The 115,343-nt window shown below is 69.0% G+C and carries 88 protein-coding genes and 11 pseudogenes (2 of these 99 only partly in view); 37 read left to right on the forward strand and 62 right to left on the reverse strand.

The genetic code is table 11. The features are described from left to right. The 7 genes and pseudogenes from LNW71_RS02970 to LNW71_RS02990 form a co-directional block, all read right to left on the reverse strand. Positions 1 to 125 carry the 5' portion of a DUF427 domain-containing protein gene (locus tag LNW71_RS02970; RefSeq protein WP_250966782.1) on the reverse strand. Its footprint begins 376 nt before the window's first position, so the window shows 125 of its 501 coding nt (coding positions 1–125); it begins with the start codon at positions 123 to 125; its stop codon lies off the left edge, out of view. A gap of 383 nt (positions 126 to 508) precedes the next feature. Then, on the reverse strand, positions 509 to 991 hold the full coding sequence (locus LNW71_RS02975) for a lamin tail domain-containing protein (protein WP_250966783.1): 483 nt from the start codon (positions 989 to 991) through the stop codon (positions 509 to 511). A 241-nt stretch (positions 992 to 1,232) separates the two neighbouring features. Continuing rightward, positions 1,233 to 1,676, reverse strand: coding sequence for a hypothetical protein (locus LNW71_RS36785; RefSeq protein ID WP_374119505.1), 444 nt, complete (start codon positions 1,674 to 1,676; stop codon positions 1,233 to 1,235). A gap of 81 nt (positions 1,677 to 1,757) precedes the next feature. Further along, positions 1,758 to 2,072: an integration host factor, actinobacterial type gene (gene mihF / locus LNW71_RS02980; protein ID WP_250966784.1), complete on the reverse strand. Its 315-nt coding sequence runs from the start codon at positions 2,070 to 2,072 to the stop codon at positions 1,758 to 1,760. Positions 2,073 to 2,271: 199 nt separating this feature from the next. Beyond that, a complete protein-coding gene (locus LNW71_RS36790; RefSeq protein ID WP_374119329.1) occupies positions 2,272 to 2,982 on the reverse strand; it encodes a transposase in 711 nt (236 codons plus the stop codon). Between the two features lie 99 nt (positions 2,983 to 3,081). Continuing rightward, positions 3,082 to 3,203 (reverse strand): annotated as a pseudogene (locus LNW71_RS36795) (3-oxoadipate enol-lactone hydrolase); the annotation flags it as partial. Positions 3,204 to 3,398: 195 nt separating this feature from the next. Continuing rightward, positions 3,399 to 5,156, reverse strand: a complete 1,758-nt coding sequence (locus LNW71_RS02990; protein WP_250966785.1) for a sodium:proton antiporter — start codon at positions 5,154 to 5,156, stop codon at positions 3,399 to 3,401. Positions 5,157 to 5,591: 435 nt separating this feature from the next. Between LNW71_RS02990 and LNW71_RS02995 the strand changes: the two genes are divergently transcribed. From LNW71_RS02995 to LNW71_RS03010, 4 genes are all read left to right on the forward strand, one after another. Further along, positions 5,592 to 6,431: an SDR family oxidoreductase gene (locus LNW71_RS02995; RefSeq protein WP_308294556.1), complete on the forward strand. Its 840-nt coding sequence runs from the start codon at positions 5,592 to 5,594 to the stop codon at positions 6,429 to 6,431. Between the two features lie 5 nt (positions 6,432 to 6,436). Beyond that, on the forward strand, positions 6,437 to 7,777 hold the full coding sequence (locus LNW71_RS03000) for an NAD(P)/FAD-dependent oxidoreductase (protein WP_250966786.1): 1,341 nt from the start codon (positions 6,437 to 6,439) through the stop codon (positions 7,775 to 7,777). Positions 7,778 to 7,860: 83 nt separating this feature from the next. Further along, entirely contained in the window at positions 7,861 to 9,348 is a 1,488-nt protein-coding gene (locus LNW71_RS03005; protein WP_250966787.1) for a cytochrome ubiquinol oxidase subunit I, read from the forward strand. Beyond that, positions 9,345 to 10,388 (forward strand): cytochrome d ubiquinol oxidase subunit II, encoded by a 1,044-nt coding sequence (locus tag LNW71_RS03010; RefSeq protein WP_250966788.1) that lies wholly within the window; start codon positions 9,345 to 9,347, stop codon positions 10,386 to 10,388. The genes LNW71_RS03005 and LNW71_RS03010 overlap by 4 nt, the downstream gene beginning before the upstream one ends. A gap of 32 nt (positions 10,389 to 10,420) precedes the next feature. Here LNW71_RS03010 and LNW71_RS03015 read toward each other — a convergent pair whose 3' ends face one another. The 3 genes from LNW71_RS03015 to LNW71_RS03025 form a co-directional block, all read right to left on the reverse strand. Next, complete coding sequence (locus LNW71_RS03015; protein ID WP_250966789.1) at positions 10,421 to 12,001, reverse strand: GMC family oxidoreductase; 1,581 nt, start codon at positions 11,999 to 12,001, stop codon at positions 10,421 to 10,423. A 301-nt stretch (positions 12,002 to 12,302) separates the two neighbouring features. Beyond that, positions 12,303 to 13,247, reverse strand: a complete 945-nt coding sequence (locus tag LNW71_RS03020) for a cyclase family protein (RefSeq protein WP_250966790.1) — start codon at positions 13,245 to 13,247, stop codon at positions 12,303 to 12,305. 3 nt (positions 13,248 to 13,250) lie between these two features. After that, a complete protein-coding gene (locus tag LNW71_RS03025) occupies positions 13,251 to 14,087 on the reverse strand; it encodes a trehalase-like domain-containing protein (RefSeq protein ID WP_250966791.1) in 837 nt (278 codons plus the stop codon). Between the two features lie 589 nt (positions 14,088 to 14,676). Between LNW71_RS03025 and LNW71_RS03030 the strand changes: the two genes are divergently transcribed. From LNW71_RS03030 to LNW71_RS03055, 6 genes are all read left to right on the forward strand, one after another. Next, complete coding sequence (locus LNW71_RS03030) at positions 14,677 to 16,050, forward strand: chloride channel protein (protein WP_374119330.1); 1,374 nt, start codon at positions 14,677 to 14,679, stop codon at positions 16,048 to 16,050. 413 nt (positions 16,051 to 16,463) lie between these two features. Next, positions 16,464 to 17,795, forward strand: a complete 1,332-nt coding sequence (locus LNW71_RS03035) for a nucleobase:cation symporter-2 family protein (protein ID WP_250966792.1) — start codon at positions 16,464 to 16,466, stop codon at positions 17,793 to 17,795. Next, positions 17,792 to 19,117: an amidohydrolase family protein gene (locus tag LNW71_RS03040; protein WP_250966793.1), complete on the forward strand. Its 1,326-nt coding sequence runs from the start codon at positions 17,792 to 17,794 to the stop codon at positions 19,115 to 19,117. Before LNW71_RS03035 ends, LNW71_RS03040 begins: the two co-directional genes overlap by 4 nt. Positions 19,118 to 19,331: 214 nt before the next feature. Continuing rightward, the gene (locus LNW71_RS03045; RefSeq protein ID WP_250966794.1) at positions 19,332 to 20,318 is read left to right on the forward strand and encodes an isopenicillin N synthase family oxygenase; all 987 of its coding nucleotides are present in this window, start codon (positions 19,332 to 19,334) and stop codon (positions 20,316 to 20,318) included. A 19-nt stretch (positions 20,319 to 20,337) separates the two neighbouring features. Beyond that, positions 20,338 to 21,657, forward strand: a complete 1,320-nt coding sequence (locus LNW71_RS03050) for a nucleobase:cation symporter-2 family protein (RefSeq protein ID WP_250966795.1) — start codon at positions 20,338 to 20,340, stop codon at positions 21,655 to 21,657. 281 nt (positions 21,658 to 21,938) lie between these two features. Further along, the gene (locus LNW71_RS03055; protein WP_250966796.1) at positions 21,939 to 23,159 is read left to right on the forward strand and encodes a metallophosphoesterase; all 1,221 of its coding nucleotides are present in this window, start codon (positions 21,939 to 21,941) and stop codon (positions 23,157 to 23,159) included. A gap of 136 nt (positions 23,160 to 23,295) precedes the next feature. On the opposite strand, the gene LNW71_RS03060 is transcribed toward LNW71_RS03055, so the two are convergent. The 6 genes from LNW71_RS03060 to LNW71_RS03085 all read right to left on the reverse strand — a co-directional run bounded on the left by LNW71_RS03060 (position 23,296) and on the right by LNW71_RS03085 (position 34,494). Further along, positions 23,296 to 24,333 carry a radical SAM protein gene (locus LNW71_RS03060; protein ID WP_250966797.1) on the reverse strand — a complete coding sequence of 346 codons (1,038 nt, stop codon included), beginning with the start codon at positions 24,331 to 24,333 and terminating at the stop codon, positions 23,296 to 23,298. Between the two features lie 58 nt (positions 24,334 to 24,391). Then, a complete protein-coding gene (locus LNW71_RS03065; RefSeq protein WP_250966798.1) occupies positions 24,392 to 26,164 on the reverse strand; it encodes an ABC transporter ATP-binding protein in 1,773 nt (590 codons plus the stop codon). Next, on the reverse strand, positions 26,157 to 27,878 hold the full coding sequence (locus LNW71_RS03070; protein WP_250966799.1) for an ABC transporter ATP-binding protein: 1,722 nt from the start codon (positions 27,876 to 27,878) through the stop codon (positions 26,157 to 26,159). The genes LNW71_RS03065 and LNW71_RS03070 overlap by 8 nt, the downstream gene beginning before the upstream one ends. 107 nt (positions 27,879 to 27,985) lie before the next feature. Next, entirely contained in the window at positions 27,986 to 28,699 is a 714-nt protein-coding gene (locus LNW71_RS03075) for an alpha/beta fold hydrolase (protein ID WP_250966800.1), read from the reverse strand. 1,201 nt (positions 28,700 to 29,900) lie between these two features. Further along, the gene (gene lanL, locus LNW71_RS03080; protein WP_250966801.1) at positions 29,901 to 32,681 is read right to left on the reverse strand and encodes a class IV lanthionine synthetase LanL; all 2,781 of its coding nucleotides are present in this window, start codon (positions 32,679 to 32,681) and stop codon (positions 29,901 to 29,903) included. 1,108 nt (positions 32,682 to 33,789) lie between these two features. Next, complete coding sequence (locus LNW71_RS03085; RefSeq protein WP_250966802.1) at positions 33,790 to 34,494, reverse strand: TetR/AcrR family transcriptional regulator; 705 nt, start codon at positions 34,492 to 34,494, stop codon at positions 33,790 to 33,792. Positions 34,495 to 34,625: 131 nt separating this feature from the next. Between LNW71_RS03085 and LNW71_RS03090 the strand changes: the two genes are divergently transcribed. Then, entirely contained in the window at positions 34,626 to 35,849 is a 1,224-nt protein-coding gene (locus LNW71_RS03090; RefSeq protein ID WP_250966803.1) for a saccharopine dehydrogenase C-terminal domain-containing protein, read from the forward strand. Positions 35,850 to 36,086: 237 nt separating this feature from the next. On the opposite strand, the gene LNW71_RS03095 is transcribed toward LNW71_RS03090, so the two are convergent. Further along, complete coding sequence (locus LNW71_RS03095; protein ID WP_250966804.1) at positions 36,087 to 36,752, reverse strand: hypothetical protein; 666 nt, start codon at positions 36,750 to 36,752, stop codon at positions 36,087 to 36,089. A gap of 482 nt (positions 36,753 to 37,234) precedes the next feature. Here LNW71_RS03095 and LNW71_RS03100 point away from each other — a divergent pair, with 482 nt between their 5' ends. Then, the gene (locus LNW71_RS03100) at positions 37,235 to 38,359 is read left to right on the forward strand and encodes a DUF3103 family protein (RefSeq protein ID WP_285802343.1); all 1,125 of its coding nucleotides are present in this window, start codon (positions 37,235 to 37,237) and stop codon (positions 38,357 to 38,359) included. Here LNW71_RS03100 and LNW71_RS36035 read toward each other — a convergent pair. Continuing rightward, positions 38,356 to 38,484 carry a hypothetical protein gene (locus tag LNW71_RS36035; RefSeq protein ID WP_285802032.1) on the reverse strand — a complete coding sequence of 43 codons (129 nt, stop codon included), beginning with the start codon at positions 38,482 to 38,484 and terminating at the stop codon, positions 38,356 to 38,358. The genes LNW71_RS03100 and LNW71_RS36035 overlap by 4 nt on opposite strands. 478 nt (positions 38,485 to 38,962) lie before the next feature. On the opposite strand from LNW71_RS36035, the gene LNW71_RS03105 reads away from it, so the two are divergent. Further along, positions 38,963 to 39,610, forward strand: coding sequence for a hypothetical protein (locus tag LNW71_RS03105; protein ID WP_250966806.1), 648 nt, complete (start codon positions 38,963 to 38,965; stop codon positions 39,608 to 39,610). Positions 39,611 to 40,048: 438 nt separating this feature from the next. Here the strand turns inward: LNW71_RS03105 and LNW71_RS03110 are convergent, their stop codons facing one another. From LNW71_RS03110 to LNW71_RS36040, 6 genes and pseudogenes are all read right to left on the reverse strand, one after another. Beyond that, positions 40,049 to 41,143, reverse strand: coding sequence for a CU044_5270 family protein (locus tag LNW71_RS03110; RefSeq protein ID WP_308294449.1), 1,095 nt, complete (start codon positions 41,141 to 41,143; stop codon positions 40,049 to 40,051). Then, entirely contained in the window at positions 41,121 to 41,744 is a 624-nt protein-coding gene (locus tag LNW71_RS03115; RefSeq protein ID WP_250966807.1) for an RNA polymerase sigma factor, read from the reverse strand. Before LNW71_RS03115 ends, LNW71_RS03110 begins: the two co-directional genes overlap by 23 nt. A gap of 652 nt (positions 41,745 to 42,396) precedes the next feature. Further along, entirely contained in the window at positions 42,397 to 44,244 is a 1,848-nt protein-coding gene (locus LNW71_RS03120; RefSeq protein ID WP_250966808.1) for a GMC family oxidoreductase, read from the reverse strand. Between the two features lie 31 nt (positions 44,245 to 44,275). Beyond that, the gene (locus LNW71_RS03125) at positions 44,276 to 45,637 is read right to left on the reverse strand and encodes a hypothetical protein (protein WP_250966809.1); all 1,362 of its coding nucleotides are present in this window, start codon (positions 45,635 to 45,637) and stop codon (positions 44,276 to 44,278) included. Next, entirely contained in the window at positions 45,634 to 45,948 is a 315-nt protein-coding gene (locus LNW71_RS03130; protein ID WP_250966810.1) for an FCD domain-containing protein, read from the reverse strand. The genes LNW71_RS03125 and LNW71_RS03130 overlap by 4 nt, the downstream gene beginning before the upstream one ends. Before the next feature lie 215 nt (positions 45,949 to 46,163). Next, positions 46,164 to 46,319: pseudogene (locus tag LNW71_RS36040) on the reverse strand (GntR family transcriptional regulator); the annotation flags it as partial. Positions 46,320 to 47,108: 789 nt separating this feature from the next. Between LNW71_RS36040 and LNW71_RS03140 the strand changes: the two are divergent. Next, entirely contained in the window at positions 47,109 to 47,555 is a 447-nt protein-coding gene (locus tag LNW71_RS03140) for a hypothetical protein (protein ID WP_250966811.1), read from the forward strand. 695 nt (positions 47,556 to 48,250) lie between these two features. Here LNW71_RS03140 and sph read toward each other — a convergent pair. Next, complete coding sequence (sph, locus tag LNW71_RS03145; protein ID WP_308294450.1) at positions 48,251 to 49,273, reverse strand: sphingomyelin phosphodiesterase; 1,023 nt, start codon at positions 49,271 to 49,273, stop codon at positions 48,251 to 48,253. 76 nt (positions 49,274 to 49,349) lie between these two features. After that, positions 49,350 to 49,439, reverse strand: a pseudogene (locus LNW71_RS03150) (ATP-dependent endonuclease); the annotation flags it as partial. Between the two features lie 350 nt (positions 49,440 to 49,789). On the opposite strand from LNW71_RS03150, the gene LNW71_RS03155 reads away from it, so the two are divergent. The 5 genes and pseudogenes from LNW71_RS03155 (at position 49,790) to LNW71_RS03170 (ending at position 54,905) form a co-directional block, all read left to right on the forward strand. Next, the gene (locus LNW71_RS03155) at positions 49,790 to 50,218 is read left to right on the forward strand and encodes a serine hydrolase domain-containing protein (RefSeq protein ID WP_250966813.1); all 429 of its coding nucleotides are present in this window, start codon (positions 49,790 to 49,792) and stop codon (positions 50,216 to 50,218) included. Between the two features lie 85 nt (positions 50,219 to 50,303). Next, positions 50,304 to 50,525: pseudogene (locus LNW71_RS36800) on the forward strand (serine hydrolase); the annotation flags it as partial. Further along, the gene (locus LNW71_RS03160) at positions 50,506 to 50,928 is read left to right on the forward strand and encodes a serine hydrolase (RefSeq protein WP_250966814.1); all 423 of its coding nucleotides are present in this window, start codon (positions 50,506 to 50,508) and stop codon (positions 50,926 to 50,928) included. The pseudogene LNW71_RS36800 and the gene LNW71_RS03160, both read left to right, overlap by 20 nt. 504 nt (positions 50,929 to 51,432) lie before the next feature. Continuing rightward, positions 51,433 to 52,830, forward strand: a complete 1,398-nt coding sequence (locus tag LNW71_RS03165; RefSeq protein WP_250966815.1) for an MFS transporter — start codon at positions 51,433 to 51,435, stop codon at positions 52,828 to 52,830. Between the two features lie 1,619 nt (positions 52,831 to 54,449). Next, positions 54,450 to 54,905: an ATP-binding protein gene (locus tag LNW71_RS03170; RefSeq protein WP_250966816.1), complete on the forward strand. Its 456-nt coding sequence runs from the start codon at positions 54,450 to 54,452 to the stop codon at positions 54,903 to 54,905. A 764-nt stretch (positions 54,906 to 55,669) separates the two neighbouring features. Here LNW71_RS03170 and LNW71_RS36365 read toward each other — a convergent pair. From LNW71_RS36365 to LNW71_RS36810, 4 genes and pseudogenes are all read right to left on the reverse strand, one after another. Beyond that, positions 55,670 to 55,972 (reverse strand): alpha/beta hydrolase, encoded by a 303-nt coding sequence (locus tag LNW71_RS36365; RefSeq protein ID WP_308294452.1) that lies wholly within the window; start codon positions 55,970 to 55,972, stop codon positions 55,670 to 55,672. Further along, the gene (locus LNW71_RS36370) at positions 55,860 to 56,171 is read right to left on the reverse strand and encodes a hypothetical protein (protein WP_308294579.1); all 312 of its coding nucleotides are present in this window, start codon (positions 56,169 to 56,171) and stop codon (positions 55,860 to 55,862) included. The genes LNW71_RS36365 and LNW71_RS36370 overlap by 113 nt, the downstream gene beginning before the upstream one ends. Before the next feature lie 411 nt (positions 56,172 to 56,582). Further along, positions 56,583 to 56,994: pseudogene (locus LNW71_RS36805) on the reverse strand (transposase family protein); the annotation flags it as partial. Positions 56,995 to 57,052: 58 nt separating this feature from the next. Next, the gene (locus LNW71_RS36810; protein ID WP_285802034.1) at positions 57,053 to 57,427 is read right to left on the reverse strand and encodes a MerR family transcriptional regulator; all 375 of its coding nucleotides are present in this window, start codon (positions 57,425 to 57,427) and stop codon (positions 57,053 to 57,055) included. A 174-nt stretch (positions 57,428 to 57,601) separates the two neighbouring features. Between LNW71_RS36810 and LNW71_RS03185 the strand changes: the two are divergent. From LNW71_RS03185 to LNW71_RS03200, 4 genes and pseudogenes are all read left to right on the forward strand, one after another. Then, positions 57,602 to 57,748: pseudogene (locus LNW71_RS03185) on the forward strand (IS5/IS1182 family transposase); the annotation flags it as partial. Between the two features lie 11 nt (positions 57,749 to 57,759). Further along, a pseudogene (locus tag LNW71_RS36815) lies at positions 57,760 to 57,870 on the forward strand (IS5/IS1182 family transposase); the annotation flags it as partial. A 25-nt stretch (positions 57,871 to 57,895) separates the two neighbouring features. Beyond that, a complete protein-coding gene (locus LNW71_RS03195) occupies positions 57,896 to 58,258 on the forward strand; it encodes a hypothetical protein (protein ID WP_250966817.1) in 363 nt (120 codons plus the stop codon). Positions 58,259 to 58,780: 522 nt separating this feature from the next. Beyond that, complete coding sequence (locus tag LNW71_RS03200) at positions 58,781 to 61,591, forward strand: AAA family ATPase (RefSeq protein ID WP_250966818.1); 2,811 nt, start codon at positions 58,781 to 58,783, stop codon at positions 61,589 to 61,591. Between the two features lie 466 nt (positions 61,592 to 62,057). Here the strand turns inward: LNW71_RS03200 and LNW71_RS03205 are convergent, their stop codons facing one another. Next, a complete protein-coding gene (locus tag LNW71_RS03205) occupies positions 62,058 to 62,906 on the reverse strand; it encodes a poly-gamma-glutamate hydrolase family protein (protein ID WP_250966819.1) in 849 nt (282 codons plus the stop codon). Between the two features lie 200 nt (positions 62,907 to 63,106). Further along, positions 63,107 to 65,938: an AAA family ATPase gene (locus tag LNW71_RS03210; protein WP_250966820.1), complete on the reverse strand. Its 2,832-nt coding sequence runs from the start codon at positions 65,936 to 65,938 to the stop codon at positions 63,107 to 63,109. Between the two features lie 596 nt (positions 65,939 to 66,534). Between LNW71_RS03210 and LNW71_RS03215 the strand changes: the two genes are divergently transcribed. From LNW71_RS03215 to LNW71_RS36380, 3 genes are all read left to right on the forward strand, one after another. Further along, the gene (locus LNW71_RS03215) at positions 66,535 to 66,963 is read left to right on the forward strand and encodes a deaminase (RefSeq protein ID WP_250966821.1); all 429 of its coding nucleotides are present in this window, start codon (positions 66,535 to 66,537) and stop codon (positions 66,961 to 66,963) included. 612 nt (positions 66,964 to 67,575) lie between these two features. Next, positions 67,576 to 68,751 (forward strand): hypothetical protein, encoded by a 1,176-nt coding sequence (locus LNW71_RS03220; RefSeq protein WP_250966822.1) that lies wholly within the window; start codon positions 67,576 to 67,578, stop codon positions 68,749 to 68,751. Then, positions 68,727 to 69,938, forward strand: a complete 1,212-nt coding sequence (locus tag LNW71_RS36380; RefSeq protein ID WP_250966823.1) for a LuxR C-terminal-related transcriptional regulator — start codon at positions 68,727 to 68,729, stop codon at positions 69,936 to 69,938. The genes LNW71_RS03220 and LNW71_RS36380 overlap by 25 nt, the downstream gene beginning before the upstream one ends. A 1,602-nt stretch (positions 69,939 to 71,540) precedes the next feature. On the opposite strand, the pseudogene LNW71_RS03230 reads toward LNW71_RS36380, so the two are convergent. The 9 genes and pseudogenes from LNW71_RS03230 to LNW71_RS03270 all read right to left on the reverse strand — a co-directional run. Next, positions 71,541 to 71,711: pseudogene (locus LNW71_RS03230) on the reverse strand (Asp/Glu/hydantoin racemase); the annotation flags it as partial. A gap of 259 nt (positions 71,712 to 71,970) precedes the next feature. Further along, a complete protein-coding gene (gene lysA, locus LNW71_RS03235; RefSeq protein WP_250966824.1) occupies positions 71,971 to 73,350 on the reverse strand; it encodes a diaminopimelate decarboxylase in 1,380 nt (459 codons plus the stop codon). Positions 73,351 to 73,359: 9 nt separating this feature from the next. Further along, on the reverse strand, positions 73,360 to 73,797 hold the full coding sequence (locus tag LNW71_RS03240) for an SAV_915 family protein (RefSeq protein WP_250966825.1): 438 nt from the start codon (positions 73,795 to 73,797) through the stop codon (positions 73,360 to 73,362). A 174-nt stretch (positions 73,798 to 73,971) separates the two neighbouring features. Then, positions 73,972 to 75,915, reverse strand: coding sequence for an amino acid transporter (locus LNW71_RS03245; protein ID WP_250966826.1), 1,944 nt, complete (start codon positions 75,913 to 75,915; stop codon positions 73,972 to 73,974). Positions 75,916 to 76,065: 150 nt separating this feature from the next. Continuing rightward, positions 76,066 to 76,662 (reverse strand): hypothetical protein, encoded by a 597-nt coding sequence (locus LNW71_RS03250; protein ID WP_250966827.1) that lies wholly within the window; start codon positions 76,660 to 76,662, stop codon positions 76,066 to 76,068. Positions 76,663 to 76,676: 14 nt separating this feature from the next. Beyond that, positions 76,677 to 77,839 (reverse strand): annotated as a pseudogene (locus LNW71_RS03255) (ROK family glucokinase). A gap of 125 nt (positions 77,840 to 77,964) precedes the next feature. Then, positions 77,965 to 78,828: an ATP-binding cassette domain-containing protein gene (locus LNW71_RS03260; RefSeq protein ID WP_250966828.1), complete on the reverse strand. Its 864-nt coding sequence runs from the start codon at positions 78,826 to 78,828 to the stop codon at positions 77,965 to 77,967. Further along, positions 78,825 to 79,874, reverse strand: a complete 1,050-nt coding sequence (locus LNW71_RS03265) for an ABC transporter permease (protein WP_250966829.1) — start codon at positions 79,872 to 79,874, stop codon at positions 78,825 to 78,827. The genes LNW71_RS03260 and LNW71_RS03265 overlap by 4 nt, the downstream gene beginning before the upstream one ends. Beyond that, the gene (locus LNW71_RS03270) at positions 79,871 to 80,854 is read right to left on the reverse strand and encodes a substrate-binding domain-containing protein (RefSeq protein WP_250966830.1); all 984 of its coding nucleotides are present in this window, start codon (positions 80,852 to 80,854) and stop codon (positions 79,871 to 79,873) included. Before LNW71_RS03270 ends, LNW71_RS03265 begins: the two co-directional genes overlap by 4 nt. Positions 80,855 to 81,217: 363 nt before the next feature. Between LNW71_RS03270 and LNW71_RS03275 the strand changes: the two genes are divergently transcribed. Further along, positions 81,218 to 82,222, forward strand: coding sequence for a Gfo/Idh/MocA family oxidoreductase (locus LNW71_RS03275; RefSeq protein ID WP_250966831.1), 1,005 nt, complete (start codon positions 81,218 to 81,220; stop codon positions 82,220 to 82,222). 30 nt (positions 82,223 to 82,252) lie between these two features. On the opposite strand, the gene LNW71_RS03280 is transcribed toward LNW71_RS03275, so the two are convergent. From LNW71_RS03280 to LNW71_RS03300, 5 genes are all read right to left on the reverse strand, one after another. Then, positions 82,253 to 83,449 (reverse strand): cytochrome P450, encoded by a 1,197-nt coding sequence (locus tag LNW71_RS03280; protein WP_250966832.1) that lies wholly within the window; start codon positions 83,447 to 83,449, stop codon positions 82,253 to 82,255. An 11-nt stretch (positions 83,450 to 83,460) separates the two neighbouring features. Then, positions 83,461 to 83,880, reverse strand: coding sequence for a PaaI family thioesterase (locus LNW71_RS03285; RefSeq protein ID WP_250966833.1), 420 nt, complete (start codon positions 83,878 to 83,880; stop codon positions 83,461 to 83,463). 17 nt (positions 83,881 to 83,897) lie between these two features. After that, a complete protein-coding gene (locus LNW71_RS03290) occupies positions 83,898 to 85,076 on the reverse strand; it encodes a cytochrome P450 (RefSeq protein ID WP_250966834.1) in 1,179 nt (392 codons plus the stop codon). A gap of 90 nt (positions 85,077 to 85,166) precedes the next feature. Next, positions 85,167 to 85,886 (reverse strand): response regulator transcription factor, encoded by a 720-nt coding sequence (locus LNW71_RS03295; protein WP_250966835.1) that lies wholly within the window; start codon positions 85,884 to 85,886, stop codon positions 85,167 to 85,169. Next, entirely contained in the window at positions 85,883 to 87,100 is a 1,218-nt protein-coding gene (locus LNW71_RS03300) for a histidine kinase (RefSeq protein WP_250966836.1), read from the reverse strand. Before LNW71_RS03300 ends, LNW71_RS03295 begins: the two co-directional genes overlap by 4 nt. Before the next feature lie 146 nt (positions 87,101 to 87,246). On the opposite strand from LNW71_RS03300, the gene LNW71_RS03305 reads away from it, so the two are divergent. Continuing rightward, on the forward strand, positions 87,247 to 87,450 hold the full coding sequence (locus LNW71_RS03305) for a hypothetical protein (protein ID WP_250966837.1): 204 nt from the start codon (positions 87,247 to 87,249) through the stop codon (positions 87,448 to 87,450). Here LNW71_RS03305 and LNW71_RS03310 read toward each other — a convergent pair. Then, on the reverse strand, positions 87,440 to 88,363 hold the full coding sequence (locus tag LNW71_RS03310) for a DMT family transporter (RefSeq protein WP_250966838.1): 924 nt from the start codon (positions 88,361 to 88,363) through the stop codon (positions 87,440 to 87,442). The genes LNW71_RS03305 and LNW71_RS03310 overlap by 11 nt on opposite strands. 148 nt (positions 88,364 to 88,511) lie before the next feature. Here LNW71_RS03310 and LNW71_RS03315 point away from each other — a divergent pair, with 148 nt between their 5' ends. The 4 genes from LNW71_RS03315 to LNW71_RS03330 all read left to right on the forward strand — a co-directional run bounded on the left by LNW71_RS03315 (position 88,512) and on the right by LNW71_RS03330 (position 91,743). After that, positions 88,512 to 89,156: a TetR/AcrR family transcriptional regulator gene (locus LNW71_RS03315; protein ID WP_250966839.1), complete on the forward strand. Its 645-nt coding sequence runs from the start codon at positions 88,512 to 88,514 to the stop codon at positions 89,154 to 89,156. 142 nt (positions 89,157 to 89,298) lie between these two features. Then, on the forward strand, positions 89,299 to 89,916 hold the full coding sequence (locus LNW71_RS03320; RefSeq protein ID WP_250966840.1) for a TIGR03086 family metal-binding protein: 618 nt from the start codon (positions 89,299 to 89,301) through the stop codon (positions 89,914 to 89,916). Positions 89,917 to 90,056: 140 nt separating this feature from the next. Beyond that, a complete protein-coding gene (locus tag LNW71_RS03325; protein ID WP_250966841.1) occupies positions 90,057 to 90,809 on the forward strand; it encodes a 3-oxoacyl-ACP reductase family protein in 753 nt (250 codons plus the stop codon). Between the two features lie 103 nt (positions 90,810 to 90,912). Next, positions 90,913 to 91,743 carry an aldo/keto reductase gene (locus tag LNW71_RS03330; protein WP_250966842.1) on the forward strand — a complete coding sequence of 277 codons (831 nt, stop codon included), beginning with the start codon at positions 90,913 to 90,915 and terminating at the stop codon, positions 91,741 to 91,743. 37 nt (positions 91,744 to 91,780) lie between these two features. On the opposite strand, the gene LNW71_RS03335 is transcribed toward LNW71_RS03330, so the two are convergent. The 3 genes from LNW71_RS03335 to allB all read right to left on the reverse strand — a co-directional run bounded on the left by LNW71_RS03335 (position 91,781) and on the right by allB (position 94,680). Beyond that, positions 91,781 to 92,110: a putative quinol monooxygenase gene (locus tag LNW71_RS03335; RefSeq protein WP_250966843.1), complete on the reverse strand. Its 330-nt coding sequence runs from the start codon at positions 92,108 to 92,110 to the stop codon at positions 91,781 to 91,783. Positions 92,111 to 92,203: 93 nt separating this feature from the next. After that, positions 92,204 to 93,319 carry an allantoicase gene (gene alc, locus LNW71_RS03340; RefSeq protein ID WP_250966844.1) on the reverse strand — a complete coding sequence of 372 codons (1,116 nt, stop codon included), beginning with the start codon at positions 93,317 to 93,319 and terminating at the stop codon, positions 92,204 to 92,206. A gap of 2 nt (positions 93,320 to 93,321) precedes the next feature. Next, positions 93,322 to 94,680, reverse strand: coding sequence for an allantoinase AllB (gene allB, locus LNW71_RS03345; RefSeq protein ID WP_250971886.1), 1,359 nt, complete (start codon positions 94,678 to 94,680; stop codon positions 93,322 to 93,324). A 310-nt stretch (positions 94,681 to 94,990) separates the two neighbouring features. On the opposite strand from allB, the gene LNW71_RS03350 reads away from it, so the two are divergent. After that, positions 94,991 to 95,791: an IclR family transcriptional regulator gene (locus tag LNW71_RS03350; RefSeq protein ID WP_250966845.1), complete on the forward strand. Its 801-nt coding sequence runs from the start codon at positions 94,991 to 94,993 to the stop codon at positions 95,789 to 95,791. 82 nt (positions 95,792 to 95,873) lie between these two features. Here the strand turns inward: LNW71_RS03350 and LNW71_RS03355 are convergent, their stop codons facing one another. The 6 genes from LNW71_RS03355 to LNW71_RS03380 form a co-directional block, all read right to left on the reverse strand. Beyond that, on the reverse strand, positions 95,874 to 97,556 hold the full coding sequence (locus LNW71_RS03355; RefSeq protein WP_250966846.1) for an ABC transporter family substrate-binding protein: 1,683 nt from the start codon (positions 97,554 to 97,556) through the stop codon (positions 95,874 to 95,876). 59 nt (positions 97,557 to 97,615) lie between these two features. Next, complete coding sequence (locus LNW71_RS03360; protein ID WP_250966847.1) at positions 97,616 to 99,703, reverse strand: ABC transporter ATP-binding protein; 2,088 nt, start codon at positions 99,701 to 99,703, stop codon at positions 97,616 to 97,618. Continuing rightward, on the reverse strand, positions 99,700 to 100,602 hold the full coding sequence (locus LNW71_RS03365) for an ABC transporter permease (RefSeq protein WP_250971887.1): 903 nt from the start codon (positions 100,600 to 100,602) through the stop codon (positions 99,700 to 99,702). The genes LNW71_RS03360 and LNW71_RS03365 overlap by 4 nt, the downstream gene beginning before the upstream one ends. 52 nt (positions 100,603 to 100,654) lie before the next feature. Beyond that, positions 100,655 to 101,638 (reverse strand): ABC transporter permease, encoded by a 984-nt coding sequence (locus LNW71_RS03370; protein ID WP_250966848.1) that lies wholly within the window; start codon positions 101,636 to 101,638, stop codon positions 100,655 to 100,657. A 455-nt stretch (positions 101,639 to 102,093) separates the two neighbouring features. Continuing rightward, positions 102,094 to 102,774: an ABC transporter ATP-binding protein gene (locus tag LNW71_RS03375; RefSeq protein WP_250966849.1), complete on the reverse strand. Its 681-nt coding sequence runs from the start codon at positions 102,772 to 102,774 to the stop codon at positions 102,094 to 102,096. Then, the gene (locus tag LNW71_RS03380; RefSeq protein WP_250966850.1) at positions 102,771 to 103,856 is read right to left on the reverse strand and encodes an ABC transporter permease; all 1,086 of its coding nucleotides are present in this window, start codon (positions 103,854 to 103,856) and stop codon (positions 102,771 to 102,773) included. Before LNW71_RS03380 ends, LNW71_RS03375 begins: the two co-directional genes overlap by 4 nt. A gap of 110 nt (positions 103,857 to 103,966) precedes the next feature. On the opposite strand from LNW71_RS03380, the gene LNW71_RS03385 reads away from it, so the two are divergent. Beyond that, positions 103,967 to 105,196: a sensor histidine kinase gene (locus tag LNW71_RS03385; protein ID WP_250966851.1), complete on the forward strand. Its 1,230-nt coding sequence runs from the start codon at positions 103,967 to 103,969 to the stop codon at positions 105,194 to 105,196. Next, positions 105,193 to 105,825, forward strand: a complete 633-nt coding sequence (locus tag LNW71_RS03390) for a response regulator transcription factor (protein ID WP_250966852.1) — start codon at positions 105,193 to 105,195, stop codon at positions 105,823 to 105,825. Before LNW71_RS03385 ends, LNW71_RS03390 begins: the two co-directional genes overlap by 4 nt. A 63-nt stretch (positions 105,826 to 105,888) precedes the next feature. Here the strand turns inward: LNW71_RS03390 and LNW71_RS03395 are convergent, their stop codons facing one another. Continuing rightward, positions 105,889 to 106,191 (reverse strand): DUF5955 family protein, encoded by a 303-nt coding sequence (locus tag LNW71_RS03395; protein ID WP_250966853.1) that lies wholly within the window; start codon positions 106,189 to 106,191, stop codon positions 105,889 to 105,891. Positions 106,192 to 106,408: 217 nt separating this feature from the next. Between LNW71_RS03395 and LNW71_RS03400 the strand changes: the two genes are divergently transcribed. Both LNW71_RS03400 and aceB read left to right on the forward strand, forming a co-directional pair. Then, positions 106,409 to 107,032: a nucleotidyltransferase family protein gene (locus LNW71_RS03400; RefSeq protein ID WP_250966854.1), complete on the forward strand. Its 624-nt coding sequence runs from the start codon at positions 106,409 to 106,411 to the stop codon at positions 107,030 to 107,032. Between the two features lie 234 nt (positions 107,033 to 107,266). Next, complete coding sequence (aceB, locus tag LNW71_RS03405) at positions 107,267 to 108,886, forward strand: malate synthase A (protein ID WP_250966855.1); 1,620 nt, start codon at positions 107,267 to 107,269, stop codon at positions 108,884 to 108,886. Between the two features lie 140 nt (positions 108,887 to 109,026). Here aceB and LNW71_RS03410 read toward each other — a convergent pair whose 3' ends face one another. From LNW71_RS03410 to LNW71_RS03430, 5 genes and pseudogenes are all read right to left on the reverse strand, one after another. Continuing rightward, a complete protein-coding gene (locus LNW71_RS03410) occupies positions 109,027 to 109,926 on the reverse strand; it encodes a sucrase ferredoxin (RefSeq protein ID WP_250966856.1) in 900 nt (299 codons plus the stop codon). A gap of 18 nt (positions 109,927 to 109,944) precedes the next feature. Further along, positions 109,945 to 111,153, reverse strand: a complete 1,209-nt coding sequence (locus tag LNW71_RS03415) for a JmjC domain-containing protein (protein ID WP_250966857.1) — start codon at positions 111,151 to 111,153, stop codon at positions 109,945 to 109,947. A gap of 457 nt (positions 111,154 to 111,610) precedes the next feature. Continuing rightward, positions 111,611 to 113,139: pseudogene (locus LNW71_RS03420) on the reverse strand (YfcC family protein). Beyond that, complete coding sequence (locus tag LNW71_RS03425) at positions 113,136 to 114,488, reverse strand: M20/M25/M40 family metallo-hydrolase (RefSeq protein WP_250966858.1); 1,353 nt, start codon at positions 114,486 to 114,488, stop codon at positions 113,136 to 113,138. The pseudogene LNW71_RS03420 and the gene LNW71_RS03425 overlap by 4 nt, the downstream one beginning before the upstream one ends. A gap of 88 nt (positions 114,489 to 114,576) precedes the next feature. Further along, positions 114,577 to 115,343 (reverse strand): annotated as a pseudogene (locus tag LNW71_RS03430) (fibronectin type III domain-containing protein); it runs 209 nt beyond the window's last position.

A 115,343-nucleotide genomic window follows, 5' to 3' on the forward strand; every position in this document is an offset into this window, starting at 1 on the left:
ATCACCGTCCCCGCGAACTCGACCACCACGTGCCGGTCGTCCAGCAGTGCGACAGGAGGCCGCGGATAGTCCCACACCGATTCGGGCGTGCGCTCGGTGCGGCTGTCCGGTTCTCCGTTCGTCATGGTCAGCTCCTGTCGTCCGCGGTCAAGGTCGGTCAGCACCCGGACCGATTCGCGGCCCGGAGACAGAGTCTCGGGGCCGCCCGTCGTCCGCCAGCTGGACCGTCCGCGGCGGGCTCGAACGGGACGGGTAGTCCGCGGACGCCTCGCGGAAAGGGCGGCCGCGTCCCGCGACTTCGGTCTTCGCGGTTCGTTCCTACCCGTTTCGAGCGAGGGCGTCCCGGTAACCCCCGGGCTGTCACCCGCACCGCCCCTCCCAACGGAGCGAGGCTGCCTGCTGGTGCGGAGGGGTCGGGCAGGTCGGCTACCCGACCCCACCGCGAGGGGACGGCTGGATCCTGACCGCCAGGGGGGGCGGCCGGCCCTTGGCTGTCCCCGGTCAGTGATCAGCGACGGTGGTGGTGTCCGCGGTACTGACCCCAGGACTCGGTGTCGACGGTACGGCCCCGATTGTCGCGGAGGGTGGCGGTGTCGGAGTAGTCGTCCCAGACGTAGTCGCGTCGGTCCTGGTAAAGGTCGGTGCGGGTATCACGGCCGATGCCGGTGTGGACGCGGACGGTGGCACGCCCGGCGAGGCGGACATCGTCGAAACGGTAGCGGTTGCCGTCCGCGTCGCGCAGGGTCCAGCCGTCCAGGTTGACCGCGCGCCGGCTCTGGTTGGTGAGCTCGACCCACTCACCGTTCAGCGACCGGTTGGAGCCGTTGTCGCGGCCGGGGCTGTTGGCCTGGACATCGCTGATCACCACGCGGGGCTGGGGGCGGTGACGGTCGTGGTCCTGCGCGGAAGCCGGCAGAGCGACGGCCGAGACGAGAGCGCCGGCCGTCAGGACGGTCGCGGCGATACGGCGGGAGGCAGAAGAAGCGGACAAGTGATGTCTCCTCGAAAAAAAGTGCCCGCGCCGGTCGGTAGAGGCGGCTTGGGCGGTGCGGTTCCCCGACCCGTCCCGGGCCGAGAACCGGAACTCTGCTCCCACGGGACCGCGCCCGAGGGGCCCGACCGGACCAGTTACCAAGCACGGACATTTCCGCAACTCTCACCTGTAAGTTGCATACATCACAAACAGGCATGGTCCTGACATTCGCTGACCACTGCACCCACCCGTTCAACGATCAACAGCAAGCCCTTCCACCGGCCGGCGCACAACCCGGGCCCCACACCGGCGCACCACCCACACGGCGGATCCGATCGCCGTAACAGCCAATAACCCCAGCCGCTCGCACACCTGAACTGGAAGCACACACCCGTATGCCGGATGAAGGCAGAGAACGCCCACGTCGCGAGCCCCACCGGGCCTGCACCGAGGAACCTCTATCGGCCGTCCGGCCAGGAGATGGGCCATGCCGCGAAGCGTCGTATCCGGCATCGGAGACAACCAGAATGTCGCGGTCAGCCTGCTTCCAACGGCATGTCTCGAAGTGGTCCGTGGCCACCCGGCGGACCTGGGCGGCAGTGACCTCGGCGACATCGCCGTCCGGCCCCAGCCGCAGCGCGTTCAGGATCTGACACCGGGATGTCCGGCCCGACTCCTGCGCGGCGACGCGCGAGTGGGCCAGCCGGGCAACAACTGGTCTGAGGACCGACGCTGCGGCGTAGACATGACAGACAAAGTGGTCCGCGCTGAGCGGCTCGTCCGGTCAGTCCCTGGGCCCGAAGAGTGCCAGAAGCCGTGCGCGCTGGTGGGTGCCGAGGCCCTGGACGCGGCGGCTCTCGGAGACGCCTAGGTCGGCGAGGAGTTGGCTGGCGCGGACCGTGCCGATGCCGGGGAGCGATTCGAGGATGCGGCGCATCCGGAGCTTGCCGACCACGTCGTCATCCCGGGCGAGCAAGTCAGCAAGCTGCAGAGTTCCCGCCTTGAGCTGGGCCATCAGGTCGCCGCGCTCCTTGCGGACGGCCACCGCCTTCTGAAGTGCCTCGGTTCTCTGAGACGGGGTCAGTGCGGGCAGAGCCATTGGTGTCACTCTCCTGCTTCTCGTGACGAGCAAAACACTCATCACCCTCCCGCTTCCCGCTCTTCCTCGATCCATTCGGCGTTAGCCCGCCGTGCGGCGGCCAGTTCGGGGATCGTCTCGAAGCTCACCCTTCGAGCACAAACACAGGCCAGGCCCCCTGCAGCCCCACTAGAAATTACGCTGCGTTCGACGGACATGATCACGCGTCCCGTGCTCGGCGGCACAGCCCACCGGCGGCGAGCGGAGGTGAGCCGCCGCGAGCGAGGCGGCGCCCCCGTATCGTCGTGTGCTCTCCGCGCGAGCGTAGGTGAGCCGCTCCCGACTGGGCGGGGTCAACAGCCCTCCCAGCACCCACGCCGATATCGACCTCCGCCTCGGCACATACGAGGCGATGCAGTGCCGCGTTCGCCTGTCGGTTTCCGCCCCGGTTCAACCGGCGATGCTGCCTGCTGCCCGATGAGTACTCCACCGGACTCGCCCCGCACAGAGCGGCGAACGACGCCTCACCCCGTAGACGATCATCGTTGTCGCCTATAGCCGTCAGCAGGACAGCGGCACTGTGTGGTCCGATTCCAACCGCGCTGATGAGCCTGGGGTAATGACAGCTGATCAGAGTCGACAGGCGCTTCTCCAGCAGCCCCGCGTGAAGCCTGAGAGTCTCGTTACGCTCCGCCAGCAAGCGCAATGAAAAACGCGTCGCCCGCTCTACAGGATCGTCACCCCCGTCCCTCTGTGGCCCCCCGAAACCAGTCGATGCAACTAGCCAGCAGCGTTGCCATCGTCCGCCCCAGCGGCAGGGACATGGGCGCCTCGACCCCGTCAGGCCACATCGTTCACCCCGCAGAGAAGCGTGCCGCGACACGCCGTACCCCCGTCCGCACCTGCCGACGGGGGTACGCATCTCACACATCGCTCTCACCAACACCGCGGACGCTCCTGGATCAAAGCGGCTGGACCTGCACTTATGTGCCCTACACGGACCAGCCTGGACCGCACGAGACACGGACTACCACCTGTGCCAGGTGGTACCGAGGGAGGGGCCGATCACCAGTACAGGTGCGTCTTCTGGCCCGTCAAAGCGGTTTGCAGGGTTTCGACCTTCTTCTCACTCACCCGCTCACGCTCCCACATCTCACATTCTCTTCGTGAGCGCGGGCGGAGCCACTCGCCAGACCTCCCCACCTGTCGGCAGCCGCCCGTGGATCCACCACATCCGGCCTGTGATCGGCACTCGGTTGTCCAACAGGGCAGTGAGACAGTTCACGCGCGTACAGGCGGCAGTCGGATCGTGCGTGCGAACGCGCCGGAAGCGGGTGTTCCAGGACGTCATGCGGGGCCCAGCAGGACGGCGGTGTCGTCAGGCATCGGGGTGATCGCCCTTGTCTCGGTGACCGGGTCCAGTTGTCCGTTGGAGCGGATGACGAAGAGGACGTCGTGGTCCGGCGGGATCGGTACGGAGCCGGGCTGCAGCAGGAAGCGGGCGCCCCGTCCGTATCGCTCCGCGAGGAGATGGCGGACGAGTGGCCGGCCGAAGAGGATGTCCCCTCCGGTGTACGGGGCGACCACGCCGTGGCTCTGCAGCGGCGGCCCCACCCGGTAGACGGGTCCCTGCACGTTGTCCTTGATCACGACCGAGGCGAGTGCGTTGAAGTCGTCGTCGTCGGTGAGGAGAAGCACCGCCGAGACGCCCTCCAGGCGTGCGCGGGGGTTGGTTGCGGTCGCGAGCATCTCCCCGTGAGCGAGTTCGATGCCGGCTGAGGCGATCCGATCACGCTCCTCATCGAGCCCGGCCCACATCAGCACGTCCAGTCCCGCCGACTCCAGAGCCTCGCCCAGGCCGATCACCCACGGTTCTCCCCCGACCAGGAGCGGTCGCGTCCGCGATGTGCGGACGACGCCCAACTTCCGGGCCACGGGCGCGGCGGTCAGGGCGTACAGCAGGACCGTTCCGACGATCACCAGGAAGGTGATCGGGAGAATCTTGGCGGCACCGGGCAGCCCCTTCTGCACCAGCGTGGCGGCGAAGGCCGACGCGGTCGAGGCGGCGACGATGCCGCGCGGGGCCATCCATCCGAGGAAGCGCCACTCCCCACCGGTCAGAGTGGTTCCCCGGGAAGCGCAGAACGCCACAACTGGCCGCACCACGAAGACGAGGATCACGATCAGCACCAGCGACGGGATGAGGACGGGAACCACGGACGCGGGGGTGACGGCGGAGGAGATGGAGATGAAGAGCAGGCCGATGATCAGCTGGACGAGCGTTCCGAAGAACGGCCTGCGGGCAGGCATGTCCAGGCCGGGGAGGTTGGTGACGGCGAGTCCGGTGACGATAGCCGCGATGAGGCCCGTGTCGTCACGGGCGATGTCACAGCCGGCGGAGACGAGGATCACCGTCGCCAGCTGCGCCAGGGTGCCGAGCATCTCTCCGAGCCGCAGCTTGCGCAGCGTGAGCCAGAGGAGCGCGGTGCCCACGGCGCCGCCCGCGATGCCCACGCCCATGCTGATGAGGAACTGCCCGATCTGGTAGCCGCGGCCGATGTCGATCTGGTGCGACGTCGCCACGGCGTGGAAGACGACGGCCCCGAGGATGCCGCCGATCGGGTCGGTCAGGGTGCCTTCCCAGATCAGGATGCGCCGGACGTTCTCCGTCGGCCGGACGTACTCGAGTAGCGGACCCACGACGGTGGGGCCCGACACGACAAGGATGATCCCGATCATCGCGGCCACCCTGAGAGGGATGCCGAACAGCGCCGGTCCCATGCCCCCGACGGCGAAGAACGTGACCACGATGCCGATGACCAGCAGCCGTCCCACGATCTTGCGGGTCTCGCCGGTGAGGTTGCGCAGGTTCAGTCCCAGGCCGGCGTCGTAGAGGATCACCGCGACGGACAGCGAGACCAGCGAGGGGAAGTCCGGGCCCACGAGGCGTCCGGGATGGATGACATCGGTCAGGGCGCCTGCGGTGAAGCCGACCGGCAGCAGCAGGATCAGTGCGGGCACGTGCAGTCTGTTCGCCAGGATCTGCGAGCCCGTGGCGAGGGCGACGGTAAGGGCGATCCCCAGGAGGATGTCTTCGCCGGTCATGGCAGTCGTCCTCTTTCCCTATGTCTGCGGCCGGTGGGATTCAATCGTGTCCACGAACCCCGTGCCGCCTTCCGTAGCCGGACGCGGGTGTTCTCCACCTGATCGGCCCTGCGGCGGTCCGGACGTCAAGGGGACCGCAGGGCGGCGGCAAGGGCATCGACGACGGGGTCGTGGGGCGGGCCGCCACATCCACCTTCGGGGTTCGCCGTGTGGGCCGCGCGGGTGACGGGGGTTTCGAAGTGGGGCTGCACGGGCGCGCCGGTCCGCTGCCCGCGGAGCATGGTGCTTTCGTCGTGGTGCATGTGACGGACTGGACGCCGTCCCGGGCGGCCGGTCGGCAACAGCCCTTGTCCGGTGGGTCGCTCACGTTCCGTCGGGGGACGCGTCGGGTCCGCGAGGGGGCGAGCTGTCTGCAAACCTCAAGGAGGGATCGTGGTGGCGGGAAACGCCGAGGAGAGTCGCACGACGCCGAGCACGCAACTGCTCCGGGGGCAGAAGGCTCTCGTGACCGGTTCCAACTCCGGCATCGGCATGGCGACAGCCCTCGCCCTGGGCCGGGCCGGAGCGGACGTCGTGGTCAACTACGTGGTCGGCGCCGACGAGGCCGAGAAGGTCGTGGAGCAGATCCGGGGCTTCGGGGTCCGCTCCTACGCCCATGAGGCCGACGTGTCCGACGAGGACCAGGTGGTCGGCATGGTCGACCGGATGGTGCGGGAGTTCGGCACCATCGACATCATGGTGCCCAACGCCGGTCTCCAACGCGACGCGCCCCTGACGGAGATGTCCCTCGCCCAGTGGCAGAAGGTCATCGACGTCAACCTCACCGGGCAGTTCCTGTGTGCCCGGGAGGCCGCCAAGGAGTTCATGCGCCGCGGCGTCGTCGCGGACGTGTCCCGGTCGGCGGGGAAGATCGTCTGCATGAGCTCGGTCCACCAGATCGTCCCGTGGGCGGGCCATGTCAACTACGCCTCCTCCAAAGGCGGCGTCGGCATGATGATGCAGACTCTCGCCCAGGAGCTCGCGCCGCACCGTATCCGGGTGAACGCGGTCGCTCCCGGAGCGATCCGCACGCCCATCAACAAGTCCGCCTGGGACACGCCGGAGGCCGAGGCCGAGCTTCTCAAGCTGATCCCGTACCGACGCGTCGGAGATCCGGACGACATCGCGAACGCCGTCGTCGCGATGGCCTCCGACCTGCTCGACTACGTCGTCGGCACCACGCTCTACGTCGACGGCGGGATGACGCTCTTCCCCGGCTTCGCCACTGGCGGTTGAGGCCGGTGGAGGACCATGTCACGCCCCGACGGGTGGTGATCATCGGCGGGGGGTTCGCGGGGCTGTTCGCCGCCCGTGCCCTGCGACGTGCACCGGTAGCGGTCACGGTGGTCGACCGCCGGGCCCATCACCTGTTCCAGCCGCTGCTCTACCAGTGCGCGGCCGGGATCCTGTCCGAGGGACAGATCGCGCAACCGCTGCGCGCGGTCCTGCGCCGCCATCACAACGTGCGCTGTCTGCTCGCCGACGCCACCGATGTGGACGTCACGTCCCGGCTCGTCCATGCCGGACGGCCCGGGGGCGGCACCGTCGTGCTGCCCTACGACGACCTGATCGTCGCGGTCGGCATGCGCCAGTCCTACTTCGGGCATGACGAGTTCGCCGCCCACGCCCCGGGAATGAAGACGCTCGACGACGCGCTGGAGATCCGCCGCCGGCTCTACCGGGCATTCGAGATGGCAGAGACCGCCGCGGACGAGGAGGAACGGCGGCAGTGGCTGACCTTCGCGCTGGTCGGCGGCGGCCCGACCGGTGTGGAACTCGCCGGACAGATCCGGGAGATCGCCGGCCACACGCTCGACCGTGAGTTCCGGACCATCGATCCCGCCGAGGCCCGGGTTCTGCTCTTCGAAGGGTCGGGCGCGGTGCTGGGCACCTTCGGCCCCGCCCTGGCCGGCCGTGCCGCCCAAGCCCTGAGCGATCTCGGTGTGGAGCTCCACCTGGGCACGAGGGTCACCGACATCGACGCCGACGGCCTGACCGTCCGGGACGGGGAGGGCACGTCCACCCGTTTCGCGGCGCGCACCGTCCTGTGGACGGCGGGAGTCGAGGCACCCCCCGTCGCCCGCGCGCTGGCGCGGGCCGCCGGTGCCACCCAGGACCGGGCCGGCCGGCTGGCGGTCGAACCCGACCTGACCCTTGCCGGCCATCCGGAGATCCGCGTGGTGGGCGACGTGATGGGGCTGAACCACCTGCCGGGGCTGGCCGAGGTCGCCATGCAGACCGGTGCGTACGCGGGCAGGGCCGTGCGCCACGCCGTGGAGGGCCGGAAGAAGCCACTCAAACCCTTCCGGTACCTCGACCTGGGCAGCGCCGCCTACATCTGCCGCGGCCGGGCCGTGGTCAAGGCAGGTTCGCTGCACCTGTCGGGTGTGCCGGGCTGGCTGACGTGGCTCTTCATCCATGTCGCCTTTCTGACGGGATTCCGCAGCAGGTTCGGCGCGGTGCTCAGTTGGGCCGTCGTCTTCGCCTCCGGCGCGCGGCGCGAGCGCGCCTTCACTTTGCCTGACACCGCCATGCCGGCCGACCCGGCAGCGGGATCCGGAGCGGCCACACCTCTGCCCTGAGCCGGCCGTCGGCCCTGCTCACCCCAGCCACTCTCCTGTACCTCCAGTCCCCGCCACGGGCGGGGCAGAACAACGAGGCACCCATGCTCAGCACCGCAATTCATCTGGCGAGCAGTACCCCGCCGCAGCTTCTGCCGGCCCGCGAACTGATGGCCTTCACCCTGGCCTCCCACATCCTGCTGGTGCCGTTCGGAGTCGCCCTGCCTCTCATCACCGTGCTGATGCACTACCGGGGGCTGCGCCGCAACGACGCCGTGGCGCTGAAGCTCGCCCGTCGCTGGTCGGCGGTGATGGCGGTGCAGTTCGCCATCGGCATCATCACGGGCACCGTGCTGTCCTTGGAGTTCGGCCTGCTGTGGCCCGGGTTGATGGGGCGCTGGGGCGACGTGTTCGGGCTCGGTTTCGGCGTGGAGGCGTGGGCGTTCTTCCTGGAGGCCGTCCTGATCGCGATCTACCTGTACGGCTGGCGCCGGCTCAGGCCCTGGACGCACTTCTGGCTGGCCGTGCCGCTACCGCTGACCGCGCTGATGGGCTCGTTCGGCATCATCGCGGCGAACTCCTGGATGAACACCCCGCAGGGCTTCACCCTCGACGCCCAGGGCAAGCCGGTGGACGTCGATGTCCGGCAGGCGGTCTTCACCCCGATGTTCGGCCCGGAGTACTGGCACTTCGTGGTCGCGATGTTCATGACCGCCGGATTCGTGGTCGCGGGCGTGTACGCGGTCGGCTGGCTGCGCGGGCGCCGCGACCGCTACCACAAGCTCGGTTTCACGCTGCCGTTCACCGTTGCCACGATCCTCACCCCCGTACAGTTCTTCCTCGGTGACTCGGCCGCGCGGGCGGTCTTCCACAAGCAGCCGGTCAAGTTCGCCGCCATGGAGATCGTCTGGAAGACCGACACACATGTGCCGGAATACGTGTTCGGGCGACTGAACAGCGACGGCACCGTCGCCGGCGGAATCAAGATCCCCCAACTGGACTCGATCCTCGCCGGATTCAAGCCCAGTACGCAGGTGCCCGGCCTCACCTCGGTCCCGGCGGCCGACCGCCCCACGCCGACGCAGGCCACCATCGTGCACTTCGCCTTCGACATCATGGCCACCATCGGCAGTGTGCTGATCCTGCTCGCCCTGTGGTACGCGTGGATCTGGTGGCGGCACCGTGACCTGCCGCTCAACCGCTGGTTCTTCCGCTGCGCGGCGGTCGCCGGTGCGGCGTGCCTGATCACGGTGGAATGCGGATGGATCACCACCGAGGTCGGCCGCCAGCCGTGGATCGTCTACAACAGGATGCGGGTGTCGGAGGCCGTCACCCACACCCAGGCCGCAGGGATCTGGAGCATGCTCGGCATCGTCGTGGTCGTGTACGTGGCCGTGTTCGGGTCCTTCCTGGCGGTCGTGCTGAAAATGCGGACCCGCTGGCGTGTCGCCGACGAGGCAGCGGCCGGCGCGCGAGCCGCCGTGGATCCCGAAGTCGACACTCCGTACGGGCCCAGAGGCGGGTCCGATCCCGCACCCGTCGGCACCGCAACCGGCAGCGGGTCCGACCGTCCGGCAGGTGGTGCGTCATGATGGCCGACCTGATCGCCTGGGTGATGGTGCTCGCGATCGCCGCGTACGCCTCCGGCGGCGGTACCGACTACGGCGCGGGTTTCTGGGATCTGCTGGCGGGCGGTGCCCGGCGCGGCCGTCGGCCGCGCTGGCTGATCGACCACGCCATGGCGCCGGTCTGGGAGGTAAACAACGTCTGGCTGATCTTCGTTCTGATCATCATGTGGACCGGGTTCCCGACGATGTTCCAGGCCGTCTTCACCGCCCTGTGGCTGCCGCTGGCTCTCGCGGCCGTCGGCATGGTCCTGCGCGGGGCGGGGTTCGCGCTGCGCAAGCCGACCCGGCGGCTGGCCCAACGACGCATCTACGGCGGGGTGTTCGCGATCGCCTCGCTGGTCACGCCCTACTTCCTCGGGGCGGTGCTCGGCGGCGTCGCCTCGGGCCGCGTGAAGGTGGGCACGGCCGCCGACGCACGCGTGTGGACCGGTGCGACCTCGGTCATGGCAGGTCTGCTGGCCATCGCGGCCACCGCCTTCCTCGGCGCGGTGTTCCTCGGCGCGGACGCCCGGCGGTTCGACGCGGACGATCTCGTCGACTACTTCCGCCTGCGGGCGCTGCTCGCTTTCGGCGCTGTCGTGGTCCTCGCTGTCATCGCCCTTCCCGTCACCCACGACGACGCCCGCTACGTCTGGGAAGGCCTCACCCGGGGACTGGGCCTGCTGATGATGGTGCTGGCCGCGCTCTGCGCGGTGACGACGGTGCTGCTGGTGCTGTTCCGGTCCCACCGCTGGTCCCGTCACACCTCGGTGGCGAGCGTCGCGCTGGCGGTGGTGGCATGGGGTTTCGCGCAGCGGCCCTACCTGCTGCCGACCTCGCTGACGGTGTCGCAGGGAGCGGGCGCGGCGCACAGCCTGCGCTGGCTGGCGCTGGTCTCGCTCATCGCGGTCGTACTGGTGGGTCCCGCGCTGGTGCTGCTCTACCGGCTGGACACGAAGGGTGAGCTGGAACCGCTCACCGACGCCGACACACGGGCTGCGGGCCTGCCCGGGGACAACGTGTGACGTAGCCCGGCCGGGCCCGGTGGACCCGTCCGTCAGCGCAGTCGCTCGATCAGGTGGTCACCGACCCGCAGGGCGTTGGCGATGGCCGTCAGCGACGGGTTCACGGCGCCGATGCTCGGGAAGAACGACGTGTCCACGACGTAGAGGTTGTCGAGGTCGTGGGCCTTGCAGTTGACGTCCAGCGCCGAAGCGGCCGGGTCCGCGCCGAACCGGATGGTGCCGGCCTGGTGGGCAGTGGCCCCGATGGGCATCCCCTTGTGCAGGTAGATGCTGTGCGGCAGCAGATGGTGCTCGTGCATCCCCAGGTGCCCGAGCATTCCCTGCAGTTTGTGCTGGAGCCGCTTCAGGCCGGCGATGTTGTTCTTCTCGTCGAGAGCCAGATGGATGCCGCCGTCCTCGTCGAGGGTGACACGGCTCTCGGGCAGCGGCAGGTCCTCGCCGCACAGCCAGAAGTCCACGGCGTGATGCGCGAGCATCTCGAACGGCATGTCGGGTGTCACCTTGCCGGCCCAGCGCGGCGCCTCGCCATGGATCTGGTCGGCGTCGGACTTGCCGAGCATCTGGATCCCGCCGAGCGGGTAGTCCCAGTCGTCCGCGCCCAGGTACCAGTCGTGCAGGGCCAGGGTCTTCTGGAACTTGGTCGGGTTCGGCTCCTTCGACACCGCCATCAGCGCCGTGTTGTTGTGCCGCATGTAGTGCCGGCCCACCACGTCCGACCTGTTGGCCAGGCCGCCCGGATGCCGGTCGTTCGCCGAACGCAGCAGGAGCGCGGCTGAGTTGACCGCCCCGCAGGCGACCACCACGATGTCGGCACTGAACCGTTCGGTCGTCCCGTCCGCGAGTTCGGTCACCACGCCGGTGACGGTGCGGCCCGTCGCATCGGTCTCCAGGCGCCGCACGTCGGCTTTCGTCAGCATCGTGACGTTGTCGTGCGCGAGAGCGGGGTCGACGCAGATCACCTGGGCGTCGGATTTGGCGCCCAGCAGGCAGGGGAACCCGTCGACCCGCTCGCAGCGGATACAGGCGCTGGCGTGCGTGGCCCGGCCGTGCTCGTCCTGCGTGAGGTTCACCCCGATCGGGAGGTGGAAGGGGTGCAGTCCCCGCTTCTCCAGGTCGTCGTTGAGCTGCTGGATGCGGGGCTCGTGTTCCACCGGCGGGTGGGGGTACTGGCCACTGGCCGCGCCTTCGGTGGGGTCCTCGCCGTGCCGTCCGTGCACCAGGTAGAGCTGCTCGGCCTGGGTGTAGTACGGCTCCAGGTCCTCGTAGCGGATCGGCCAGGCCGGGGAGATCCCGCCGTGGTGGCGGAGTTCCCCGAAGTCCTCCGGGCGCAACCGGAACAGCGCGGCGCCGTAGAACTTGGTGTTGCCTCCGACGTAGTAGTTGGCCTCCGGGGTGAACGGCTCGCCGTGCTTGTCGTACCAGAGCTCCGGGGCCAGGTACTTGCCCTGGACGAACACCGCGGTGGACTCCCAGTTGTCCCGCTCCCGGGGCAGGTAGTCGCCGCGTTCCAGGATCAGGACGCGCTTGCCGCTGGGGGCCAGTCGGTGGGCGAGGGTGCCGCCGCCCGCTCCGGTGCCGATGACGATGACGTCGTAGTGCTGGTCGTCGGCCATAGCAGGGCCCCGTTCCTGGAGTCGTCGGCCGCCACGGTCCGGACGTGCGGGAGACCCGCGCTGGGGCTGCCCGGACGGTTGGCTGCCAGAAGGTGATATTGGTACTGAATCGGAAGCTATCGTGATAATTCGAGGGCGTCGCGCGGACGGCGGGGGGCAGGCCCGTCTTCACCTGATCGCCCGCCGGGCGGCCGTTGCCCCGTCGAGCCGCCGGACGGATCCACGGGCCGGGGATATACAGGGGCCGGCAGCGGCAGCCGAGACCCCGCGCGGTGCCCGCGTGGTGGTGACATCCGGCCCCTCACAGGACGGCGATGGGGTTGACCGGTGAGCCGGTGGCCGCAGGCAGCCGCAGCGGGGCGATCGCGCACAGGAACGACCAGCGGTCCTGCGCCGCACAGAGCGGGGCCAGGTCCTCGAACTGCAGGTAGTCCAGCAGATGAAGGCCCATGGCGTGGATGCCCAGCACGTGCACCGGAAAGCCCACGCCCTCGGTGGAGCTGGGAGCGGTGTCGTTGTTGCCGTCGCTGCCCAGTACGCAGACCCGGCGTTCCGCGAGGAACTCCAGAGCGGTGGGGTGGAGTCCGGCTCTCGCATCCGACGTCTTCCACGCCCCCAGCTCGGCTCGGCGCCGCCGGTGGCCCACCCGCACGAACAGCAGGTCGCCCTCGGTCACCCGAACGTGCTGGGCCTCCTCCGCCGCAACCAGGTCGCCGGCGGTGACGTGGTCCCCGGGCTCGAGCCAGGGCACGCCGCGCAGCCGGGGAATGTCCAGCAGCACACCACGTCCGACGATCCCGTCGCGGAGCGAGTCCACCGACAGTGCCGTCGCTCCGGCCGGCGTGACGCTGCTCGCCGCCACGCCGCCGTGCAGGGTGCCGTCGTAGATCACGTGACACAGGGCGTCGAGGTGGCTGTCGGTGTCCCCGTGCACGTTCATGGCGAAGCTGTCCCTGGCGAAGTGGAGGCCGCTCGCCGTGCCCTGCTCCCCCCAACTGCGCATCTCATGCCTGGCGGGCTCGGGACTGTCAGGGCCCGGCGACGTCTCCACCGGCGCGGCGAGCGTGACCGTGCGCCCGGTCCTCACCTCGCCCGCGGCTGCCCTCACCCGGCCGGGGGTGAGGGCAGCCAGTGCGCCGCGCTCACCGGCGGCCCAGGAGGTGACCGAGGCCAAGCTCCGGTACAGCGCGTCGAACTGCGCTGCCGTCAATCGTGCCGTGGCCGCCGGGCGACCGTGGGTGACCATGTGTCAGCGTCCGTGTTCTGCGTCGAGCGCCTCATCGAGGGTGCCGGCGGCCATGATGAGCGCCAGATGGGTGAACGCCTTTGGGAAGTTGCCCAGTTGTTCACCCGTCGGCCCGATCTCCTCCGCGAACAGACCGACGTGGTTGGCGTGGGTCTGCATCTTCTCGAAGGTGTACCGCGCCTGTTCCAGCCGTCCCGCGCGGGCCAGCGCATCGACGTAGAGGAAGGTGCACAGGCTGAAGGTGCCCTCGGAGCCTCGCAGACCGTCCGGCGACGCGGCCGGGTCGGTGAACACCGCGCCCGCGCTCTGTCCCGCCTCCAGACGGACGGTGCCGAACACGTCCCGGCCGTTCCCTTCGAGGGGGAAAGTCGCCTGCAGGTACGCGTCCGTACTCGGCGCCCGGAACCGGGCACCGCTGCCGTCCACGTCCAGGCGGTGCTCGGCCCTGCCGTAGTCGAAGCGCGGCCGGCACTCGAGCGTGAACTCGACGGTTCCCCGCACGGCGCGGACAAGGCGGACGAGCGTGTGGCGGTCGGTAGCCGTACGGGTCCGGTCCGGAGGCATGAAGTCGAGCACCTCGCCCACGCCGTCAGGCGACAGGAACCTGGTCATCAGGATGGCCGTGTCGGGGTAGTAGAGCTGCTTGCACGTCATGTCGGGGTTCTCGGGGGCGATGCGGAAGTGTCCACCGCCGTCGTGATCGAGCAGCGCGGCGAAGATGCTCGGCGAATCGAACCGCGGTGCGGCGAACCAGTCGACGACGCCGTGGGAGGAGACCAGAGCGGCGGTCTGCAGGTCGCCCACCAGGCCGTGCTCGGCGATCGGGGGGTATCGGTCCACTGGCTCCTCCGACCTCGCGACGCAAGCCCCCTGCCACTCCACTATCCGACGGACCCAGAAGCCCCGCTACTCACGGCCGGGACGGCTTCGAGGAGGCGCTCGAAGCGGCAGTCGCCTCGTTTCGTGGCCGAGTCACCACCACAGCCGGTGATGCCTGGCATTCGTTCAGGTGCCGGATCGTCCCCCGGTCGCCATGATCGGTCCTGAGGGCGCACATGCGTGACCGTTCGGGAGAGGCAGGAGTACGCACCGTGTGCCCTGAGCGTCCCCGGTATCCGTCGGATCCCGCGCCGGCGGCCACGGAGCCATGTGAATCGGTCAGGAGGGCCGCAATGTCCGAGGAACCAGGTCCCGTGCCGCGGCCGACGGTGCATGCCGTTCCCGAGGAGGGTCGGGCGGCGGGCGGGAAAGCTGCCCGTCACCGCGTTCCGCGCTCACGCCGCAGCACGCACAAGGAGTCGAAGGACCTGCCGAGCCCCCCGGCTGGTCCAGCGGTCCGATACGCGCGCCGGATCCCGGAGCGCGTGCCGGTCCGCCGTGGCCGAACGGGTGAGTCCTTGCTGCGGGCGCGGACCGTGAAGGCGGCGGCGTGACCGCCCCCGGGCGTCCGGCCGAGCCCGAAGGCAAGGACCCGGCAGCCGCTGCGGACCCGCTCACGGTCGTCCGCGGCCGCGGGTACGTGGTGCTGCTCCTGATCGCTGCGGCACTGGGTGTCCCGATCTCGGCGGCGGCCTTCGGCTTTCTCGCACTGGTCAACAAGCTCCAGTCGCTCACCTACACGGACCTGCCCAAGGCTCTGGGCTTCCACGACACGCCGAGCTGGTGGCCGGTGCCGCTCCTCGCCGTGGCCGGGCTACTCGTCGGCCCGATCATCCGGTATCTCCCCGGTGGCGGCGGACACGAACCGGCCCACGGGTTCGTTGCGTCCGGTCCCACCCCGACGGTCAATGTGCCCGGCGTGGCGCTTGCCGCGGTGGCCTCCCTGGGCCTTGGAGCGGTCATCGGGCCGGAGGCCCCGCTCATCGCCCTGGGCAGCGGACTGGCCGTGGCCGCCCTCCGGCTGGTGCGAAAACCGTTCCCGAAGCAGGCGACCGCCCTCGTGGGAGCCTCCGGGAGCTTCGCCGCGATCAGCACCCTGCTCGGCTCGCCGCTGCTCGGAGCGTTCCTGCTCATGGAGATGACCGGCGTGGCGGGGATGATGCTCGGTGTGGTCCTGGTGCCGGGACTGCTCGCCTCCGGCACCGGCGCGCTCATCTTCACGGGCCTGGGCTCCTGGACGGGGTTGGGCACCTACTCCCTGACCCTGCCGGACGTCCCCCACGCCTCCGCACCGGATGCTGCCGGGTTCGGCTGGGCGCTGCTGATCGGGGTGGCAGCCGCTCTGCTCGGCGTCGGGATCCGGTGGCTCGCCCTCCTGCTGCTGGGACTCGTCGCCCCGCGCCGGCTGCCGGCCACCGTGCTCGCCGGCGTCGTGGTCGGTCTGATCGCCTTCGGCTACGCCGAGTGGACCGGCCACGCGGCATCGGGAGTCCTGTACTCGGGGCAGAGCGCACTCGGCCCCCTCCTCGCCACCAGCGCGCAGTATTCGGCAGGCACCCTCGTGGTGCTCACCGTGTGCAAGGCGGTGGCGTATTGCGTGTCCATGTCTGCCTTCCGAGGCGGCCCGGTGTTCCCCGCCATGTTCGTCGGCGCCGCCGGTGGCATCGCGCTCTCCCATCTGCCCGGGCTCGGTGTGACCGCTGGGATCGCGATGGGCGTGGGCGCGATGACCGCCGCGATGCTCAAGTTCCCCATGGTCTCCGTGTTGCTGGCCACCCTGCTGCTGGGCAAGGAGGGGCTCACTGTCATGCCGCTGGTGATCGTGGCGGTCGTGGTCTCCTACGTCCTCACAATCAGGCTGACCCCACAACCGGCTGCCGCACCCGCCGCCGGGCAGGAGGCATCCCCATCGCCGAGCGGGTGAGCTGCCAGGGGTGGGGTCCGCAGGCAGTCCGCAGAACGCTCGGAAGGCCGACCTGGCGGGCACGGTGGTGTTCATGTCCCGGCCGGGCGAGGAGAGCCACGACGGCGCCCGGCTCATGATCGAGGAAGGGCTGCTGAAGGCCGCCCGCTCCCGCAGGACGCCGCGGGTTGGCCGAAATGGCGGCGCAAGTGGCTCGCGGCCGGCTGAGTCCACGGTCTGAGACTCTGCTCCCGCGGTCGCGACCCGGCCCGGCACCGTTCCGCACCGGATCCCTGACGGCAACGCGTGGGAAACACTCCGTCCCTACGGTCTCCTCCACACCGGTCATGGCTGCAAACGGCCGGTGCGCGTAAAGGCGCTCACCGGCCTCGGCGCTAACCAGCCGTCTTCCACCGAGCTTTCAGGGAGGAACGATGGCTGTGACCACGCATGCCGTCGCGCCCGCGCCGGGCCCGCACCCCGTCGATGTCCGGCCGCCACTGCGCCGTCTGGTGCCGTTGAGCCTGCAGCATCTGCTCGTCGCGTACGCAGGCATGGCGACGATGCCGTTGCTCGTGGGCACCGCGCTGGATCTGCCCGAGGACCGGATACGGCTGCTCATCAGCGCCAATCTGCTGGTGAGCGGGCTCGCCACGCTGTTGCAGTCGCTCGGTGTGATGCGGGTCGGGGCCCGGCTGCCGATCGTGATGGGGTCGACGTTCACCGCGATCACGCCGGCCGTGCTGATCGGCAAGGAGCACGGGCTCGCCGCTGTGTTCGGGGCGACGATCGTGTCAGGTCTGGTGACACTGGCCGTCGCACCGTGGTTCGGACGGTGGCTGCACCTGTTTCCGCCGTTGGTGACCGGGACCGTCATCGCCGTGATCGGCTTCTCGCTGGTGCCGTCGGCGGCCGGGCTCGTCACCGGGGGCCACGGCGCCTCGGGCGGGCGCGGGCTCGCCCTTGCGGCGGTGACCGTGGTTCTCGTGGTGCTGGTGGAGTGGCTCGCGCCGCCCGCCCTGGCCCGGTTCTCGGTGCTCGTCGCCCTGGCCGCGGGGACCGCGCTCGCCGTGCCGCTGGGGTTGTTCGACGGCTCGGGCGTCGCGGACGCACGCGTGGTGACGGCGCCGGATCCGACCGCCTTCGGAGCGCCCACGTTCGTGGTCCCGGCGATCGCCGCGATGCTCGTCGTCCAGCTCGTGAACATGGTCGAGTCCGTCGGTGACACGCTCGCCGTCGGGCAGATCGTCGAGCGCGGCGACGACGCGCCCACCGTCGTGCGGGCGCTGCGCGCGGACGGCGTGGCGACCGTGGTGTCGGGAGCGCTGGCCTCCTTCCCTGTCGTGACGTTCGGGCAGTCGGTGGGTCTGGTCAGCGTGACGCGGGTGCGCAGCCGGCACGTCGTGGCGCTGTCGGGCTCGTTCATGGTGGTGCTCGCGTTCGTGCCGGTACTCGGAGCGGCCGTCGCCGCCGTGCCCGGTCCGGTACTCGGCGGGGTCTCGCTCGTCATGTTCGGCATGGTCGGCGCGGTGGGTCTGCGCATCCTGGCGCGGGCGGACCTCACCGACTCCCGCAATCTGCTGACCGCGGCGCTCGCCTTCGGGCTCGGGATGATCCCGGTCGGCGCTCCGGACTTCTACGCACCGCTCCCCTCGTTCGCCCGCACGGTCCTGGACAGCGGCATCGCCGTCACCGGCATCGTCGCCTTTGCCCTGAACCTGTTGTTCCACCACACGCCCCGGCTCCGGAAGGACCACACCCGATGACGACGCCCGGCATCGACACGATCACCGACGTCACCGTCCTCAGCGCGGGCCGCTGGCAGGCCGGCACGGACGTCCACCTGGCCGACGGACGTATCAGCGCTCTCGTACCGGCAGGTGAACTCCCGCGCGGAGAGAGGGTTCTGGACGGCTGCGGCGGGCATCTCACCCCCGGCCTGGTGAACACCCACACGCACCTCTTCCAGGCGGGCCTGCGCGGCATCGGCGAGGGGCTGCCCCTGCTCGCGTGGCTCGGCGCCGTCGGCGAGGAGGCGGCGCTGCTCACCCCTGAGCGCGCCTATGCCACCGCGGCCGCCGCCGCTGCCGAGGCGCTGCGCAGCGGCACCACCACCCTCGTCGAGCACATGTGGCCGCACCCGTCGCCCGAGGTGCACGACGCGGTCCTGCGGGCGCTGCGCGACAGCGGCGTGCGGGCCGTGCTGTGCCGGGGCGTCGCGGACCGAGCGGACCGCAGTCGCAAGTGGGGCTTCGACCCTCGGCTGATGCAGCCGTTGAAGGAGGCGCTCGCGCACACGGACGAGCTGATCGCGGCGGCGCGCGACAGCCGGGTCGGGGTGGGCATCGCTGTCCCCAATCCGCGGTGTCTGACGCCCGAGGGGATGGCGGCCGTGCGCGCGTACGCCGACGAACGCGGCCTGCCCGTCTCGTTGCACCTCCTGGAGACGACGACGGACGACACCATGTGCCGTGAACACGCGGGAACCGGCGCCGTGGACCATCTGGAGCGGGCCGGGTTCCTGTGGGAGCGGCTGCTCGCCGTGCACTGCGTGGAGCTCGACGCGGCGGGGCGCGAGACACTCGCCCGGCACGGCGTCGGCATCTCGTACAACCCGCTCAGCAACATGCGCCTCGGCAGCGGGATCGCTCCGGTGCCGCAGATGCTGGCCGCCGGGCTGCGGGTCGGGCTCGGCGTCGACGGCGCGGCGAGCAACGACACCCAGGACATGCTGGAGGCCATGCGCATCGGCGCGTATCTGCAGCGGGCCGCGCACCGCAAGGCAGACCTTCTCGGGTTCCCGGAGATGTTCGCACTGGCCTCGAACGGCGCGAACCAGGTACTGGGCCTGGAGGAACGCCCGGGCGGCATACGCGCCGGCATGCAGGCCGACCTCGTCCTGCACCGCTTCGACAAGGACTACGCCTGCCTTCCCGTACGTGATCCGGGGGCCACGCTGCTGACGTGTGCGGGCAGCCGGACCGTGGCGGCGGTCATGGTCGACGGCGAGGTCCTGGTCCGGGACGGGGAGCACGTCCGGCTCCCGTCGAAGGAGCTGGCCGCCGGACTGAGCTTTACGGCCGCGTAACACCGTGGTCCCCGGCGGAAACACCCGCCGCGCAGGCTGAACGCATCGCGTGCGGGCCCCGGGTCACCGGGGTCCGCGCCAGCCCACGGCGCCGGACCCGAGAAGGGGTCCGCCGCGACCGTGCCCGCGGGCCTCTGAGTGTCCGCGGTGGGGAGTGCAGGGGCGGTGACTGCATCCCGGAAACCCACGATCGCTTCGAGGAGCGACAACCGCGATGACCGAGATGACTTACAGCATGGCCGAGTTGGCCAAGGAGACGCACATGGGCGGGGCCGGGACGGAGACCTCCCGCCGGGAGATCCGCAGGATCGACCTCAGCGACTTCGACGCCCGCAAGGCCGAGATCACCGAACAGCTGTGGGCTGCCGCCACCGACATCGGCTTCTTCCAGCTCGTGCACCACGGCATCGAACAGGACTCCGTGGACGAGGCGTTCGCCGATGCCGAGCGGTTCTTCGCGCTGCCGGAGGAGACCAAGGCCCGGCACGCCCTGAAGAAGGGACTCAACTCGGGCTGGGAGTCCATGACCCAGGTCCGTCCGTCGATCGGGACACCGGACCAGAAGGAGTCGTACCAGCTGACCCGGCCGCACATGGACGGGCTGTGGCCGGACGACGTGCTGCCCGGATTCCAGGAGCGCGCGCTCGCGTTCGAGGCGCGGTGCAGGGAACTGGCGATGCGCGTGCTGTCCTGCTTCGCCGACAAGCTGGGGCTGCCCGACGGGTTCTTCGCGCGCGCCCACGACCCGGCCAGTGAGCAGTACCAGTCGACGCTGCGCATGCTGCACTACTTCGCGGTGCCTGAGGGCACCGCGATCCCGGCGGACGTCTGGCGCGCGGGTGCGCACACGGACTTCGACTGTCTGACGCTGCTGTTCCAGCGCGACGGGCAGGGCGGGCTGCAGGTGTGCCCCGGCAAGGAGGCCGAGGCACAGGAGTGGACGCCGGTCGAACCGGCCGACACCGTGATCACCTGCAACATCGGGGACATGCTGATGCGGTGGAGCGACGACCGGCTGCCTTCCAACTTCCACCGGGTCAAGTCGCCTGGCCCCGGCGACGACCGGTCGGCCCGCCACAGCATCGCGTTCTTCGCGCAGGCCGACCGTGACGTGGTGATCGAGGGGCCCGCGGGCCGCTACCCGGCGATCACGGCCGCGGACTACATCCAGCAGCGCATCGCCGCCAACTTCGCACGCTAGAGGAGAAGGTGACGTGACGATGTCCACGAGGAGCACCGGTCCCGGACGGCTCGCGGTGCTCGGTCTGCAGCATGTGATCGTGATGTACACCGGGTGTGTGACGGTGCCGCTGGTGTTCGGCGCGGCGGCCGGCCTCGACGCCGCGACGGTCGCCGTGCTCGTCAACGCCGATCTGCTCGTCGCCGGCATCGTCACGATCATCCAGGGTGCCGGGGTCGGCCGGATCCTGGGTGTGCGGATGCCGGTGATGGCGGGGGCGGCGTTCACAGCGGTGACGCCGATGATCCTGATCGCCGGGGAGTACGGCCTGCAGGCGGTGTACGGGTCGATGCTGGCGGCGGGCGTCTTCGGCCTGTTGGCGGCCTACCCGTTCGCGAAGGCGGTGCGCTTCTTCCCACCGCTGGTGAGCGGTGTGGTGATCACGGTGGTGGGGCTCGCTCTGATCGGCGTCGGGGTGAACCTGGTCGTCGGCAGCGACCCGAAGGCCGCCGACCATGCCGCGCCCTCGCGGCTCGCACTCGCCGCCTTCGTCGTGATCGTGATCCTCCTCGTCGCCCGCTTCGGCCGTGGCTTCCTCGCGCGGACGGGCGTCCTGCTCGGCGTGGTGGCGGGGACGGCGGTCGCGGTGCCGTTCGGTCTGGTCGACGTCTCGGCCGCGCGGACGGCGGACTGGATCGGTGTCAGTGCCCCCTTCCACTTCGGGGCGCCGCAGTTCCCCGCGGTTGCGGTGCTCTCGATGTGCGTGGTGATGCTCGTGCTCTTCGCCGAGTCGACGGCGGATCTCCTCGCGGTCGCGGAGCTGACCGGCAGAAAGCTGACGACCGCGGACATGGCACGGGGCCTGGCGGCGGACGGCCTGTCCGGTGTCTTGGGCGGCGTCATGAACGCCTTCCTGGACACGGTGTTCGCGCAGAACGTCGGCCTGGTGACGATGACGAAGGTCCGCAGCCGGCATGTCGCGACCGTGGCCGGCTGCATGTTGCTGGTACTCGGGCTGATTCCCAAACTGGGCCTACTGGTCGCCGGGTTGCCGCAGCCGGTGATCGGTGCGGCGGGCCTGGTGATGTTCGCGACGGTCGCCACCGTCGGCATCGGCACGCTCCGCGCGGTGGACTTCGACGGCACGCACAACCTGCTGATCGTGGCCGTGTCGATCGGCGCCGGCATGGCCCCGGAGGTGGCCCCCGATCTGTACAGCAGGCTCCCGGAGGGGGTGGGGATCGTGCTGGGATCGCCGGTCACGAGCGCGACTGTGGTGGCGTTCGGGTTGAACCTGGCGTTCAACGGAAGGGGACCGAAACGCGTGCGGCGCGCGGAACCGGTCGACGTACCGGCCTGAAGCCGTCCGCGCACTGATGCCGGCACCATCTCGGGCTCCGGCGTGCCGGCAGAGCGGCGAATTCGGTGGCGAGGCCGAGGACGATCCGGCATTCCGCCGCGACCAGGTTGGCCAGTCCGGTCAGCGGGGGTGGAGAGTTCGCCCTGGTGGATTGTGCGGAGCCGACCCAGGAGATCCTCGACCGGGCCGCCACCTGTTGCCGACGAACCTCCGGCTCGGGGCACCAGGACGAGCGGGTACAGTGCGCGCGTCGTCAGTCCGGCTACTTGAGGAGGGGAAGCGTGACCGACACCAGCGAAGCCCGGTCCGCGGACGGTGCAGCGCATGCGACCGAGCAGAGTCGACTGCGCCGCCTGATGCGCTACATCCCTTTGATCGCCCCCGTCCTGCTGTGGACCGTGCCCTGCTGGGTGCTGCTGCACGCCGGCCAGGACTGGCCGCTCCCCGTGGCGCTGGGCGGCACCGCCCTGTTCGTCCTGGGGCTGATCGCCATGCCGCTCGCGATGATGCGCGGCCACGGCCGGCGGCAGCAGGACTGGGCGGCGATCGTCGGAGACACCCTCCTCGGGGCCAGCTGGGTGCTGTTCACCTGGTCCGTCCTGCTCGGCGTGCTGCTGCGCCTCGCCCTGGCCGTGGCCGGCGTAGGCGACGGGCAGTACCGGGCCCGGATCGTCACCTGGGTGGTCATCGGCGTAGCCGCCGTGCTGCTCGCCTGGGGGTACGCCGAGGCCCGCCGGGTGCCACGGGTGCGCCGGCTCGACGTCCAGCTCCCGCGCCTGGGCGCCGGGTTGGACGGCACCCGCGTCGTCCTCATCACCGACACCCACTACGGCCCGCTCGACCGCGCCCGCTGGTCGGCGCGGGTCTGCGAGAAGGTCAACGCCCTGGAGGCCGACCTGGTCTGCCACACCGGCGACATCGCGGACGGCACGGCCGAACGCCGCCGCGACCAGGCCGCCCCGCTCGGCACCGTGGAAGCCACCCGGGCCCGGGTCTACGTCACCGGTAACCACGAGTACTACAGCGAGGCCCAGGGCTGGGTCGACCTGATGGACGAGCTGGGCTGGGAGCCGCTGCGCAACCGTCATCTGCTGCTCGAACGCGGCGGCGACACCCTGGTGGTCGCCGGAGTGGACGACGTCACCGCCGAGTCCTCCGGTCTGGCCGGCCACCGCGCCCACCTAGAAGGAGCCCTGAGCGGCGCCGATCCAGACCTGCCCGTCCTGCTCCTGGCCCATCAGCCCAAGTTCGTCGACCGGGCCGCAGCGGGCGGCGTCGACCTCCAGCTCTCGGGCCACACCCACGGCGGCCAGATCTGGCCCTTCCACCACCTCGTCCGCATCGACCAGCCGGCCCTCGCCGGCCTCAGCCGCCACGGCGCCCGCACCCTGCTCTACACCAGCCGCGGCACCGGTTTCTGGGGCCCGCCGTTCCGCGTCTTCGCCCCCAGCGAGATCACCCTGCTGGTACTCCGCTCCCCGCAAGGGCCTGCCACCTCGTAGCGCGGAGGGGGCTCGTCGGTGCTTCATGGGCCGGCTCACCGGACAGCACCCGCCGGGCGGTGCCGGCGGGACGGGGATCCCATCGCGTCCGGAAGACCCCGTGCTGGCCAGGAGCCGTCCCTTCAGCACAGAAACCTCAAAGATCGGGCGAAGCGTGCGGTACGAAGGGTGCGCGAGCTGCGATCCGTTCGCGCACCGAGTCGGAGCCGAAGTGGTGGTCGATCCGGCGCGCGGCTTCGGCCCAGTCGGACATGGTCCGGACCGGATGGAGAGTCTCGACGACGAACGCCGACTGCGGCCGGTCACGGGCGCGGGACCACAGCGTCCGGGCAGGCTCGTCCAGGAGGCACCCGACCGTTCCTTCGTACATCGGCATGCCCCGTACCTGTCCGTCCGGCTCCACTTGCATGAGACCGGTCATCGCGTACCCCCTCGCGATCAGATCGGGGTGCATCTGGAGCGCGCGCCCGTCGAAGGTCTGAACGGATGTGGCCGGTGGCAGCAGGCCGGCGAGGCGGCGACTCAGTTTCGGACCAGCGAGCTCGTCCAGCTGTTGGTCGCCCAGGAGTTCGTGCTGTGCATAGCCTTTCCGGTTGGCCAGCCCACCCGGAACCGCGGCTCCGAAGGAAACGGACGCCAGATGCGGGAATCGACTCGCGACGTCCCTGCACAGTGGCTCCATGTCGCCGAAATTGCTACGCACAAGGGTGCAATCGATACCGAAAGGCACCGCCGTGTCCCCGCTTCGCCGGGCTGCCTCGTCGAGCACACCCAGGGCGTGTATCGCCCGGCCGAATGAACCGGCACGCCCGCGGATCCGGTCGTGTACCGCTGCCGTTGCTCCGTCGAGACTGAGATGCACGTGGGAGAAGGCACCCAGCACATCATCGAGGTTCCTCTCCGTGAGGAGCCATCCGCTGGTGAACAGGCCGACACCGATACCGGCCTTCCGGAACCTCTGTGCCAGCTTGTGAACATCCTTGACCAGGAGGGGTTCGCCTCCGCTGAACTGGACAGCGCGTGGGCCGAGAGAGATGAGGGCGTCAGCCACCTTCTCCATGTCCGCCATGGAGAGTTGGCGAGAGGGCCGCCTGCCTGACTCGGAGTAGCAGTGGGTGCATCGCAGCGGACACGCGTAGGTGAGGTCCCAGTTGACCTCCTGAGGGTTCTGCATTTTCGGCTCCAGGGCATGTGGGAGGGAGAGGGTAAGGCTGCGGTGGCTTTCTCAGCGCTCAACAAGGGCGGGCAGGTGACGCGGCTTCGCGTCCGGACCAGTGCCCTACGAGTTCGGTGTAGAGGGAAGAAGTGCACAGCAGCCCGTCGTGAGTGTCCACAAGGCAGCGAACACCGTCGAGCAGCACGATTCGGTCGGCGCGCAGTGCGGAACTGATGCGATGGGCCACGACGATCAGGGTGGTGTCGGAGCGCCGGGCGAAGGCTTCCTCCACGCGCTTTTCGGACTCCGTGTCGAGTGACGAGGTGGCTTCGTCCAGGAGGACCACCCGTGCCGGAGAGAGATGGACGCGCGCGAGGGCGATGAGTTGCCGCTCACCGGCGGACAGTTTCGAAGTGCTGTGTGCGAGGTCGGCATCCAGCCCGCCGGCCGCGCTGACGACATCGGTCAGCCCCAGAGACTCGATGCATTCCGAGAGGGTCTGTTCGCTCGCATCCGGCTGGAGGTACAGGAGGTTGTCCCGCAACGTGCCCGTCACGATGTATGCCTCCTGCGGGATGAGCGCGATCTCCCGCCGCAGGTGGTCCGGTGGAATTTCGTCGATCGGCACGTCGCCGTAGGAAACCGTGCCGGAGTCGGCTCGACGCAGGCCGCCGAGGAGATCGATCAATGTCGATTTGCCGATACCACTCGGCCCGACGACAGCGAGGTGCTCCCCGGGCAGGATGGTCAGGTCGAGGTCACGGACAACGGGTTCAGCCGCCGCACCGTAGGAGAAAGTGAGGCCACGCAGCTCGATCCAGGTGCCCGACGGTCTCTTCGACGGGTCGGATCCGATCGGGACGGCGCGCCCCTCATGATCATGCGAGATGACCTCCGACAGCCGCTGCATGACCACACCGAGCTGCAGTCCCCAGGCGCCCAGCAGACTCGTCGTTGCACGCAGGGCGGGCTCGATGCCCGCGGTGAGACATGCCGTGGCACCGACCAACTCCCCCATGGTCAGCCACCCGTGGTCAAGCATCCAGGGCGCCAGGCCCAGCAGAGCGACAAGAGGGGCATGGCAGCCGAGGGCGACCACGGCTATGCGGGTGGCTTCCGCTCGGGCCGCTGCATTCATCGCCGAGGCTTGGCGCTCGGCCACCAGCGCCACGTCCGACTCGGCGCGCTCATGGGCTCCGGCCGCGACTATGTCCCGTACGCCGGCCACGACGGTGCCCACCCGTTGCGCCACGGCTTCGTCGGCGAGTACAGCGTCGTAGCGTCGCTGCGCCATCGACCGCAGCGCCAGGCAGAACACTCCGACGGCTGCGAGCAGGGGTGGTCCGACCATGAGGCCGACGACCGGAGCGACGGTCATGGAGCCGAGGAACGCACCGGCCACGGCCAGCGCCAGGCGCAGGACCGAGCGCAGAAGCGCTGAGGTCAGCAGTCGGGCGGTGTCGACATGGCCCGTCAGCTGCGCCACGGCTGAAGCATCCAGTGCACGAGGGTCCGCCACCGCCCGTCGCAACGTGGCTGTCATGAGGCGCCTGGTCAGGTTGTCGCGCAGGGACTCGACGATGAGGGCGAGGGGGCCGAAGATCGCGCGCCCCGCTACAGCCTTGATCATCAGCGCGAGGCCGAGGACCGCGATCCACGCAAGGCCGGTCGCGGGTCTGTCAGCCAGGAATCCGTCGTCCAGGGCCCTGGCCATCACGAAGCCCGTCACCAACGCCGGCAGAGCTTCCAGCGCTGACCAGCCCAGAAGACGGCGCAATGGGCCCCGTTGGCGGGAGAGTTCTTCGAAGAGCAGTCTCCAGCCCTGCCCGCTCCGGTTCCGCTCACTCATGGCGTGTTTCCCGCGGTCCCGTCGAAGCGATCGGTCCATGTGCAGCGTCCTCGCCGTCGTCGGGGGCAGGCCCTCCGGCCAGAGCGGCCCGATAGGCGGGGATCTCCCAGAGCTCCGCGTGGGGTGCGACCGCCCGCACCTTGCCCGCTTCCAGCCAGACCACGAGGTCGGCGCGGGTCGCCGTCGAGGCCCGGTGAGTGACGATCAGCCGCGTACCTCCGAAGTTGAGTGCACGGCTCACCAGGAGTTCGGTGACCGTGTCGAGGTGGGAGGTTGCGTCGTCCAGGACGAGAACGCGCGCCGGACGTGCCGCGGCCCGTGCCAGGCCCATCCGCTGGCGCTCTCCGCCGGAGAGCTTCAGCCGTGTGAGGGGAGTGTTGTAGCTGTCGGGGAGCCGTTGGATGAAGTCGTGGGCGTGCGCCGCCCGCGCCGCCCGCTCGACGAGACCGTCGGGGGCCGTGAGCAGGCCATAGCGGATGTCGTCACTGATGGTGTGTCCCAGACTTGCAGGCTGCGCGAAGGCGTAGGTCACCGCCTGGCTCAGTGCGAGGCGGCCGAGCGTATGGACCGGCACGCCGTCGAGGCGGACTTCACCGGCATCGGGGTCGATCAAGCGTCCCACCACGGCTGCGAGTACTGACTTCCCTGCCCCTGACCTACCGACGATCGCCACACTGCTGCCGGCTTCGACATCGAGATCAATCGCGTCGAGAATGAGCCGGTCCCCGTCCACGACGGTGAGCGCCCGGATCGACAGTGCGCCGAGGCCATCCGGGAGCGAGGCGCCGGCAACCGCTCCGCCGACGCCGGAAGCGGTTGTCATGATCTCGGTGACCCGCACAGCACTCGCGCGTACACGGGCCAGCCGTGCCAACGGGTCCAGGTTGTCGAGGAGCCCGATCCCGAGAGCGGTGTAACCGGCGACGGCCACGAGGCTCCCGGGAGTGATCCGCCCGAGGGCTACGCCGATTCCTGCGACGCCGAGTACCGCAAGTTCCGTGACGGGCATCAGCAGCGAGGTGCGCCATGTCGCCGCTCGCTGGACCTCCCACGTCGCTCTACCCAGGGCCGCCAGCTCCGGAAGCGGCGCGAGCACACGAGCGGTCTCCTTGGCGGTCGTGCCCATGGCGCCTATGCTTCGCGCACCGGCAATGGCATCGACGAGCCGTGCGGAAATGTCGCTCTGCACCTCCTGATAACGGGTCTGGTGCGCGCCGTACTTCTTCAGGAACCCACCGGATACGAGCGCCATGGGGGCGACGCCGACGACGAACGTGCACCCGATCGTCCAGTCGATGGACCACAGCGCGGCGACCCCACAGACCGGGATGACGAACCCGGCAACGATGCTCACCACCCCGTAGGACGCCTCCGCCGCCTCGGCGGCATTGCCCACCACACGGCTGATGACATCGCCGATCGGATAGCGTCGCTGCCCCCGCAGACCCAGTGCCAGGACCCGCCGCAACATGGCCATGCGCAACAGGAAGGCGGCCCGGGCACCCGCGGCCGCACCACCAAGGGTCAGAGCCGTGGACGCCGTCGCGGCCAGGACGAGAAGCGCTGCCGGGTAGAGCACGTCGGCGAAGCTCCGGTGCGCACCCGCAGCCGCGTCGATGGCCGCGGCGATGGTGCCCGGCAGAAACAGCGCTGTGACCGCCTGCGCAGTCGCTCCGAGGAGGAGCACGATCGACGAGCGCGGTGAGGCTGCCATGGTGCTCAGCAGAAGCCGGTCGGCCTGCTTCTGCAGTGTGGCAGGGGACGGCTGGACTCCATCCGTGGATTTCTGCGGGGCCGGGGCCCAGAGGGATTTCGCGCTGTTCAATTCTCCTCCTCGGGTTCCTTCGAGACCGCGCCTGTGGGGGGTTCGAGTCCGGCGACGAAGAAGGAGACCAGGTCCTCTTGGAGCTGGTGACCGTTGCTGCCCGACAGCACGTTGTGGCCTCCCCGGACTTCCCGGAGTGCGAAGTCCAGGTCTTCGCGCCACCCCAGTGCCAGGAGACGGCTGCGCAGTTCCTGCGATTGGTTCACGGGGACGACCTCGTCCTGGAGGCCGTGGCAGATGACCATCTGCGCCGTGATCTCATGCAGACACTCTTCCGCCGCGCGCGAGGTCCGGGCGCCGCGCCGTGCAGGCCCTGCGCCTTGTCGTTCGAGAAAGGAACGCACCGCAGGAGTAGCCACGTCATGCAGGCTGCGTGCGGACAGGAACGGGGAGATGAGGGCACATCTCGACCAGTACGCCGGAGCGTGACCGGCCGCCAGCAGCGCCAGGTAGGCTCCGTAGCTCTCTCCGTAGAGCATCACCGGGGGCAGCCCCCGGCGTTGCCCAGTGAGCGACCGGACGATGTGGAGGATGTCGTCCAGGTCGGGGCCTCCCCAAGCGCCACGGATGCCGGCCCGGTGGTCCGGACCGTAGCCGGTGCTCCCCCGCTGGTTGGGTGCCAGTACGGCGATACCCGCAGCGGCAAGGCGCTGGAAGAACGGGTTGAACTCCAACTTCCAGGAAGCCGCCGGTCCCCCGTGCAGCGCCACGACCAGCTGCGGTGCCCGGGCCCAGTCCTTCCCCCGTACACCACGGCCTCGACGTCGCCGGCAGCGCCGGCGAGCACTTCGGTGTGAGCGCCCTCCCAGTGGGCGTGAGCGCGCCGTGGGGGTGGTTTCGCCCCATCCGCGATACGTGTACTGACGGCCAGGCTCAATGGCGCGAACGGCTCGGTCGGGGTGCTCCCGACGAGCCGCAGGCTGTCGCCGACCCATCGTGCCGCAGACGTCAACACCCCCGCAGGGCAGTCGGGCTCGCTGAGCGCCTCCGTGCCCGTGCCCGTCACAGCGGTGATGAGCAAGTGACTTCCGGTGCCTCGGTCGGCGGTGAGCGCCAGATGTGTGCCGTCGGGTGAGAGCGCGAGCGGGATCTGGGCTGCGTGGGCCAGAGATTCGGGGAGTGTCAGTGGGGGAAGACGCCGTGCCCTGCCGCCCGAGATCATGCTGAGGTGTGTGTGCGCCCCGTCCTGTTCGGCCACGAGGACCGCGTCGGCTTCGGGCGCGGCCAACAGCAGATGGGTCGGCGTACTCCGCTCCACGTCGAACAGGCGTGAGACCCCTCCGGTGGCCATGTCCACGCGGACGGGCATGACCTGACCGTCTCGTACGAGAGTGAATCCCAGCGACCGGCCTTCCGGGTCCAGCCGGCAGCCTCGACGCAACGCCCCGTCGATGTCGTCTGCTGCGAGGACCTCACGCAGCGTCGGCGATCGGTCACTGAGACTCCACAGCGACGAACGGCCTTGATGGTCAGTCATCACCACGGCTGCCAGCCGGGACGGCCCCTCGCCGGGCACGAGACGCAGACCGGCGATCTCGGTCCGGGTGAGGACCACTTGGTCAGGCGGACGGTCCGCGTGTGCCGGGCCAAGGCCGGTGGAGTCGAGAAGGACGATCTCGTGTCGGCCCCGGTGGGGACGTGCGAGGAGGACTCGCCCGTCATCGAGAGGCAAAGCCTGCGTAGCCAGGGAATCACCGGAGCCGGTTAGCAACCGGGGCTCGTAGGAAGTGCCCGTCCAACGCCACGCCTCCACCCCCCAGGGGGCGTCCCCATCGTCGTAGGTGGCGCGGAGGCACACGGCATGGCGCCCCCGGTCGGAGAAGGCGAAGCTCTTGCGGTTCGGTGGGGGCGCCTGGGGCAGACGGTCATTCCGACGCCAGGCGACAGAGGCCGGGAAGGCCTGCCGAGGGTTCATAGCCGGCCCTCCGGCCGGGGGTTGAGCCCACTCTTCAAGGTCGTCCGATCGAGCGAGTCCTCTTCGGCCGGGAGGTCCGGCATCCACATGCGCGATCCGCCGTGTTCCAGCCGGAGCAGGAATCCGAGCACACCTGACAGGCCGGTCCCGTAATCCGCTGTCACGACGAGCGCACTCTCGTCGGTCACGAGCCCCAGCCCACCCCGCTGAACGCGGAAGGCGTACATCACCTCCGCCATCTGCTCGGCACGGTCGCGGTAGCAGGGGTCACCGGTGAGTTCGGCCATGTCGAGCAGGAATTCCCCGTCGCCCGCCAGTCCGTGACAGACCGCATTGCCGGAGTACCACCGCGCCCGGTGGACGGTCTCGGCGGCCCGCTTCGCGAGATCGAGAAATTCCGGGTCACCACTCGCACGCCACAGGCGCACGAGGAAGGTACCGACGCCGGATGCTCCGCTGCACCAGTGCTGCATGCGGTCGGAGCGGGCCCTGCGCGTCGCTTCACCGGTGGGCCAACAGGCTGCATTCCCCTTGATGTCGGCGACGCCTATGAGTGTCCGACCAGCCTCAAGTGCTGCGTCGAAGTACTCCTGCCGGCCTGTGGCTTGCGCAGAGGTGAGGAGGAAGGCACCCGCGCCTGCGACACCGTGCGCGAACCCGAAGTGCACCAGACCAGCGAGATCCGATCGGAACTCCGCCGGTACGGGCCACACGACGCGACCTTCTCGATGCCGGGCAGCCGTGAGGACGGAGTCGGCGCAGAGCAGCGCCCGTGTCCGCATGCCAGATCTGCCGGTGGTCTTCCACAACTGCCAATGAGCCATACCGGCTCCTGCGAGCCCATGGCACACGTCCGGATTGGCCCAGTCGAGCGTCACCGCTTCGGCCATCTGTACGGCCCGTTGGGCAAGGGCGTCGTTCCGAAGGAGCTGCGCGGCGTCATGAAGCGCCCACGCCGTTCCCGAACGTCCGAAGTGCAGGCCGGGCAGGGTGCTGCGCACCTCCGCGGCCCTGCGCAGGGTCCAGTCCGCGACTTGATGCACAGCGGAGATCAGCGCTGGATCCTGGGTGACTCGCGCCGCCCGCACCAGAACCCCCAGGACACCGGCAGATCCGTGCTGGACATTGCACGGGTCCGTTGTCGAGCCGAAGGCGCTGGAACCGTGGAGCCTTCCTTCATCGGGTCGGATGATGCTCATGACGTGTTCCAGCCCATCCGCCAGCAATGCCTTCGCATGCCCGGTCGGCTTGATCGGCTCCTGCACCGATGAAGCCGACCGGGTTCCGGTCGGTGAGGTGAGGCCTGCCAGGAACCGGCGGACCTGTTCCAAGGGCCATCGGTCCTCCGGCTTGTCTGCGGTGAGGCCCAGGATGGCCGGGGCGAGCGCGCGCAGGCTCGGCTGGCTCCCCTGCATCACTGCCACCAGTGCGGCCAGCCGCTCCTGTCCGGCGTGCGAGTTCGCAACCGGCCCGACGAGCAGTGGATCCCTGCCGGTGGCCAGGTAGAACAGCACCATGCCGAGGGAGTGGAGATCGGCCCGCCGGGAGGGAACGGGGCCGAAACGGGGGGCCTGGCTCTGCTCCGGAGCGCTGTAGGCAAGTGCCTGGATCCGGTGGGTCACCGTGCCCTCGGTCACCGCAGCTTCCAGATCGACGAGGCTGACCTGCCCTTCCGGCGACACCATGATGTTCTGGGGGGTGAAGTCACGCAGGACGAGATTGGGTATGCCGTGCGCAACGACGAGGAGGTCCGCAACCTTCGCCGCGAGCGGCACTGCCTCCGATACGGAGATGCCCGCTCCCGCTCCTGTGGTGCGGAGGTGTTCCTGGGCCCATTCGCGCAACGTCGTCCCCGGTGCGAGATCCTGCGCCAGGAACACGTTTCCCTGTTCCTCGACGACGGCCACCGCCTTGGGCGCGATCCCGAGCGGAGCCAGGAGTTCCAGGATGCGGGCCTCATGGCGCAGGTTGTCCCTGGCGTCCGTTCCGTCGAGGCGGGCGTCCACGTGAGGTCGGGCCTGCTTGAGGATCACGTCGGCGCTCGTGCGTGTGTCGACCGCACGGAACACCCCGCCCCTGTTCGCGTGCTTGATCGCCTTCACTACGCGAAAACGGTCGCCGACAAGCACGGTTTTGCCCGTCGCGGTACCGCGTTCCGGCAGCGGGGCTTCGAACGGCGCCGGCACTGCCCAGGCCGGCGGGCTGAACCAGGCGTTTCGCTCGTCCTTGCACAGCGTCCCGTCCGGTGCCTTCAGTAGCGACTCGAAGCATCCGTCGTTACTCAGGACAGGTTTGGCGGCGAACACCCCGTACCGGAAGTGCACAAGACTTCCCGGCCTGAACGGAAGGTCCGAAAGGATCCGTGGGCCGTGCAAGTCCTGCGTAGCCTCGTGCAGTTCCCGTGCGAGGTGGCGACACATCTCCTCGCTGACGGGGTATGCCGTCAGGAACTTCCCGCCGCCACCTCGCGCATAGTTGCGTTCCACCAGGGCGGTCACCTTGTCCAGGTCCCGTGCGAACTTGAACGCACAGCCCCGACGCAGAAGCACCTCAGCGCTTCGTACGAGTACAAAGGGGGCGGAGAGCGGAGTCGCGGACACGTGCAGCTTCCAGCCCTGGTCGGCATAAGGATATTTCGGAGGGCCGATCCGACACCAGAAGCCGTCCCGGCTCGAATCCCAATCAGACACGTGCCTCTCCAACGCAGCCTGCGCCAGATCTGCAAGAAGGTGGCTGTCGGTCGGCTCTCCGGAAGATTCCGGGCGGGGCGGGTGCATGCGGGTCCTCCTCCACACCCGGCCTCCCGAGTGTGTGTGTCCATCCAGACCTGTGTCGAGGAGGATGGTTCGTACTGAAGGGTGCTGTGGCGGACGCGGAGGCACGAAAAGTGAAGTGCACTCACGGACGGGGATCTCCGCCTGTGCTGACGAAGATCCCCGCTTCAGCCGATTGCCGTGGCGGAATTCAGACCGTCAGGCGCTACCCGGTTACGGGAAGGTGTTCTCACAGGTCTTGCTGCACGAGTCCGAGCAAGTGATCTCGCAAGGCCAAAGGCCTTCCGGCTCATCGGTCGGCAGCATGTCCAGCTCGTCAAGATTCACGATGTGTTACCCCTCTCGGTTTTCGAAGATACCCGCGCGAATAAATCAGGTGCCCGTCACTTCACAGGTGATCTTGCAAGTGATCTCGCAAGGCCAAAGGCCTTCCGGCTCCTCAGCCGAAAGCATGTCCAGCTCGATCATGTCGGTCGTCTCCACAACTCCCCCTCTCACGAACTTGTTTGCGGGAACTGACTGCATTTCACGCTACGAGCCGGATTGAGCGAAGAGTTAGGCAATCGTCGCTCAATTCGAGACGGTGGCACCGAGCAGAGCGGTTCACCTCCTGCCGGCCACCCTCACCACCCGGTGCGAGGCAGGGCATAACACGCTCAACAGCCGGCTGAGGAGTTGGCGACGCGCCTGACGGTGGGTCCGCCACCCGTCATGTGTTGCCGGCCCGGGAGGGTAGGCCAGTGGTATCCGCCCGGTGTCACGCAGATCGCCCCGTCCCGTGCCCACACCAGCACCCGGGGCACGCAGCGGCCTGCCCGGCCGGTCGCTTTCTCGTGGCCCTTGAGGTCAACTAGCAACCAGAACAGGCAGGTTGTGCCACCACATCGCCGAGGTAGCGCGACGATCAACGGGCGGCCGTGAGTCTGCCCGGAGGCCCCCACGTTCAGGGACGCTCACGAGGCAGGGGAATCAGTGCGCCTGCCTGGAGAGTTCGGCCGTCCCTGCCGCCGCGTCAGCCCTCGCGGGTTCCGCAGGCCGTGCTCGTGGGGTGCTGCGAGGGCGCTGAAAGAGCAGCGGAGCCGCCGGTCCGCTCAGGGGCGTGGTGCCGGCGTCATCCAGCAGCGGCGAGCTCGGCAGCAGCGTTCGCCAACAGCATGTCCAACACGGCCGGGTAGGCACTGGACGTCATGCGCGCCGCCAGCAGATCGGCCGTCGCCGCGATGTGCGGATAGCTCCCCTCCGGCAGGTTCGCGTACGTCGATCCCCACATGCTTTCGTCGGCTTCGCGCGATTCCGCCGCCAAAGCCAGGGCCCCGGCGTCCAGAGCCGCGAATGCCAGGCTCTGGTCGATGAAGGCGTGATAGATCCGCACCGCGTCCGGATCGGTGAATCCGGCCGTACGCAGGATCCCGAGGATGGCTTCGTCCGCCTCGATCTCTCGTGGCCGCCCCGTGACACGGCTGGCGGTGAGCACCGCAGCCTGGGGGTGTGCGAGGTATGCGCCATGGATGCGCAGTCCGAGTCCACGCAGGTCCCGTTGCCAGTCGCCGGTCGGCGCCCAGCCGGTCATGGCGCGACCGATCAGCTCCTCGCCGATGGCGAGGGTGAGGTCGTCCATCCCGGAGAAGTACCGGTACAAGGTGCTGGGGTCCGCCCCCAAGGCCGCGCCGAGCCGCCGTGCGGACAGCCCTGCGCTGCCGTGCTCGCGCAGCATCCGAAGGGCCGTCTCCACGATCAGCCGCTCCGACAGGACCATGCCCTGCCGGGTGGGCCGGCGCCGCCTGCGTGCCTCCTCGGGGATCACCTTCTTCGCCATCGTCGGCCGCCTCCGCTCTGCGGGCGAGCTCGCCCGATCCTTATGCCAACACCATTGACCTTAGCTGAGCGGCCCGGGTTTCATCCCTCTCCAGGGGGCGCAGGCCTCTCGTCCAAAGAAGGGTTCCTCTCATGCGTGTACTCCTTGTCGGCGCCGGTGGCGTCGGAACGGCCATCACCCGGATCGCGGCCCGCCGCGACTTCTTCGACCATATGGTCGTCGCCGACTACGACGTCTCCCGTGCCGAGGCCGCTGTGGCCGCGCTGGGTGACGCGGCCGACCGGTTCAGCGCCTGCCGCGTCGACGCCTCGGACAAGGCCGCCGTCACCGCGCTTCTCGCCGAGCGGCAGTGCGACGTGGTGGTGAACGCCACCGACCCGCGGTTCGTCATGCCGCTCTTCCGGGCTGCCCTGGCGGCCGGTACGCACTACCTGGACATGGCCATGTCCCTGTCGCACCCGCACCCCGACGACCCGTACCGGGAGTGCGGGGTCAAGCTCGGCGACGAGCAGTTCGAGCAGGCCCAGGAATGGGTGAAGTCCGGCCGGCTCGCGCTCGTCGGTATGGGCGTGGAGCCCGGGCTGTCGGACGTGTTCGCCCGCTACGCCGCCGAGGAGCTCTTCGACGAGATCGAGGAGATAGGAATCCGCGACGGCGCGAATCTGACCGTCGAGGGCTACGACTTCGCACCGTCCTTCAACATCTGGACCACCATCGAGGAGTGCCTCAACCCGCCGGTGGTCTACGAGGCGCAGCGTGGCTGGTTCACGACGGAGCCCTTCAGCGAGCCCGAAGTCTTCGACTTCCCCGAGGGCATCGGCCCGGTCGAGTGCGTCAACGTCGAGCACGAAGAGGTGCTGCTGATCCCCCGCTGGGTGGATACCCAACGCATCACCTTCAAGTACGGCCTGGGCGACGACTTCATCGGCAAGCTCAAGACCCTGCACGCCCTGGGCCTGGACTCGACAACCCCGGTCACGGTCCATAGCGATGCGGGCCCCGTGCGGGTCTCGCCCCGCGATGTGGTCGCCGCCTGCCTGCCGGACCCGGCCACACTGGGCGAGCGGATGTCCGGCAAGACCTGCGCGGGAACCTGGGTCAGGGGCATCAAGGACGGACAGCCGCGCGAGGTCTACCTCTACCACGTGGTCGACAACCAGTGGTCCATGCGTGAGTACGGCTCCCAGGCCGTGGTCTGGCAGACCGCGATCAACCCGGTCGTGGCCCTGGAACTGCTCGCCACCGGCGTCTGGTCCGAGACCGGAATCGTCGGCCCCGAGGGGCTCCCGCCCCGCCCCTTCCTCGACCTGCTCACCGCCTACGGCTCCCCGTGGGCCATGCGGGACGGGGGCTGACGCGCCGCGCGCGACCTGCGCATCGGCGAAGCGAGCCGCCGACGCATGCGCGCCGCCGACCGCAGGCCGCAGGCCGCGAAGGGGTGGCGACGCGTCGGTCGTGGCCGTGCAGGTCGTGGACGCCGCAAAGCCGGCGTAGCCCCCGTGAGCAGCACTCGACGCGTCAGGCGGCTGCCGAGAGGGCTCGGCAGCCGCCTGACGGCGTCATGGGAGTGGCTGTCCAGCAGTCGCGGGCAATCAGGCAGGGGTCTGAGACATCAGCCAGACCTCGCCGTTGGGGCCGTAGCGGTAGTGGCTGGCCGGGCGGCCATGACTGGTGCAGTTACCCCAGATCGGAACGAAGAGGGCGCATAGATCCCATTTGGCCGCAACGTCATACACGTTGAAGCCGACACCGAAGCCCGGGGTCACAGCACAACTCAGGTACTTGTATGTGGGGATCCACGAAGCCTCGTCACCCGAGCAGGTGGAGGTCGCATAGGTGATGGCTGTGCCGTTGCCGCACCAGTCCGCATGGCCGGTCCCGTACAGCTGGTCGGTGCCCGAGCTCCTGAAGTCGTGCGACCAACAACCCGAAGCTGCCTCCGGTGCGGCAGCGAAGTCGTTGCGAGCGGTGGGCGCCGCTCCCCCGCCATTGGATCTCACCGGCTTCGTGCTGCGGTAGCTGTCAAGGTCGACGTACTCGGTGAGACCTCGCGACTTGATTTCGGCCAGCGACAGAGCCCGTGCCGTGTCGACACCGACCGCCTCGTACGGCACTGCGGCCGTCGTGGCCTTGGCGGGAGCCGGATCGGGCGTCACGCCTGTCGCTGCCTGAGCAGGGTTGGCCAGCGCGACTGCCAGCAGTCCCGTACCGACGACCGCGCCGACCTGCGTGAGGCGACGCTGCAGAGTCTTGAACAAGTGAATCAACTCCGTGTTGAGTGGACCACCACGGTGGCCCGTCAACGCAGCGACAGGCATCGGTACTTGATGCTCATTGCTGCGCCGGGATGCCGCCATCAGTGCGGGTATCCGGGCAGGTATCGGGAAGGTAGCCCGCAGTGTTTCGCAATGCCAACCGCCACCCACTCTCGCAGCATCGCACGGCCGGCGAGTGAGCAATTAGTACTCAATTCGTTGGTCCAGCAGATGTATTGGCGAACAGCAGCTAACGCACCCAACCGCCGATGTCGATGCATTGTTCGTGTATCCGAGGAGACGCACGGTCCCACTCGCTATTGCTATGCCAATACCCCTTGCACTGTTGGCATGAGATCGTCATTCTGAGGGCGCACCGGCCCCCTCGAATCCTTAAAGGCTGGGCCGGATCTCATCGCACACCACACAGCACTTCGCTGTGCTCAAATGCCTCAGGAGTCCGCATGTCCCGCCCCAGTCACACAATGGCAGCGCTGTGCGTTGTCGCGGTTTCCGCCGTAACTTTAAGCGTCTTCCCTGCGTCGGCCTCTCCCTCGGCCGACCCTTCGAAGCCGGCTCCTGCTCGGACAGCAGCACCGAGCGACAGCGTCGGCGCGATCAAGGACCGGGCCGCACAGTCGATCGCCGCCGCTCTCAAAGGCACTGGATGGCGAGCCGGCCTGAGTACAGCAGCCCTCGCCGCACCCGAGGTAGGCCTGCGCGAACTACTGACCGCACCCACGCTGGGGTCTCCCGCTCTGAGGCAGGAGGTGAACAAGGCGGACCGCGACCTTGCTCGCGCCAAGGGGCTCAGTGGGCACACCACTGGGCTGCTTCAGATTCGCCTGGGTGACCCCTCGATGAGGGCAGCGCTCCGTGCGAGCGCACAGCCGTGGGTGGCAGCGGCCCCGGACGACGACACCGCGGGACAACTGGTTGCCTATGACCCGCAAGGCGGAGTCCATAAGCTCGATGCGGAGAAGGTCCCCACGCATCCCGTGTACGTCATTGACATCGACGGCGAACGCGCAGTCTCTGCCGGTATGCAGGTGCTGAGTGATGAGCTGTCTGCCCGCGGCGTGCTGACCACGTCGGCGAAGCCCACACGTACCGCCGCACCGGGGTTCTGGTCCAGTCGGATCAAGTCAGTCCGGCTGACGGACGACGAAGAGCCCTGGACCAAGGGCGACGCCGAGATCTACTCGCTGGTGGCGGGCTTCGGACAGGACGGCAAGGTCCGGGTCGACCCGGTCGACATGCCCTACCTCGACGAGGACGAGAAGACCTATTCGCCCAACCAGATCCTGGTCAACTGGTCCAACTACAAGTACGACCTCGCCGATGTCGTCATGATGGAGGAGGACGGCAGCACCAATTACAAGGCACTGGCGACTGCCATCGCCGACGCCCTGCTGACCATTGTCGACCTGGGTGCATTCGTGCCCATGGCCAACGCGGTCCTGGGGGCCATCCCCGATGACTGGTGGACCGATGGTCCCGACTACGTCGAGTCCTGGTACACCCTGGCACGGTCGGCAAGCGGACCTGCCAACGGTGCGCGGGGCAACGGGACAATGACCCTGGAACCCTACTGGGTCGCCGCATCTTAGAAGTCCCCCTCATGGACGACGACCATGTCGTTGGATGACGTGGCGGCGAGGCCGAGGAATACCTCGTGCATCTCGTCGCCTCGTCGACCTGCGGGCGGGGGCGGCCGTTCCGCCGTTCGGCTCATTCGGAGCCGGTACCTCGTGGCTGCTAATGAAGCAACCACTACTCAGGTTACGGGACTTCGGCCACCAGTAATGTTCGCGTCACGCCCTTGGAGCATTCGCTTTCCGGCCAGACCCTACTCCGCTTTGCGCAGACCTCCATGTGGAGACGCGCGCGGAGTGACGCCCGCCGCACCAGCAGTTGGGGCGAGGAGACCACACGACTCGATCGCGCCTGAATCGAGTCATGCGTGCTCGGGTGCGTTCGGCAGGAGCCGCCCGCAGATGGGCACCAATCAGTGTTCTGAAACAAGGAAAGGCACTTCGATGTTGCTCAGATTCAGCGCTCCCACCAGACACACCCTGCGTGCCGTTGCGGTCACTGGAGTACTCGCAGCGTCAGCAATGACCGTGTCGCCGGCTACCGCAGCGTCCGCAGACGGTTGCACGGCTGCTTCCGTGACAGAAAGCGACACCGCCTGGTCCTACAAGGCGTGTCAGATGTCCGACATCGACCAGCATCGAGCGGGACTTCCCGGTAACGGTCAGATGTATTGCATGCCCACCTCTGCGCTGAACACGATGTTCTGGCTCGATCGGCACGGTTACCCCAATCTTCTCGATGGCGACTACGACCCCACGTCGAGCTCTCCGGTCAACTATCAGGAAGTCACCGCAAAGCTGGGCCGCATGGGTGGTCTGGCCGAGACTGATGCGACGTCGGGCACCAACCGCGGCAACGCCGCAGACGGCATCAACGATCTCATCGAGCAGAAGGGCTACGAAGACCGTCTCGAAGCCGACTGGGAATCATTGGATGATGAGGACAACGTAAGCCACCGGATGGTCGAGCTCACCCGCAACGGCCGGGATCTCCTCATCGCCTCTATCGGATGGTATGACGCAGATGGCGACCGCACGGGCGGTCACGCCGTCACAGTCGTAGGGGTGTACGGCTCGGTCGGCAACCATCACACCATTCAGTTCCACGATCCGGCGGATGGCGGCGACCTGAACACTCAGTCCAAGACCGCAGTAACAGTGCGGTCACTGGGAAGCGACAATGGTGACGGGCCCCAGGTAGTCGGCTATGGCTCAGCCAAGACTGCGCGACTCGAGGGCGTCACGGTCGTGACGACAGCACCGTAAGCGTCAGTATCTTTTCCAGGTGCTTCCCGAACCTCGCGGTTCGGGAAGCACCTTTTGCAGGCCTGGCCGGCCTTGCTCGCGGACAATCGATCGCCGCCAGCGCGCCACGCCTTGCTTGACCACACGATTCGACGTACCTGACGTACGACGCGAGGCGAGAGTGCTGGTCGCAGTCCTCAGCCAGAAGGGCGGCCGTGAACAACCTTCTCCTGCAAGCCCACTGAGCAACACGACGAGGACCCCGGCCGTCCCCGGCCAAGGCCCTCGTCCTGCACACACTTCGTTCACGAAAAGCAGCACGTGCAGTCACCGAGCAAGCGGGACGTCTCCGCGACCGACAGCCACCGGCCCCCTCACGACTCGCGATGCTGTGAACACCACACCGCACCGCACCGCACCGGGGTCACCTCACCCTCGACGAGCCGTCACCGCCCACCCTCAGGGGCGCTGCTTGACCTTGTCCACGACGGCATAGCTGTCGAGGTAGGAGAGCTGGTCGTAGTTCTTCCCGCCGCCCGAATCGGAGGACCGGGTGTTCTTGAAACCGAGGAACTCGTGCGTGTCCTCGGCGAAGATGAGGACCGTGTCCCAGCCCGACTGCTGCCTCTTGTCCGTGTACGCGATGGCGACGCCGGCCCGCCCCTTGGCGTCCTTCACCCCGGAGGACGCAGTGACACCTGGGATCTTCGCAAGCGCCTCGAACGCGGCAGGTCGCAGACCCTCGGGCATCACGGGCACGCGGTAGAGCAGACTTGCCAGTGCGAAGTGGACATCCGGCCATTCGCTCTTCTTGATATCGGCGACCGACTTGTGCGTCCCGGCGCCGGGCGACATGACGGCGAGGATCAGCTCGTCCGGTTCCGTGGGCAGCTTCTTGAGCGAGCCCCAGTCAGCCGGCGGCCAGGTCTCTCCCTGCTGCCGGGCCGGCGCAGACCACCAGCCCTTGCCGAGTTCCATGACCCAGGACCTTTTGGACCCGTCCACCGACGTCCAGTTCTCGTCCACGTAGGACTTTCGCGAGCCGGTCTTCTGCTCCCTCTCCGAGATGATCTCCTTCGTGTAGATGAACTGATCGTCACGCGGGGCAACGGTCTTCTCCTGCCGGCGCTCGAGGACAGCTGCGGCATTGAGCACGGTCGCCACGCTGACCCTCTGCATCCGGGAGGAGTCAACGCTCGCAGATACTGCGGTGTGCGCGTCATTGTCATCGAGAACACTCACCGCGGTGGCGCCGACGGCAAAGGCAGCGGTGGCCACCAGCACCACGCGCAGCGCCGGCCTGCGACCGGCGCGGGCGCGGGTCGGGGAGTCGTCGGGCTGGGCCGACGCCCTGGCGTCCGGCTTCTTCATGAAGGTCATGTCGTTCCTCTCGGAAAGCTGTCGGATGGAAAATGCCCGAAGTCGGGCGGGGTCCCCGTTGATCGCTTCCACCAGCCGTTCCCGGCCGGAGAGAATCCGCGCCGGATCAGGGCGGGGAATTTCAGCACGCATCTGCCGGAGAAGTGCCATGTCATCCACGCGTGAACTCCTCATGTTCCGTGGTGGGATCAATGCCACCGAGTTCCTTCCGGGTCTTCTTGCGGGCGCGATTCAATCGGGAGCGGACCGTTCCGATCGGGATGCGCAAGGCCTGGGCGACTTCTTCGTAGGACAAGGACTCCCACGCGATCAGCAGCAGCACCTCCCGGTCGCCCTTGGAGAGGTGAGCGAGAGCGGCAGCGAGCTGACTCGTGACCGCAGCGGCCGCTACCCGGCTGTCCGCACCGTCGTGACAGTCCATAACCACCGCATCCACGGAGGTCTTGGCCAGCACCCGGTACTGCATAACCTCTGTTCGACGGTGGCCGGCGATCAGATTGGCGGCGATCCCGTACAGCCATGGGCGCACGCTCCCCCGAGCCGGATCGAATCGGTGTCGTCGGCCAAACGCGATCAGGAACGTCTCCGCGGTCACGTCATCTGCCAGCCAGTCCCCCAGGCGCCTGGCGGCGTACCGATGAATGTCCGGCGCATACCGGTCGTACAGCTCGGCAAATCGCTGCGGATCGCCGTGCGACTCCAGCACCAGGGCCGCATCCTCAGCCGGGTCCTGCCGACTCCCCGTCCGGGAAGGTGCTGTCACGTCGGTCTCCATTCATTCCATCTCACCTTTCCGGACGGATCTCACGGCCCGGTCAAAAGCTGTCCGCACGAGGAAGGATTCGAGTTCACACCCGCGCTCTCTCCTGAGTGGAGAAGTCGCCTTCGTAACTCGGCCCGAATCCGGGCTCAGCGGGCGCCGAGGGGAGAACATGCAGCTCAAAGGCTGTTCTCCGTCCTGGTACAGGACAATCCACGCATCAATCGTGGCTAAGTAAATGAGTAGCAATCGCTCAGCAGGACCGAGCTTGCCGAACCAGATCCGGCGGGTGTTTCTCGGCTCTTCACGTAATCCGCCCGAGGGTGGGGGCACCCTCTTACGGAGCCTTCGGAAGGAGTCTCGAATGCCGCGCCCGCGTCGGCTCTGCGGCGCACGGGGGCGTGCCGGCGCGAGAGCCGGCGGGGCGTTCTGGACTCTCCGGGTGTCGCACTGCGCATGCCGTCCGCATGTGGGAAGAGGGCCGACTTCTCGCGAAGCGCTGCAGGCGACGGGCCGGTGATGTCGGCGTCGGTCGGTGTCCTCAGCGCAACGCCGACGGGGTGCCGAACGAACCGGTGTTCGTCGGCACCCCGTCGGTGTGGTGCGAGAAGGGACGTCCGGTCAGCTCCCACCGGTGCATCCCGTGGGACCTGTGGATTCCGTCGCGTCAGCGTGCCGCTTCGACCCACCGTTCGGTGACGGCCGAGGCGGCGGCCATGATGCTGAGCTGGGGGTTCACCTGCGGGCAGCTCGGCAGGACGGAGCCGTCGGTGATCAGTACCCCACGAACTCCGCGCAGTCGGCCCTCGCCGTCGGCGGGGAACCGCTCCGGGTCGGCGCCCGCCGCGACCGTACCGGTGGGGTGGAAGGCCGACAGATGGAGCCGGCCCACAGTCGCTACCGCCAGAGCTTCGTCGAGTCCGGCGAGGTCGGACACACGGGGAGCGGTTCCGATCCCCGTCATCACCTCCTCGGCGCCGGCGGCGAAGAGGACCTGTCCCATCGCCCGGACAGCGGCCATCAGCCGTGCAGCGTCGCGGGGGTGTACGTCGTAGCGGATCATCGTACGGTCTCGGCCCAGAACCCGGCCCGAGGGCTTGTCGGCAATCATCGCGCCCAGGGTGGCGAGCCGTCCGGAGTCTTCCAGCTCCTCCCTCAGCTCCCGGCCCAGGCCCGGAAGGACGAAGCTGCTCATGCCGGGCGGGGTCGCGGTGGCCTCGATGAGGACACCCTCGCTGTGCAGTTCCTCGACACCGACGCTCTGCAGCACTCCCTCCCAGGCGGTGACCTGTTGTGGGAACCGGCCGGCGACGCTGGTCGCCGGATGGACGCTCAGGTTGCTGCCGGTACCCGGATGGGACCCCAGGCCGGAGCGGCGCAGCAGGGGCGGGGACTGGAGGGCTCCGGCCGCGACCACCACGAGGGCGCTGAGGATCTCGAGTTCGGTGCCGTCGGACCGGCGCACCCTGACACCGGCTGCTGCGGGGCCTCCGGGGCGGTCCTGGTCGATCAGGATCCGCCGCACCCGGCCACCGGTGACGATCCGTGCCCCCGCAGCACAGGCGTCGGGGAGCACGGAGAGCTGCACGCTCTGCTTGGCGCCGGTCGGGCAGCCCACAACACACTGGCAAGAGCCCTTGCAGCCCGGCGCGTTGCGGCGGAGCGGGCCGGCCTTCCAGCCGAGTTCCCGTGCGCCGGCCAGCGCGAGCAGGCCGTTGTTGCCGAGTACGTCCAGGGGCTGGGTCGCGACGCGCAGGGTACGTTCGGCCCCGTCGAGATGGGCTTCGAAGCCCTCCGCGAGAGAACAGCCGTACCGGTCACGCCACTTCTCGACCACCCGGTCAGGAGTGCGGTAGCACGTACCGGAGTTGACCACGGTGGTGCCACCAACGGCACGCCCCGTCGGCAGCAGCAGGGGGGACCGGCCGAGCGCGGCGGTGGCCCCGCCGTCGCGATAGAGAGCGCCGAAGCGGTCCAGTGGCGTTCGCCTGCCGAACGAGGCGGTGGTGTGGTGCTCGCCCTCCTCGACGACGACCGTCCGCAGCCCGGCCCGGGCCAGCGTTCGCGCCGCAACGGCCCCACCTGCGCCGGAGCCGATGACGACCACATCGGCGGTGGCACGGTCGGGCCATTCCGTGGCCGGTACGCAGTCGAGCGGCGGATCTTCGGGTACCGCGAGCGGCCCGGCCTGTGCTCCGGTTCCCCGCATCCGTTCGGTGCCGGCGGCGAGCAGGACGGGCACCTTGACGAGATCGAGGAGCGCCACGGCGGCCGGACGGGCGGCCAGGGCCCGCATCACGCCCTCTCGGCCGGAAGGGTCCAGCGCACCGAGCCTGCTGCCGGTACTGGCGAGGGCATAGGCCTCGACGGCGAAGGCCGCAGCCCGTAGGCCGGCCCGTGCGTGAGCGGGCATGGTCGACAGGACGGCGCCCAAGCGGTCCGGAACCCGGCCCGCCCAGCCCGTGTCCCGCTCATCAGTGGCCAGCAACGCGGCCACGAGTCCGGGGGCGGTCACCTTCCTCCCACCTCCGCGTGCGCTGTTCCGTTCAGGGTCCAGGATGCCTCGCTGCGCCAGTGGCCCACCAGCGTTCGACAACGACCTCGGCATCGGCGCGCTCGCTGTTGCGGCATACGTTCATGGTGCCGTCCGGGTCCTGATAGTCGAGGGTGAGGGTCCGGTCCGCGGGCTGAGTGACCCGCACCCGGATGCGCCGCAGGCCGGCCCGGCCGCTCACCGTCCAGTCCGGTGTCCCGATGGTGGCGCGGAACCGGCCGAAGCCCGCCAGGCCGAACGCCGAGCGTTCGGCGCGCCGGGGCCAGGTCCGGTCGCCACGGCGCAGCCGCAGAAACACCAGGGGCGGCAGGGAGCGCAGGAGCGGGCGAGTGGAGACCGCGGCGACTATCTCCAGTACCCCGGCGTCTTCGAGCTCGGCGTGGAGCCAGGCCCAGCGGCGGGCGTTCCCGCGTCCGTAGATTCGGGCGGAGGCGCCGGGTGCACCGGTGAGCCGGATGGTGCCGCCGGGGTGGGTGACGGTGCCGTCGTACGTGGCGCGCGCGGCCGGCAGCATGTGGGATGCGGGCAGCAGCGGTCGCCGCCACGACCACTTCGGGAACGTGAACAGTGGTCGGTCCGCGCCGTGTTCGGTGAGGTCCCAACTGAAGTTGCCGGCGCTGCCGACCAGGTGGCCGGCGCCAGCGGAGACGCCGCTTGAGGTGAAACCTTCGGTGGTGCTCCGCCATGGTTCGGGCCCGAACCTGGCGTGCAGGACGGGTCCTTCGGCGGGAAAGGCGGCTATCCAGCCGTGGGCTCGGGCGGCGGAGCCGTCGGCGGGTGAGACCAGCTCGTGGTGCAGCCACAGGCCGGTGCCGGTCGCAGGGTCGCTGAGCGTCGTGTACCAGACCTCGGTGCGGCCGGGTTCACCTGCCCAGCGGAGCGCGTGAGGGTCCGCCGGGTGGGATGGGGAGGTGTGCGGGAAACGGAAACTCCGCAGGAAGGGCAGCAGGCCGGTGGCGACCGGGAAGCGCAGAGTCCCGGTACCTGCCTGCGTGCCGTCGCTCTCGTGGAGCGTGAAGGGCAGGACCGTCATGGAACGCAGCGGCCGCAACGGGGTGATGGACTTCCAGCCGTCCAGGCTCAGCTTCCGCCCGTCGACGGTGAGAGCCAGCTGATAGCGGATGCGGCGACGCGCAAGGGGGGAGATCTCCATCTCGCCCTCCTCGACCGGGGCGTCCGCCCAGCCGCGGATCCTTACCCGTCCGGTGAGCCCGGCCCGTATCGTCGCGGCCGGTCGCAGGAGGGCGTCGGCCGTGGCCGTCAGATCCAGCCGCATCGGACGGTCGTGGTGCTCCCCGGCCAGACGGACGGTGCCGAGCATCGTCTCGGTGAACCGGGTACCGCGACCCCTCATCCGAGGCCGTCCAGCATGATCCGGGCGGTGGCGGTGAGGTAGTCCTCGGAAGCCGCACGCGCGGCGTCGCGGTCCCGGGTCCGCACGGCCTCCACCAGGGGCGCCAGCCGGGCGTGCGCCACGTCCGGATCGGTGAACGGCCCGGCCAGAGCCGCGCGGACCGGCAGGTAGGCGTTGAAGAGAGTGTTGGTGAGCAGCACATAGACCCGGTTGCCGGTTGCCCTGGCAAGCGCTCGGTGCACCTCGGCGTCGGCGAGCTGTACGGCGTCCGCGCCTTCCGCCTTACGTACGGAGTCGAGCAGGCCGGCCAACTTCTCGTGGTCCCGGCCGGTGGCCCGGACTGAGGCACGCTCGGCGATGAGGACTCCGACCCCCGCCGCACTTCGAAGATCTCCTCGATCCAGTCCGGGCTGTGCCGCACGAGCATGGGCAGCAGGTCCGCCCCTCCGAGCCGGGCATAGTCGCGGACGCGGGTTCCGACCCCGTGCCGGGTCTCCAGCAGGCCGACCTGCATGAGGCGACCGAAGGCGTGCTTGAGACTGGTCCGGGTGACTCCGTATCCGTCGGCCAGCTCCCGCTCGGGGGGCAGGTAACTGCCCACGGGGTGCTTGCCGGTGAGGATGTCCTCGCGGAGCCGGCTTTCGAGGACATCGACGATGGTCTCGCGAGGCAATGTCTCCACGGGCCCTCCCGGGCAGAGTTAGGTGGCTGAGTGGCTCAGCCACTCCACCACGCAGGGAAGTTGAACGTCAACAGGTGCACCCCTCGACCGAGGGCGCCCGCACCGATGCCCTCACTTCTTCCCGCATCGTCTGCGCGGGCGCACTCCGCCGCGGGCCGCCCTGTTCGACTGAGTACGGACCACTGATTCCCCTGCCGGCTTTCGGGCGGAAGATGTGCTCAGCAGTGCGCATGGAGGCGGCTCAACCGCAATGGCTGCCGTCAATCCTTTCATGGGCGCCACGCAACCCAGGCTCCCGACGGCACAGCATGACGGCGTCACGCACCGTGCGGAGACCACCCCTCGAATAGACAGTTCAAAATCCACTTCCGAAAGGTCGAGAATGAATCGACGCAAATTCCTGCGAAACGCCGCCGGTGCAGCATCGGGCGCTGCCCTTTTGGGCATCGGCGGCGAGGGAGCAGCACAGGCTCTCACATCGGGAGCAGCGGGCGATCCGCCCATCATCCGCTTGGATCCGAAGATCGGCGAATGGTCCATGGCAGGCGAGAGCGTCTTCGACAACCGCCGCTGGGGAAACCGCTGGCAGGGCATCACGGCCAGCAAGAGTCACTACTTCATGACGAACAATCAGTATGGAGGTCCCGACCCGAGCAATCCGCAGGATGAAGGTATCTGGCGGTTGGACCATACTTTTTCCAACTCTTACATGATGGCCGTCTCACAGTACCCCGGTGAGCATCTGGGCGACCTGACCTACGACCACAACGGGAACAGACTCTTCGTCCCATGGAGTCCAATTCCCGCATTTGGAAACTGTACGTCGGACCGGACGGATCAGTTGTGCACGGCGGATACGGCAAGCTCGGCGGGTCGGGTACCCAACCACAGGGAAGTTCGTTCGCCTGGTGCGCGTACGACCCGCGGGAGAACCTGCTCTACAGCTCCATATACGGCGACAACGGCACCGTCGGCGAGATCCACGCCTACGATCCTGCGCGGAATTTCGAGTGGGTGCGGACGGTGAAGCTGCCCTATCAGCTGCGAGAGATCAATGGTGGACACATCACCAAGAACGGAAATCTCTATCTGACAACCGACTGGTCCAAAGAGATCGTGAGCTACCAAATTCCCTCAGGGGGAAGGGTGATACAGCAGGCTACTGGGGCAGGTACCGGATCAATGCCTCAGATCTTGAGGTCGAGGGTATCGTCGTGGGCTCCCCACGAACTATGACTCGGGCCACGTCCAGGTCCACGTCGGATGCGTGGACGTCGATCCCCTCGATACCGACGATGTGTACATCAAGCACTTTTCGGTTCCCTTTCCGACGCTCCTGTAGGCATCAGCGGCGTTGGCACATCTCACTCGCCGCCGCCAGGGCCATCCACGGCATTCATTCCGATGTGGGTGGGTCGTGGGACATGTGGGTGTGGTTGCCGGCGCAGCACGGGCCCTGCCCGCGGTGCCGTCGCACATGCCGATGACGGCGCCGCGGTCACCCCCGCACGCGTAGCGCTGGCCGGTGGACCTGTCGGAGCGTTTCCACCCGCAGTCAGCAGATCTTGACCCCGGCCGGTGAGCGGGCAGCCCGCCGCGCCGAAACAGCGGACGGCAAAGCCGCGTTCGCTGCGCAGAATCACGGTTCGGGGAGAGCCGACGCAGAGGGGCGGGATCCGAACTGGTCCGGATCCCGCCACAGATTCGACCGGCCACAGATCGGTCCGCGCGAATCGCTCCACGGTGCCGCGGGGGATTTCGGCACCTACCGTCCTGGCAGAACCCGGGACGGATACCGAGAGAACAACCTCCTGGGTGAGGAGTCAGCCAGGAGACTGCTCACGGGAACTGCCCGCCGCGAGTATCCCTACTCGGGCACTTCGGTCCATGAGTGAGTCGTGCTCACTCGCTCTGCCGCCGGCTGTTCGACGTCACGAGCCCAGGACCGGGTAGTGGTCGGAGTAGCGGTTGTAAACCGTGTCGTCGAGCTCCCACCAAGGGGAGTACACGGCCTGCCCCGTGTTGGTCCACGTCGTCGGGCGTGCGTGGCGGCTGTCGTAGAGGACGTAGTCGAGCCACTCACGCGGCGCGTCGGGGTACCGCTCCGCCGTCAGCGGATTGGTCTTGGGGTCGCTGGTGTAAGGGTGACCGGCATACCCGGGCGCGGCAGCACTCAAAGTGCGGAGCAGTCCGGGGTACTCAGGGCCGTAACGGTTGATGTTCAGGTCGCCGGTGTAGATCACGGGCTCATTGAGCGGAATCTTCAGGCTGTCGACGAAGCCGTGCATCTCCTTGAGCTGCGCTGTGCGGGTCAATGCGCCCTCACCGTCGTCACATCCGTCGTCGTCCGCCTGCAGGTGAGTACCGAGTACGTGCACCGGCTTCCCGGCCACGTTGAGCTGGGCGTAGGCGAACCCCTTCTCGGCCCACGCGTCAGCACCGCAGGAGTCGTTGTAGATGTACTGCATCTTTCGGGTGATGGGCCAGCGGCTGGCGATGGCCACGCCACCGTCCTCGTAGGGGAGCGTCGAGTAGGCCCCGCGGGTCGCGTCCCAACCATCTCGCGACCGCCCGATGACGGGAGTCTTGTACGGGTAGCCCCGCAGACGGTTCATCAGTATGTCGGATGCGCTGTTGTCGAAGAGCTCCTGGAAGACCACCACATCGTTGCCGGAGACGTACGGAGCCGAGCTGATCAGCCCACCTCGCTCGTCCTGCGCCCAGCCGTCGGAGATGACGGATGGCAGGAGCATGGTGTTCGTGGTCAGTACTTTGAGGGCGGGAGCGCCAGGCGCGGGAGCGGCAGGTGCTGCCACTGCGACGGTGGATGGTATGGCTGAGAAAATAGCGGCCGTGAGTACGGCGGCTGCGCGGAGGTTCATGGACGTGGCTCCTCGACCTGGTGTGGGTGACTTCTCCATCCTGTTGGCCACTTCGGGAAAAATATTGAGCATGCTTCACTCGTTTACTGCCGTGGGTGCTCACGCCACTCCCCCTTGCGAGCGAGTCGTACTGCGGCAACAGCAACTATTGCTGCGAGGTGCGGCCCTGCTGTGCGGGCTGGCGCATGAAGGTCTGCAGGGCACGCAGGTCGCCCTCCGCCTGGACGACTGCCCGGACATCCAGCGCGGGGTCACCAGGGGCCACCGGCCGCGCACGCGGCGACCGCCTCCCGGAGAGACCCCAGGTCAGCGATGAGAGGAGTCTCCACCCATTCCGGCCCCGGCGGTATGGGACTTTTGCAACGGCGCCTCGATGGACGTTGAACAGACCGGTCGGACGGCCCGAAGACGGGTTCTCAGAGTGCAGCGAAGCCGGTCGTCCCGTGCTCCCCGTGGATCAGCGCGCGGGCTTCGGCAGCGGGCGTGGTGCGCCCGCCGGGGGCACCTGACAGCACTCGTCGGCCGACCGGTCGACTTCGCGCCCTCTCCCTGCGCGGCGAACCGGCCGGGACCGCGTGGACGGGAAGAGTGGGCAAGAAAACCGTCCCACCGGAGGTATCCGCTGTGAAGGCACGATCAGTATGGCTTGCGGTCAGTCTGGCCCTGGCCTTTACAGTCAGTGCGTGCGGCGACGACTCCTCGCCGGGTGATGAACAGAAGAAGCGGCTCACGAAGGTCAGCGAGGCCGTACTCGACAACGGGGTGCCAGGGGTGGTCGTTGTCACTGCGGAGGATGGCAAGCAGACCGCCACGGCGTGGGGCCAGGGCGATACCGCAAAGAAGGTGCCTCTCAGCGTGGACGACCGCTTCCGGATCGGCAGCGTGTCGAAGTCGTACGTGGCGGTCATCGTCCTTCAGCTCGTGGACGAGAAAAAGCTGGGCCTCGACGACAAGATCGAGAAGTGGCTGCCCGGCCTGGTTCCAACGGCGCCGACATCACGGTACGCCAGCTGCTGAACCATTCCAGCGGCATTCCGAACTATGAGGACAACCCGAAGTACCTGGCGCCCTATCTCGCCGGGGACCTCGCCCATGTCACCACCCCCAGCAACTCGTGAAACTGGGAACTGCGTTGAAGCCGCTGTTCCCGCCCGGGACTCGCGCGGCGTACTCCAACACCAACTACACGGTGGCGGGTCTCCTTGTCGAGAAGGTGACCGGAACATCGTTGGCCGTCCAACTGGACCGGCGGATCTTTGAGCCGCTCAAGCTGCGCACCAGCTATCTCCCCACAAAACCGGGGATTGAAGGCCCCACGCGCACGGCTACTACACCATCGAAAAGCCTCCGCCACCGACATCACAGGGTTCAGTCCCTCGATCGCATTCGCCGGTGGCGGCATCATCTCCACCGCAGGCGACGTCTCATCCTTCTACCGCGGCTTGTTCGGCGGCAAGCTGCTGCCTCCTGAGCTGCTCAAGCAGATGATGACCACCGTCACCGGCGTGGGGGGAGTGCAGTACGGGCTCGGGCTGGTTCGCCGGACGGTGCCGTGTGGGACCGCCTGGGGTCTGGACGGCAACTTCCCCGGCTATCTCGTGCAGTCCTACGCGAAGGCGGACGCGGAGCGGCAGGCGACGATCGCCCTCAACCTGGATCCCAACTCCATGAGCAAGAAGGCTATCGCCGCCACGACCGCACTGTTCGACGACGCCTTCTGCGGCTAAGGGCTGTCCCCCTGGGCCCTGGTGTACTGGCGCGCGGAGGCGGATGCGGTGCATGGCAGGGCAGAGAGAGCCGGCTCGTTCGAGGCACCCGGAGGGTGCCGCGCACGTACTCGCCGTCATCGAGACCTTCGATGCGCTACGGGTTCCGGGTTTCGGGTTCCGGGCCGAGTGTCACTCGGCGAGCCCTCCGCGCACGAGTCCGTCCGCTTCACGTAGGTGAAACCTAGGGGGGTTCCCTCCCAACCTAGGGGCCCTCCCCACGGTGTCGCCGAGGCGAGAACGCTGTAATTGTGGCGGGGGTCGTCCCGAGTGGATGGCCGCCACGCTTTTGTGCGGCATCTCAGCCCTTCGCATCTCTCCTTCCCGGATCGTCCCGAAGGACTGTCCGGGACGTCGCACGTGAGCCATGCGGGCCGGACTTCCCCGCGCGACTCACCCATGTAGCCAGCCGCGCCTGAATTTTCGCTTTACGCAGAGTGACTACTCATGCGAGAGAGGACCTCCATGAGTCGACGTGCCTGGGCACTGTTGCTCGTACTCTGCGGCAGCATCTTCCTGGAGGGCATCGACGTCGCCATGCTGTCGGTGGCCGTGCCGTCGATCAAGTCCGACCTCGAACTGCCGACCGGCACGGCGTCCTGGGTGATGACCGCGTACGTCCTGGGGTATGCCGGTTTCACGCTGCTCGGTGGACGTGCCGCGGATTTGCTCGGCAGGCGCCGCATGTTCCTGATCTGGCTGGGAGTCTTCCTCGGCTTCTCCATGCTGGGCGGATTCGCGACCAATGGCTGGACATTGATCGTCGCCCGCTTCGTGACGGGTGTGGCTGCGGCCTTCATGACGCCGGCCGCGATGTCGATCATCACCACCTCGTACAAAGAAGGTCCGCAGCGCAACAAGGCCTTGCTCGTCTTCGCCGGCACGGCAGCAGGCGGCTTCACGCTGGGCCTGGTGATCGGTGGGTTGCTGATGCAACTCGGTTGGCGGTGGGTCTTCTTCGCCCCGGTCCTGCTGGGCAGCCTCATCCTGCTCGCGGCGCTGCGCCTGCTGCCTGTCCAGGCCCGGCCGACGCGTCGGGACGGGTCCTTCGATCTGATGGGTGCGGCAACTGCCGCCGGGACGATGCTGCTTTTGGCGTACTCGATCGTGCGGCTGGAGCATGGCATCCACGGCTGGCAGGTCACGGTGGGCGCGGCGAGCGCCGGGCTGCTGCTCGCGGCCGGGTTCGTGATGGTCGAGCGCCACGCCACCGTGCCTCTCGTACGGCTCGGCATCCTGCGCAAGACCTCGACGGTCCGCGCCAACCTGAGTGCACTGCTCTTCGTCGGCGCCTTCTTCGGCTTCCAGTTCATGGTGACGCTCTACCTGCAGCAACTCCGCGGGTGGTCCTCGATGGAGACGGCGCTGGCCCTCATCGTGATGGGCGCGGACGCGGTCCTCGCCCCGACCCTCACCCCTCGCCTGGTCAGCAGGTTCGGCAACGCCCGGGTCATCTTCGGCGGCTTCCTGATCGCCATTCTGTCGTACGTCCTGTTCCTACCTGTGGGCCTCGACTGGCCTTACGCCGCGATGCTTCCCACGCTGTTCCTGTCCGGCACGGCATTCGCCTTTGTCTATGGGCCGCTCACGATCGCCGCAACTGAAGGTACGGAGGAATCGGAGCACGGGCTGGCCGGAGGCCTCTTTCAGACAGCGACCCAGTTCGGGGCGGCGACGGGCATCTCTGCGGTTACGGCGGTGTACGTCCTGGTCGAGGCGAACGGAGACGGCTCTCCGCAGGAGATTCTCAGCGCGTTCCGCACGGCACTGATCGTGCCGGCAGCCATGGTGGCGTTGGGCGCCATCCTCATGGCCTTCAGCTTGCGTGCCCCTCCTCCGCGCGCGGTGGGTACGGGTGACTGAGGTGGACCGGATTCGCTCTGGTCCCGTTCGCCGACAGTCGACCGACAGTGCCCACGAGGGCACTCTCCCCGGCCGGCAGCTGACGCCACCACTACCGATCCTCGTTGGCGTCTGTTGTCAACTCGACCCGCGCAAGGGGGCGTTCACGGATCGCGCGCTCTTCCAAAGCCGTGTAACCCAACTCAACCATGCCGAGGTGTCTCCACCGAAGGGGAGGCGAAACGACAAGGACAACAGCAGCGATCGGAGCTGTGTCCGTCGACGAGCGACCCGACTCGACTCGACCAGGTTCGCCACGGCCCATCGCAGAGTTAGGTAGACAACACTGATCCACCTCACCCCACTCCTACCTAATACTTCTCGAGATCTGGCGAGAAAGGCGCTCCACCACCGCGTCGCCCCGCTGAGATTCTGCGACATCACTCATGTTGCTACTCCAGCGTTCCAACGCGCTGGCCAACTCACTTGAACAAGGATGGGTGAAACAAATGACCGTCAGCCGCAGAGCTTTGATCAAGGGAGCCGGCATCGCCGCCGCACAAATCCCCCTGGCGTCCATAGCTCTCAGCTCCTCTCAGGCAGCTACGCCACGTTCCCCATCCAATCCCAGGATTTCCGAATGGGAGTACGTTCAGTCGGAGTCGATTCAGAGCGATTGGAGTCAGCAATTCCAGGGAATGTGTACCGACGGTCAATACTGGTACGCCGTTTCCAATAGCGCACGCACGCGACGCATCTATAAGCTCTCCCTCGACCTGACGCACACCTACGCCAGCCTTGAGGCGCCAGACAGTTTCGCACACGTGGGTTCACCAACAATCGATCGCACAAGCAATCGGATCTATATCCCGATCGAGAACGACGGCGCGGAGCCGACATACATCTGGCAGCTCAGCAAGGGCCTGAGCACGCTAGGAAAGCTCTCGATGTGGGGCAGGACGTCCGGGTCACGCTCTCCTCAGAAATGGAAGAACTCATGGCTCGGACATAACCCGTCGACGGGTTGCTCTACAGCTCCGCATACGGATATACCACGGATACGGACCCGGCTCTTCAGGTGAAAGTCATCAATGGATTCTCCCTGTTACCGGGTGCCTGAAGAAGCAAGTACAACTCCCGTCCCTGCTGCATCACGTTCAGTCCGGCACGTTCTCCCCCAACGGAAATCTGTACCTGTCAACAGATTACTCCTACAACGGCAGCAAACGTCTCTATTCCTATGACTTCTCAGCAGTGGAAGATGGCGACATGGCTCCGTACTGGGGAAACATCGCCATTCCAGACTCCGGCACAGGAGATGAACTCGAGGTGGAAAGTGTACAACTCGGCCACCTCTCATGGAGCGACTCACCGGATTCCTATATATCGGCAGGAGTCCTGAACATCGAAGCCGAAGACGACATCTATTTCCGCCATTTCTGGGTTCCCTCGCCGTCAGCTCTCTAACGAGCACGGAATGTTACGCAGCCTGGTAAGGGGTGGTTTGGGGGTGTTCCCTGACGAGGACAGCTGCGGCCTTCTGTAGAACGGGAGGTAGGAGATTCAGTGCAAGGCTGAGTCGCAAGCGGCACCGTCCAGGATGTGATCGCGATGACCGTCGTTCCCGCCCCACCGCAGCTGTGCAGCTGGTACCGCAGGAGAACACGAACACCGAGTACCCCTGCGAGGTCTGGGCACTGCCACACCATGCGCAGGCGGTCCCCACCTCGCGACGGATCACCGCACGTGCTCTGACCGTATGGGGAATAGCGGACGACACTGCGCACCAGGCTGTGCTGGTCGTGTCAGAACTCGTCGCAAACGCTGTCGCGCACGCGCTTCCGCCCATCGCCCTGCACTTGAATCCCCCGTCGGCCCGAGGTGTCATCCATGTCGAAGTGGACGACGGAGGGCCCGCATCCGTGGAGGCAACCAAGATCGCCGCAGGCACGGAGGACGAGCACGGACGCGGCTACCTGATCATTGATGCTCTCACCAGAGATCACGGCTGCCGTCCCTACGTCGATCACACCTCCAACTGGGCCGAGATAGAAACGTCGTGTACGTCGCTCTGTACAGTCCGGGAGGCGGGCTGACGCAATCTCCGCCCTGCGGGCAGAGCCCAGACGCCTCCCCCAGCGTCGTCGGTGCTTTGCCCGCGGACGAACCGACCACGGACGTCGACCCGTCCTCGGGAGCGAGTCCCTGCACCGGCCTGGCAACCGCTGGGGCTCAGACAGAACTCGCCGCTCCTCCGAAACACCTCGGCATTGACAGGCCGTCCACCCGCGCGCCGGGTACCGGTACGTCAATCTCTCCCCAGGACCGGATCGCGCCGACCGGCGGCCCAGTGGATCTCTGAACGTGTACGCACTCGAAGTTCAAGGATTCAATGTGTGCGAACGAACGGACACGGGTTCAAGGGCCTGCGTTCCGCAGCCGAGGACATGCCTCTTGCGCCCTTGAGTAAGCGGCAATGGCGCGAGGTCTCCAGGAGCGCGTAGCAACGTCTGCTGCTAAGGGCTGTCCCGTAATCCCTGGCGGGCGCACGACGACAGCTACTTCCCCAAGCTCTCGGCTGCGCTCGAGCAGGGGAGGCCCCACTCTCGCCGCGTTGTCGGAACGCCCGAATACATCCAGTATGCGGACGCCCCTCCGCCTTGCGATGCACCGCATCTGACGCCGCGCGCTGATCCACCAGGGATTACGGGACAGCCCTTAGGCGACATCAAGCACGGCCGGGCCCGCATCCTCCTACCGGTAGCTACCGAGGCGGCCGGCGCCGGCGTAGAAGTGGACGCGGTCCTCCGGTGCCCGCATCGGCAGCAGTTGGCGGCCTCAGTCTTCGGGACTTCAGGAATCAGCCGGCACAGTACGCGTCCTTCTTCGGGCGCGAGCCCTTCCTCAGGAAGGTGGTGACCTTGTGATCACCACAGGCATTCCCGTTGCTGAGGTAGACGCCGTGACCACCGCTGCCAACGGTGACCAGGCGGGCGCGCTTACCTAGAGCCTTCCGCATCTGCAAGGCACCGACGTATGGTGTCGAAGGGTCACGAAGGTTCTGGATCATAAGAATATTTGACGGGCCATCTGCTGTGGTCCGGGTAGGTTTCGCTTCGGGCGCATGCTTCCAGAAGGCGCATCCCAACGCATTGCGCGGCATCCCGGCGGGCGATGTCTTCGTCGATCTGCCCGTCAGGCGCCGGCCATGCCTTGAGACTCACCAGATGACGGTCGGCTTCTGCGAGCCCGCAGCTCGCCTTGGTGCTGCCGCCCACCCCTCGGGGATCAAGGCTCACGATGTCGTAGGCACCCGCCATCTCCTTGCGCAGAGCTGTCCCGACCTGGGACAACTGCTGCACCCCTGGGCCACCCGGGCCGCCGGGGATCAGCAGTAGCGACCCGCGGCGGGCCTGGGGACGGTCACTACGCAGCCGTGAGACGGCGAGGGAAACCCGCGGGCCATCCGGATGACGGTAGTCGAGCGGGAGGTCGAGCTTGGAGCACTCCTGCCCGGGCAGAGCATTCGGGTGGGAGCAGGACATCCACTTCGCCATGGGCGCTGCGGGGGCAACACCTGCGGTCTTCCTGACTGCCGGGGCGAAGTCCGCAGGCATGGCGGCGGCAAGTGCAGCAACAGAGAGCGTGGCCAGCCCCCCGAAGAACCCCGGGTTGCCTCCATGCCTACCTGCGTTGGCACAGCTCGAACACCTACCACCCCGATGCCCTCGCAGGCGGGCGTGGCGTTACCTGCCGGCAGGCAATGAGGTTCTTCAGCGGTGCCGCTCCAGGGTGAGTACGGCTTTGGCAATTGACGTCATGCGGTTTGGGCTGCAGCGGGCGTGACGGAAGATCCTCCAGGACTTGAGGCGGGCAACGCCGCGCTCGACCGGGGCGCGGGTTCGGGCCAACGCCCGGTTCGCGGTCTGCTGGGTGGGGGTGAGGCCGCAGTGCGGTCGGCGCTTGACGCCGGTCGTGACCCAGGGACCTCCTCCTTGGTAGGCGAGGTCGGCCAGGATGGGGATGCCCTGGCGTTCGCAGATACGGATGATCCGGTGGGTACGGGCGGCCGTCAGGTCATGGGCGCGGCCCCGGCAGTGCGGGGGAAAGCCACAGCAGCCGGCCGCCAGGATCGGTGACTACCTGCACGTTCACGCCGTGGCGGCGGTGCTTGGCCGAGTAGTCCTCCGAGCGCGCCCACTTCAGTTCTGCCTCGGTGGCATAGCTCAGGTCGAAGGTGATTTCACCGAAGACCTCGAAGCGTTCCTGAGGAGTCAGGGACACCCCGGTCTTCTGGACCTCTATCGCCCGTTCCGCCACCTCGGCCAGCCCGCTGCAGCCTGGCGATCTCCTCACTCAGCTGCCGCTGCCGGGCCCGGAGCCGTTCCAAGGGGTTTACCTGCGGATCCTTGAAGATCGCGGCGATCTCGTCGAGGGGGAAGCCGAGCTCACGGTAGAAGAGGATCTGCTGGAGACGGACCAGGTCAGCCTCACTGTAGAGCCGGTATCCGGCGTGGCTGCGGTCACTGGGCGAGAGTAGCCCCGCCTTGTCGTAATGATGCAGTGTCCGCACCGTCACCCCGGCGAAGGCCGAGACCTGCCCCACGGAGTAGCTCATCCACCTGCCCTTTCGTCGGTACACAGCCTCAAGCCTGACGTAAGGGGAGGGTCAACTCGCGCTCGCTGCGCCTCGGGGTTGAAGACGGGGAATGCTCACCGGTCCGCGAGCTACGGCCCATTGAGCTTTGAGGGTGGCCACCGCGCTGCGGCCTCACCCACCCAGCATGCCGTGAACTGGGCGCTGGCCATGACCCACGCCCCGGTCGAGCGCGGCGTTGCCCGCCTCAAGTCCTGGAGGATCTTCCGTCACGCCCGTTGCAGCCCGAACCGCACGACGTCAATTGCCAAAGCCGTGCTCACCCTGGAGCGGCACCGCTGAAGAACCTCAATGGGCCGTGGGAGACGGTGTATGGGCGTCTCGCCCGCTGGGAGGCGGACGGAGCGCGGGCCCGCCTGCTCGAGCAGGTCCAGGTCCGGGACCTCTCCGTCGGCGTGCTGAAGTGATCAACAAGGAGGGCGACAGGAAATGAGCCACATCACGGACCTCTGGACGGCGGGCAAGGCGCCGACCCGGAGCGGACTCTACAGAGCCGACGGTTCGGCGCGCACCATCGAGACCGACGGCCCGGCGCTGTCGCGATTCGCCCTCGGGCCACCGCTGGACCTGGACGCCCTGCTGGCGGAGAGCCCGCTGAGCGTGACCGAGATCGACATCCATCCACAATGCTTCGTCGCGCTCCCCGACCGGTCAGGCTTCATCTGCGGTGGAGACGGCGCACTCGGCTCGGATGGCTTCTTCGCCAGGTTGGACGCGGGCAGGAGTCCGGTATGGGTGGCCTCGATGTGCGACTCGAATCCGTTCGAGAAGGCGGAACTCGGGGATGGGTAGCCTGCTTCACCAACAATCTCGGGAACTCCGTTGTTGTGGATCTACTGAGTGCCGACTTCGACGTGCAGTGAGCAATGCCCTGGCCCCCTGCCGGCCAGGGCACAGGGGCCCGCCGGCCAGGACACCCGCAGTCCCCGACCGAGCAATGGTGGGCCACACCCCGCAGCTGGATTGCTCGCATGACCGGAACCGGCACGCTCGCCGAGCATGCCTCGCCTCTGGAATGTACACACTTCCATCTCCACCAGTGACCATTCCCCGATACCGAGACCGCCCATTGGATAATCCCATTTCCACTAGTGGCAACATGGGTTGATTCAGCGAATACGACCATTGGGCTCGCCGACTTTGGGTCCGCCTGCTGGAACTGCTGCCCGCGTGTGCCTGACTGAGAGTCAAGCGCAACAGGTCGAAGCACCCATGGACCGCCCGGTCAACACAAATCGCCATAGCGCAACCACGAAGAGTCACCATTTCGCGTCGCGGCTTGTGTGTGATCCCAGCATCCGGGAGCCTGGAGCTATGTGCGGCTGGGAGATCGTCGAGCGTGACACGGAGCTGGAATCTCTGGCACGGGCTTTCGATGCCGCCCGCGAGTCGGCGGGCAGCCTCTCCGTCATTGACGGTGCTGCCGGAATAGGTAAGTCGCGACTTCTGTCCGAACTGAGCACATTGCCGCAAACCGCCGAATTCAGCCTTCTCTACGCTCGCGGGTCGGAGCTGGAACAGGAACTCCCCTTTGGCGTCGTGCGACAGCTCATGGAGCCGGCGCTCCATAGCGAACGCCATGGTCGAACGGATGAGTGGCTCAGCGGTGCAGCAGCTCCTGCCCGCCACGTGCTGGGGCAGATCGGTTCCAGAATCGAGAACGAAGGCGAATCCGCCACGCTGAATGGGCTCGTTCGACTTGTCGCCAATATGTGCCGGTCCCATCCCCTCGCACTCATCATGGATGATATGCAGTGGGCTGATATTTCCTCCCTGCGTTTCGTCCTCAAGCTCCTGCCGGAACTGGAGGATCTCCCGCTCGCGTTGGTTGTGGCGAGGCGACCGAGCGAACCAATCTCGGAGACAAGGCTGCTGGACCTCGTGGACTCATCCGCCGCTCTACGGCTCTCACTTTCGCCGTTGTCACATGCGGCAACTCTCAATATCCTGAGAAGACAGCTAGGGAAATCGGATCCAGATTTTTTGCGTTCATGCTTCGAGGCAACCACAGGTAATCCTCTATATCTTCGCGAACTGATCAGAAGTATTACTTCCGAAAACATTGATCCGAGCTTCGCGAACTCCGCAAGAGTTTTCGGTATCGGGCCCAGATCCATCGTTCGATGGGTTGCACGCCGACTTTCCCACCTGCCCCTCGCAATAACCAAGTTCGCCCGAGCAGCCTCCATATTTTCAAGCCACGTGGACCTTGCAATAGTGGCAAGTCTGGCTGAGATCTCCCCGGCGGAAGCCCTGGAAGCAACAAGGACTCTCGTAGGGATGGAAATAATCCGTACGACCTCCGTACCGCTTCATGGAACCGGACATATCGAATTCGTCCACCCGCTGATCCGCGTCGCTGTGTATGAGAATCAGAGCTATGCCGAGCGAGCGGACGCGCACTCGCGTGCGGCGACCATACTGGCGCAATCTGGTGCGGACTCACAACAGATCGCCGCCCACCTTCTGTTGACTTCGGCCACCGGCGACCCGGTTCAAATGCAGCTGCTGCAGACCGCCGTCTCCGATGCGTTGGAACAAGGGGCCCCGGAAAGTGCCCTGAAGTATTTGCGCAGATGCCTCCTGGAGCCAGTGCGCAATGAAGGAGAGCGTCTGGAGCTCCTCGAAAGCCTGGGACATGTCGCCTTGAGAGTTGACCTGGAGGCCGCTGTAGCCTCCCTGCACCAAGCCTACGAATTGGCATCCGCCCCGGGCGATCAGAGCCGGATCGGATATTCTCTCGGTGTAGCACTTCTCTACAGCTCACGAAATCATGAAGCTCGAAAAATCCTGGAACGATCTCTGTCAAGAGTGCTCCCAGGCGAGAGCGAACTGCAGCAAAAGATACTTGCCTACCTCCTCAACATTGCTGCCGTCGAGCCGACCTGCCAGGACATCGTTGGGCAGTATGAACACTCTTGGAGCATCCCGCCGGATTCGAATATCGGAGGGAAGCTTCTCGATTGCATTATCTCTTTCCACGACATGGTGCGATGCAGAAGAGCCGGCATAGAACGTGCCATCAGAGGGATATCCGACGGAGTTCTCTCACGTTATGCCATCGGGGACAGCCCGCAGGTCTGCGGCTGGATAACGCTCCTCGCCGCCGATGCGGAGCAGACAGAAGATATTCTTGATACCTGCGTGGAGCAGGGAGAGAGACACGGAGCGCTGAGGGATTTGGGTCCCGCTTACATGTTCCGGGGAAGAAACAGATTTCAGCGAGGAGACTTGCGCGAAGCTGAAATAGATCTGCGAAAGTCTGTCCAGGCCATCGAAACAGCAGGGGCCACTATCGGCGTCCCCATAGCCGGGGCATATCTGGCAGATACTCTCATGGAGCAGGGCAGGCTGAAGGAAGCCTCTTCGGTTCTCGACTGGGCCGGTGTTCCGGCAACGACATCCGGTCCTGTGTACTGGTTGCTGGAGAGCAGGGCGCGCCTGCTACGGCTGAACGGAAACTATGAAGCGGCACTGCAAGCCGCAATCATTTGCGGTGACCGCGCCGCCCAGCATGACATTTCAAATCCGGCAGTTCTCGCCTGGCGCTCCGAGGCAGCTCTCTCCCTTTATTCACTGAGCCGCTCGAAGGAGGCACGTGTCTACGTGGACGAGGAAATCTTCTTTGCGCGCAAGTGGGCGGTCCCGCGACCTCTGGGTCGTGCATTGCGTGTAGGCGGTCTGGTCAGCGGGCCTCAGGGTTTGCACATGCTGGAAGAAGCCATGGAGATCCTCAAGGGGTCTCCTGCCCGGTTGGAATATGCAAAGGCACTGTCAGACCTGGGTTCGGCGCAACGGCGGTCAGGCCGGCGAGGGGCAGCCAAGGAGCATCTGCAAGCAGCTCTGGAGCTGGCTCGTCTGACAGGTGCCAAGCCTTTGGCCGATCAGATATCCATAGAGCTTTCCATTGCGGGCGTGCGCCCGCACAAGCGATACCACTCAGGCGTCGAAGCTCTCACACCCAGCGAACGGCGAATCGTTGAGCTCGCAGCAGAGGGAGCGACCAATCGTCAGATCGCCCAGGCCCTGTTCGTGTCGGCCAAGACAGTGGAAGTGCACCTGAGCAGCTCGTATCGAAAGCTCGGCGTCACTTCGCGTTCCGAGCTGGCACGGTGCCTTGCGTAAGACCAACGTGCCAATTCGAAGGCTTGACCGTGTCCGCGTCAGGAGTTCAGCGCTTCCCAGGCATGGAGCCCACCGATGGTCCCCGCCATCCGGTCCTTACCAACACCCTGGATGTAGAAGCTCAGTTACGGGACTGCCCAGCAGGTGAGTGACCACCGCGCAGGACCGCACGCCCCGGGAAGCCCGCCAGCGGCATCGTGGCCACAAACCGGGCCGTCGGCCAGTGTCCTGACCGCGAGTCCAGCGTACTGCCGGCTTTCGATCCGGAAGGACGGCCGCGATGCCGACAGTGCGTCCGCCCATCCGTGGGCGACGGGGTCACCGACCATGCCATCCGCCGGCATCGTCACCCGACCCCACGAACCTCTCCGCCGCCGCATCCGCTGAGGGCGACAAGACAGCAGCCGGTCTGCCTTCGTCGGACAACGGCAGCCCTCATCGCCCTCCCAGCGCATCAACCGCACTGTCAATGACTCTGAGCGCTGTTTTCGTGCTGGTGGATCGCGCTGCGCACCGCTCCGCAGAACTTCGTGAAATAGGCGCCGGACGCGTCGTAGGTGTCCCGGCGCTTCGCCGGGCTGGACGCATCGCCGAACATCGCACGGCGGAGTTCGGTGGTCATCTCCAGCTGGACGCCACGCCCGGTGGAGGTGCGGTTGACGACATTCGCTTTGTCGCCTCCGTCCAGCCCCGGTACCTTACTGCCGTCGAGGATCGCGATCTGCGCCGGAGTGAAGGCGGAGCGGATGGCCTGCTTCACCGCGGCCCCGAGCGTCGTGTCGAGGCCGCCGACCAAGACCGCCCGGTTCTTGCTCCTCACCAGATCGACCGGGCCGTCCGCCAACTGTTCGGCACGACAGCCGTGCAGGGAGAGGGCGAATGCGCTGCCCTTCACCAGAGCGAGCGCGAACGGGTCGTCGCAATGGGCCGAGGTCACGTGGAGGGCCGAGTTGCCAGAGCTTCGCAGGCCCTCGAACATCCAATATCCGTATGCTGCGCCGGAGAACAGCTGCCGGGCCGGCTGATCGGGCCTGCATCCCCCGATGCCGAGGCACAGTTCGGAGGTCCCCGCCTCGATACCGCCCCCATGAGGAGCAAGGATCGCCGTACGAACCGAACCCGCGGACCTGCGGTACCGCCGCGCCCAGTCGACCCCTTCGTTTTCCGCCAATTCACGATAGAGCTCTGTATTGGAGATGTACTTATCACCCGCCGTTCCCACGGCACTGGCGTCCGCAAGGGCCGTGTACGCGGGCACACCGACGGCGGCCGAGGCCAGCGCAGTCAGGACGGTTCTCCGCTTCATGCTTCCCATGGCTGAATCCTGCTGGTCCCCACCGCTCCGGCACCAGACCAGTTGCCGGATCTGAGTAGTGGAAATGAGTAGTGGGTTCCCTTGAACGAGGACCCGGCCCGGCGCGACCCCGGCGTAATGCATGCGCTCCCATCCCACTCGTGGAGCGCACTCCACCTCGCGTCCACTTCGTGGTGGCACCTTGCTGCGAGGAACCCACCTCACCCTGGTGGGGCATGAGGGTCCAGAGCCGAAGCCACATCGTGCCGATTGGTGACGTCGAGCTTTCTGTAGATGCTGGTGAGATGCACCTCGACCGTCTTGGGAGTGATGAAGAGTTTCTGAGCGATCGCGCGATTGGTCTGGTTGGCGACTACCAGGTGGGCGATGCGCTCTTCGCTGGGTGTGAGCGCTTCCACGCCCGTGAGCGCCGAGCGTCTCGGCTGGGCTCCGGCGGCTCGCAGCTCGGCCCTGGCACGGTCGGCCAAGGGAGCAGCGGCGCAGGCGTCGGCCAGGTCGAGTGCGGTGCGCAGGTGGCCACGGGCTTCCGCACGTTCGCCGGTGCGGCTCAGGAGTGTTCCGAGCTCAAGGAGGGTCTTGGCGTACTCGAGTCGGGCCGGCGAGGACTTCACGCAGGACGCGGCACGACGTAGAAGGCTGATTCCCTCTTCCTCGGCGACGAGCGGAGCGGTAGCGCGCAGTGCCTGCGCGAGCGTCTTGGGCGCGCCCCACTGCTGGGCGAGGAGGAGCTCCTCGCGAACCAACGTAAGAGCCTCTTCAGGGCGGCCCAATGCGTGCAGAGCGACCGCGCCCTCGCTCCGCCACGGCAGAAAAGCAGGATTGTTCCAGCCGTGCGCCGCACTCATGCTTCCACAACGTCGCATGGCCTCCCAACCTTCGTGGTACCGGCCTTGAAGAATAGCCAGTCGGGCTCGGCCGGCTTGCAACCAATAGAGTTGCCCCGTCTTAGGAAGACGTCCCGCGTGGTCGGCCCATTCCAGAGCCGCCTCGGCTTCGGAGAGCCGACCCTGCTCCATAAGCGTTTCCGCGAGAAATGCCGCCACGAAGGGGCGGACAACATCAATACGAGTAGCTTCAATGATTCGCATTGTCTGTCGTGCAACTGCTTCAGCCTCGGGAAGTGCCCCGCGGCGCAGCCACGCCAAGGATCGAAACACCATACTTACGCCGACCCCCGCGATGGAGCCGTCCCGCTGCGCTCTCTTCTGAGAGGCCTCGCACACAGCCAGTACCTCTTCCCGGTCGGCTGCAACGAGGACCCATACCGCATCGGGCACCATTTCACTCTCGTTGACGTGCTCGATCAGTTGGCCGTCACCAAGCGCGTGAAGAGCTCCACGGGTGGCCGTGGCAGCATCGATGGTGCCCGCAATCGCATCGTGCCAGGTAATGAGAGAACCCAGCATCCGGCTTCCCAGATCGTCTGCCTCGGTCTGGTCCTTCAACTCGGCGCACATACGGTCGGCCACGCTGTTGAGCTCCGGTGTGCCGGCAGTAACGCTGATCAGCGATGCCTGCAAGCGCCGCCGCATGTCGGAATGATTCTCGTCCAGTTCAGTGATGGCCTGCTGATAGAGGGCCACCGAATCCCGTTGCCGACTCAGCATGAACAGGGAAGCTCCGAGCCTGCTGACGATGGCCGCGCGTTGCTCGGAATCCTCCGCCAGCTGCAGGGCACGCCCCAGATGCACCACCGCCCGATCCTGGTCGATCAGCTGAGCCGCCGTACCCGCCGCCATCAGTATGTCGACCTCCTCCTCCTTTGAGGTGAAGGGTTCTTGAAGGCGACGCCCGTAGTAGGCGAGGGCGCTCTCGGGCGCGGCTTTCGCCGAAGCCTCTCGCGCCGCCTTGTGCAATACCTCAGCCACCCACGGTTCTCCGGTCGGCAGCGTGCGGAGCAGTTGGGTGGCGACCCGCTCGGTCGACGCACCCGATTCGGAAAGCAGGGTGGCCGCCCGAGCGTGCCCGCACAGTCGGTCCGCTGGTTCCATGTCCTCATACACAGCGGCCAGAATGAGTGGGTGCACGAATTCCAGAGGTGTCTGCGGGCGCAGAACATCGATGGTCGCCAGGCGGCCCAGAAGGTCCATAGCACGGCTGGTGCTGATGCCCGCCACCGCGGAGACTTCGCGGAGTTCGGCGCCTTCCCCCAGGAGAGCAGCAGCTCGGGCGAAGCTCTGGCCCTCGGGCCCCACCGAGGACAACCGCACCGCGACCCGCCGGCCCACCGCACGAGAGGACAGCGCGGAAAGCCGTTCCGTCTGCGAGCCGACAGGCCGCAGTCCTTCGGCCGCCACCGCGCGAGCCAGCTCCCGGACCAGCAACGGATTTCCGCCGGTCAGCTGGTGGAACGCTGAGCGAAAAGCCTCGTCGGCATCCGGTCCCAGCTCTTCGCCCGCCAGCTTGGCCGACGCCTGTGGGCTCAGAGCTGTGAGACGCATCGTGCTAACCGCCTCATCGGCTTCGATGTGATCCAGCAATCGCTGCTGGGCACCCGAGTCGACGGGACGGGTACCGGCCACAACCAGCAGCGAAAGACCTTCCAGTCGCGGCAACAGATAGGCCAGACTGCGCAGGGATGCCTCGTCCGCCCACTGCATGTCGTCAACGACGAGCACTACCGTGCCTTCATCACACAGACTCACAAGGAGCCAGTACAGGCCGTGCAGAACGGTGAAATCCCCCATGGGAAGAGACGCCTCGGGCGAGTTCGGATCCACCACTGCCAACGCCTGCCGTGCGGGCCCAGCCAGCATTTCATGATCCACCCCGCCGAACCGCGCCAGAACTGGTTCGAAGAGCTGCCGGACCACACCGAACGCGTGGCCTTGTTCCAAATCCGTCGCCCGGGCAGCCAGTACCCGGCACTCTGCTCTCTCCGCCGATCGGCGCGCGGTATCCAGCAGCCGAGACTTGCCTACACCTGCCGGTCCTTTCACCATGACAAATCGGCCTTCACCCCGTAGCGCAGAGTCCAAAGCCTCAGTCAATTGCTGCTGTTCCCGGTCACGTTCCAACAACTGTGGTTCCACCCTCGCACCCTAACTTCCGCCCTCTGCTCTGTCGCTGAACAATCACATCGAGTGCGAACGTCACGCGGAGAGAGTAGATATCCCTTTGAGCCCCATCACGGCGGGGTTCCCTCCGGACTGATTCACGTACAGAATTCGACCCCGCCGATCTGCTGATAATATTTCATGCCCCATACGTCCATTTCGATACCTCAGGACATGGCACCCGCGCGCAGCGGTGCGGATTCGCATGCACCGAAATCATCGGCCTGAACGCCATTCCATGGACGACAGGTGCCCTTGGTGAGCGACCGACGACCGAGCGTAAGCACGTCGGCTGGCCCACGGAACCGGGTTATGTGCAGGATTATGCGCCAGGTCAATGTGCAGCGGCTGCCGACGGGGCGCAAGACAGTGCCGGCAGGCGCCGGCCAGTCCCTGTTAGGTATGAATCACTCATGCAATCTCGCGGAGCACACCGAGGATGGGTATGCCGAGCCGGCACTGGAGCCGGTCTGCTCAAGGAGGGCTCAGCACGTCCCAAGCGCCGGCAGCTTCCAGAGGCTTCTCCACTACGCGATCCGCCCCAATTCGATTTCACGAGAACCGACGGTTTCATGGCGCTGATGGATCTAGCAATTCGCCAAGCTCTGCGTTCTCACTGCCGACAGAGAGTGGGGGCCGTCCTCATAGCCGGAAATCGAATCCTGGCAGCCTCACCCAACCGGATTCGAAACGCTCCTGAAATAGATCACCACAATGCCTCTTTCCATGCCGAGGAAGCCACTCTGCGCCGCGCCGCCAGGACCTACGGATTGATCATGTACGTTGCGCGCATCAACAAGTCAGGCGCACCAATGCTTGCCGCGCCGTGTCCGCGCTGCAAGAACATGCTCACCAAGTCTGGCATTTCACGCGTCTACTTCACCGCCACCACCAGCGAAATAGAGGTTCTGGATATCGCGCTGCCCGGAGATCTTGACCGGCGTTCCGCAAGTACTGCAAGAATTCGTTCGATTCGGCGGCAACCCGGGGCGCGCCGTTGACGAGCCGGCAGCTCACCCGGGCCACAGCCGGCCCTGGCTCGTGCGCGACCATTGCGGCTGCCGCGCCACCCACTGGGAGTGGATCTTTGGGGGCTGCTAAGGGCCACCCCCCAATGCTGTCGAATTGAGTAAGAGGTGTCATGGGGCTGAGTAGTAGCCCAACGATTTGAGCTGGTGTGGCACGGTGGAGTGGTTGAGATGACCTCGCCGCAGGGTGCCGTGGCTGTCTGTATCAGGCCAAGTGGGCGAGTAGCTGTCGGCCCTCGGTGGTGAGAAGGAACTGATGAGCATCTCCTACGACCGGAACCGCCCCTTCGAAGATGTGCCCGAGGGGCCCATAGGACAGCAGGTCCTCCCTCATCCACCGCTCGTGGGGCGAGAAAAGATCTTGAGTGACGCCGAAGCGGTGTTGCGTACGACGCAGCACTGCGGGGTGGTACTTGCCGGGCCCGACGGCGTGGGCAAGTCCAGGCTGTTGCACGAGCTGGCGGCTGCGGCGCGGGGCCGGGGAATGCGCACGCTGATCATGCAGCCCTCGATTAGTGTGCAGTACTCCCCTTGCATACGGTGAGCACCGCCATGGCTGCCTCCGGGATGAGAGCCCCTCGAACCGTGTCCGAGGCTGCCGCGGAGCTGGGCAGAGCGCAGCAGACCGGTCCGTTCCTCTTGTGCGTGGACGATGCCCACCTTCTGGACGACGCCTCCGCCGCACTGTTGCTGCACCTTGCCCGCGAGCGCACATGTGCCATCGTGGTGGTCACGAGCGACAATGCCGCCGCCCCCTCCGAGGTGCTGTCCCTCTGGAAGGACGGGTGGCTCTGCCGCCTCAACGTCGACCCGCTCAACGAAGACCATGTTGCCCGGGTCTGCGGCGTCATGGTCACCGAGCCACTGGCACCGGTCACCGCAGCCCGGTTCGCCATGCTCGCCGGCGGCAATCTCATAGCCCTGCGTGAATTGCTCTCCTGTGCTCTGGAGGAGGGAATTCTCGTACATAACGCGGGGATGTGGATAGACAATGACGAGCCTCTGACGTCATCCCGACTGACGGACCTGTTGTCCCCGCGGTTGGCGGGGCTCCATGTCGATGAGCTGTCGGCATTCGAAGCGTTGAGCCTGTCCCGGAGCATGCCGCTGTCCCTGGCACGTCAACTTGCTCCCATGCCGATTTGGGAAGAACTGGAGAACCGAGAGCTGCTCACCGTCTTCGAGCAGACATCTGAGCTGTGGATCGGTCCTGCGGAACAGCTCACCTCACGTGTTGTCATCGCGCAACTGCCCCCACTCCGGCGGCGGCGGCTTCTGGGCCTGCTCATCGATCTGTTGCAGACGCATGCGGAAGCAGAAACGGTGGCGCACGTCCAGCTGGTCATGTGGCGACAGGAGTTGGGGGAGGTTCTGCCCGAGCGATCGCTGCTGGAGGCGGCCTGCTCAGCATGGTGGAATCATGATTGGCACGGCGCTGAAGTGCTCGCCCAACGGGCCTGGGACCAACATGGCACCGGTTCCGCAGGCATCCTCCTTGCCAAGATCTTGATGCATCAGGGCAACCGCCCAGCTGCCGAACGAATCCTGCGAGAGGTGACGACGGAAGCAGGCCCGCGAGAGAGGGCCGAAGCCGAGGAAGTCCTGGGAAGAGGACGCCTGGTGCACGACACGGAGCGAGCCCACGCCCAGCAGGGAGCGACGAGAGCCACAACGCACTGGAGAGCGCCGCTCCCCCACCCCCCATGCTTCAAACCCCCACCCCTGACTGCCTTTCCGTGGACGGAGCAGTTGCCGAAATGATGGGTGGGCGGCCTCAGGACTCCTGGCAGATCGCTCGGTCCGTACTGCAGAGCGAGGATCCGGAGCTGGTGGCGATGGCTGGGTCTGCAGCACTCGTTGCACTGCTCAGCATCGGGCGTCCGCTGGACTGCCTGGAGCTTGTTCCCCGGCTCGGTTGGGCCCGGTCCCACGTCCAGGAGTCGGATGTACTCCACTACGACGCGCTCAACCTCTCCGTGCTCACCGCGTACGCGCGTGGCATCAGCGGTGACATCCAGGAAGCGACTCACGAGTTGCGCGGGATGGTGCGCCAGGCTGCAGCGGCACGTAACACTCCCCTGGCCGACAGGGCAGGCGTCATGCTTGCCCGGCTACTCTTCGACCAGGGCGAAGTGTCCGAAGCACACCGGCTGTTCGTCGCCGCGAGTGAGAGCGACGGCATGCTGATCATGCGACAGTTGGCCTGTGCCGGGGCCCTGTTCAGCTCCTTGCATCTCGATGATGCCGAGCTGATCGAATCTGCGGCAGCCAGGCTGACGGAATGCCCGCAAGAAGGGCTCCACCGAGTGGAGATCGACCTGGCCTCCGCCATGCTCGAGGCCCATCGCGGTCGTGTCGGGACCGCGATGAAGGTCCTCAAGGAAGCAGCGAACAGGGCGAAACGAACCGGAGCCTATGCAGAGCTGGCAGACGTTGTTCACCTCATGACGCGCCTGGACAACGCAGACTGCGCCGTCGAATTCTGCGGCCCTTGGGTCGACGACGTTCAGGGGACGCTGGACCGGGCGCGCTTCGCGTTCGCCGGTGCGGTAGCGTCGGGCAACGCGGACCATGTTGCCCGGTGTGCCGAGGACTTCACTGCTGCCGGAGCCCCGCTGTACGCGGCAGAAGCGTGGGCAGTCGCCTCCAGAATGTTCCGCAAGGCAGGGGAGCCGCGCCGCGCCACCGCCACCGCACGCCGGTGTGCCGAGGCGCGCAAGACCTACGATGGCACGCCCACTCTGCTGCTTCAGATCATTGAGGACACCCTGCCTCTGAGTCGTAGGGAGCGAGAGATCGCCAGGCAGGTGGCGGGAGGGTTGTCGAACAAGGAAATAGCAGAGCGTCTGGTCATCTCGGTACGGACCGTCGACAATCACCTGTACCGGGTCTACCGGAAACTGGGGGTCAGGAACCGCCGAGCCCTGAAGGCCCTGGTCCAGCCGTAACGGCAGCGCGCACGAGCGGGGCGCCCAGGACCGTGGGGTGTGCTGGACCGCGAGACTGCCCGGTGGCTGCGGCGCACCGCCTCGCTGGTGACCGTCCCTGGCCGGACCAGGCACCGGCATCAGCCACGACGGCGTTTGGCGCGCCTGCTGTCGACGCGCGGGCGTGGACGAGACCCGGCCGGAATGCTCCGGTGGAGTTCCGTTTTTCGCCCGTTGTTCACGCCCCCGTACGCGCCGAGCCCGCCACGGGACGCATTCGGGCGCCGCCGTCGTGCGACCCCGCTGCTCTGACCGCGCGCCGCAGCCGTGAACAGGCTCAGGACCCTCCCAGCAGTCCTCCGAGCAGTCCGCCCAGCAGGTCACCGAGCGGCCCGCCGGAGGTGTCCGTGTCCCCGTTCTCATGGTCGTGCGCGTGGTCACCGCCGGTGGAAGGTGTCCCGGGGTGGTGCCCGGAGCGGGTGGGGTGGGCTTGCTCGTGGACTCCCCTCCCCCGGCGCCGGGCTGCTCGGTGCCGTCGGAACCGGGGGCGGGGGTCTGCACACCGGACGCGTTCGATCCGGGGTTCTTCACTCCCGAGCCCGTCGAACCGGATGTCTTCGTACCGGATGATTTCGTACCGGACGTCTTCGAACCGGAGGAAGGCACAGCGGGTCCCGAGTCGACTTCGGGCATGTTGGCCGGTCCGGCGGATGCTGCCGGCGGCCGAGGAACGGTGGGCCAGATCCCCGGGCCATGGACACCGGCCGCCCGCGCACGGGCCCCGGAGTCGGTGGCCGGTGCGGCTTCGCGTTCACCCTGGGCCTGGGGCGGCCGCTCACCGGTCGCGCGGTCCAGGCCCATCGCGCGGGGCAGCTGGAGGAAGGGCGCGCTGGAGTCGCCTCCGATCAGCGAGGCGACCACGGTCATGGCGTAGCAGGCACAGCAGGCAGCCGTCAGAGTGCCGGCACGACGCCAGGTACGGCTGCGCTTCCCGGTGGCGTCCACGAAGACCGGCCGGGCGGGCGGCATGGCGATTCGGGGGCCCGTCCCGTCGGGGAGGGCGCTCACATCGGACGGGCCGGCGTCCGGGGCGTGGTGCCCCTCAGGGCCGCTTTCGCGGCGAGGGTCCCCGCTCCGGTGGCCGTCTCCGTCGTCGTCTGCGGGTCTGCTGCCGTCCCGCAGGTCCCGTGCGTCGTCGACTGCCGCACTCGGTATGCCCATCTGCGTCTCCACCTGTCTCGGTCCGCCGGGCCGTTCGCCGGCATCGCTCATCCGCCACCGGGGGTCCGCGCACGCGCGCGCGGACCAGGCCCGGCAACGATGCCGGACCTGTCCCCTGAACTATTCGGATCCAAATGCCTTACGGATTGGTCTGGTTGACCGTCGGCCGAGTTCTATTGTCGCGGACGGGAGAGCCGCTGTCCGCCACACGGGCACCCGGCGGGCGCCTTTCAGCCGCCGCTTTATAGGGGGCGGCCACGGCGACGCGCCTCGGTCCGGATGGGGGTCCCCCTCCCGTGCCGCTGCTCCGGACTTCGTCCCGGTTGCTGCGTGCTCCGGGGATCGCGCGCGAGGCCGGGACCGATCCCCCGAGCCCCGGCCCCGACCTCGCGCGCGAGCGCTTCAGGCCGCCCGCGGGGGCCAGTTGACGATCCGCTTGGGGCGAGGCGGTGCGTATGTGCGCACCTTGGAGGTGGACAGGCCGAGACGGACGAGGGACTCGGCGATCGTCACCGCGGCGCTCACCCCGTCGACGCCCGGCACCCCGGTACGTGCGACCACGCGCTCGGCGACAGTGCGGCGTGGGCCGGCGGACAGTCGTCCGCCGGCCCACGCCGCGCTTGCACTTCTGCTGATTGACTGTCAGGACCGGTCCGGCTGCTTGACGGACGGCACCCGGTGTCCGGGGAGGCTTGCGGCGACGCTCGGGCCGATGGCATCGTCTGGGGCCACGGATACTCCCCATGGGGGCGGACGGCCGGCGCCGCAGCCTTCGGCTCCGACCTCGACGGCGGCCTGCCCTCGGCCGCTCACCGCTGCCCGCGTGGACCGCTCAGAGCCCGAGATCGCGGCTGTTGATGTCGGCCAGGGATTCGCGGCGTACCAGAAGCCGGGCACGTCCCTCGTGGACGGCTACCACGGGTGGACGGCCGACCGCGTTGTAACTCGATGCCATGGAGAGGTGATAGGCCCCCGCGACCGGGACGGCCACCAGGTCTCCGGGGCGGACGTCGCCCGGCATCTCCACATCGGGGGCGAGCACATCGCCCGCCTCGCAGTGCCGGCCTACGACGGTCGCCGTGCAGGGCCCGGCTGTCGAGCGCCTGCCGATGAGCCGGGGTGCGTAGCGGACTCCGTACAGCGCGGGCCGCGGGTTGTCGCTCATTCCGCCGTCGACGGCGACGAAGACCCTGTTTCCCGTCCTCTTGACCGCGAGCACCCGGTAGAGCGCCACGCCCGCCGGCCCGACCAGCGCGCGGCCCGGCTCGATGGTGAGCCGGGGCACGGGGAGGCCTGCCGCGGCGCAGCTCGTGGCCAGTTCGCGACGGATGCGGCTGCCGAAGGACGGTATGTCGAGCGCGCTCTCCCCCGGCCGGTAGGCGACCGCGTGGCCGCCGCCCAGGTCCAGTTCGGGGAGCACGACTCCGTGCTGCTGACGGATCTGGGCGAGCAGCCCCACCACCCGGCGCAGAGCTGTCAGGTAGGGCTTGACCGTGGTGATCTGCGAGCCGATGTGGCAATGCAGGCCGGTCAGTTCCAGTCCGGGCTGTGCGAGGATCCGTGCGACGGCGTGCTGGGCGCTGCCGTCGGTGAGGGAGAGCCCGAACTTCTGGTCGTCCGTGCCGGTGCGGACAGCGACGTGGCTGCCCGCGCTCACCCCCGGAACCACGCGCACCAGCACCTTCTGGCGGGCGCCGGCCGGAACGAGCGTGGCCAGCCGGGCGATCTCCCAGGCGCTGTCGATGACGATGCGTCCGACGCCCAGGCGCAGCGCCGCGCTCAGGTCGTCGGGGCTCTTGGCGTTGCCGTGCAGCACGATGCGCTCGGGCGGGAAGCCGGTGGTGACGGCGAGTTCCAGCTCGCCCGCGGAGCAGACGTCCAGGCCGAGGCCCTCCTCCTGTACCCAGTGCAGGAGGGCGCGGCAGAGGAAGGCCTTCGCCGCGTAGACGACGTCGGTGTCCGGGAAGGCGCGCGTGTACGTACGGCAGCGCTCCCGCACCTCTCCCTCGTCAAGGAGGTAGACCGGGGTGCCGAACCGCTCGGCCGTCTCGACGAGGGAGACGCCTGCGACCGAGACATCGCCGCGGGAGACGAGCCGGGCCGAAGCGGGCCAGACGGACAGCGCGGCAGCGTGCGCCGGCGGTAGCGCGGTTGCGGGCGGGGCGGCCGGCGTCGGGGCCGGCACGACAGGTACCGGCAGTGATGTGGTCATGGTGCTCCCTCAGCCGATCAGAAGGTCGATGCCGGGGACGACGGCTGCCGAACCGGTCGCACGGACTCCCCCGGCCGGTCGCGCGTTCCGGACCGGACGGCTCTCCCGCTGCGACGCCGGAGCCGGGCGGGGGGCGCGCTGCGCGGTGGGTGCGGCGCCGGGTCCGGGGGCGGCGAGCAGCGGGTCGACGACGAGGCCGAGTGCGCCCAGGGGTGCGACGAGGGCGCGCACCGCCGGCTCGGAGAGCCTGATCCAGGTCTGCCGCTGTCCCAGGGTGAGGGCCAGCCGTCGCTCGTCGGTGAAGGCGACTGCGGTGCGGGCTCCCAGGGGCGTACGGAAGAGGCGGACGCAGTGGCCGGCAGGCCCGGACCGGACCGGTACGAACAGTGCTCCGGTCCGGTTCCGTTCAAGGGGGTCGGGGTCCTCGGCACGCTGGTGGTCGTTCATGGCGCTCCTCGTGGAGGCGGTCGCGTCGCCCCGGACCACTGGCGGGCCGGGGCACTGTCATGACGCTATGCCCGCCGCCGCGGCGCCGGCCCGCCCGTTAGCGGCCTCTTGATCCCGCGCACCCGACCCTTGATGCCCGGTTGACGACGCGACGGCGCGCCGGCCATGTGCGGGTCAGCCGACGTGGATGCGCGGCCGTCGCGTCAGATCGGGTTCGGCGCGGCGCAGCACTTCGCGCGTCACGGGTGCGACCTCGCCGTGACCGAAGACGAGGAAGCGCAGCAGGTGCCCCACGGGGTTGCCCTCGGTCCAGTTGAAGTAGCCGTGGGGCACCTCCCCGGTCCGCTCGCGCAGCTCCATCAGCACGGCGGCGATCGTGTTGGGTACGACGGCGCCCTCCACCCGCAGCCGCCGGGCACCGTGCTTCTCGTCGCCGTGCACGTGCAGGTCGGCCCGGAAGTCGGAGGAGTTGCGGACGAACACCTCCAGGAACAGGACGGGACGGCCGCCAGGGATATGGGTCTGCTCGCGTTGGCTGTACTCCTTGGCCCGGTACTCGGCCGTGCTGTGCTCCTGCGGCTCGTTGGCGATGATCCGCAACGGCCCCGAGGCGGCGGCCTCGTCGATGATCTTCGAGGCCGACTCGTCGAACGTCACCGCCGTGGCACGGAGTTCGAACGCCCGGTGGATGCGGGACGCGAACGAGGTGAGCAGGATGGCGGTGATGAACAGTGCGGCGATCTTGATGCCGTCCGGGCGCTCGATGACGTTGGTGACCAGGGTGTACGCGAAGACCACGACGATGACGCCGAAGCCGACGGCCGCCTTCCGGTGACCGCGCGCACGGGCGGCGATGGTCGAGGCGAAGGACGCCGAGAGCATCAGGACCAGCACTCCGGTCGCGTACGCACCGCTCTGCGCGTCGACGTCCGCGTGGAACCAGAGGGTGATGCCGACCGCGATCGCCATGAAGACCAGCACCAGGGGCCGCACCGCACGCGTCCACTCCGGTGCCATCCCGTAGCGGGGCAGATAGCGCGGTACGAGGTTGAGGAGGCCGGCCATCGCCGAGGCGCCGGCGAACCACAGGATCGCGATCGTCGACACGTCGTACCCCGTCCCGAAGGCCTCACCCAGGTGCTCGTGCGCCAGGTAGGCCAGGGCGCGGCCGTTGGCCGGCCCGCCGGACTCGAAGTCGTCCTCGGGGATCAGGATGGTGGTGGCCAGGCTGGAGAGCAGCAGGAAGCAGCTCATGATCAGTGCCGCGGTGGTGAGGAGCCTGCGGGTGTCCCGGATCCGCCCGGCGGGCTTCTCGTACGTGTCCGTGGAGTCGCCCCGGATCTGCGGCATGACGGCCACGCCGGTCTCGAAACCGGACATGCCCAGGGCCAGCTTGGGGAAGACCAGCAGCGCCACCCCGATCATGGCGAGCGGTGAGGAGTGGGCAGCGGTCATCGCGTCCCACCAGTTCCCGATCACGACGGGCTCGGACAGGATCTGCCACGCCGAGGTCGCGAGGACGGCCAGATTGAGCGTGAGGTAGAGGCCGACGAGGACCACCGCGATGCCGATGGCCTCGCGGAAGCCCTTGAGGAAGACCGCGCCCAGGCCCCCGACCAGCACGAGGGTGATCCAGACGTTGCCGCCGTCCATCCAGTGCGGGGCGAAGGGGTTCTCGACCACGTGCGCGGAGGCGTCCGCGGCCGACAGGGTGATGGTGATGATGAAGTCGGTGGCCGCGAAACCCAGCAGCACCAGGACGAAGATCTTCCCGGCCCACCAGGGGAGCAGCCGCTCCAGCATCGCGATCGAGCCCTCACCGTGCGGGCTCTCCTTGGCCACTCGCCGGTACACCGGCAGCGCGCCGCCCAGGGTCAGCGCGATCAGCACCAGGGTGGCCAGGGGCGAGAGCAGCCCTGCGGCGAGTGCGGCGATGCCCGGCTGATAGCCGAGCGTGGAGAAGTAGTCGACGCCCGTCAGGCACATCACGCGCCACCAGGTATGGCCCTTGTGCTCGGTCGGCGGGGTGCCGTGCGGGCCGGGGTGGCGGGCCGACTGCTCGCTCAGCCCTTCCAGCAGCCAGGTCCGGGCGGCATGTCCTTCCCGCTCTCCGCTCATCTGCGCGTACTTCCCGTCCTGCTCGCCGAATCGGTGTGCAAGGAGCGAGTATGCAGGTCGGAGTCATCAGGATCACGGACGGTGACGGGGACCGTCAGCCCTGTGTCCTTCCGCTTCTCGCGCGGCGACCCGTGGTGCTGCCGGGTCCGGTCAGGGAGTGGCCGCGGAGACGACGTAGACGACGGGGGACATCGGGTCGCTCATGTCGACGGTGATGTCCTGGGTGGGGCGCGGGTCCTTGTTCGTGTGGGTGGTCCCCGCCCACACGACGCCGTCACCGAAGTACCAGCCCGCGATCTTGGTGTCGCGTGCGCCGACGGTGACCTTCCCCGCGGTCAGCGCGGCGCGGCCGGTGCCGACCTGGGTCAGGAAGCGGTCGAGGCCGTTGGACGTGGTGCGGAACTGCACGTACATCCGGCTGGCCTTCCAGTTGTTGGTCTCGTAGTACTCGACCTCCACCGCGTCGCGGGGGATCGGCACCTCGAAGATCCGGCGCAGCATCCGGGACGGCCAGCCCTCGCGGAGGCCCTGCGCGGCGGCCTCGGCCGCCTTGTCCTGGCCGGAGCGGCGGCTCTGTCCGGCGGAGATCAGCAGATATCCGGCCGGGACGCCGATGAGCAGCACGATGATGGTCGCCGTGATCAGGCGCCTGCGGATCGTTCTGCGCCTGTCCTGCGGCGGCCGCCCGCCGCCCTCGTCGGGCGGCGGGGACTGACGCGGCACGACGGGGTGCTCGGCTGCGTTCATGGGTGTGGTGATCCCTAGGAAGTACGGGTGTTGCGGGTGTTACGGATGGTGCTCGCGGCCTGGTCGTAGATCTGTGCGTACCGCTCGTACCGCTCGACGCGGCGCCGGTTGGTGCGGCGGAACCTGCGGGCCACCAGCCTGGCGAGGTCGGCGGCGCCGACCATACCCGCCTCCGGGCCGAGCTGCGCCTTCGCGATCCGGGCCTCGGGGCGGTAGCCGCGGCCGGTGAGGTGGCGTTTGAAGGCGTCCCTGGCCGGTCCGATCAGCAGGTCGTCGGCGGCGCTGACGCCCCCTCCGATGACGAAGCAGGAGGGGTCGAGCGCGGCGGCCAGATTGGCGATGCCGACGCCGAGCCACTGGCCGATGTCCTGGAGCAGCTCGATGCACATCGCATCGCCCTCGCGGGCCAGTTCGGTGATGAGCGGTCCGGTGATGTCGGGGATGTTGCCCTTGACCCGCTCGATGATTCCGTGGGCCACCGGGGAGTCCGCGGCGGCCAGCTCCCTGGCCTCCCGGACGAGTGCGTTCCCGGAGCTGTACTGCTCCCAGCAGCCACGGTTCCCGCAGGGGCAGCGGTGGCCGCCGGGCACCACCTGCATGTGGCCGAACTCACCGGCGACGCCGTACTTGCCGCGCTTGACCTGACCGTCCTCCAGGATCGCGCCGCCGATACCCGTACCGAGGGTGATCATGACGAGGTGGTCCTCGCCGCGCCCCGCTCCGAAGCGCCATTCCGCCCAGGCGGCGGTGTTGGCGTCGTTGTCGACCATGACGGGGACGACGAGCCGGGAGGCGATGGCGTCGCGCAGGGGTTCGTCGCGCCACGCGAGGTGCGGGGCGAACAGCACCTTGGAGCGGTCCGCGTCGACCCAGCCGGCCGCCCCGATACCCACCGCGTGCACGTCGTGACGGTCGGAGAGGTCCAGGACCAGTTCGACGATGGTGTCCTCGACGACCTTGGGGCTCTTGGACTTGTCCGGCGTCTCGGTGCGCAGGGTCTCCAGGATGTTGCCGTCGGCGTCGACGACCCCGGCCATCACCTTCGTCCCCCGATGTCGATGCCGACGGTGGGGACCCGCGGCGCGGTGAGGTGCGAGCGCCGCTCCCGGGTGCCGACGGTCCGCAGGACGGTGGCGCGGGCGGAGCCGCGGTGTGTGAAGTCGCGGTACGTGCTCATCGTCCCTGAGGGGTCGGGGTGGCCCGGGTCGAGGTGATCCAGGCGACGGACGGTGCCCGTCTGCCCCGATTCTGCCACTGCCGGTGGCCCGGGGCTGCCGGACGGGGTCGGCCGGGGCGGCGGAGCTACGGGGTGTCGCCCTTCACCGGCGGGATGCCCGGCAGGTCCGGGGCGGGGGCCCGCTCCAGCTCGTGGCTGAGCTCCTCCAGCTCGCTGCCGCCCGCCATCTGGCGGGTCAGCTCGTCCAGCGTGATGCTGTCCTTGGTGTGGCTGCCGGCCATCGCACCCCGCTTGAGCAGCACGAAGCGGTCACCGACCAGATACGCGTGGTGCGGGTTGTGCGTGATCAGCACCACGCCCAGACCGGCGTCCCGGGCGGCCGCGACGTACTTGAGGACGACCCCGGACTGCTTGACGCCGAGCGCCGCCGTCGGCTCGTCCAGGACCAGCACCTTGGCGCCGAAGTGCACCGCCCGTGCGATGGCGACGCACTGGCGTTCGCCGCCGGACAGGGTGCCGATGGGCTGGTCGACGTCGCGCAGGTCGATGCCCATCCGCAGCAGCTCGGAGCGGGTCGTCTCGCGCATCAGCCGGACGTCGAGGCGCTTGAAGGGGCCCGCGCCGGTCGTCGGCTCGGAGCCGAGGAAGAAGTTCCGCCAGACCGGCATCAGGGGGACGACGGCGAGGTCCTGGTAGACCGTGGCGATGCCCCGGTCCAGGGCGTCGCGGGGGTTGGCGAGCGTGGTCTCCTCGCCGTCCACGAGAAAGGTTCCGGCGTCGTGCTGGTGCAGCCCCGCGATGATCTTGATGAGGGTGGACTTGCCCGCGCCGTTGTCGCCGAGGACACAGGAGATCTCGCCGGCCCGGACCTCCAGCGAGACGTCCTGGAGCGCCTTGATGTTGCCGTAGAACTTGCTGACGTGGTCGAGCTCGATCAGCGCCCGCCGGTCGGTGTCCGCCGGCCCGTTCGGTGCCTGGGGGGCCGTCATTTCGTCGCCTCCGCGCGCTTGCGTACCCATGCGTTGAGCAGGGTGGCCAGGAGCAGCATGGCTCCGAGGAAGAATTTGAACCAGTCGGGGTCCCACTCCGCGTACACGATGCCCTTGCCGGTCATGCCGAAGATGAAGGCACCGACCGCCGAGCCGATCGCGGAGCCGTAGCCGCCGGTGATCAGGCAGCCGCCGATGACGGCGGCGATGATGTACGTGAGTTCGTTGCCGACACCCTCGCCGGACTGCACGACGTCGTAGCTGAACAGCAGGTGCTGCCCGGAGATCCAGGCGGCGAAGGCCACCCCGAGGTAGAGCCCGATCTTCGTACGGATCACCGGGACGCCGACCGCGCGGGCCGCGTCGGCTCCGCCGCCGACCGCGTAGATCCAGTTGCCGAAGCGGGTGCGGAGCAGGATCCAGGTGGCGATCGCGACGAGGACGGCCCACCACAGGATGGTCACCTTGAGCTCGACGCCGCCCACGGTCCACTCCGAGGCGAAGAGCTTGCGGGCCGAGGAGAAGCCCTCCATGTTCCCGATGGTCTTCGTCGAGACGGTCCCGCTGATCAGCTTGGTGAAGCCGAGGTTCAGCCCGGTCAGCATCAGGAACGTGCCGAGCGTGATGATGAAGCTCGGCAGTTTGGTGTGGGTCAGCATGAAGCCGTTGAAGGCCCCGATGGCCAGCGTGACCAGCAACGACACGAAGACGCCGACCCAGACGTTGGCGGTCATCTGGTAGCTGAACATCGACGAGATCAGCGCGGAGCTGGTGACCATCACGCCCGCGGAGAGGTCGAACTCGCCGCCGATCATCAGCAGGGCGACCGGTGCCGCCATGATCCCGATGGTGGAGGCCGCGTACAGGACCGTGCCGAAGCTGGTGGCGCGCAGGAAGCTGTCGGCGACGATCGCGAAGAAGAGGAAGACCGCCACCGCGCCGACGAGCGAACCCAGCTCGGGGCGGCCGAGCAGCTTGCGGAACGGTGAGGTGCGCAGCAGCCGCTCGTCCGCCCCGGCGGGGGCGGGCCGGCCGGGCGCGCTCAACGCGTTCCCCGGTCCGTGTACTGCGCCAGCTGCCCGGCGTCCTTCGAGGTGATGACCTGCGGGCCGGTGAGGACCGGAAGGCCGCCGCCGAGCACGTTGCGGTTGTAGCGGTAGAGCCAGAGCAGGTCGACGGCCTCGTAGCCCTGGAGGTAGGGCTGCTGGTCGACGGCGAAGCCGAGGGTCTTGGCCTTGAGCTCGGCGGCCACCTTGGCGTTCAGGTCGAAGGTGTCGACCTCGGCCTTGCTGCCCGCGGTCTCCTTCGCCTTGACGGCGGCGTCCGCGAACGGCGCGCCGAGGGTGACGACCGCGTCGATGTCCTTGTCGGCCTGGAGCTTCGCCTCGATGGAGGCCTGGACGTCGGGCATGTTGGTGCCCTCGACGTACAGGTTCTGCATCTCGCCGTCGAAGGTCTTCTTCGCTCCGGCGCAGCGCTGCTCGTGGCCCACGTTGCCCTGCTCGTGCAGGATGCAGAGGGCCTTCTTGCGGCCGCGCGTGTTGAGCTCGTCGCCGACGGCCTCGCCCGCGATGGACTCGTCCTGGCCGATGTGGGTGAGCGCGCCGAACTTCTTGGACTCCGCGGAACCCGAGTTCACCGTGATCACCGGGATGCCGGCCTTGGCGGCCTTGGCGACGACGGCCTTCATCGCGTCGGGCTTGGCGAGCGTGACGATCAGCCCGTCGACCTTCTTGTCGATGGCGGCCTGGACGAGCTGGGCCTGCTGCTGCGCCTCGTCGTTGTGCGAGTACAGGAAGTTGATGTTGTCCTTCTTGGCCGCCATGTCGGCGCCCTTCTGGACGATGTCCCAGAAGGTGTCGCCATCGCCCGAGTGGGTGACCATGGCGAAGGTCCAGCGGGGCGTGTTCACCGCGGACCGGCCCTCGGCGGCGGCCTGCTCCGCACGCTCCTCCGCCCGCTTGCCGCCGGTGCTGCTGCATCCCATGAGGGACGCCCCGAGCACCGCCGCTAGCACGGCGCCCATCGCACGTACCCCTGTCCGAACCCTTGCCACGACGCCGTGCCCTTCTTGTGCTGCTCGTTGTGCTGCTGGTGGAGCCGGGGCCCGTGCGGTCCCGGCCCGGCTGGGCAAGTATCCCCGAGCCCCCGCCGCCGTCGCCCGGCAGGGCGCCGCGCGTGTGGTCGGGGCCGGGGCGCGTACGGCGCCGGGGGCGGCCGTGCGCCGTCGCCGTCACCGTGCGGGAAGCCGGGAAGCCTCCGTCACCGTATTGAAGTCGCCGGGCGCTGTCACCGTGCGGGGGCACGGAAATCCGCGCTGTCCGAAATGGGCCCCCATTTGTCAGGACATATAGTTGACAGCGTTGCCGGTGCACGGCACGTTGGGTCCATGCGCATCGGACTCATCGGCACCGGCCGGATCGGTTCCTTCCACGCGGGCATGCTGTCCCGCCACCCCTCGGTGGACGCCCTGGTGGTGACGGACACCGACCCCGCCCGCGCCGCCGCTGTCGCGGGCCGGACCGGAGCGGTCGCCGTCGGCTCCGCCGCCGAGGTGTTCGAAGCGGGCCTGGACGCCGTGGTCATCGCCTCGGCCACCGCCGCGCACGCCGAGCTGATCGGCCGGGCCGCCCGCGCCGGGCTGCCCGCGTTCTGCGAGAAGCCCGTGGCGCTGGACCTGACGGGCACGCTGGCCGCCCTGCGCGAGGCCGAGCGGGCCGGGAGCGTGCTCCAGCTGGGCTTCATGCGCAGGTTCGACGCGGGGTACGCGGCGGCGCGGGCCGCGGTGCGGAGCGGGGCGCTCGGCCGGGTGCACACCGTCCGCACGGTGACCTCCGACCCGGAGCCGCCGCCCGCGGCCTACCTGCCGCTCTCCGGCGGGCTGTACCGGGACTGTCTGATCCACGACTTCGACATGGTGCGCTGGGTGACGGGCCGTGAGGTGGCCCAGGTGTACGCCGCCGGCTCGGACCGCGGGCCCGCGATGTTCCGCGAGTCCGGTGACGTGGACACCGCGGCGGCGCTGCTGACACTCGACGACGGCACCCTCGCCACGGCGACGGCGACCCGCTGCAACGGCGCCGGGTACGACGTGCGGATGGAGCTCGCGGGCGAGCTGGACCAGATCGCGGTCGGCCTCGACGAGCGCACGCCGCTCACCTCGGCCGAACCACAGGGCCCCGGCGCCCCGGCCAAGCCGTGGCCGGGCTTCCTGGAGCGCTTCGGCCCGGCGTACGAGGCCGAACTGGACGCCTTCGTGCGCCTGGTGCGTGGCGAGGCGGCCAACCCGTGCGACGGCCGGGAGGCCCTGCACGCCCTGCGGGTCGCCGAGGCGTGCGAGGTCTCACGGCGGGAACGCCGGCCCGTGGAGCTCACCGAGATCCCGGGGGCCTGAACCGGACCGCGCACGGAGGCCGTCGGTGCCTCACCACCTGACCGGCAGCGCCTCCGGCCCCCGGATGAGCATCCCCGTACGCCAGTCCAGCGTCTGCGGATCCGCGTCCAGCGCCAGCTCCGGGCAGCGCTCCAGCAGCGACCCGATGGCGACCGCGGCCTCGATCCGGGCCAGCGGCGCTCCCAGGCAGTAGTGGATTCCGTGGCCGAAGGCGACGTGCCCGCGGGCGTCCCGGGTGATGTCGAAACGGTCCGGGTCCGGGTAGCGGTCCGGGTCGCGGTTGGCATCGGCCATCGCGACCAGGACCAGCTCGCCGCCGCCCGGGATCACCGTGCCCGCGATGTCGAGCGGCTCGGTGGTGAAGCGGTACGTGGGTGTCTCGACGGGTCCCGCGTAGCGGAGCATCTCCTCCACCGCGCCGTCGATGAGGCCGGGGTCGGCGCGCAGGGCGCCGAGCTGTTGCGGGTGGGTGAGCAGGGCGAGCACCCCGTTGGCGATGAGGTTCACCGTCGTCTCGTGGCCCGCGACGAGCAACAGCCAGGCCATCCCCATCAGTTCCTCGCCGGAGAGCCGGTCACCCTCCTCGTCGGCCGTGTGGATCAGCGCGCTCATCAGGTCCTCGCCCGGCTGTTTCCGTTTGTCGCTGAGCAGCCCGGTCAGGAAGCCGGACATCTCGGCGGTCGCCGCCCGGCGTGCCCCGGCGTCGATGGAGGACACCACCGTGTTGGACCACGCCCGGAAGGCCTCGCGGTCCAGGAAGGGCACCCCGAGCAGTTCGCAGATGACGGACATCGGCAGCGGGAACGCCAGGGACTCGACGAGGTCGCTCGCGCGGCCGGGCCGCGCCAGCATCGTGTCGAGCAGCTCGTCCGTCATCTGCTGCACACGCGGGACGAGCTGCTGCATCCGGCGCGGGGTGAACTCCCGGGTCACCAGCTTGCGCAGGCGGGTGTGGACGGGCGCGTCCGTGCTGAGCATGGACGTCCCCGAGGCGACCTGGTGGACGCCGAGCGCGGGTGAGGCGTTGCGCCACTGCTTGGAGAGCCGCTGGTCGGCGAGCGCGGCCCGGCCCTCCTCGTACCCGACGACGAGCCAGGCGTCGGTACCCTCCGGGATGCGGACCCGGTGGACGGGGCCGCGGGCCCGCAGCTCCGCGTAGACGGGGTAGGGATCGCGGGTGAACCGCTCGCCGAGCGCTCCGAGGTCGACTATGGCTTCCGTGGTCAAGGCAGGCTCCTTCAGGATGATGTGGCGCTCAGCACGGTGCCCTGGGCGACCGCGCAGAGGTTCTCCGCGCCGCCCTCTCCCACGACGAACAGATCGCAGCGCACGACGGCCTGCCGGCGGCCGGTGTGGACGACCGCCGCCCGGGCGACGAGTGCGGTGCCGGTGGCGGGACGGAGGTACTGGATCGAGAAGCCGCCGGTGAGCACGGCCGGGCCGAGCGTCGTTCCGGCGGCGAAGGTGATCGCGTTGTCGGCGGCGTAGGCGAGTACGCCGCCGTGCAGGAAGCCGTTCTGCTGCTGGAGTTCCGCGCGCCCCTCGATCTCCAGGGTGGCCGCGCCGCCGCCGAACTCCGTGAGGTGCGCGCCGACGAGCCCGCTGAAGGGCTGGCTGTCGAGCACCTTCTGGGCCGTGCGCAGGTCGAGTCCGGTCATGGCGTTCCCTTCACTCCTCACCAGCGCACGGGGAGCGTGCGTGTTCCGCGGATCAGCATCCCCGGCAGCCAGTCGGGCTCCCCGGCGTCCGGATCGAGCTCCAGGCCCGGGCACCGCTCCAGGAGCGTCCGGATCGCGATGCGCCCCTCCATCCGGGCCAGCGGCGCACCCAGGCAGAAGTGCACTCCGTGCCCGAAGGCCAGGTGTCCCTGGGCGTCACGCCGGATGTCGAAGCTGTCGGGCTGCGGGAAGCGGGCGGGGTCACGGTCACCGCCTGCCAGGGCGACCAGGACCGGTTCACCGGCCGCGATGCGGGTGGAGCCGATCGTCACCGGCTCCCGGGTGAAGCGGAAGGTGGCGGTCTCCACCGGCCCCTCGTACCGGAGCATCTCCTCCACCGCGCCGTCGATCAGCCCGAAGTCTGCCCGCAAGACGGCAAGTTGAGCGGGATGCGCCAGGAGCGCCCGCACGCCGTTGGAGATCAGGTTGACCGTGGTCTCATGGCCGGCCACGAGCAGCAGGAAGGCCATGCCGACCAGTTCGTCGGGCGACAGCCCCTTATCGTCCTCGTACCGTGCGGCGATCAGTGCGCTCAGCAGGTCATCGCCGGGCGAGCGGCGTCTGTCCTCGATCAGTTCGGCGAGGTAGGCGCCCATGGCCCGGACCGCTTCGCCCTCCTCCTGCGCACCGGCCGGGGAGACCACGTCGTTCGACAGCCGGCGAAAGCCGTCCCGGTCCAGGTCCGGCACGCCGATGAGCTCACAGATGACGGTCATCGGCAGCGGGAAGGCGAGCGCGTCGACCAGGTCCGCCTGCCCTGCGGGCAGCATCGCGTCGAGCAGTCCGTCGGTGATCTGCTGCACGCGGGGCCGCAGCGCCTCGACCCGGCGCGGGGTGAACTCCCGGGCGACCAGCTTGCGCAGCCGGGTGTGGTCGGGTGCGTCCATCTCCAGCATGTTGGCGTTGATCGGGTCGCCCGTGCCCACCTGTCCCGGCAGCGTCCGCCAGTCCTTGCCGAACCGCTGGTCGGCCAGGACGGTGCGCCCCTCGTCGTACCCGACGACGAGCCACACCCGGTCGAAGTCGTCGGTGCGGACGGCGTGCACCGGACCCGCCGCGCGCAGCTTCGCGTAGTACGGATGCGGATTCGCGGTGAAGTCCGCGACTCCACGCAGGTCTACCTCGACTTCGGACAAGGGCCCACCCTCCCGGTCTGTTCGGGCCGGCCGCCAGGACCGGCCCGAACAGCGTATGCCGCCGGGCCCGGTCCGGACGAAGGGTTGCGCTCAGGCCGTGTCCCCGTCACCGTCGTCCAGCAGGCCCGCGTCGTGGACCAGCAGGGCGATCTGGACGCGGTTGTTGAACTCGAACTTGGCGAGAATGCGTGACACCTGCGTCTTCACGGTGGCGACGCTCAGATAGAGCGCCGCGGCGATCTCGGCGTTGGAGCGGCCGTGCCCGACGGCGATCGCCACCTCGCGCTCCCTGTCGGCGAGCAACGTGAGCCGTCGGCGCGCCCGTTGGGCGCGGTCCGCCTTCTCCTCCTGGCCGGGGCCTGCCGCGCGGGCCATCAACTGCCGGGTGACTGCGGGCGACAGGACCGGGTCACCGGCCGCCACCCGCCGCACGGAGTCGACGATCTGGGCGGGCGGGGTGTCCTTGAGCACGAAGCCGGCGGCGCCGGCCCGGATCGCGCGCAGCACCTGTTCGTCGGCGTGGAACGTGGTCAGGACGACGATCTCGGGCGCGTCCGGGCGGCTGCGCAGTGCCTCGGTGGCGGTCAGCCCGTCCATGACCGGCATCCGGATGTCCATCAGGACCACGTCCGGCCGGAGCCGGTCGACGAGTTCGGCCGCCTCGCTGCCGTCGGCCCCCTCCCCCACGATGTCGATGTCGGCGGCGCCGCCGAGCATGAGGGTGAGCCCGGCCCGTACGAGCGGGTCGTCGTCGACGATGAGCAGCCGGACGGGCCTGGCCGCCGGAGGCGTGGGAGTCGGGGTGGTCATGACGCCCACGGTAGCCAGGCCCGGACCGCGAATCCGCCGCCCGGTTCCGGTCCGTGGTCGAGGCGGCCCCCGGCGAGGGTCGCCCGTTCGGTCAGCCCGATGAGGCCCTGGCCGGATCCGGGCACCTGCTCGAAGGGCCGGTCTGGGGCCGGGTTGCGCACCTCGACGGTGATCCCCTGCCCCGGACCGCCGCCGACCGTGACGGCGACCTCGGCGCCGGGTGCGTGCTTGCGGGCGTTGGTCAGGCCCTCCTGGGCGATGCGGTAGACGGTGCGGCCGGTGGCGGCGGGCGCCGCGGCCGGGTCGGCGAGCCGGTTGTCCAGGGTGACCTTCATCCCGGCCAGCCGGGACTCGGCGATCAGCGAGTCCATGGTGGCGAGGGTGGGCTGCGGCCGGTCACCCTCGCTGTCGCGCGGGCTGCGCAGGACGCCGATGATCTCGCGGAGGTCCTGGAGCGCCTCGTGTGCGCTGTCCCGGATGACTCCTGCGGCGCGGGCCACCTCGGCCGGGGGTGCGTCGGGCCGGAATTCGAGGGCGCCGGCGTGGACGCTGAGCAGGGTCAGCCGGTGGGCGAGGACGTCGTGCATCTCGCGGGCGATGTCCTCGCGGGCCAGCCGCTGCGCCTGTTCGGCCCGGAGTCCGGCCTCGGTCTCGGCGCGCCTGGCACGCTCGCGCAGCGTGACGACGAGCTGGCGTCTGGAGCGTACGACCATGCCCCAGCTGAGCACCAGCAGGATCAGCAGCACACCGATGATCGTGGACGCGATGAACGAGGTGTTCGGGTCGGGGCGCAGATACGGCTGGAGCGGGGCGACGGCCAGGGCGCCCGCGCCGACGAACGCGACGGGGCGGAACGGCCGGTGCACGGCCACGCTGAACAGCGCCACCAGCAGCGCGCCGGCCGCGACGGGCTCCACCGTGGACAGCACCGTGAGAGCTACGGCGAGTCCGACCGGCCACCGCCGCCGGACCCACAGCGCGCAGCAGGCCGCGGCGCCGATCAGCGAGTCGACGAAGACCACGCCGTCGGGCGTGCTGTGGTCGGCGTCGATCGCGGCCACGGTCGCCATCCCGATCCCCGCCGCACAGAGGAACGCCGTGAGGTCGACGACCCAGTCGCGCACCGTACGGCGGGACCGGGCGCCCCGGTCGCCGGGCAGCTCGGGGTCGGCCATCGCCGAGGGAAGCAGCCAGGGGTACTCCGTACGCGTCATATCGACAAAGCTACGCAGCGGATGTGCGGCTTCCGGCGGATCGGGGCCGGGAGGCGACCAAAGTCGCGGAAGGGAAGACTTTCGGCCCAGCGGCGCAGACGACCGGCCGACGCGGCGCCGGCGCCCCGGCCGCCAGGCTCGCTCCCATGAAGAAACTCTGCGAGTCGGTCGGCTTCATCGTCCTCGTCCAGGGCGGCGCCGGGCTGCTCCACGAATGGTTCGACTGGTTCCGGTTCTTCAGCGTGGTGCGGCGCCTCACCTTCCTCGGCGAGTACACGCTCTTCGTCAACATCGTGCTGGTGGTGACGGGGATCGCCATCATGATCGCTTCGGACGCGGTCAAGGAGTAGCGGCGTCCGCGCTGCGGCGCCCCCAGGCCGTGCCGGCCAGCACCAGCAGCGCACCCGCGACCCCGGGAACGCCCAGCCGTTCGCCGCCGATCGCGATGCCGACGGCGGCGGCCCAGAGCGGTTCCGTACCGAGCAGCAGGCTGACCCGGGACGGCGAGGTGCGGCGCACGGACCACATCTGCACGAAGAACGCGAAGAGCGTGCAGAACACCGACAGGAAGAGCAGCCCGCTCCACTCCCGGACCCCGAAACCGGCCGCCACCGACCACGGCGACTCCCCGGTGCCGGGCATGGCGGCCAGCATCGCGAAGACGGCCACGGCGCTGCCGAGCTGGACGGTCGTCAGCGACAGCGAGTCCGCCGACCGGACGGACTTGATGCGCGCCATCAGCAGCACGTGGAGCGTACGGGCGAGGGCGGCGGCCAGCATCAGCAGGTCGCCGCCCGAGGGGCTGGTGAATCCGCCGCCCTGGGTCAGCAGCACGACACCGGCCACGGAGAGTCCGGCGGCGGCGAGGAAGGTACCGGTCGGCCGGACCCGTGTCACGGCGGCCTCGGCGAGCGGGGTGAAGATCATGGTGAGGCTGATGATGAGCCCGGCGTTGGTCGCCGAGGTGTGCACGACGCCGTACGTCTCCACCAGGAAGATCCCGCTGAGCACCAGGCCGAGCAGCCCCGCACCGCGCCACTGGGCCGCGCTCAGCGCCCTCAGCCGGCGTCGTCCGGCGATCACCAGGACCGGCAGCACGACGGCGAACCTGAGAACGAGGACGGCGATGACGGTCTGCGTCGTGGTGATGCCCTTGGCGGCCAGGTAGCTGGATCCCCAGACCACCGCGACGAGCAGCACGGGCAGATCGGTGAGCCATGCCCGGCGCGGCGGGGCGAGGGTGGGCACGGCGATCGAGGACACCCGGACTCCTGAGTTCTCCACAGACACGGTGTGGAGACCTCACTGGCTCGCACGCGGAACGATCACGGTACCGCCCGCCCTCCTAGAATGGGAGCCCAGGGACCGGCCCGACGGCCGCCCCGAACCTCACCGAGCACGGAGTCGTCAGATGGCGGGAGCACGCCAGGACGGAAGGGTTGAACGGGGCAACCGCACCCGGCAGCTGGTCCTCGCGCACGCCGCCGCGGTCGCGTCGGTGGAGGGCCTGGAAGGCCTTTCGCTCGGCCGGCTCGCCACCGAGCTCCGGCTGAGCAAGAGCGGCGTCTTCGCCCTCTTCGGCTCCAAGGAGGAGCTCCAGCTGGCCACCGTGCGCGCCGCCGTCGCGGTGTACGACGAGCACGTCGTGCAGCCGGTGCGGGCCGCGCCGGCCGGGCTGGGGCGGATCCGGCAGTTGTACGAGCGCTGGATCGCGTACTCGCAACAGCGGGTGTTCCCGGGCGGCTGCTTCTTCTACGCGGCCATCGCCGAGTTCGACGCGCGCGAGGGCGCGGTGCACGACGCGATCGTCGCCGCACAGGCCGGCTGGGTCGCCTTCGTGGAGCGGCGGATCGAGGAGGCGCGGGTGCTGGGCGAGATCCGGGCGGACTGCGACGTCCCCCAGCTCGCCTTCGAGATCATCGCGTTCCTGGAGCTGGCCAACGGCGACTCTGTCCTCCGCGACAGCTCCGAGAGCTATACGAGGGCGGCGCGCGCGATCCTGGGGCGGCTGCGGGCGGTGGCGGTGGATCCGTCGTCCCTGCCGCCCGAACCGTAGAAGGGCCGATCCGCAGAAGGCCGGGGGAAACGTCCCGGCAGGTGTGCGGTGCCCCTCCGGGTGAAACTAACAGCACGATCGTTCGTCCAGTTGTATCCTTGTAGGCAGTCATGGCCAGCATGCCGAGCAGAGGGAACCGGACATGGACATCGACATCGTGCGACTCGACCGCGCCGCCGTGCTGGAATCGGTACGCGTCGTGGAGAGCGCCGGCCGCGGCGACTGGGACCGGCCCACGCCCTGCTCGCGCTGGAATCTGCGCCGCCTCGTAGAGCACATGGGCGCCCAGCACCTCGGATTCGCCGCCGCCGCGCGGGGCGAGGGGGGCGATGCGGCCGTGTGGCAGACCCCTTCCTTCGACGGGGACGATCCGGCCGCCCGGTACCGCGAGACGGCCGACCTGGTGCTTGCGGCGTTCGCACAACCCGGCGTGCTCGACGCGCGGTTCACGCTTCCGGAGATCGACGCCGCCACGACGTTCGCCGCACCCACCGCGATCGGCTTCCACTTCATCGACTACGTCGTGCACTCCTGGGACGCGGCGGCCACGCTCGGGATGCGGACCGGGTTCCCGCCGGCCGTCGTCGAGGCCGCGCTGCCGATCGCGCTGCGGGTACCCGGCGGGCAGCGGCGCGAACGGCCGGACGCGGCCTTCGCGCCCGCCCTGGCCCCCGAGGACGGGGCGGGGACGGACACCTTCCGGATCGTCCTGACGACGCTCGGCCGCTCACCCGACTGGAGCCCTTCGCAGGGGAGTTGACCAGGCAGCCAGCCGGGCGAGCATCCCTGAGCCGTACCGGAGTGGGCGTCCGTTTCCCGCCGGTATCCGGTCCGGCGAAGGGCTTTTCTTGTTCTTGTCAGCCAACAGCCAGTACCACCGGCAAGGACAGGAAACCCCTGATGAACAGCACCAGCACCGTCAGCTCGAACCGGACCGCGCTCGTCACCGGCGGCAGCCGCGGCATCGGCGCCGCGACCGCCCTGCGGCTCGCCCGGGACGGGGCCGATGTGGCACTGACCTACGCCCGGGACGAGGACGCCGCACAGGAGGTCGTGCGGAAGATCGAGGCGTGCGGCCGCCGCGCCGTCGCCCTGCGCGCCGACTCGGCCGACCCGGAGGCCGTCCCGGCGGCGGTGCACCGGGTGGCGGAGACCTTCGGCCGTCTCGACGTCCTGGTGAACAACGCGGGCATCGGCGTCCTCGGCCCGATCGAAGGACTCACCACCGCCGATGTCGACCGGGTGCTCGCCGTCAACGTGCGGGCCGTCTTCCTGGCCTGCCGGGCGGCGGCCGGAGTGATGGAGCGCGGCGGCCGCATCATCTCGCTCGGTACGGCCCTGAGCCGGTTCGCGGGCGGCCCCGGCGGCACGCTCTACGCGATGAGCAAGTCGGCACTGTCCGGCCTCACCAAGCCGCTCGCCCGCGAGCTCGGCCCGCGGGGAATCACCGTCAATCTGGTCCAGCCGGGGCCGGTGGACACCGACCTCAATCCGGCGGACGGCCCGTTCGCCGCCGGACAGCGGGCCGGGACGGCACTGGACCGGTTCGGGACGACCGGTGAAGTGGCGTCCCTGATCGCCTACTTGGCCGGGGACGAGGCCGCGTACATCACCGGCACGGAGATCGTGGTGGACGGCGGTCACGCCGCCTGAGCCCGGTGGCAGGGTGGGGCCCCACCCTGCCACCGGTCCCCCGTCCGGACCACGGGACAGCCCATAGGCTGGCCGGGCAGCCATCCGGCGAGAAGGGAAGATCATGTCCGAGACCCCGGCGCACACCCTGAACGACGGCCGTACCGTCCCCGCAGTCGGGCTCGGCACCTGGCCGCTGGACGACGACGCGGCGGAGAAAGCCGTCGCCGGGGCCCTGGGGCTCGGCTACCGGCTCGTCGACACGGCGCTGAACTACGGCAACGAAACCGGCACCGGCCGCGGGATCGCCCGCAGCGGCGTCCCCCGTCAGGACGTCTTCGTCACCACCAAGGTGCCGGGCCGGCATCACGGCTACGAGAAGACACTGGCCTCGTTCGAGGAGTCCCGCCGCAACCTGGGCCTGACCTACGTGGACCTCTACCTCATCCACTGGCCGCTGCCGCGCGTCGATCTGTACGTGGACACCTGGAAGGCCATGATCCGGCTCCGCGAGGACGGGCTCGTCCGGTCGATCGGGGTCTCCAACTTCACCGCGGAGCACCTCGCCCGGCTGGAGCGGGAGACGGGGGTGCTGCCCGCCGTCAACCAGATCGAGATGCATCCGCGGCTGCCGCAGGAGGAGCTCCGGGCCGTGCACGCCGCCAAGGGCATCGTCACGGAGAGCTGGAGCCCGCTGGGCCGCGGCCATGACCTGCTGGCCGACCCCGGACCGGTCGCCGTCGCCCGGGCGCACGGCGTGACGCCCGGACAGGCGGTGCTGCGCTGGCACACCCAGCTGGGGGCCGTGCCGATCCCGAAGTCCGCCGACCCGGGGCGCCAGGGCGAGAACCTCGACCTGTTCGGCTTCGAGCTGACCGCGGACGAGCTGGCGCGCATCGCAGCCGGACCGCGGGAGCGGTTCGGCGGGGACCCCGAGGCGCACGAGGAGTTCTGAGCGGCGGGCCGCGGCGCGGTTGCGCCGCGGCCCCGTCTCAGCTCGTGCGCGGCTGCAGCTCCGCCATCCGCGACCAGCCCTCGCCCGGCACCTCGACGTTGATGATCTCGGGTGTCGACGCCACCAGGTCCGCCATCCGGTCCAGCGCCGCCGCGAAGTGCGCGGACTTCACATGCGCCGCACCCGCCTCGGCCGAGGCGAACGCCTCCAGCAGCACGAACTGGTCCGGGTTCTCCACGCTGTAGGACCAGTCGAAGAACAGGTTGCCCGGCTCCTGCCGGGTGGCGAGGGTGAAGTCCTCGACGGCCGGGAGCCAGTTGTCGCGCTCGGCGCTGCGGACGGTGAACCTGACGGCGATGAAGATCATGACGACTCCTGCTCGGGGCGTGCGGCAACCCGGGCAGGGTCCCGCAGCCGTACGGTATCGCCCGAATACGGGCAGCTGCCGGAGGGGCTCGGGTCAGCCGCCCAGCTCGACATGGCGGGCGGCCAGCCGCTTCGCGCCCTGCTCGGTCAGCGCGCCGAAGAGCCGCAGCCGCGAGATTCCGCCGTCCGGGAAGATGTCGATGCGCACCTCGCCGGCCCGCACGGCCTCCGGCAGCACGAAGCGGTGGTTGGTGTCGGGCTGCAGCCGGGTCCTGGGCAGTGCCTCGGCCCATTCGCCGCCCTCCCCGTCCCGGGCCGAAAGGCTCGCCCAGCCCGCGGAGTTGCCCTTCAGGTAGGCGGTGTCGATCTCGACCGCCCGGATCTCCGCCTGCTCGACCAGGCGGTAGCGGATCCAGTCGTTGCCCTTGTCGCGCCGGCGCCGGGTCTCCCAGCCGTCGTCCATCTTGTGGGACCGGCCGGGCTGGATGGTGTTGGTCGCCGGGGAGTAGAAGCGGTCGGAGGCGTCCTCCACCCGGCCGCCGTTCTCCAGCGCGACCAGATCGAAGGTGCCGAGCGCCGTCAGCCAGGCGGGGTCGGGGGCGACTTCGCCGTACACCCGGAGCCGGGCTATGCCGCCGTCGGGGTGCTGGCTGACCCGCAGGTGGGTGAAGCGCTGTCGCGTCCCGACGGCGAACCCGTTGGCCGCGTGGCCACCGACTGCCGTACGGGGTACGAGTGTTGTCCACTTCACGTCGGGGGCGCAGAGGTCCTCGGGTGACGGGGAGCCGGGCAGGGAGACCGCCTCGACGGAGACCGCCTGGGGGTAGTTGCCGCGGAAGTGGGCGGTGTCGACGACGATTCCGTGCACGACCCCGGGCGCACCGAGGCGGACCAGCGCCCAGTCGTGGTCCTCGTCCACGGGGTGGGGCTGGGTGGCGCTCACGCCACGGCGGCGGCGCGTCTCCCAGCCGTCCATGATCTTGCCCTTGTGGCCGAAGCGCTCGGGGTCGAAGTGGGCGGGCTCCGGCTTCAGCAGGTTCTCGCGCTCCGCGAAGAACTCGTCGTTGGCGGCGATCACCCCCGCGCCGAGACGCCGGTCGGCGAGGTCGACGAGGTGGGTGAAGGGGAAGTCCGCGGTGCGGTAGTCGGCGTACGGGTCGCCGCCGCCGTAGGGGCTCGCGTCGCCGGTGAAGTGCGCTGTCGCCGTCATGGTCAGCGGGTCCTTTCGAGGAGGCGGCCGGTGGGTTCGGCGAGGGTGCCGTCCGCCGCGATCCGCACGCCGCGCAGCCAGGTCGACCGGACGACCCCGTGCAGGGTCCGGCCGGCGTACGCGGTGACCTGGTTGCGGTGGAAGAGCTCGGCCGGGTCGACGGTGAAGGTCGCGTCGGGGGCCAGGACGGCGAAGTCGGCGTCGCGGCCGGCCTCGATCGCGCCCTTGTTGCGCAGTCCGGCCAGCTCGGCGGGGGCGGCCGACATCCAGCGGGCGACGTCGTCGAGCGAGTGGCCGCGCCTGCGGGCCTCGGTCCAGATGGCGGGCAGCCCCAGCTGGAGGGAGGAGATGCCGCCCCACGCGGAGGCGAAGTCCGGCGTCTTGAGGTCGGTGGTGCAGGGCGAGTGGTCGGAGACGATGCAGTCGATGGTGCCGTCGGCGAGACCCGCCCACAGCGCGTCCTGGTTGGCCGCCTCGCGGATGGGCGGGCAGCACTTGAACTCGGTGGCGCCGTCGGGGACTTCCTCGGCGGTGAGGGTGAGGAAGTGCGGGCAGGACTCGACCGTGACCCGGACGCCCTCGCGCTTGGCGGCGGCGATCAGCGGCAGCGCGTCGCTGGAGGACAGATGCAGTACGTGGACGCGGGCGTTCAGCCGCTTGGCGTGGGCGATCAGCCCCTCGATCGCGGTGTTCTCGGCGTCGCGCGGCCGGGAGGCGAGGAAGTCGGCGTAGGCGGGGCCGCTGCGCTGCGGCGCGGACTCCAGGTGGTGCGGGTCCTCGGCGTGCACGATCAGCAGGCCGCCGAAGCCGGCGATCTCCGTCATCGACCGGGCCAGCTGCTCCTGGTCCAGTTCGGGGAACTCCTCGACGCCGGAGGGCGACAGGAAGCACTTGAAGCCGAAGACGCCGGCCTCGTACAGCGGTAGCAGGTCCTTGACGTTCGAGGGGATCGCACCGCCCCAGAAGCCCGTGTCGATGTGCGCCTTGGGGGCGGCCACCTGCTGCTTGACGCGCAGGTTCTCGACGGTGGTGGTCGGCGGGAGCGAGTTGAGCGGCATGTCGAGCAGGGTGGTGATCCCGCCGGCCGCGGCGGCGCGGGTGGCGGTCCAGAACCCCTCCCACTCGGTGCGCCCGGGGTCGTTCACGTGGACATGGGTGTCCACGAGCCCCGGCAGCAGCACATCGTCGCCGAAGTCCTCGAGCCGGGCGCCCGGCGGCACCTCGGCGTCGTACGGCAGGACCGCTTCGATCTTCCCGGCGGCGACGGCGACCGTGGCGGGCCGCGTCCCCTCGGGAGTGACGACGCGCGTCGAGCGCAGTACCAGCTTCTCGTCCGTAGCGGACACCCGTGCTCCCCACATCATTAATTCAACGAACTGTTGAAGGAGTCTTCACTCGGGAAAGCGGCCCGTCAAGACCCCCATTCTCTGCGTCGGGCAACCGGCGGACCACTCGGACATCCACTGGAGGTTTCCACAAAGTAAAAGACTAATTTCACAGAGCGGAATGTAGAATAGGCCAGACACGGTGCGGCAGAACCACCGGGGGGTCTGCGGACACCCGGACAAACGGGCCCTGACCGGCCAGGACGCCGACCGTGGAACAGTGGGCCGATCGGGAAGCGCCCGGTAGGCTGCTGCCTTGCTCTTCCGCTTCGAAAGGACCGTTGACGTGCCGCCGTCCCACGCCAGCACTTCCGACTCCAAGCCCGCCGGACCCAGCGGCGGTGTGCAGTCCCTTGAGCGCGCCTTCGATCTGCTGGAGCGGATGGCCGATGCGGGGGGCGAGGTCGGTCTGAGTGAGCTCTCCGCGAGCAGCGGACTGCCGCTGCCCACCATTCACCGGCTGATGCGCACGCTTGTGGTCTGTGGATATGTCCGCCAGCAGCCCAACCGGCGCTATGCGCTCGGCCCGCGCCTGATCCGGCTCGGCGAGTCCGCGTCCCGGCTGCTCGGCACCTGGGCCCGCCCGTATCTCGCGCGGCTGGTCGAGGAGACCGGCGAGACCGCGAACATGGCGCTGCTCGACGGCGACGAGATCGTGTACGTGGCGCAGGTGCCGTCCAAGCACTCGATGCGCATGTTCACCGAGGTGGGCCGCCGGGTGCTGCCGCACTCCACCGGCGTCGGCAAGGCGCTGCTGGCCCACACCCCGCCGGACGAGGTACGGGCACTGCTCGCGCGCACCGGGATGCCGGCCGCCACCGAGAAGACGATCACCACGCCCGACGGCTTCCTGGACGCGCTGGAGCAGGTCCGCAGGGCGGGCTACGCGGTGGACGACAACGAGCAGGAGATAGGGGTCCGCTGCCTGGCGGTCTCGGTACCCGACTCCCCCACCTCTGCCGCGATCTCGATCTCCGGTCCGGCGGGCCGGGTGACCGAGGCGGCCACCGAGCGGATCGTGCCGATCCTGCAGCAGGCCGCCAAGGAACTGTCCGAGGCACTGGCCAGCAGCGTTTCGGCGGGCTGAGACGTGCCTGGCGCCGCACCGCCGATGCGGTGCGGCGCCAGGCACGTCGCGCAGGGGGCCGACCTGTTCGGTCAGCCGTGCGTCACTTCTCCCAGCCGACGGTCTCCGGAAGCGGGGTGTAGAAGATGGTCGCGCCGACGTTGGCGAGCCCCTTCTTCACTCCGTAGGTCGACGGGCCGCTGAAGAGCGGCAGGAAGGCGTACTGCTTGAGCGCCTTCTGCTCGACCTTGTTGACCGCCGCGGCCTGCTCGTCCAGGTCGGCGATCCCGGTCGTGGCGCGGATCTCCTTGTCCAGCTCCGGCGAGCCCGCGCCGGTGATGTTGGAGTCACGGTCCGAGCAGTAGAAGTCGCACAGGTAGCGGGCCCCGTACGGGTCCATGGAGCGGTTGCCCGACAGGAAGAGGTCGAATCTGCGGTCGCTGAGCACCTTCGAGAAGTCCGCGTCGTCACCCTTCTTGATGACGAGGTCGATACCGACGGGCTTCAGCATCGCGGCGAAGGCGCCGGCGGTGGCCTTCTCCAGCGGGTCGTCCCCCAGGAGCGTGTACCCGACTTCGAGCTTCTTGCCGTCCTTGACGCGGACCCCGTCCGAGCCGGGCTTCCAGCCTGCCGCGTCGAGGCTCTTGCCGGCCTCGTCCGGTGCGTACTTCAGTACGGCCGAGAGGTTGTCCTCGTAGCCCTTCTGAAAGCTGTACAGCACGGCCGAGCCGGGCAGCGGCTCCTTGTAGTCGAGCCCCTGGAACTGGATCTTCGCGATCTGCGCGCGGTCGACACTCTGCTCGATGGCCTTGCGGACGGCCTTGTCCGCGAGGACCGCGGACTTCGTGTTGAAGTAGAGCGAGTACTCGAACGGGCTGCCGCCGCTGCGGATCTCCGTGCCCTTGAGTCCCTTGATCTGCTTGAGGCTCTCCGCGTCGACGGCGGAGGTGTAGTCGAGCTGGCCGTTCTTGAAGGCGTTGACCGCCGCGGTCGGCTCCAGGTTGACGTAGACGCGCTTGTCGAGCTTGCCCTTCTTGCCCCACCACTTCGGGTTGCGGACGAAGGTGATGTTGCCCGAGTGCGTGTCCCACTTGCCGACGGTGTACGGGCCCGCGCCCCATTCCGGGTGGGCCTTCTTGACGTACGCCTTGTTGAAGTTGTCGACCGTGGCGGCCTTGGGATGCAGGAAGGTGGTGAACAGGGTCGACCAGGAGGCGTTGACACCCTTGAAGCTGATCACGGCCTGCTTGGCGTTCTTGCCCTGCTCGACGGAGGTGATCTGGTCGTAGCCGTCCGTGGACGAGGCCGCGAAGTCCTTGTCCGAGCCGTTGTTGGCCTTCCAGGTGGCCTTGATCGCCGTCCAGTCGACCGGCGTGCCGTCGTTGAACGTGGCCTTCGGGTTGATCGTCAGGGTGACCTTCTGGTTGCCGCCCTCGACGGCGACCTTCACGTCGCTGTAGTAGTCCGGGTTGTACTGCACCTCGCCGGTGGGCGAGTACGTGATCGCGGCGGCGTTGTACCAGCCCCAGACCCGGGACGCGGTCAATGTGGCATTGACGTTGAACGGGTTGCCCTGGTCGTCGAAGGTCCCGACCGTCGTGTACGTGCCGCCGTCCTTGATCTTCTCGTACGGCTGGGGGTTGTAGTCGACGGCAGCCGACGCGGCCTTGGGGGCGTCCTTCCCGTCCGGACCGTCCGTGTCCTTGCCGGAGGAGGACTGGCACGCGGTGGCCGCGACGGAGACGGCGGCGACGAGGGCGATCGGCAGGGCAAGTCTGGCGCGCATGGCGAAATGGTTCCTTCTGGTTCGGTGGAGTGGACAGGGAGCCCGGCGGCCGGCCGGCCTCAGACGGCGTGACAGGCGTACCGGTGGCCGGGATGCCCCGCCACCTGCGTCGGCGCGGGGCGTTCCGTGCGACAGCGCTGACGCACGTCCTCGCCGGCGAGGCGGTAGAGCGGACAGCGGTCGACGAAGACACAGCCCGCCGGGACCCGGTCGGCGCTCGGCTGCTCGCCCTCCAGCACGACGCGCTCACGGGTGCGTTCCAGCGGCGGGTCGGGCACCGGGATCGCCGACAGCAGCGCCCGGGTGTACGGATGCTTCGGATCGGAGAAGATCGTCTCGGTGTCCCCGGTCTCGACGATGTGCCCCAGGTACATCACCGCGATGCGGTCGGAGATGTACCGGACCACCGCCAGGTCGTGGGCGACCACGAGATAGGCGAGGCCGAGTTCGCGCTTGAGCCGCGCAAGGAGGTTGATCACCCCGGCCTGCACCGAGACGTCCAGGGCCGAGAGCGGCTCGTCCAGGACGAGCAGTTTCGGCTCGGTCGCCAGGGCCCGCGCGATGCCCACCCGTTGGCGCTGGCCGCCGGAGAGGGCGGCCGGGAAGCGGTCGCTCACCGCGGTGTCCAGCCCGACCAGCGCCAGCAGTTCGCCGATCCGGGAGCGGATCGACGCCCGGTCCCGCCCGATGGCCTGCAGGGGTTCGGCCAGCAGCTGGAAGACGGGCAGCCGCGGGTCCAGGGCGCCCAGCGGGTCCTGCATGACGATCTGTACGTCCCGCCTCAACTCCCTTACCCGAGCGGCGGAACCGGCCGCGCCGACATCGGTGCCGGCGATCTCGATCCGGCCGCCCTCGGGCTGCCTGAGCCGGAGGATCTCCAACAGGGTCGTGGTCTTGCCGCTGCCCGACTCGCCCACCAGCCCCAGGGTCTCCCCGGCGCGCAGCTCGAAGCTCACCCGGTTCACGGCGTGCAGCGTCCCGACCCGGCGCTTGAGAACGGCGCCCTTGGTGACCGGGAAGGTCTTGACGAGGCCCTCGACGCGGAGCACCACCTCACCCGCCGCCACGCGGTCGGGGCGGGTCTCCTGAGCGGCGCGTGCGGTGTCCCCCGCGGGATCCAGCGAGCCGTCGGCGATCTCTTCGGCGCGCAGGCAGGCCACGTCCCCGTGCCCGGTGACCTCGCGCAGTGCGGGTTCGTCGGTGCGGCACTCGTCGAGAGCGACCGCGCAGCGGCTCGCGAAGGGGCAGCCGGCCGGCAGGCCCACCAGGGCGGGCGGCTCCCCGCCGATCGGGAGGAGGGGCCGGTGCACCCCGCTGTCCACGGTCGGCACGGCGGCGAGGAGCCGCGCGGTGTACGGCATGACCGGCCGGCGGAACAGCTCGTCGACGCCGGCCCGTTCCACGAACCGGCCGGCGTACATGACGGCGATGTCGTCCGCGTGGCCTGCGACGACCCCGAGGTCGTGGGTGATGAGGACGAGGCCGGCGCCGGTCTCCTTCTGCGCCAGCCGCAGGACGTCGAGGATCTGGGCCTGCACGGTGACGTCGAGCGCGGTGGTGGGCTCGTCCGCGACGAGGACGGACGGCTTGTTGGCGATCGCCATGGCGATGACGACGCGCTGTCGCATGCCGCCGGAGAACTCGTGCGGGAAGGACCGGGCCCGGCCCCGTGGGTCGGGGATGCCGACGAGGTCGAGCAGCTCGACGGCCTGTTCCCAGGCTGCCCGCTTCGTCAGGTCCTGGTGGATCCGCAGGGTGTCGGAGAGCAGGCGGCCCACGGAGAAGATCGGCGTGAGGGCGGACAGCGGGTCCTGGAAGACCATGCCGATGGCGTTGCCCCGCACTTCGGACAGTGCCTTGTCGCCGAGGCCGATCAGGTCCCGGCCGCCGAGCAGCACCTGGCCGCTCAGGTCGGCGGAGGGCGGCAGCAGGCCCATGATGCCCATGGCGGTGGCCGACTTGCCCGAGCCGGACTCGCCGACGATGCCGAGGGTCCGGCCCGGAAGGAGGTCGAAGCCGACGCCGCGCACCGCCTCGACCGGGCCGGACTCGGAGGGGAAGGAGATCCGCAGGTCCCGCACGGAGAGCACGGGCTCGGTGGTGTCACCGGGCCGTGCGGCCTTGGAGAGTGCCGTCGCGGCTGTCATCGTCGGCCTCCTGCCGCGCCGGTCACGGATGTGGGGTCCAGGGCGTCGCGAAGTCCGTCACCGACGAAGGTCATCGACACGGTGAGCAGGACGACCAGACCTGCGGGGAAGGCGAAGAGCCAGGGAGCGCTCGTGACGGTGCTCGCACCGTCCGCGAGCATCGTGCCGAGGGAGACGTCCGGCGTCTGCACGCCGAATCCGAGGAAGGACAGGGCGGTCTCGCTGAGTACGGTCGCCACGACACCGAGCGTCAGGTTGACGATCAGCAGCGAGCCGAGGTTGGGGATGATGTGGCGCAGGATGATGCGCAGCGGGCTGACACCCATGAACTCCGCCGCCGTCACGTAGTCCCGTTCACGCAGTGAGGTCGAGACGGACCAGATGACCCGCGCGGTGGACATCCAGCCGAACACCGTCAGCACGACGATGAGGACCCGCCAGTCGCCGGCGAGGCGGTTGGAGACCAGGGCGAGGATGAGGAAGGAGGGGACGATCAGCAGGAAGTGGATGACGGCGAGCGTCGCCTTCTCGACCCGGCCGCCGAAGTACGCGGCGCTGGAGCCGATGACCGCGGCGACGACGACGGTCAGCACGGAGACGCTCACTGCGATCGCCAGGGAGCGCTGGAGGCCGTGCACCGCGCAGGCGTAGATGTCGTTGCCGCCCTGGTTGGTGCCGAACCAGTGGACGGCGCTCGGCGGCTGGGTGAGCGCGGCGAAGTCCGCGTCGGAGTACGCGTAGGACGTGAACAGACCGCCGAACGCGCTGAACAGCACCAGCAGTACGAAGATCACCACACCGACGACGGCGAGGCGGTTGCGCAGGAAGCGCCTCAGATAGAGCCGGCCGAGACCGAGGTCGCGCCCGTAGCTCTGCGGGGGGAGCGCCGCTTGTGGCACCTGGTCCGCGTTCGCACGGGCCGGGGCACCGGTGGTCACCTCTGTGGCCACGTCAGCTCACTCTCACTCTCGGGTCGAGGAAGACCGTGGCGATGTCCGCGAGGATCGCGCCGATCGCCGTGAGGGCGGCGGCGAAGGCGGCCGTCGCGACCGTGCCGTGCACGTCGTTCTTGCTGATGGTCTGGATGAAGTAGCGGCCCATGCCGTTCCAGCCGAAGATCGTCTCCGTGATGATCGCCCCGGTGAAGATGGCCGGGATGCTGAAGGCCACGGACGTCGCCGTCGGTATGAGCGCGGTCCGCAGGGCGTGTCTGCGGATCGCCTGGGCCCGGGTGAGCCCGGTGGCCTGGGCGGTGCGCACGAAGTCGGCGTTGATCATGTCCAGCAGGAGCGAACGCTGCGTGAGGTGATAGCCGACGTAGCCCATCAGGGTCAGGGTCAGGGTCGGCAGGATCAGGTGCAGGAAGCGGTCGCCGACCGTGGGGAGCAGCCCTTCCACGTTCGGCGAGTTCTCCCCGGCGACGTAGAGGAAATGCAGCCCGGCGTGCTGGTTCAGCCAGATGGCCACGAAGACCACCGCGAGCGCGGCGACGGACGTCGGAATGTTGAACACCGCGATGGAGACGGCCTGTGACACCCGGTCAGCCCAGCCGTACTGGCGGGACGCCGTGTAGACCCCGAGCGTGACGCCGATGACCACGGAGAGAATCGTCGCGATCACGACCAACTCCGCGCTGACGAGCGAGCGGTAGCCGATCTCCCCGTTGACGGAGACGCCGGTGGGGGACTTCCCCCAGTCGAAGTGGACGACCACCGAGGTGAGCCAGTCCCACCACCGCTGCACCACCGGCACCTGCGGGTCCAGGTTGTAGGGCGCGAGGGCCCGGCCGATCTGGGCGTCGCTCCGGACCGGCCGCAGCTCCTTGAAGTTCGACCGCGGGTCCAGGAACCAACTGGACAGGAAGTAGGTCGCGTTGGTCGCGACCACGATCATCAGCAGCCAGCCCGTCGCCTTGCGCGTCACATAGCGGACCACGCGCGGCGCCTCCCCACGGCACGCAAGAGGTGCGCCTCGCGGGCGCCGGATCTGGGGGACGTATGCATGCGCCGCGGAGCTTTCTGGGGGGACGGAACGTAAGCACAGACGTGCGAGCGTCAGTCTGGTCCGCACCCCGGCGCGGGCACCAGATCTTGGCCGGTCCTGCCACAACGCCGAAATACCGCCGTAGCAAACAGTCCTGACACATCAGGACTTGCACCTTGCCGGCCGTGCCGCCACGCAACGAGATCACATGCCGCTGAACCGGGGCTGAATTCCCCGGCGAAGGTTCCCGTGTGCGAGGAGGAGTCCGCCCGCGGTCCGGGGGCCTGCGCCTGCTCGCTCAGATCCGGGCCGGGGCGGTCAGCCGGTCCTTGCGGCTCAGATCGGGGCCGGGCCGTCAGCTTGCGCTCGCCGGCTCAGATCGGGGCCGTCAGCTTGCGCTCGCCCGCTCAGATCCGGGCCGGGGCGGTCAGCCGGCCGTCCTGCATCGTGACCGTCATGTCCGTCCGGTCCAGCTGGGTCCGGTCGTGGGTGACCAGGACGGTCGCCGTGGACCGCTGCCGGGTCAGCGTGACGAGGAGGTCCAGCACCGCCGCACCCCGTTCGTGGTCCAGGGCACTGGTCGGCTCGTCGACGAGCAGGACCGCCGGGTTGTTCATCAGGGCCCGCGCGATGTTGATCCGCTGGCGCTGGCCGCCCGAGAGCTGGTGCGGCCTGCGCTCGGCTTTGTCCGCGAGACCGACCGCTTCGAGCAGCTCCAGCGCCCTGTTCCGCGCGCCCCGGGTGTCGCCGCCCGACAGGTGCCTCATGACCTGGAGCTGTTCGACGGCGGTCAGGGAGGGCAGGAGGTTGGGCTGCTGGAAGACGATGCCGATCCGCTCGCGGCGCAGCGCCGCCTTGTCCGCGCGGCTGAGCCCCGCGGTCCGCGTACCGGCGATGACGACCGCGCCCTCGTCCGGGGTGACCAGCGTGGCGGCCACGGCCAGCAGGCTGGACTTCCCGGAGCCGGAGGGCCCGACGACGGCGGTGAGAGTTCCCGCGGGCACGTCGAGTGCGACCCGGTCCAGGGCGGTGAGCCGCCCGTCGCCGTCGGGGTAGGTGAGCGTGACGTCGGTGAGCGTGAGGGTCATCGGGCACTCCCGAGTGCGGTGAGCGGGTCGACGGCGGTGATCCGCCGGATGGACAGGGCCGCCCCGACGGCGCCGAGGGCGACCATGACGGCGGCCGGGACCAGGACGGTCGACACCTGGAGGACGAAGGGCACGGCCCCGCCGCTGACCAGCGCGCCGATGCCGGCGGCGAGCGCGGTGCCCGCACCCGTGCCGACGGCGAGCATCACCACGGCCTGCCCGAGTGCGTCCCGGAGCAGAGAGCGCGTGGAGGCACCGAGTGCCTTGAGGACGGCGACGTCGCCGCTGCGCTGGATCGTCCAGACGGTGAAGAAGGCGCCGATGACCAGGGCGGAGATGATGAAGAGGAAACCGCGCATCAGCTGGAGCGATCCGTTCTCCGCCCGGTAGGAGCCGATCGCGGTGAGCGAGCCGTCGAGCGTGCGCGTGCTGGTGCCGGCCGCCCGGTCACCGGCCGCCAGGTCGGCGCCTTCGGTGGTGGTCAGGGCGATGACGGTGGCGTGCGCGGCGGCGCCGTCGCCCCCGAACCGCTGCCAGTCCGACAGCGCGGTCCACACCACCGGCGTGTGGCTGTACGAGGCATCGCCCGCGACCGCCGTGACGGTGACCTCGCCACCGCCGAGCCGCAGCCGGTCACCCGGCCGGGCGGACAGTTCGTCGGCGGCCTGCCCGGAGAGCACCACCTTTCCCGGCCCCACCCGGGCACCGGAGGGCGCCAGGCCGCCGGCCGGCTCGACGCCGAACGCCGAGACGGCCGCCGTGCGCTCCCCCGCCATCGAGGCGGCGTTCAGTGTGCGGATGCCGAGCGGCTGCGCCCTGTCGACACCGGGCTGCCCGGCCCAGCTCCGCCAGGCGGTCTCGCCGACGGCCGAGTCACCGAAGGACAGCGGCCGGCCGTCGGGCGGGGCGGCGAACGCCAGGTGGTCGGCGTTCAGCCCCGTGACGGCCGAGGTGTTCTCCCGGGCCAGTCCGGCCGTGAGGCCGGACAGCAGACCCACGAGCAGCGTGATCAGCACCACGACCGAGCCCATGAGGGCGAACCGGCCCTTGGCGAACCGAAGGTCTCTCCATGCGACGAACATGGCTCCAGCCTCGGTCCGGGCGACCGGAGAAACATCGCCCGTCGGCCGGTCCCGACATCAACCTTTCGATTGACCGGCCCCGCGCACCCCGCGCCTACGCTGGACGAATCATGGAAACGCGTGTCCACCCCCCGGTCGCCGCCGCACTGCGGCTGTGTCTGCACGCCCTCCTGCTGGGGCTGCTGGCGCTGACCGCCGTCAAGGCGGTGAGCGGCGAAGGCCCGCACGCCGGGGCCGTCGTCGCGGTCTCCTGCGTGCTGGCGGCGGTGTACGGGGCGGGCGCCCTGGCCCCTGTCGTGCAGCCCCGGACCCTGGCGGGGGCGCTCTGGCTCGCCGCGCTGGGGGCGCTCTGGCTGGTGCTGCTGGCACTCTCGGCGGACGCGCTGTGGGTGGCCTTCCCGCTCTACTTCCTGCAACTGCACCTGCTGCCGACGCGCGGGAGCCTGCCTGCCGTCCTGGTGACCGCGGCCGCCGCCATCACCGGTTTCCTGCTGCACGGGCAGGCTGTCACACCCGGTGCCTTCATCGGCCCGCTGCTCGGCGCGGCGGTCGCCGTCGCGACAGTGCTGGGATACGACGCGCTGTTCCGGGAGAGCGAGCGGCGCCGCGCGCTCATCGAGGAACTCGTCTCGACCCGGGCCGAGCTGGCCTCGGCGGAACGCACCGCGGGGACACTCGCCGAACGCGAACGGCTGGCCCGCGAGATCCACGACACCCTTGCGCAGGGCCTGTCCAGCATTCAGCTGCTGCTGCGCGCAGCCGAACGCACCCTGCCCGCGGGCGCCCCCGCCACGCCCCATGTCCGCCGGGCCCGGGAGGCCGCCCAGGACAATCTCGCCGAGGCCCGCCGCTTCGTACGCGCCCTGACCCCGCCCGATCTCGCGACCGGGTCGCTGGCGGCCGCCCTGGAACGGCTCTCGGCCCGCACCACGGACTCCTCGCTGACGGTGCGGTTCGCCGTCAGCGGGGCCGCGGTGGAGCTGCCCACCCCTTACGAGGTGGCGCTGCTGCGCACCGCCCAGTCGGCGCTGGCCAACACCGTGCGGCACGCCGGGGCGCGGCGGGCGGAGATCACCCTGAGCTTCATGGACACCTCGGTGTCGCTGGACGTGGTCGACGACGGCCAGGGGTTCGCACCGGGCGGCAGGCCGGACGCGCCGGACACCACCCCGGGCCCCGGCGCCGACACCGGTGGCTTCGGTCTGCCCGCCATGCGGTCCCGGGCCCGCTCCCTGGGCGGCACCCTCAGCGTCGAGTCGGCGCCCGGCGAGGGCACCGCCCTCGCCCTCACACTGCCCCTGCCGATCGCTGTCGGCCGGACCGGACAGGACTGCGCATGACCCCTGCGATCAGGCTGCTGCTTGCCGACGACCACCCGGTGGTCCGGGCGGGGCTGCGGGCCGTCCTGGACACCGAGCCGGACTTCCGGGTGGTCGCCGAGGCCGCCACCGCCGAGCGGGCCGTCGCCCTGGCCGCGGCCGGCGGGTTCGACGTCGTACTGATGGACCTGCAGTTCGGCCCGGGTCTGCACGGCTCGGAGGCCACCGCCGCGATCACCGCGGCGCCGGACGCGCCCCGGGTCCTGATCCTGACCACGTACGACTCGGACGCCGACATCCTGGCGGCGGTCGAGGCGGGTGCCGCCGGATACCTGCTGAAAGACGCCCCGCCGGAGGAGCTGGCGGCCGCGGTACGCACGGCGGCGGCCGGCCGCTCCGCCCTCGCCCCGGCCGTCGCGCACCGGCTGATGGACCGCATGCGGACCCCCGCCGAGGCGCTGACCAAGCGCGAGCTGGAGGTCCTGCGACTGGTGGGCGAGGGGCTGTCCAACCTGCGGATCAGCAAGGAACTGTTCCTCAGCCAGGCGACGGTGAAGTCCCATCTGGTGCACATCTACGCCAAGCTGGGCGTCGACTCGCGTACGTCGGCGGTCGCGGCGGCGACGGCCCGCAGGCTCATCCGGCGATGAACCGCCGCCGCCCCCCGACGTCCTGCGCGCCCGTCCGCCGCTTGCCCGCCCCGCTCCGGCTGCTCAGCGCCGCGGCGGCTCACCGAAGAGATCCACGGCGACCCGGACGTCCCTGAGCGCCGCCGCCAGGGCGCTGACCGAACCGATCGCCCCCGCGATCAGCAGCAGCGACCGGCGGAGCCGGGGAATCTCGGGCACGCCGGTGATCGCCATCGCGTCCAGCGCCGCCAGCTCGTCCTCGGCGATCGCACGGTCCGGGAACTCCGCGGGATGTCCGGCCAGCTCGCGGCGGAGCCGGGAGACGGCCGTACGCAACTCCGTCACCCTCGGATCCTCGCCACTGCTGGTCACCCGAGCCTGCCCCACGCTTTTCAACAAAGCACTCCCCCTCGCACGCCGTTGTGCCGGTGTTTCGACCAGTTCCCGGACCGTGGTCAAGTGTCCGGGGGTGCGGGCAAGTTAACGCCATGAGAGGTGTCGTGCGCCACTCCGAGGACGGAACTCGGTGTGTCCCGCACGGTGACAAGCGGTTACGGGCGGGTCCACCCGTGCGGGGGCCGCCCGTCTGAGGTATCCAGTCGGAATGACAAGCACACCGCTTTCCCCTTCCCCGTCCACCCCTGCGGTCGTCGCGGGGCTCCTTCTCGCCGCGGGCGGCGGACGCCGGCTCGGTGGCCGTCCGAAGGCGCTGCTGGAACACCGCGGCAGCCTCCTCGCCGACCATGCGGTACGCACCCTGCGGGACGGCGGCTGCGGCCCGGTCCATGTGGTGCTCGGCGCGGCGGCCGACGAGGTGCGGGCCAGGGCCGAGCTGTCCGGCTGCTCGGTGACCGTCAATCCCGAGTGGACCGAGGGCATGGGCTCTTCACTGCGGGCGGGGCTGGACGCCGTCGCCGCCTCGGGGGCGGACGCGGCGCTCGTCCTGCTGGTCGACCAGCCCGGCATCGGTGCGCGGGCGGTGGCCCGGGTGCGCGCGGCGTACCGCTCCCGGACGAGCCTCGCCGCGGCCTCGTACGAGGGGGAACGCGGCCATCCGGTGTTGTTCGGGGCGGATCTGTGGGCAGACATCGCGGCGGGGGCGGTGGGCGACCAGGGCGCTCGGGCCTACCTGCGGGCGCACCGCGATGCGATCACGCTCGTCGAGTGTTCCGATGTCGCTCAGGCGTACGACATCGACACGACGGAGGATCTGTCGCACCTTGAGTGAACGTACTGGCACTCTGCGCCAGCAACGAGCCTTTTCTGTCGACCCGGAGAATCTCGACATCAACAAACCATTGAACTTCCACCATGAGGAAACTACTATCCACTGGTCAGAAGCCCTCTGCACCCCAGACGGCGACCACGGCCGTATCCCGGAGCCATGGCACGCCGTGCCGTTCCAGGCGACCCGGCGGCCGTGAGACGCCGTCCGCACCGCCCGCTGAAGGAGTGACAGCTCATGTCCGCACCAGCGCCGTCCTCGCTGGCCATCGTCGATGCCGAGCCCCTGCCCCGGCAGGACGAGGTCCTCACACCCGCGGCCCTCGCGTTCGTGGCCGAGCTGCACCGCCGGTTCACGCCGCGCCGTGACGAGCTGCTCGCCCGCCGCGGCGAGCGCCGCACCGAGATCGCCCGCACCTCCACGCTGGACTTCCTGCCGGAGACGGCGGCGATCCGTGCGGACGACTCCTGGAAGGTCGCACCGGCCCCGGCCGCGCTGAACGACCGCCGGGTGGAGATCACCGGTCCGACCGACCGCAAGATGACCATCAACGCCCTGAACTCGGGCGCCAAGGTCTGGCTCGCCGACTTCGAGGACGCGTCCGCCCCCACGTGGGAGAACGTCGTCCTCGGCCAGCTCAACCTGATCGACGCCTACAACCGCGCGATCGACTTCACGGACCCGAAGTCCGGCAAGTCGTACGCCCTGAAGCCCGCCGCCGAGCTCGCCACCGTCGTCACCCGCCCCCGCGGCTGGCACCTGGACGAGCGCCACCTCCAGCTCGACGGCACCCCGGTGCCCGGCGCGCTGGTCGACTTCGGCCTCTACTTCTTCCACAACGCCCAGCGCCTCATCGACCTCGGCAAGGGTCCGTACTTCTACCTGCCGAAGACGGAGTCGCACCTGGAGGCCCGCCTCTGGAACGACATCTTCGTCTTCGCCCAGGACTACACCGGGATCCCGCAGGGCACGGTCCGCGCCACGGTCCTGATCGAGACGATCACCGCCGCGTACGAGATGGAGGAGATCCTCTACGAACTCCGCGACCACGCCTCCGGGCTGAACGCGGGCCGCTGGGACTACCTCTTCTCCATCGTCAAGAACTTCCGTGACGGCGGCGCCAAGTTCGTCCTCCCGGACCGCAACGCGGTGACGATGACCGCCCCGTTCATGCGGGCGTACACCGAACTCCTCGTCCGCACCTGCCACAAGCGCGGCGCCCACGCGATCGGCGGGATGGCGGCCTTCATCCCGTCCCGCCGTGACGCCGAGGTCAACAAGGTCGCCTTCGAGAAGGTCAAGGCCGACAAGGACCGCGAGGCCGGCGACGGCTTCGACGGCTCCTGGGTCGCCCACCCCGACCTGGTCCCGATCGCCATGGCCTCCTTCGACGCGGTCCTCGGCGAGAAGCCGAACCAGAAGGAGCGGCTGCGCGAGGACGTCTCGGTGGCCCCCGGCGACCTCATCGCCATCGACACCCTGCACGCCAAGCCCACCTACGACGGCCTGCGCAACGCCGTCGCGGTCGGCATCCGCTACATCGAGGCCTGGCTGCGCGGCATGGGCGCGGTCGCCATCTTCAACCTGATGGAGGACGCGGCCACCGCCGAGATCTCGCGCTCGCAGATCTGGCAGTGGATCAACGCGGACGTGGTCTTCGAGAACGGCGAGCACGCCACGGCGGACCTGGCCCGCAAGGTCGCGGCCGAGGAACTCGTCGCGATCCGCACCGAGGTCGGCGACGAGGCCTTCACCGCCGGCAAGTGGCAGCAGGCCCACGACCTGCTGCTCCAGGTCTCCCTGGACCAGGACTACGCGGACTTCCTGACGCTGCCCGCGTACGAGCAGCTGCGCTGACGCCCCTCGCTCACGCTTCCGCCCCGGTACCGCACAGCACCGGGGGCGGAGTCGTGTCGCGATCCACCCGAAGGCGGGAGGGCGTCGCTTCCGCCTGCGCGATCCAGCCCCAAGGACCGAGGGCGAAGCCGCCGCCGGGTTCAGCCGATGCGGATCATCGACGTGACCTCGTGGACGAGGGCCGAACTCATGGCAGGCCCATGGCAGGTCAGTTGGTGCGGTGGCGTGCGGTAGGACCGCACCTCGACGTCGAAGGCCGCCGGACGGGGCGGGTGGGCGATGACACGGATGCGCCAGTGGGTGCCGAGGCGGGAAGTCCCGGCGACCAGGTAGTCGTGCCGGCCGGCCGGGCCGAAGCGTGCGAGCACAGCGGCGACGGCCGCCTGCTGGGGCGGGGCGAGATCCGTGTACCCGCGCAGATGCTCCGCGTGGATGCGCCCGGCCAGATGCTGTTCGACCGCCACGACGGACGACCCGGCGTCGAGACCCCCGTAGTAGACGCCGTCGGGCGCGACGACGACGTTGGCGGCGAACCGGTCACCGCCCACGTGCGTGCATTCCCACACCAGGTCCGGCCAGCGCTCGCTCAGGACGCGTGCCACGGGACGTCCGCGCACGGAGCAGCAGGTGTCGTGCCGGCCGTGGCTGCAGACGAGGACGACGGGAGGCAGGCCGAGTTCTCCGGGGGCACCGAGCGCTCCGGCGACCTCCGCCAGGTCCTCGTCACGGCTCCACGTGCCCCATTGCTGGCGGTAGGCGCCGGAGCTCTCGTAGCGCAGTACGGCCCAGCGGTGCGGCCCCTCGTCCCGGCGGCGTCCGTACCGCCTGACCAGGAGCACCCGGGCCCGCACCGCCTGGGCGGCGGTGAACAGGAGTGCTTTGACGCCGGGCTGCAGATCGAGGCCGTCGAAGCCGTTGGCCGGCCATCCGCCCCGGTACTCGATGAGGATCCAGACCAGGCCGTACGGCGCCGTGCCGGCGATCGGGTCGCCGCGGTCCCGGGCGGCATCGGCGCAGAAGAAGCGTTCCGTCCCCGTCACTCGGTCACCGTGGCGGCGTCACGGTGCGGCGGGCACGACCACGCCCGCGTGCAGCAGTCTCCCGACCAGTCCGACGCCGAGGTCGCCGGCGGTGCGGACCTCACCGTCGAGCAGGCGGGTCAGGGACGGAAGGTCCTTCTCCGGGAAGTCGAGCCAACCCACCCGGGTGGTCAGACGGCTGCCCTCCAGGCGGGCTTCCAGCGACTCCCGGAGCCTGACCGGCATCGCGGGGCCGAGGCCGTCGACGGCCGCGAGCTGGGCGAGCGGCCCCAGCGGCGCCGGCCGCCCCTGACCGCGCCGCGCGCGGTGGAACAGCGCGGTGGTATCGGCCTTGGCGACTGCCGCGACGAGGTGTTCGCGCACCATGTCCATCTCGCCGGCCGGCCCGTCCACGCCCAGGGGCAGCGAGCCGCGCATGCGGGGGTCCTCGCGCAGCGCCGTCAGAGCGGCCTGGGCGAGTTGTTCCGCCAGTTCGTAGCGCGTCCAGCTGTGGATTCCGAGCGTCAGGTGGATCGAGACCTCGCCCTGCGCCTCGGCGGCGTGCAGCCATCCCCTCGGCAGGTAGAGGACGTCGCCCGGTTCGAGCACGGTATCGATGTGGGGCTCGCCCTTCGCGGCCTCGGCGACGGCGGAACGGTGATCGGTCCAGGGCTGGTCGCGCAGCGGGTCGGGGTGCACGGGCCGGTGGACGATCCAGCGCTTTGCGCCCTCGATCTGCAGGACGAAGACGTCGTGGACGTCGTAGTGGTCGTCGAAGCCGCGGCTCTGGGGCGGGGTCACGTAGGCGTTGGCCTGCACCGGATGTCCCAGCTCCGTGCTCAGTCCGGCGCTGAACTCCGCGACCGGGCCCCAGGTGCGCTGCAGGGCTTGCAGGACGAGCGTGGCGCCGTCGGCGAACTCGCGCCACAGAGCGGTGTCGTCGAGCTGGTCGGAGATGGTGGCGCCCACTCCCCCCGACGAGGTGAACGCCGACTCCGCAAGCGTGGAGCCGTTCTTCGCCGCCCGGAGGAAGGGCGTACGCAGTCCGCGACGCGAGACCAGTTCGTCGACGGCGTCGGCCGAGAAGAGGTCGGAGAAGTCACCGGCGCGACGCGTGAGCAGCGCGGTGTGCGCCCAGAAGTCACGGGCGAAATCCTCCCGGCGCAGGCCGGTCAGGCGCGTTTCCAGGACCCCGGGGCCCGCTGTCGCGGCACCGGGGTCCTGGAGCTCGGTACGGGACGCGCTCAAGAACCGTTGCCGGGCTTGTTCGCGCCACCGTCCGCGCCACCGTCGTGAACCCCCGGCGTACCCGCAGCACCACCGTCCGCGGGACCCTCGGCCCCTCCATCCGCACCACCGTCATGAACCCCCGGCGTACCCGCAGCACCACCGTCCGCGGGACCCTCGGCCCCACCGTCCGCACCACCGTCATGAACCCCCGGCGTACCCGCAGCACCACCGTCCGCGGGACCTTCCTGCTGGTTCGGGTCCTGCTCGGCATTGGTCATGGTTCCTCCCGTGCATCGAGTGGCTGGGGCCGGGATACCGTCCTGGGCCCGCGTGTCCGGCAGGTGATCGCTCTTGGACACCGCGGCCAGCGTACCGCTATGGGCGACAAGTATCGATTTGGGATTTATGTCCATAAGAGTCCTGGCCACCCGGGCGGGACAAGAGGTGCGCGCCGACGGGCACGCGGCGCCCCCGCTCATGTCCACACGGCCCCCAGCGCGACGAATCCGCAGATCAGCACGGCCAGGACGGCGAGCAGCGGCCAGATGAAGCGCAGGTACTTGTCGTATCCCACCTTGGCCAGCGCCACCCCGCCGATCGTGACCGCCGTGGTCGGCGCCCACAGGTTCGTCCAGCCGCTCGCCGCCTGCCAGGCCGTGACGACGACCGCGCGCGAGACGCCCGCGAAGTCGGCGAGCGGGGCCAGGATCGGCATCGCCAGGGTCGCGTGGCCGGAGGTGGACGGGATCAGGAACGCCAGCGGGAGGTTGACGACGAACACGACGACGGCGAAGACCCCGGACGAGGTGCCGGACACCAGGCCCTCGATGGAGTGCAGGACGGTGTCGGTGATCCGGGAGTTGTTCATGATGACCGTGACCCCGCGGGCCAGCACGATGACCAGGGCGGGCGAGATGAAGTCGGCGGCGCCCTGGACGATCGTCGCGCTGAGCCGTTGCTCGCCGAACCGGGCCACGATGCCGACGAGGACGGCCGCGACCAGGAAGAGCGCGGCCAGCTCCGGGAAGGACCAGCCCAGCTCGAAGCCGTACGGAGTGGCGTCGGCGTCCCCCGTCAGGGCGCTGGACCACGGCACCACCGAGAAGATCATGAACGCGAACGTCAGACCGACCAGGACCAGGACGGTGCGGTGGAGCGAGGTCAGCTCGGGGGTTCGTCCGTGTCGGCCGCCGCGTGTTCGCGGTCGCCGGGCAGGAAGCCGGAGAGGGAACGGCCCGGGTCCCGGCGGACGCGCTTGGCGTACCGGATGACGTAGGCGATCGTCACGGCCGTCAGGACGACCCACATCACCGCGCGCAGCACGATGCCGTCCCCGAGCGAGATGTCGGCGGCGGCGGAGGCGACTCCTGTGGCGAACGGGTTGACCGTGGAGCAGAGCACGCCGATGCCGGCGCCGAGGATGATCGTGCCGGTGGCGACCATGCGGTCGTAGCCGAGCGCGAGCATCAGCGGGACGATCAGCCCGTAGAAGCCGAGGGTCTCCTCGGCGAAGCCCTCGACCGTGCCGAGCAGCGAGAAGACCAGCATCACGCCTGCGATGAGCAGGGCGCCGCGGTCCCGCAGCCGGTGGGCGAGGCGGCCGATGCCCAGGTCGAGTGCCCCGGTGGCGAAGACGACCGTGATGAAGGCGCCGATGGCGATGACGAAGAGGAACACGCCGGCGCTGCCGTACAGCTCGCCGGTCATGTCCGGGCCGACCAGTCCGGTCCTGGTGTCCTGCACCCCGTAGAGGCCGTTGACCGGGGCGAGGAAGAGGTCGTTCAGCCGGCCGACGAAGCTCTGGCCGGAGGGGACGCGGTGGTACGTGCCCTGGATCGGCGCGCCGCTCCTGGTGCGGTCGTACGCGCCGGACGGGATCAGGAAGGCCAGGGCCCAGACGGCGAGCGTGACGACGACCAGCACAGTCAGGGCGCTGGGGAAGACGAACTTCCGCTTGGCGGGCGGCTTGTCGTGCGGTGCGGTCCCGGTGTCCAGCGTGCTCATGCGGTGCTCCCGGCGCGGTGCGTCGCCGCGTACTCCCGCAGGAACGCGGCCTCGGCGATGACGGCCGAGCGGAGCTCCGAGAAGAGCACCCGCTCGTTGGGGGCGTGCAGGTTGCACATGCTGTCCTGTGCGCCGAACAGCAGGATCTCGGCGCCGGGTACGGCCGCTGCCAGCCCGTTGACGAGCGGGATCGAGCCGCCACTGGCCACGAACGCGGGTTCCGCGCCCCAGCCCTCCCGCAGCGCGGTCAGCGCTGCCCGGTAGGCGGGGCCACCGGTCGCGGGCTCGAATCCGGGGCCGGTGTCGCCCGCGGTGACGGTGAGCGGGATTCCGAACGGGCGCAGTGACTCCAAGTGGGTGATCAGGAGCCCCTGGGCCTGCCGCGGGTCCTGTTCCGGGTGGAAGCGCAGGTTCAGCTTGGCCCGGGCGTAGGGGACGACGGCGGAGGCCGCGTGGTCGACGCCCGGGGCGTCGATGCCGACGACGGTGACGGCGGGTCCGCTCCACAGCCGCTCCCCCAGGCTGCCGGTGCCGATCAGCGGCACGCCCTCGCGGACCCCGGCGAGGGTACGGAATTCCTCCTCCGTGTACGTAGTGCCGCTCCACTCCTCGCGGCGCAGTCCCTCGACGGCGACATCGCCGTGCACGTCGTGCAGGGTGGCCAGCGCCCTGAGCAGGGCGAGCAGGGCGTCGGGGGCGGCGCCGCCGAACTCGCCGCTGTGGCGGGGCTCGTCCAGGGTCCGCACCTCGACCACGACCTCCGAGGCGCCCCGCAGCCCCGTGGTGAGAGTGGGGCTGCCGGGTCTCAGGTTCCCCATGTCGGCGATGACCATCGCATCGCAGGCGAAGCGGCCGGGATCGGTGGGCGGATAGTCGTCGAAGGCGCTGCCGTACTCCTCCTGCCCCTCCAGGACGATCTTGAGGCCGACCGGCGGCCGGCCCTCGTACGCCCGCAACACGCCGAGGTGCACGATCAGGTTGGCCTTGTCGTCGGCGATGCCCCTGGCGCGCAGCCCGCCCTCGACGGGGGTGGGTTCGAAGGGCGGCGAGAGCCACAGGTCCTCGTCGCCGGGTGGCTGCACGTCGTAGTGGCCGTAGAGCAGCACGGTCGGGGCCTCGGGCGCCGGCGGCGGGACATCGGCGACGATGACGGGTGCGGTGCCGGGCAGGTCGAGCCGGTCGATCCGCTCGACGCCCGCACCCCGCAGCAGCTCCACGAGAAGGTCGTGGGCCTGCCGCACGGGCTCGGCGGGATATCCGGGGAACGCGACGGACGGGATGGCCGTGAGCCGCTTCAGGTCAGCCGTCAGCCCGTCCATCAGTGTGTCGACGCGGGAGCCCAGATCCATCGCCCATCCCCGTTCCTCGTGGAGACCGTCGTTGAGGTTCTGGGACCAAAGGGATCACAGGGGCCGGGCCCCCGCACCTGAGGGCGCGTCAGCCGCCGAGGACCACCGTGCGCTGCGCGGAGAAGTCCCCCACTTCCCGTCCGGCAGCTTGGCGCGGATCTTCATCGAGTAGCGGGTGCCTCGCGGGTCGCTGACGGTCAGCCGGTAGCTCGCCCGCCCGGTGGGCGGCTTGCCTCCCCAGACGATCGTGGTGGTCAGCCGGCCGTCCAGGTAGAGCTGGTAGGCGGGAATCACCCCGCCGGTATCGGGCTGCTTCCAGTCGAGGTCCACGGCGTACTCCTTGCCCTGGGCCCTGCTCGTGACCCGCAGGTCCGTGGGGGCGGTAGCGGCGGGCGCACCGGGGGCGGAGGCGGTGGTGAGGTCGAGGGCGTTGCTGTCCTTCGAGGAGGTGTCGGCGGCGTCGCGGGCGCGGACGGTGAAGGTGTAGACGGTGCCGGGGCGCAGCCCCGTCAGCCGCGCGGTGGTCTGCGTGCCGGGCACGCTGTGGATGCGCGAGTCCTCCTGGTAGATGTCGTACGAGGTGACGCCGACGTCGTCCGTCGAGCCGCCCCAGGACAGGGTCGCCGCCCGGCCGCCGTCGGCCTTGCCGCGCAGCTTCACCGGCCGGGTGGGGGCCTCGTGGTCCGCCGGGGTCGGGGCGGGGTGGTGACGGCCGCGGCGGCGCTGGGCGCGGAGAGGTTCCCGGCCGCGTCGCGGGCCCGGACGGTGAAGGTGTAGGCGGTCGAGGCGGTCAGCCCGTCGACGTCGATCATCACCTTGGCGGCCGGGACGGACTTGACCTTCTTGCCCTTGCGG

The organism is Streptomyces sp. RKAG290 (assembly GCF_023701695.1).
GTDB lineage: Bacteria > Actinomycetota > Actinomycetes > Streptomycetales > Streptomycetaceae > Streptomyces.

Excerpts from the sequence above, each read along its gene's own strand:
- mihF (WP_250966784.1), bottom strand. The coding sequence starts at position 2,072 with ATGGCTCTGCCCGCACTGACCCCGTCTCAGAGAACCGAGGCACTTCAG.
- LNW71_RS36790 (WP_374119329.1), bottom strand. The coding sequence starts at position 2,982 with ATGTGTGAGATGCGTACCCCCGTCGGCAGGTGCGGACGGGGGTACGGC.
- LNW71_RS02990 (WP_250966785.1), bottom strand. The coding sequence starts at position 5,156 with ATGACCGGCGAAGACATCCTCCTGGGGATCGCCCTTACCGTCGCCCTC.
- LNW71_RS03005 (WP_250966787.1), top strand. The coding sequence starts at position 7,861 with ATGCTCAGCACCGCAATTCATCTGGCGAGCAGTACCCCGCCGCAGCTT.
- LNW71_RS03010 (WP_250966788.1), top strand. The coding sequence starts at position 9,345 with ATGATGGCCGACCTGATCGCCTGGGTGATGGTGCTCGCGATCGCCGCG.
- LNW71_RS03015 (WP_250966789.1), bottom strand. The coding sequence starts at position 12,001 with ATGGCCGACGACCAGCACTACGACGTCATCGTCATCGGCACCGGAGCG.
- LNW71_RS03020 (WP_250966790.1), bottom strand. The coding sequence starts at position 13,247 with ATGGTCACCCACGGTCGCCCGGCGGCCACGGCACGATTGACGGCAGCG.
- LNW71_RS03035 (WP_250966792.1), top strand. The coding sequence starts at position 16,464 with ATGGCTGTGACCACGCATGCCGTCGCGCCCGCGCCGGGCCCGCACCCC.
- LNW71_RS03040 (WP_250966793.1), top strand. The coding sequence starts at position 17,792 with ATGACGACGCCCGGCATCGACACGATCACCGACGTCACCGTCCTCAGC.
- LNW71_RS03045 (WP_250966794.1), top strand. The coding sequence starts at position 19,332 with ATGACCGAGATGACTTACAGCATGGCCGAGTTGGCCAAGGAGACGCAC.
- LNW71_RS03050 (WP_250966795.1), top strand. The coding sequence starts at position 20,338 with ATGTCCACGAGGAGCACCGGTCCCGGACGGCTCGCGGTGCTCGGTCTG.
- LNW71_RS03060 (WP_250966797.1), bottom strand. The coding sequence starts at position 24,333 with ATGCAGAACCCTCAGGAGGTCAACTGGGACCTCACCTACGCGTGTCCG.
- LNW71_RS03065 (WP_250966798.1), bottom strand. The coding sequence starts at position 26,164 with ATGAGTGAGCGGAACCGGAGCGGGCAGGGCTGGAGACTGCTCTTCGAA.
- LNW71_RS03070 (WP_250966799.1), bottom strand. The coding sequence starts at position 27,878 with ATGGCAGCCTCACCGCGCTCGTCGATCGTGCTCCTCCTCGGAGCGACT.
- lanL (WP_250966801.1), bottom strand. The coding sequence starts at position 32,681 with ATGCACCCGCCCCGCCCGGAATCTTCCGGAGAGCCGACCGACAGCCAC.
- LNW71_RS03085 (WP_250966802.1), bottom strand. The coding sequence starts at position 34,494 with ATGGCGAAGAAGGTGATCCCCGAGGAGGCACGCAGGCGGCGCCGGCCC.
- LNW71_RS03090 (WP_250966803.1), top strand. The coding sequence starts at position 34,626 with ATGCGTGTACTCCTTGTCGGCGCCGGTGGCGTCGGAACGGCCATCACC.
- LNW71_RS03100 (WP_285802343.1), top strand. The coding sequence starts at position 37,235 with ATGGCAGCGCTGTGCGTTGTCGCGGTTTCCGCCGTAACTTTAAGCGTC.
- LNW71_RS36035 (WP_285802032.1), bottom strand. The coding sequence starts at position 38,484 with ATGAGCCGAACGGCGGAACGGCCGCCCCCGCCCGCAGGTCGACGAGGC.
- LNW71_RS03105 (WP_250966806.1), top strand. The coding sequence starts at position 38,963 with ATGTCCGACATCGACCAGCATCGAGCGGGACTTCCCGGTAACGGTCAG.
- LNW71_RS03110 (WP_308294449.1), bottom strand. The coding sequence starts at position 41,143 with ATGAGGAGTTCACGCGTGGATGACATGGCACTTCTCCGGCAGATGCGT.
- LNW71_RS03115 (WP_250966807.1), bottom strand. The coding sequence starts at position 41,744 with ATGGAGACCGACGTGACAGCACCTTCCCGGACGGGGAGTCGGCAGGAC.
- LNW71_RS03125 (WP_250966809.1), bottom strand. The coding sequence starts at position 45,637 with ATGAGGGGTCGCGGTACCCGGTTCACCGAGACGATGCTCGGCACCGTC.
- LNW71_RS03140 (WP_250966811.1), top strand. The coding sequence starts at position 47,109 with ATGGAGTCCAATTCCCGCATTTGGAAACTGTACGTCGGACCGGACGGA.
- sph (WP_308294450.1), bottom strand. The coding sequence starts at position 49,273 with ATGCTCAATATTTTTCCCGAAGTGGCCAACAGGATGGAGAAGTCACCC.
- LNW71_RS03165 (WP_250966815.1), top strand. The coding sequence starts at position 51,433 with ATGAGTCGACGTGCCTGGGCACTGTTGCTCGTACTCTGCGGCAGCATC.
- LNW71_RS36365 (WP_308294452.1), bottom strand. The coding sequence starts at position 55,972 with ATGCCGCGCAATGCGTTGGGATGCGCCTTCTGGAAGCATGCGCCCGAA.
- LNW71_RS36810 (WP_285802034.1), bottom strand. The coding sequence starts at position 57,427 with ATGAGCTACTCCGTGGGGCAGGTCTCGGCCTTCGCCGGGGTGACGGTG.
- LNW71_RS03195 (WP_250966817.1), top strand. The coding sequence starts at position 57,896 with ATGAGCCACATCACGGACCTCTGGACGGCGGGCAAGGCGCCGACCCGG.
- LNW71_RS03200 (WP_250966818.1), top strand. The coding sequence starts at position 58,781 with ATGTGCGGCTGGGAGATCGTCGAGCGTGACACGGAGCTGGAATCTCTG.
- LNW71_RS03205 (WP_250966819.1), bottom strand. The coding sequence starts at position 62,906 with ATGGGAAGCATGAAGCGGAGAACCGTCCTGACTGCGCTGGCCTCGGCC.
- LNW71_RS03215 (WP_250966821.1), top strand. The coding sequence starts at position 66,535 with ATGGCGCTGATGGATCTAGCAATTCGCCAAGCTCTGCGTTCTCACTGC.
- lysA (WP_250966824.1), bottom strand. The coding sequence starts at position 73,350 with ATGACCACATCACTGCCGGTACCTGTCGTGCCGGCCCCGACGCCGGCC.
- LNW71_RS03240 (WP_250966825.1), bottom strand. The coding sequence starts at position 73,797 with ATGAACGACCACCAGCGTGCCGAGGACCCCGACCCCCTTGAACGGAAC.
- LNW71_RS03245 (WP_250966826.1), bottom strand. The coding sequence starts at position 75,915 with ATGAGCGGAGAGCGGGAAGGACATGCCGCCCGGACCTGGCTGCTGGAA.
- LNW71_RS03250 (WP_250966827.1), bottom strand. The coding sequence starts at position 76,662 with ATGAACGCAGCCGAGCACCCCGTCGTGCCGCGTCAGTCCCCGCCGCCC.
- LNW71_RS03260 (WP_250966828.1), bottom strand. The coding sequence starts at position 78,828 with ATGACGGCCCCCCAGGCACCGAACGGGCCGGCGGACACCGACCGGCGG.
- LNW71_RS03270 (WP_250966830.1), bottom strand. The coding sequence starts at position 80,854 with ATGGGCGCCGTGCTAGCGGCGGTGCTCGGGGCGTCCCTCATGGGATGC.
- LNW71_RS03275 (WP_250966831.1), top strand. The coding sequence starts at position 81,218 with ATGCGCATCGGACTCATCGGCACCGGCCGGATCGGTTCCTTCCACGCG.
- LNW71_RS03285 (WP_250966833.1), bottom strand. The coding sequence starts at position 83,880 with ATGACCGGACTCGACCTGCGCACGGCCCAGAAGGTGCTCGACAGCCAG.
- LNW71_RS03295 (WP_250966835.1), bottom strand. The coding sequence starts at position 85,886 with ATGACCACCCCGACTCCCACGCCTCCGGCGGCCAGGCCCGTCCGGCTG.
- LNW71_RS03300 (WP_250966836.1), bottom strand. The coding sequence starts at position 87,100 with ATGACGCGTACGGAGTACCCCTGGCTGCTTCCCTCGGCGATGGCCGAC.
- LNW71_RS03305 (WP_250966837.1), top strand. The coding sequence starts at position 87,247 with ATGAAGAAACTCTGCGAGTCGGTCGGCTTCATCGTCCTCGTCCAGGGC.
- LNW71_RS03315 (WP_250966839.1), top strand. The coding sequence starts at position 88,512 with ATGGCGGGAGCACGCCAGGACGGAAGGGTTGAACGGGGCAACCGCACC.
- LNW71_RS03320 (WP_250966840.1), top strand. The coding sequence starts at position 89,299 with ATGGACATCGACATCGTGCGACTCGACCGCGCCGCCGTGCTGGAATCG.
- LNW71_RS03325 (WP_250966841.1), top strand. The coding sequence starts at position 90,057 with ATGAACAGCACCAGCACCGTCAGCTCGAACCGGACCGCGCTCGTCACC.
- LNW71_RS03330 (WP_250966842.1), top strand. The coding sequence starts at position 90,913 with ATGTCCGAGACCCCGGCGCACACCCTGAACGACGGCCGTACCGTCCCC.
- LNW71_RS03335 (WP_250966843.1), bottom strand. The coding sequence starts at position 92,110 with ATGATCTTCATCGCCGTCAGGTTCACCGTCCGCAGCGCCGAGCGCGAC.
- alc (WP_250966844.1), bottom strand. The coding sequence starts at position 93,319 with ATGACGGCGACAGCGCACTTCACCGGCGACGCGAGCCCCTACGGCGGC.
- allB (WP_250971886.1), bottom strand. The coding sequence starts at position 94,680 with ATGTGGGGAGCACGGGTGTCCGCTACGGACGAGAAGCTGGTACTGCGC.
- LNW71_RS03355 (WP_250966846.1), bottom strand. The coding sequence starts at position 97,556 with ATGCGCGCCAGACTTGCCCTGCCGATCGCCCTCGTCGCCGCCGTCTCC.
- LNW71_RS03360 (WP_250966847.1), bottom strand. The coding sequence starts at position 99,703 with ATGACAGCCGCGACGGCACTCTCCAAGGCCGCACGGCCCGGTGACACC.
- LNW71_RS03375 (WP_250966849.1), bottom strand. The coding sequence starts at position 102,774 with ATGACCCTCACGCTCACCGACGTCACGCTCACCTACCCCGACGGCGAC.
- LNW71_RS03380 (WP_250966850.1), bottom strand. The coding sequence starts at position 103,856 with ATGTTCGTCGCATGGAGAGACCTTCGGTTCGCCAAGGGCCGGTTCGCC.
- LNW71_RS03385 (WP_250966851.1), top strand. The coding sequence starts at position 103,967 with ATGGAAACGCGTGTCCACCCCCCGGTCGCCGCCGCACTGCGGCTGTGT.
- LNW71_RS03390 (WP_250966852.1), top strand. The coding sequence starts at position 105,193 with ATGACCCCTGCGATCAGGCTGCTGCTTGCCGACGACCACCCGGTGGTC.
- LNW71_RS03400 (WP_250966854.1), top strand. The coding sequence starts at position 106,409 with ATGACAAGCACACCGCTTTCCCCTTCCCCGTCCACCCCTGCGGTCGTC.
- aceB (WP_250966855.1), top strand. The coding sequence starts at position 107,267 with ATGTCCGCACCAGCGCCGTCCTCGCTGGCCATCGTCGATGCCGAGCCC.
- LNW71_RS03425 (WP_250966858.1), bottom strand. The coding sequence starts at position 114,488 with ATGGATCTGGGCTCCCGCGTCGACACACTGATGGACGGGCTGACGGCT.